A 112,860-nucleotide genomic window follows, 5' to 3' on the forward strand; every position below is an offset into this window, starting at 1 on the left:
GCGTGCACGCAGCAGTAGTCGAACTCGATGCCCTGGCCGATACGGTTCGGCCCGCCGCCCAGCACCATCACTTTCGGCCGGTCGTTGGTCGGGTTGGACTCGCACTCTTCTTCATAGGTGGAGTACATGTAGGCGGTGTCGGTGGCGAATTCCGCCGCGCAGGTATCCACGCGCTTGTACACCGGATGCAGGCCGTGGCTGTGGCGCAGCTTGCGAATTTCGCTCTCGGCGACGCCGGCCAGCTTGGCCAGACGCGCATCGGCGAAGCCCTTGCGCTTTAGGGTGCGCAGGAACGCTTTGTTCAGGCCGTTGATGCCCGCTTCGGCCACTTGCTCTTCCAGGCGCACCAGCTCTTCAATCTGCACCAGGAACCAGCGGTCGACGTTGGTCAGGTTGAAGACGCCGTCAACCGACAGACCGGCGCGGAAGGCGTCGGCGATGTACCAGATGCGGTCAGAGCCGGCGTCTTTCAGCTCGCGGCGGATTTTGGTCAGCGCTTCCGGATCGTCCAGGCTCACTTTCGGGTCGAAGCCGGTGGCGCCCACTTCCAGGCCGCGCAGCGCTTTTTGCAGCGACTCCTGCTGGGTGCGGCCGATGGCCATCACTTCGCCGACCGATTTCATCTGGGTGGTCAGGCGGTCGTTGGCGCCGGCGAACTTCTCGAAGTTGAAGCGCGGGATCTTGGTCACGACGTAGTCGATGGACGGTTCGAACGATGCAGGGGTGCGGCCGCCGGTGATGTCGTTCATCAGCTCATCGAGGGTGTAGCCCACCGCCAGCTTGGCGGCGATCTTGGCGATGGGGAAGCCGGTGGCTTTCGACGCCAGCGCCGAAGAGCGCGACACGCGCGGGTTCATTTCGATAACGATCAGGCGGCCGGTTTTCGGGTTGACCGAGAACTGCACGTTGGAGCCGCCGGTTTCCACGCCGATCTCACGCAGCACCGCCATCGAGGCGTTGCGCATGATTTGGTATTCCTTGTCGGTCAGGGTCTGGGCCGGCGCGACGGTGATCGAGTCGCCGGTGTGGATGCCCATGGCGTCGAAGTTTTCGATGGAGCAGACGATGATGCAGTTGTCGTTCTTATCACGCACTACCTCCATCTCGTACTCTTTCCAACCGATCAGCGATTCATCGATCAGCAGCTCGTTGGTCGGCGACAGATCCAGGCCGCGTTCGCAGATCTCTTCGAACTCTTCGCGGTTGTAGGCGATGCCGCCGCCGGTGCCGCCCATGGTAAAGGAAGGGCGGATGATGCACGGGAAGCCGACGTCAGCGGCGACCGCCAGCGCTTCTTCCATGGTGTGCGCAATGCCGGAACGCGCGGTGTCCAGACCGATTTTCTTCATCGCCACGTCGAAACGGCGACGGTCTTCGGCCTTGTCGATCGCATCGGCGGTGGCGCCGATCATGGTCACGCCGAACTCGGCCAGCACGCCCTGACGCTCCAGCTCCAGCGCGCAGTTCAGCGCCGTCTGGCCGCCCATGGTCGGCAGCACCGCATCCGGGCGCTCTTTTTCGATGATCTTGCGCACCACTTCCCAGTGGATCGGCTCGATGTAGGTCGCGTCGGCCATTTCCGGGTCGGTCATGATGGTCGCCGGGTTGGAGTTGACCAGAATGACGCGGTAACCCTCTTCGCGCAGCGCTTTACACGCCTGGGCACCCGAGTAGTCGAACTCACACGCCTGGCCGATAACGATCGGGCCAGCGCCGAGGATCAGGATGCTTTTTATGTCTGTACGTTTTGGCATTTTTTTACTGCTCCTGATTATTTGGCGTTAGAACGGTAAGTCTCAATCAGTTCGATAAAGTGATCGAACAGCGGCGCGGCATCGTGCGGGCCTGGGCTGGCTTCCGGGTGACCCTGGAAGCTGAACGCCGCCTTGTCGGTGCGGTGAATACCCTGCACCGTGTGGTCGAACAGCGATTTGTGCGTGACGCGCAGGTTCGCCGGCAGGTTGTTTTCATCGACGGCGAAGCCGTGGTTCTGCGCGGTGATCATCACGGTGTTGTTGTCCAGATCCTTCACCGGGTGGTTGCCGCCGTGGTGGCCGAGCTTCATCTTCATGGTTTTCGCCCCGCTGGCCAGCGCCAGCAGCTGGTGGCCCAGGCAGATGCCGAACACCGGAATGTCGGTTTCCAGAAACTGTTTGATGGCGGCGATGGCGTAGTCGCACGGCTCCGGGTCGCCCGGGCCGTTGGACAGGAAGATGCCGTCCGGATTCATTTTCAGCACCTCGTCGGCCGGGGTCTGCGCCGGCACCACGGTCAGGCGGCAGCCGCGATCCACCAGCATGCGCAGGATGTTGCGCTTGGCGCCGTAGTCATAAGCCACCACGTGGAACGGCAGTTCCGCGGCGGTCTTAGCTTCAGGCAGGTCGCCTTCAAGCGTCCAGCTGCCTTGCTGCCAGCTGTAAGCCTCTTGGGTGGTGACCTCTTTCGCCAGATCCATGCCCTTCAACCCCGGGAAACCTTGCGCCTTGGCCAGGGCCAGCGCGGCGTCCGGCGAGTCGGCGGCGATGATGCAGCCGTTCTGGGCGCCCTTCTCGCGCAGCAGGCGGGTTAATTTACGGGTATCGATATCGGCGATCGCCACGATGTTGTGACGCTTGAGGTAGTCGGACAGGCTTTCTTCGTTGCGGTAGTTGCTGGCGATCAGCGGGAGGTCACGAATGACGAGGCCTTGGGCGTGTACTGCGGAGGATTCTTCGTCGGAAGCATTGGTGCCGACATTGCCGATATGAGGATAAGTAAGAGTAACGATCTGGCGGGAATAGGAAGGATCAGTGAGGATTTCTTGATAACCGGTCATCGACGTATTGAAGACCACTTCCCCCACTGCCGTTCCCTCTGCCCCGATGGCCCGACCGTGGAATTGGGTTCCGTCTTCCAGAACCAATAGCGCTGACTTTATCAAAACATCCTCCGAGGAATAATCAATCACAATATTTGCATATTAATTCAGATATCGCGATCTAAATCAATGCAAAAACCGTCCGCGAGGCCAATTTTTGGCAAATTGGGCGCATTTTAATGATGAGTGCCCAGCTTGTCTACCCAAACTGCCGTTTTTTGTTTTATTTTTGCAGTTCTCGGCGCTCATGCGGCTTGAGCGTCGATAAAAACACAGAAAACCGGGGCTGGAAAACGGTTGCGAAGCTGAATGACGGAAAATGGCGCCAGAATGGGCTCAAAAAGACGCTGAAATGGGATCTGGTGGATGAAAACGGAGTGATTAGCGAGATAATCATCGATAAACAACAATCAGGACAACAAAATCAAACCAACACTTCATTTTTAATGTTAAAAAAAAGGACAATAAATTTATTGTCCGATTATCATAGTATTATGATCAATACAACCACATCACGATGGTATGCAAATCAATTATAATTGGTCCAGATTCAACACATCTCGCATATCAAACAGACCTTTATCCCGGTTATGTAACCAGGAAGCCGCGCGCACCGCGCCGCTGGCAAAAGTCATACGGCTAGAGGCTTTATGGGTGATTTCCACCCGTTCACCGATGTCGGCGAACATCGCGGTGTGCTCGCCGACGATGTCGCCAGCGCGAATGGTGGCAAAGCCGATGCTTTTCGGATCGCGCTCGCCGGTATGGCCTTCGCGCGCATAGACCGCGCAGCTTTTCAGATCGCGCCCCAGCGCGCCGGCGATCGCTTCGCCCATGGCCAACGCCGTGCCCGACGGCGCATCCACTTTGTGGCGGTGGTGCGCCTCAACGATTTCGATATCGGTATAGTCGCCCATCACCTGCGCGGCCTTCTCCAGCAGTTTCAGCACCAGGTTGACGCCGACGCTGAAGTTGGCGGCGAACACGATGCCGATATGCTGCGCCGCATCGCGGATCGCCAGCTTGCCGGCGTCATCGAAGCCGGTAGTGCCAATCACCATCGCCTTGTGGTGCGCCACGCAAAAATCCAGGTAGCCCCGGGTGCTTTCCGGGCGGGTGAAGTCGATCAAAATATCGAACTCGTTCGCCACCTTCTCCAGACTGTCGCTCACCTTGACGCCCAGCGCGCCAATGCCCGCCAGCTCACCGGCGTCGACGCCGATCAGGCTGGAACCCGGGCGCGACAGCGCCGCCCCCAATACCACGCCTTCCGCCTGCTGCACCGCCTGGATCAACTGACGGCCCATCCGGCCGCCGGCGCCCGCAATCGCAATGCGGATTTGTGTATCACTCATGCTTGCTCTCTTCTTGATTTGACGCCTATCCCATTAGGCTATCGATTCAGGGTAACCGCCCCGCTTCAGCGTCGCCAGAGGATTCATTTCATAATTAGAAAATTATGATATTCCCCCGCTTTCATCAGCGGCGCTGTCGTGAGATTAACATTCAACCGATTTGGCGGCCTGCGACGATTGTACATAATCATGCAGTTTCCATGGCAAAAAAATGCGGAAAAAAGGCGCCGAAAACGGCGCCTGCGGAAGGGAGAACGGCGAGGTCAGGCGGTAATGGCGGCCACTTCGTTGGCGATAGCCGTCAGCGCGTCGTGGCGGGCATAGTCCTCACGCACCAGCGCCGCACGTTGCCGATAGATCGGCTGCTGCAGAATGCGCGTCGCCGCCGCCAGGATCTGTTCGGCGCTCGGCGTGCTGGTGTGCAGGCTGATGCCACAGCCGGCGGCCACCACGCGCGCGGCCGCCTCCAGCTTGTCCTCGCCGGTGCCGGCGACGATCAGCGGCACGCCGCTGTCCAGCGCATAGTTGATCGAGCCGTAACCGCCGTTGGTGATCAGCAGCGCCGTCTCCGGCAGCCAGCGTTCGAAGGAGATAAACTCCCGCACTCTGGCATTGCCCGGCAGCGCGTCCATCAGCCCTCCCGTCGCCCGTCCGCCGGTGGTGGCCAGCACCCGCACCGGCAGATGCGCCAGCGCTTGCAGCGTCGGCACGATCAGCTGATGCAGATCGACATTGGCCAGCGTGCCCTGAGACACGATCACCAGCGGCCGACGATCGTCCGCCTCCCACAGCGTCTCTTCCGCCGCCGGCTGGCCGCCGCTGCGCAGCGGGCCGACGAATCGCACGCCGCTCGGCAGATCGTCACGCTCATATTCCAGCGCCGTGGTAGCCAGCTGCAGGAAACGCTCGCAGCCGCCGATCAGCGCGTCGGTGAACGGGCGATCCAGCGCCCGCCCGCCCGCCTGCAGCAGCGCCGCATCGAAGCTCTGCTGCACGTCATCGATCAGCACGCGCGTTTCCTCATCCACCAGCTGCTCACGGGTCAACGCCTGCGGCAGCAGCGCCGGCGGGATACGCGGGCCATAAAAAATAGCATCGCGCGAAGAATACGACAGCGGCGTAACGCCGATACCGAAGACCGGCGGCCGCGCGGCGGACTGCAGCAGCGGCAGCACGCCGTAGAAGCAGTTCTCCACCATCAGCAGATCGGTCTTTTCGGCGGCGATGGCCGCACGCAGCTGCCGATCCAGCAACGGGATCGGCGCGGCGAAGAAATCCTTCAGCGCCAGCGCCATCTGCGCATTGCCCGGCGGCAGCGCGGCGCGCTCGGGGAAGTGCTCTTCCAGGTGGCGGTAATCGAAATCCACCTGCGCGTCGAACGGCACGAAGCTCGCGCCCGCCGCCTCGGCGCGTTCGCGAAATAGCGCGCCGGTCATCACCCGCACCTGATGCCCTTGGGCAATCAGGTGGCGAGCGATGGCTAACATCGGGTAGACGTGCCCCGGAGTGGCGACCGCCGCCATCAGTATCCTTGCCATAATGCTCCTTTACGCTTCTGCGTTGGCCGGCTTCAGCGCCAGATTGGCGCACACCGGGTTGCTCTGAATATGCACGCGCTGCAAATGACGCGCGGAACGGGCGGTAAAGCCCTCACGGCCGTGCAGCAGCGAGAAGTTGTCCGCCACCACCACGTCGCCCTGTTGCCATTGGTGGGCATAATAGTGACGCGGATCGTACAGATGCTGCTGCAGAGTGTGGTGGAACTGTTCCTGCTGGTGTTCCGGCACGCCGTGGTATTCCAGCGCATGTTGATTGAGGAATTTTTTTCCTTCCGTCGGCGGTTCATTGTAGCGCATGATTAAGCCCCTGCCGTTCGGGTGCTGCACCACCAGCGGCGAACAGACTTCGCCGCCGTAATGCACCACCTGCTTGATGCGGTAGGTGATCGAGACCGACAGCCACTGATCCAGCAGCGCTTCGTCCGCATTGGCCAACAGCCGCGTGGTGTCGACGAAGGTGGTGCATCCGCCTTCGTCCGGCGACGGCGCCGCCACGCAGTGGAACAGCTGAAACTCGGGGATGGTCGGCTTATACATGCCATCCCAGTGCAGCGGGACGTAGCTGCTGTCGAAAATATGATCCTTGGCGTCCGGATGCTCCTTCACGTCCAGCACCGCGCCGAACGGCCACATCATGATCTCGCCCCACTGCTCAGCGTAGCGAGTCAGAACTTCCGCCTCGCTGAAACCCGAGTCGAATCCGCGCAGCACCAGCAAGTGGTGTTCCTGCGCCAGCGCCCGCAGCGCCGCCACCGGCAGCTCGCCGATCTTTTGCCCCGGATGCTGCGGCGTCAGGATCGCGCCGAACGGGGTATTCGGTTGAATATGGCAATTAAGCGGTTGGTTGTTCATCGGTGATTCTCCTTGCATCGAATGTGCTGCTCACACGGCAACGTGCCGTCAAAAACGCGCCCGCCAGGATTTCGGGCGCAAAAGCCCGCCACGGCCTCAGGCCATCTGCGGTTGTTCGATCAGGTAATGGCTCGGCGTGCCGCGGATCTCCACCAGTTCGCCGTCCAGGCTCTGCGCGTCTTTACGCTTCATCAGCACGAACTGGCCGTTCACGTTGGCCGCCACGCCGTGCCACGGCGTCAGCCAGTCGTCTTTGGTCGGCATCATGTGGATGCCCATTTTCAGGCTGTCGGCCGGTTGCGGGTGAATCGACAGGCGGATCGCCGCCGGGAAATGCTGCGCCAGCAGGTTGCCCCAGGCCCAGCTGCGCTGGATCACGCCGCAGGCACGTTGTTTGGCGTCTTTCTGCAGCGCGGCGTTGGAACCGCTGTAGCCCGGCAGCTGGCTGTCTTCATACAGGAAGCGCGTGATGGCGCGGTACAGCAAGAGGCCCTGTTCGTCCTGCATCAGCTGTTGCTTGATCGCCTCTTCCGTTTCGGCATAGCCCTCCACCAACAGCCGGCGCAGCAGATCGTAATCATCGGTATGTTCCGCCAGGCCTTTGACGTCGCCGAGGTTGAACACGCTCAGGTGCGTCGCGCCCACTTCATGCAGCAGGCTTTCAATCTCACGCTGATAGTGGTTGATCGCTTCATCGCTGACGCGGATCAGATCGCCGAACACGTGGCCGTCGGAGCAGATAACGATATGCGCCCCCGGCGGGTAATAGAGTTGAATGCGCTGGCACAGCGAGTTGAGGAAGATCAGCGACAGCCGCTCCGCCATGTCCGGCACCGCGCCGATCACTTTGTTGGTGTTGGGCGACTTGGTGGGAAAGGCCGGCAGCACGAATTCGATACGTTGCTCGTTTTCAATGAATGCCCGAATGCGCGGCAATTGCACCTGAGTGACCCGCCGTTCTTCTTCGGCAATCGAGGTATCGTCGCCGGGGAAGCGGCGGCGGTATTGCAATAATTCACGTAGGATTTTTAACGATATTTCTTCTTTCTGAGCGCTGTCCACAATGAGCTCCTGTTGCGATGTGGCGCGGGTGCATTATTGATAAGCGCAATAAGATTTATCAAAAAGAGAAAAAACTCTGCGAAATAATAATCAGCCCGGCGTTTATGTGCTTCAGGCAATATAGAAGAGATAGTGCTATATTATTAGCCCGTATAATTCACAATCTTGGTTAAGTTGTGCTTAACAAACTATGAGCAATATTTTAAAACGCATGGCCATTTTCTCAAAAGTGGTCGATTGCGGCGCATTCAGCATGGCGGCAAAAGAATTGGGCATGACGACTTCCGCCGTCAGCCAGCATATTCGCCAGTTGGAAGAACATCTGGGCATTCAATTACTGCTGCGCTCGACGCGCTCATTGAGTCTGACCGAAGCCGGATTGTGCTTTTATGAAGATTGCCTGCTGATGATCCACGCCGCCGAACGTGGCCAACAACGGATCGCCGCACTGCGCGGCGAACTGGTCGGTGAGCTGCGCGTCGCCACCTCCACCGAATTCGCCACTCACTATCTGGTGCCGGCGCTGCAAAGTTTTCTCGACGAACATCCCCGTCTCACGCTGCGGCTGGAAATTCACGATGAGAAGATAGATCTCATCACGCAGCGCATCGATCTGGCGATACGCGGCGGCGTGCTGGCCGACTCCAGCTACGTTTCCACGCGGCTGGCGCGCTGCCGCGAAGTGCTGTGCGCCTCGCCAGCCTACCTGGCGCATCACGGCGTGCCGGATTCGCCACAGGCGCTGACGCACCACCAATGGGTCACCTTTACGCCGCTCGGCAACCCGCAGTTTGTCCGCCTGATCCATCGCAACGGCGGTGAACACCGCATGCGTATGACCGGGCGCTTGTTCACCAACAGCGGTATGGCGATGAAGGAGTTGGCGCTGACCGGCAAGGGTATCATTCGCAATTTCTTCGCCAACGTTGAACGTGAATTGCGCAGCGGCGAGCTGATTGAAATATTGCCCGATTGGCGGTTACCGGAAATTAATTGCTATGCCATTATGCCGCGCCGGGAGATCCAGCCATTAAAAGTCAGACGATTGCTTGAACATATGAAACTCTATTTGCAGGAGAAGGGATTAAGCCCCGTAGAACATATTCGGCAGGAATAAAATAAGAAACATCTGCAACATCTATTATTGTAATTATTGTAATCACCTTGCCAACACCGGGCCCCATTTAGATTGCAGCCTAATGATATTTTTATTAATGACTTTTCGCCAGCCTATATAATTAATCACATCGACGTTATTTCAAATACTCAGAATAAATTTGACTTTAGTTAGCAGAAAATTTGAATATGCATGGAATATTATTTTTTTACGCGGCGCGCTTTCCAAAAAAAACGGGAAGCCTAAGCTCCCCGTTGTCATCCGCCGGCGCATGTCAGTCGATCTGACGAACGTCCACGCGCAGCTCTTTAGGCACTTCAAACACGATGTTCTCTTCACGCCCGCTGATTTCATGCACGTCCAGGCCACCCAGCGCTTTCAGGCGAGAGATCACCTCCTGCACCAGCACATCCGGTGCCGAGGCGCCGGCGGTAACGCCGATATGGCGCGCCCCGCTCAGCCAGCTTTCCTGAATATCCGCCGCCGAGTCGATCAGATAAGCCGGTTTGCCGACGCGCTGCGCCAGTTCCGCCAGACGGTTGGAGTTGGAGGAGTTCTTCGACCCCACCACCAGCACCACGTCCGCATCGCCGGCCAGGTTGCGCACCGCTTCCTGACGGTTGGTAGTGGCGTAGCAGATATCATCCTTACGTGGCCCGATAATTTTCGGGAAACGCTGACGCAAGGCGTCGATCACGTCCGAGGTATCATCCACCGACAGCGTGGTCTGCGTCATGAAGCACAGGTTGTTTTCGTCATTCACCTGCAGCTTCCACACGTCTTCCGGCGATTCGACCAGGTACATGCCACCCTGCGGGTTGCTGTACTGGCCCATGGTGCCTTCCACCTCCGGGTGCCCGGCGTGGCCGATCAGGATCGCTTCGGTGCCGCGGCGGCTGGCGCGCGCTACTTCCATATGCACCTTGGTCACCAGCGGGCAAGTGGCGTCGAACAGCATGGTCAGATCGCGCGCCTTGGCTTCGGCACGCACCGCCTGAGAAACGCCGTGCGCCGAGAAGATCAGGATAGAGCCGTCCGGCACTTCCGCGATCTCTTCGATAAACACCGCGCCGCGCTCACGCAGGCTGTCGACCACGTAGCGGTTGTGCACCACTTCATGCCGCACGTAGATCGGCGCGCCATACAGCTCCAGCGCGCGTTCCACGATGCTGATCGCACGATCAACCCCGGCGCAGAAGCCGCGCGGGTTAGCCAGCAATATTTGCATGCATCTCCTCCTGCTGCGGATCGATCTCCAGCACTTCGATATCGAAGGTCACCGGGTGGCCCGCCAGCGGATGGTTGAAATCGACGGTGATCGAATCTTCCGCCACCGCGCGCACCACGCCCGGCATTTCACTGCCGTCGATGGCGGTAAACAGCATGATGGTGCCCACGTCCGGCACGCCGGTTTCCGCGAAGTCGCGGCGCGAGAAGAACTGGACCAGATCCGGGTTCTCCGCGCCGAACGCCGCTTCCGGCTGCAGGGTAAAGGCGCATTTGTCGCCCGCGCGCAGGCCAAGCAGCTGCGCTTCCAGCGGTGCCGACAGGCTGCCGTCCCCGAGGCGAAACAGCGCCGGCTTGCCGCTGCTGCGGGTGGATTCGGCGGTCGAACCGTCTTCCAGTTTCAGCGTAAAGTGAACCAGCACCGCGCTGTCACTGATAACCTGAGCCGTCATATTACTCACCTTTACTCTTTGCGCTTTTGTTCGCCGGCGACAGGAAACCTTCCAGCACGATCATCGCCGCGCCCACGCAGATAAAGCTGTCCGCCAGATTGAAGGTCGGGTAGTGCCAGTCACCAACGTAGAAGTCGATGAAATCGACCACGAAACCGTGCCACAGGCGGTCGAACAGATTGCCCAGCGCCCCGCCGATGATAAAGGCGTAGGCGATGTTGTTCAGCTTCTGCTGCGCCGCACTGCGGTACATCATCACCAGCAGCACCGCAACGATGGCGATGGCGATGCCGGCGAAGAACCAGCGCTGCCAGCCGCCGTGATCGGCGAGGAAGCTGAACGCGGCGCCGTAGTTGCGCGCGTAAAACAGGTTGAACGACGGGATCAACGGCTGGGACTGCCCCAGCGTAAAGTTAGCGAGGATCCACTGCTTGCTGCCGAAATCCAGCGCCAGCACCGCCACCACAACCCACAGCCAACGCAGGCCGGTCGAACAAATTGATTTACTCATCAGGCGCGAGTTCTCAGGCAAAGTTACGCTTCTCGCCGTCACCGGCGACGTTGCTCACACAGCGGCCGCAGATGTCTGCGTGCTCCGCCACCAGGCCGATATCGGTGGTGTAATGCCAGCAGCGCGGGCACTTCTCACCCGGTGCCGTGCTGAAGGCGATCTTCAGCCCTTTCAGCAGCTCGGAAGCCTGCGCGTCGGCCGGCGCCTCCGCCAATGGCGCCACGCTTGCCGCAGAGGTCAGCAGCACGAAGCGCAGCTCATCCTGCAGGCTGTTCAGGCGCGCCGCCAGCTCGCTGTCGGCATACAGCGTTACCGCCGCTTCCAGCGAACCGCCGAGGCGTTTGTCGGCACGCGCCTGCTCCAGCACCTTGTTCACTTCGCCGCGCACTTTCAGCAGCTCGGCCCAGAAAGCGTCGTTCATCGGCTCGCCTTCCGCCAGCCCGAACAGGCCGTCGTACCACTCTTCGGTGAACACGTACTGCGCGCGCTTGCCCGGCATGAAGCCCCAGATCTCGTCCGCAGTGAACGACATGATCGGCGCCATCCAGCGCACCAGCGCTTCCACGATGTGATACAGCGCGGTCTGGCAGCTGCGGCGGGCGACGCTGTCGCTCTTCGCGGTGTACTGACGATCCTTGATGATATCCAGGTAGAAGGAGCCCATCTCGACCGAGCAGAACTGCATCAGACGCTGCACCACTTCATGGAAATCGTAGTTGGCGTAAGCCTGCTCGATATCCTGCTGCGCCGCCAGCGCACGGCCGACCGCCCAGCGATCCAGCACCACCATGTCTTCCGGCGCCACGCAATCGGTGCTCGGCTCGAACCCGTTCAGGTTGGCCAGCAGGAAGCGCGCGGTGTTGCGGATGCGGCGATAAGAGTCGGCGGAACGCTTGAGGATCTCGTCGGACACCGCAATCTCGCCGGTGTAATCGGTCGACGCCACCCACAGGCGTAGAATGTCGCCGCCCAGCTTGTTCATCACGTCCTGCGGGCTGACGGTGTTGCCGATCGACTTGGACATCTTGCGGCCCTGGCCGTCAACGGTGAAGCCGTGGGTCAGCACTTCTTTATAAGGCGCCTTGCCTTTCATCGCGGTGGAGATCATCAGCGATGACATGAACCAGCCGCGGTGTTGGTCGGAGCCTTCCAGATACATGTCGGCGCTGTGGCCGTGGAACTCAGGACGCACGTCGACCACCGAAGCGTGGGTGGAACCGGAGTCGAACCACACGTCCAGCGTATCCGGCACTTTCACGTAGTCGGCGGCGTCCGCGCCGAGGATGTCGGCGGCGTCCAGATCCCACCAGGCCTGAATGCCGTCTTGCTCGACGCGCTTGGCCACTTCTTCCATCAGCTCAACGCTGCGCGGGTGCAGCTGCTCGGTTTCTTTATGCACGAACAGCGACATCGGCACGCCCCAGGTGCGCTGACGCGAGATGCACCAGTCCGGGCGGTTGGCCACCATCATTTCGATGCGCGCCTGGCCCCAATCCGGGATCCACTGCACGCCTTTGATCTCTTCCAGCGACTGCTGACGCAGGCCTTTCTGATCCATGCTGATGAACCATTGCGGCGTGGCGCGGAAGATGATCGGCGTCTTATGGCGCCAACAGCACGGGTAGCTGTGCAGGAACTTCTCGACGTGCAGCAGCGCGCCTTTCTCACGCAGCAGATCGACGATCAGATCGTTGGCCTTGAAGACGAACTTGCCGTCCAGCAGCGGATGGGTACCGGTCAGGTAGCAGCCGTTCGGCCCTACCGGGTTGGCGATCTCCAGACCGTATTTTTGGCTGATGACGAAGTCATCCGGACCGTGGCCACCTGCGGTATGCACCGCACCGGTACCGGCGTCCAGCGTCACGTGCTCGCCCATAATGGCCGGCACGTCGAAGCCCATAAACGGGTGTTTGAAGCGCAGCAGCTCCAGATCGGCGCCTTTGCAGCTGCCCAGCACCGTCCATTCGGTGATGCCGGCGCGTTTCATCACGCTTTCCACCAGTTCGGCCGCCAGGATCAGGCACTGGCCGTCAACCTGCACCAGCTGATAGGTGAAGTCCGGGTGCAGCGAGATCGCGCGGTTGGCCGGCAGGGTCCACGGGGTGGTGGTCCAGATAACCAGGGAGATGGCGCCGCTGAAGTTGCTCACGCCGAACTTGGCCGCCACGGCAGCCGCGTCGGCCGCATGGAAAGTCACGTCGATCGACGGCGAAGTCTTGTCGTAATACTCCACTTCCGCTTCCGCCAGCGACGATCCGCAGTCGGTGCACCAGTGAACCGGCTTGGCGCCTTTCAGCAGGTGGCCGTTGCTGATGATCTTGCCCAGCGCGCGGATGATGTTGGCTTCGGTTTTGAAGTCCATGGTCAGGTACGGACGATCCCAGTCGCCCAGCACGCCCAGGCGGATGAAGTCCTTTTTCTGGCCTTCAACCTGCTCGGCCGCGTACTCGCGGCACTTCTGGCGGAACTCGGCCGCCGTCAGCTTCTCGCCCGGTTTGCCGTACAGCTGTTCAACCTTCAGTTCGATCGGCAGGCCGTGGCAGTCCCAACCCGGCACATAAGGCGAGTCGAAGCCGGCCATCCCTTTCGACTTGATGATAATGTCTTTGAGAATCTTGTTAACCGAGTGACCAATGTGAATGCTGCCGTTCGCATACGGAGGGCCGTCATGCAAAATGAAGGTTTTTTTGCCCTTTTTGGCAGTACGAATAATCCCGTACAGATCCTGTTCATACCAACGTTGCAGCATGCCAGGTTCGCGCTTGGCGAGATCGCCGCGCATCGGGAACCCTGTTTCCGGCAAGTTCAGGGTATTCTTGTAGTCACTCATTAGATTCTCGGTTCCGTTTTCGGCTATAGAGATTAAACCGGTGTCTGTAGCCCGAAGAACTTCCGGGCCGTCACCACATCATTGGCGATTTGCTGCTTCAGGGCATCGAGCGAAGCAAACCGCTGTTCATTGCGCAATTTTGCGCGGAGCACCACCTCAATATGGCGCCCGTAAAGATCCATTGTGACATCCAGCAGATGCACTTCCAGCTGCTGGCGCACGCCGGCGACGGTCGGGCGCGTACCGATATTGGCCACGCCCGGCAGCGGCTGCGGCCCCAGGCCGTACACTTCCACCGCATACACCCCTTTCACCGGCGCCACCAGGCGCTTGAGCGGCAGGTTGGCGGTCGGGAAGCCGATGGTGCGGCCCAGCTCGTCGCCATGCACCACGCGCCCGGAGATGCTGTACGGGTGGCCCAGCAGGGTCTCCGCCAGCGGCAGATCGTCCTCGCTCAGCGCGGTGCGGATCGCGGTGCTGCTGATGCGCCGATCGCCTTCGCGGAAGGTCGGGGTGCTGACCACCTCGAAGCCGTACTCTTTTCCGGCCTGCTGCAATAGCGGAAAATCGCCCTGGCGCCCGGCGCCAAAGCGAAAATCATCCCCCACCATCAGGAATTTGACGCCCAGCTTTTCCACCAGCAGCTCGGCGACGAACGCCTGCGCGGTGTTGGCGGCAAAACGCGGATCGAACTTGACGCAGAGCAGGTAATCGACGCCCGCCTGCGCCAGGTAGTTGGCCTTGTCGCGCAGGCGCGTCAAGCGGGCCGGCGCCTTGTCTGCGGCGAACATCTCCAGCGGCTGCGGCTCAAAGATCATGACCATCACCGGCAGCCCGAGGCGTTGCCCTTGTTGCTTCAACTGCTCCAGCAACGCCTGATGACCGCGATGCACGCCGTCAAAGTTGCCGATGGTGAGCACGCAACCATGGTGGCGCGCCCGGATATTGTGAATGCCGCGAATTAGCTCCATAGCTGGCTCAAAACAGTGGAAATCGGCGGATTATACCTTGTACAGCCGGTAAGGTTAACCCGCGATTGGTGCCTTTATGTAATAGACACACCATACCGGAGATAATCTGCGCGTGAAACGGCTTCGCCGCAGTTTATCCGGCGCCGCCGGGCCGATTCTCGACCGCAGCCAACGGCTTGCGCCCGCCGCGGCAAAACATTGGCGAATTTTCTCGCGAAACACTGTATTCCCAAGAGCGAAGCTGGTAAAATCCTGCGCCATCACAACGTAGCGAGTGCCGCCTGTACAAACGGCGCTTATTTGCACAAATCCATTGACAAACGAAGGCTAAAAGGGCATATTCCTCGGCCTTTGAATTGTCCTCAATAGAATATATTTGGGAGTTGGACCTTGGCTAATATCAAATCAGCTAAGAAACGCGCCGTACAGTCTGAGAAACGCCGCAAGCATAACGCAAGCCGTCGCTCAATGGTGCGTACCTTCATCAAGAAGGTAGACGCAGCTATCGCAGCTGGCGACAAAGAAGCAGCACAAAATGCATTCCTGGTAATGCAGCCACTGGTGGACCGTCAGGCAGCTAAAGGCCTGATCCACAAAAACAAAGCAGCGCGTCATAAGTCAAATCTGACTGCACGCATCAACGCAATGCAATAAGCATTTCGTTATCTGCTTGATAAAAAAACCGGCTCAGGCCGGTTTTTTTACGTCCTGCGTTCAGTGAACCGCTAGCAGGAAAACAGCGCAGAAAAATCTTTGTTGCACACGCGCTGCACCGCCGGATGCTGGATCATGCGCTCGGCGAAGATGATGTAATACTCCTCCTGCACGCTGTCGATGCGCCCAATCTCCACCACGTTGTCATCGTTGTAGGTATCCTGCGCATACAACGTCGGCGCCACGAAAATCGCATTGTGATACATGCCGAAGGCCTTCATCAGCGCCGCATCGTCGAACTCGCCCAGGATCTCCACCTGAATGCCCTGCGTATTGAACCAGTTGAGCAGCTTGCGCCCCAGCATCGAGCGGCGGCCGGGGATCAGCAGTTTGCGCTGCTCCAGACAAGCCGGGAACGGCAGCTCCGGCGCCGGCTGACGGCAGAAGAAGCTGATGCCGCACTCGCCCAGCTTCAGCGAGAACAGCCCTTCCTGCTGGCTGGAGTCCACCGGACAATCCGACAGGATCATATCCAGCTTGTGCTGGCTGAGCTGCTCCAGCAGCATCTCGTGCGTCGATTCAAAGCAACGCAGGTGGATCTGTTCGTTGTCCACCACCACCGCCGTTTCCAATACCTGGCTGACCAGGCGCTTCGACAACGCATCGGCCACGCCGACGTCGAACAGCAGATTCGACTCTTTGCGGTAGTTGACGATATCCAGCATTTCCTGGCTGAGCATAAACATCTTGTCGGCATAACGAAACACCAGTTGCCCCAGCTCCGAAGGCACCAACCCGCGCCCCTGGCGTTTGAACAGCTTGCCGTCCAACCGTTCTTCCAGCGCTTTGATCTGGCCGGTGATGGTCTGCGGCGTCAGAAACAACGCTTCGGCGGCACCGACCACGGAACCGGCCTTGCAGACCTGCCAGAAATAGTAAAGGTGATTAAAGTTGATATGCGACATCCTCACGAGCGGCTCTCCTTAACAACGTTTCGCAGCGGCAAACGGTGTGCCGTGACGAGCGACAAACTTCCTTTCCCTGCTTCAGACAACGTATAGCCCCATTAGTCCCAACGAACAACGGCCGAAGCTGCACATATTTTATACCGTGCAGCTCCGACCAGCCATTTTATTATGTGCCCTTACCGGGCACATTCAGGATTAACGTACGCGCGGCAACGCCAGACGCAGCAATCCATACCCTACCACCGCCGCAGCGGTGGAGCCCAACAAGATCCCCAGGCGGGAATAGGTGCTGAGCGCCGCATCCGCATCGCCGAACGCCAGCGAGGCGATAAAAATCGACATGGTGAAACCAATGCCGCAGAGCACCGAAACGGCAAACACCTGTTTGAAGCCGATGCCTTCAGGCAAACGGGCGATGCCCATTTTCACCGCCAGCAGGCTGAAGAGGAAAATCCCCAGCGGCTTACCGATAAACAGGCCGGCCGCAATCCCAACCGGCAGCAGCGACGTCAATCCTTCCAGCGATACGCCCTGCAAAGAAACCCCGGCGTTGGCGAAAGCGAACAGCGGCAGGATCATAAACGCAACCCAGGGGTGCAGCTCATGTTCCAGCGTTTCCGACGGCGACGGCCCCTTCTTCACGTTCAGCGGGATCATAAAGCCGACGATCACCCCGGCCAGCGTCGCATGCACCCCGGACTTGAGGATCGCTACCCACAACACCAGGCCGACCATCATATACAGCGAGGTTTTACCCACGCCACGCCAGTTCATTACCGCCAATAGCACCGTCGCCGCCGCCGCCACGCCCAGCGCCACCATCGACACTTCGTGGGTGTAGAACAGCGCGATGATGATAATCACGCCCAGGTCATCGATGATCGCCAACGCCAGCAGGAACACTTTCAGGCTGGTCGGCACCCGGTTGCCCAGCAGCGCCATTACGCCCAGCGCGAAGGCGATATCGGTCGCGGCCGGGATCGCCCAGCCCTGGCGGGTGACTTCATCCGCGCCGTTGAACAGCAGGTAAATCAGCGCCGGCGCCAGCATGCCCCCCAGCGCGGCGATCGCCGGAAACACCGCCTTGTCGCGCCCGGACAGCGAGCCTTGCATCAACTCGCGCTTGACCTCCAGCCCCACCACCAGGAAGAAGATGGCCATCAGGCCATCGTTGATCCACAGCAGCAGCGGCTTGGCGATCTCCAGCGAAGCGATCTTCACCATCACCGGCAGGTTAAGGAATGCCTGATAGATCCCCTGCGCCGGGGTGTTGGCCATGATCAGGGCGACGATTGCCGCCGCGATCAGAATGATGCCGCCCGCAGCTTCCTGACGTAAAAATTGACGAATGATATTGGTCACAGTACGTCTCTCCAAATCTGTGCAGGGCGTAGCGCCCTGCAAACCACAGTCATGAAGTGAGTATAGAGGGCGTTTTAGTTCGAAAAAATAAGTTTATAAATGCTAAATAGCTCGATAAAACCGATCAAAAGCACGAATAAGTCACATTATTTATAGGGAATTAGGGGCATGGCGTGCAAATAAAAACCCCGGGACAAACGCCCGGGGTTAGAACATAAACCAACAGAAACAGCAGGTTAGCGAGTCAGATCGTCAAAGAACTTTTTCACCCCGTCGAAGAAGCTCTTCGAACGCGGGCTGTTCTTGTCGCCGGACGGGCCACCCAGGCTCTCTTCCAGCTCACGCAGCAGCTGCTTCTGCTTGTCGTTCAGATTGACCGGGGTTTCCACCACCACGCGGCACAGCAGGTCGCCCTGGCTGCCGCCACGCACCGATTTCACACCCTTGCCGCGCATGCGGAACAGCTTGCCGGTTTGGGTCTCCGAAGGCACCTTCAGTTTCACCCGGCCGTCCAGCGTCGGCACTTCAATCTCGCCGCCCAGCGCCGCCATGGCGAAGTTGATCGGCACTTCACAGTACAGGTTATTGCCTTCACGCTCGAAGATCGGGTGCGCCTTCACCTGCACCTGAACGTACAGATCGCCCGCCGGTGCGCCGTGCTCGCCGGCTTCGCCTTCACCCGCCAGGCGGATGCGGTCGCCGGTATCGACGCCGGCCGGAATTTTCACCGACAGCGTTTTGGATTTCTCTACCCGGCCGTGGCCGTGGCACTTGTTGCACGGATCTTTGATGATCTGACCGCGGCCATGGCAGTGCGGACACGCCTGCTGCACGGTGAAGAAGCCCTGGCGCATCTGCACCTGGCCCTGGCCGTGACAGGTTGGGCAGGTCACCGGCGAGCTGCCCGGCTTGGCGCCGCTGCCGTGGCAGACGTCGCACTCTTCCAGCGTCGGGATGCGGATCTCTTTGGTGACGCCACGTACCGCTTCCTCGAGGGTCAGCTCCATGTTATAGCGCAGATCGGAACCGCGGCTGGCGCGCTGACGGCGGCCTCCGCCGAAGATGTCGCCAAACACGTCGCCAAAGATATCGCTGAAGTCGGCACCGCCGCCAAAGCCGCCGCCGCCCATGCCGCCCTGTTCAAAGGCCGCGTGCCCATACTGGTCGTAGGCCGCGCGTTTCTGGTCGTCGGTCAGGACTTCATAAGCTTCTTTAACTTCTTTAAACTTGATTTCGGCGTCTTGTTCCTGGTTGCGGTCAGGATGGTATTTCATCGCCAGGCGTTTGTACGCCTTTTTGATCTCACGTTCATCCGCCGTCTTGCTGACGCCGAGAATCTCGTAATAGTCTTTCTTCGCCATTCTTTTGCTTACCCTTAACATGCGTGCACGGGCGCAGAGTTGCCTCGACGCCCGTGCTGGTTTCCGGGAACGGCACCTCGGCCGCCCCGTGCCCGCTTAAGGGCGATTATTTTTTGTCTTTAACTTCTTCGAACTCAGCGTCAACCACGTCGTCGTCTTTCTGCGCCGCGTTGTCCGCGCCGGCGTCAGCACCCTGCTGAGCCTGCTGCGCCTGAGCCATTTCCAGCAGTTTGCCGGAAACCTGCACCAGAGCCTGAGTCTTCGCTTCGATCTCGGCTTTGTCTTCGCCTTTCACCGCCGCTTCCAGATCTTTCAGCGCCGCTTCGATCGCCGTTTTGTCTTCCGCCGGCAGTTTGTCGCCCGCTTCTTCCAGCTGCTTGCGCGTGCCGTGGATCAGGTGATCCGCCTGGTTACGCGTCTGCACCAGCTCTTCGAACTTGCGGTCGGCTTCAGCGTTCAGCTCGGCGTCGCGCACCATTTTCTGGATTTCGTCTTCGTTCAGGCCAGAAGATGCCTTGATGGTGATCTTCTGCTCACGGCCGGTGTTCTTGTCTTTGGCAGACACGTGCAGGATGCCGTCGGCATCGATATCGAAGGTCACTTCGATCTGCGCCATGCCGCGCGGTGCCGCCTGGATGCCGTCCAGGTTGAACTGGCCCAGAGATTTGTTATCGCTGGCGCGCTTACGCTCACCCTGCAGCACGTGGATGGTTACCGCAGACTGGTTGTCTTCAGCGGTAGAGAACACCTGGCTGTGCTTGGTCGGGATCGTGGTGTTTTTGGTGATCAGCGGCGTCATCACGCTGCCCATGGTTTCGATACCCAGCGACAGCGGGGTTACGTCCAGCAGCAGAACGTCCTTCACATCACCGGCCAACACGCCGCCCTGTACCGCCGCGCCCACGGCAACCGCTTCGTCCGGGTTCACGTCTTTACGCGGTTCTTTGCCGAAGAAGTCTGCGACTTTCTTCTGCACCATTGGCATACGGGTCTGGCCGCCCACCAGGATCACGTCCTGAATGTCGGAAACCGACAGGCCTGCGTCTTTCAGCGCCACTTTCAGCGGCTCGATAGAGCGCGCAACCAGATCTTCAACCAGCGACTCGAGTTTGGCGCGAGTCACTTTGATGTTCATGTGTTTTGGACCGGTCGCGTCTGCAGTGATGTACGGCAGGTTAACGTCGGTCTGCTGAGCGGAAGACAGTTCGATCTTCGCTTTCTCAGCGGCTTCTTTCAGGCGCTGCATCGCCAGCGGATCGTTGCGCAGATCGATACCCTGATCTTTCTTGAACTCTTCCACCAGGTAGTTGATCAGACGGCTGTCGAAGTCTTCGCCACCCAGGTGGGTGTCACCGTTGGTCGCCAGCACTTCGAAGGTTTTTTCGCCGTCAACGTCGTCGATTTCGATGATGGAGATATCGAAAGTACCACCGCCCAGGTCATAAACCGCGATGGTGCGGTTGCCGACTTCTTTGTCCAGGCCGTAGGCCAGGGCCGCAGCGGTCGGTTCGTTGATGATGCGTTTTACTTCCAGACCCGCGATGCGGCCGGCGTCTTTGGTCGCCTGACGCTGGGCGTCGTTGAAGTAAGCCGGTACGGTGATAACCGCTTCAGTTACCGGTTCGCCCAGGTAATCTTCCGCCGTTTTCTTCATTTTTTTCAGCACTTCCGCAGAGATCTGCGGCGGAGCCATTTTCTGGCCTTTCACTTCCAGCCAGGCGTCGCCGTTGTCGGCTTCGACGATTTTGTACGGCATGATCGCTTTGTCGCGCTGCGCTTCTTCATCCTGGAAGCGGCGACCGATCAGGCGCTTGATCGCGAACAGGGTGTTTTCAGGGTTGGTCACTGCCTGACGCTTAGCCGGCTGGCCAACCAGAGTTTCACCGTCCTGGGTATATGCGATAATAGAAGGAGTGGTGCGGTCGCCCTCGGCGTTTTCCAGCACGCGTGCCTTGGCACCATCCATAATTGCTACGCAAGAGTTGGTAGTACCCAGGTCGATACCAATAATTTTGCCCATCTAAACGTCTCCACTAAAAAATTCATAATCAGTCAGGTTGCTAACCTATATGCGGGCGATTTTTTGCTTTTCAACTGCCCGATATCTCAGTGCGACCCGCGGTTAGCAACTGCGGTTGCAAATAAGATGGGGCCATCCAATCCGGCATCAAGGGGCAAGGCGAAAAAAATTTCTTTTTTTTATCGTCATTCAGATCATTGTTTCCGGCTGCGGGGATCATTATGATGCGCGCGCTCTGGTGGAAAACTTCGATTTTTTGGCCATTCAGACCATTTATTATTTTACTTCGCTGTTTCCGTTAATTTTCTGTTATCGCAGAGGACTTATGCACACCAACAAGTTGGCGAATCCCGGCCCTCTCGGCCTGATGGGCTTCGGGATGACCACCGTCTTGCTGAACCTGCACAACGCGGGCTTTTTCCCACTGAACTCCGCCATCATCAGCATGGGGATTTTCTTCGGTGGCCTGGCCCAGATCCTGGCCGGTCTGCTGGAATACAAGAAGGGCAACACCTTCGGCATGACCGCCTTCACCGCCTACGGCAGCTTCTGGCTGAGCCTGGTCGGCCTGCTGCTGCTGCCGCGTCTGGGCCTGGCTGAGGCCACCGAGGCGCACGTGCTGGGCATCTACCTGGCGCTGTGGGGCGTCTTCACCCTGTTCATGTTCTTCGGCACCCTGGGCGCCAACCGCGTACTGCAGTTCGTGTTCGCCAGCCTGACGCTGCTGTTCGCCCTGCTGGCCGTCGGCAACATCACCGGCAACCACGCGCTGCTGACCTTCGCCGGTTATGAAGGCATCATCTGCGGCGCCAGCGCCATTTACCTGGCGATGGCCGAAGTGCTCAACGAGCAATACGGCCGCACCGTGCTGCCGATTGGCGAACCGGCCCCGGCCCGCGTCGCGACCTCACCGGTCACCGCATAATCGCCCTTCCCTGACGAAAAAGCCCTGCATTGCAGGGCTTTTTTTTAGCTGTAGGAATCGGCTTGCCGCTCCCCGGCTTCGCTGTTCAGGTCGCGATGCAGGTAGACGCCGAGCAGCAGCCCGATGAGCGACAGCGCCAACACGTAGTAAGCGGGTGCTAACGGGGTTAATTTCATGATCAGCGTCACAAAAATAGGGGTTAGACCGCCAAAAATAGCGTACGAGACGTTATATGAGAACGAGATACCGGTAAACCGCACTTCCGCCGGGAAAGCCCGCACCATCACGTACGGCACGGCCCCCACCACGCCTACGCTGAACCCCACCAGGGCATAGCAGGCGAACAGCATTTCCGGGCGCACGCCCACCGTTTGATAGAACAGCCAACTGCAGCCGGCCAGCAGCACGCTGCCGACCACCAGCGTTTTGCTGGCGCCGAAGCGATCGGCCGACAAACCGGCGACGATGCAGCCGGCGATCAGCATGATGGTGGCGATGCTGTTGGCCTGCAGCGTCAAGGCCGGCGCGATGCCGAACTGCTTTTGCAGATAGGTCGGGGTCATCAGGATCACCACCACGATGCCGGCGGAGAGCAGCCAGGTCAGCAGCATCGATACCGCCACCTCCCGTTTGTGGTTGAGCACCACCGACTTCAGCGGCAGCTCTTCGGCCAGCGCTTTACGCGCCTGCATTTCGATGAAGATCGGCGTTTCCTGCAGCCAACGGCGCAGGTACATCGCCACCAGGCCGAACATGCCGCCCAACAGGAAAGGAATGCGCCAGCCGCCGCCGGCAATGCTCTGCGGGCTGAGCGTGGTGTTGATCACCGTCGCCACCACCGAGCCCAGCAGGATGCCCACCGTCAGCCCGGCGGTCAGCGTGCCGCAGGCGAAGCCGATGCGCCGGCGCGGCACGTGTTCGGCGACGAAGACCCAGGCGCCCGGCACCTCACCGCCGATCGCCGCCCCCTGCAGCACGCGCATCAACAGCAGCAGCAGCGGCGCAGCGATGCCGATGCTGGCGTAGGTCGGCAGCAGGCCCATCGCCAGCGTCGGCAACGCCATCAGCAGAATGCTCAGGGTAAACATCTTTTTGCGGCCGACCAGATCGCCAAAGTGCGCCATCACGATGCCGCCCAGCGGACGGGCCAGATAGCCGGCGGCGAAGATGCCGAAGGTTTGCACCAGCCGCAGCCATTCCGGCATGTCCGCCGGGAAGAACAGATCGCCGACCACGGCGGCAAAGAACACGAAGATGATGAAGTCGTAAAACTCCAGCGCGCCGCCCAACGCGGCCAACGTCAGCGTTTTGTAGTCTTGCCGGTTCAGCCGGCGATTATTGTCGTGAGGCATAGGGCACCGTCGGTAAAGGCTGTAAAAATAAAAGCCGCAGGCTTTCTGTAAAAGAATTCTTACTATAGCGGCAAATTATTTTCACACCAGACGGGCTGAAGCCGATCTCGCAGAACGCTGAAATTTAGAGGTTTATCTCGCGACGCGCGCTCTTTGGCCGAAATGCTGCTACCACCGCGGCGTGCGTTTCGACGTAAGGCCCGTCGAGCAGTTGAATGCAATAAGGCACGCTGGCGAAGATGCCGTGCACCACCGCATTGCCCTGCTCATCTTTTACCCCTTCCAGCGTTTCCTTGATCGACTTCGGCTGGCCGGGCAGGTTGATGATCAGCGCCTGCTTGCGGATCGCCCCCACCTGGCGAGAAAGAATTGCCGTTGGCACATAGTGTAGGCTGATCTGACGCATTTGCTCGCCGAAGCCAGGCATCACGCGATCGGCGATCGCCAGCGTGGCGTCGGGGGTGACGTCGCGTCGCGCCGGCCCGGTGCCGCCGGTGGTCAGCACCAGATGGCAACCCATTTCGTCCACCAGCTCGCACAGCGTCTGTTCAATTTGCGTCTGCTCATCGGGGATCAGCCGGGTTTCCAGCTTGAACGGCGTCGCCAGCGCGCCGCTCAGCCATTCCTCCAGCGCCGGAATGCCTTTATCCTGATAAACGCCGCCGGAAGCGCGGTCGGAAACGGAAACCAAACCAATACGTAAAATATCCATGCGTAACCTCTACAGCCTGATGGGGTCCGAACGGGTTCGTCCCCGTTCTGTTGTCATTGCCGAGAGTATAAGGGCTTCCCCCGCCGGCGGGAGCGTCGGGCATAAAAAAAGGTGGCCTGAGCCACCTTTTTACTGCGCGATCTGCCGGAATTACAGCAGGTCGGCGATCATTTTTTCCAGTTTGCCCTGGTCTACGGCGAACTTGCGGATGCCGTCGGTCAGTTTCTCAACCGCCATCGGATCCTGGTTGTGCTGCCAGTAGAACTCAGGTTCGGTCAGTGCGGCAGGACGCGCCTTCACTTCACCGGTGTAAGACAGTTTGCGCTCCAGCGCGCCTTCGCTCTCCGCCAGCTCTTTCAGCAGCGCAGGGGCGATGGTCAGACGGTCGCAGCCGGCCAGTTCGATGATTTCGCCGACGTTACGGAAGCTGGCGCCCATCACCACGGTGTTGTAACCGTGCTGTTTGTAGTACTGGTAAATCTCGGTCACGGAGATCACGCCCGGATCTTCATGCGGGGCGAACTCTTTCTTGTCGCCGTTGGCTTTGTACCAGTCGAGGATACGGCCGACGAACGGCGAGATCAGGTAAACGCCGGCTTCGGCACAGGCGCGAGCCTGAGCGAAGGAGAACAGCAGCGTCAGGTTACAGTTGATGCCTTCTTTCTCCAGCTGCTCCGCCGCGCGGATGCCCTGCCAGGTCGAGGCCAGTTTGATCAGAATGCGATCGTTGCTGATGCCGGCTTCGTTGTACAGCTTGATCAGGCGCTTGGCCTTGGCCACGCTGGCATCGGTGTCGTAAGACAGACGTGCATCCACTTCGGTGGAGATGCGGCCCGGAACCAGTTTGAGGATTTCCAGACCGATGTTGACCGCCAGCTTGTCGGCGGCGTCGGCGATTTGCTGCTCGCGATCGCTGCTCTGGCCGCGCGCCCAGGCGATGGCTTCGTCAATCAGTTTACGGTATTCAGGAATTTGGGCTGCATTGAGGATCAGCGAAGGGTTGGTTGTGGCGTCCTGCGGTTGATACAGCTTCATTGCCGCGATATCACCCGTATCTGCAACCACCGTGGTCAGTTGGCGCAGGGAAGTTAATTTGTCGGTCATGTTGGCATTATCTCATCGTTTGTGCATGAACTTTTGGCATTGTTCAACCATGCCCTGCCCTGATAATAACATGCGCCAAGCCCGGTGCAAGGCTGGAAAACCGCGGCGCGCAGGCATCTGTTTTATCCTTGGGCGAGCAACCGTTTACGCCGATATCTTTCGCCATTACCGAGCGGATGGAAAGGCAATAACGTGCTATTGTCCGAATAAATTATGTTAAATTCGAAAAAATTGATGCAATTCGTCCGCTAATCTGCGAAAAATCTTAATCGACTGACGCCGGACAGATTCCAGCTAAGCTCTTGTAAAAAATAGGCCAATGTTTTTCACCTGCGGTGGATGCTGCAAGGTGCGCATTAAATTTCGATAAGAGGAGGGATCCCTTGACGGACCTGATGAACTTTATAAACAATATTTTGTGGGGGTCGGTGCTGATTTATCTGCTGCTCGGCACCGGCATCTACTTCACGTTGCGCACCCGCTTTATCCAGCTCCGCCACTTCAGCCACATGTTCTCGGTGTTGAAAAACAGCAATAAAAGCGACAGCGCCGGCATCTCCTCTTTCCAGGCGCTGTGTACCACGCTGGCGGCGCGCGTCGGCACCGGCAACCTGACCGGCGTCGCCATCGCCCTGACCGCCGGCGGCCCCGGCGCCATCTTCTGGATGTGGGTGGTGGCGTTTATCGGCATGGCCACCTCCTTTGTGGAAAGCTCGCTGGCGCAGCTCTACAAAACCAAAGACGATAACGGCAACTACCGCGGCGGCCCGGCCTACTACATGGAAAAGGGCCTCGGCATGCGCTGGATGGGCGTGCTGTTCTCCATCTTCCTGATCATCGCGTTCGGCCTGGTATTCAACGCCGTGCAGGCCAACTCCATAGCCCAGGCCTCCGCCGTCGCCTTCCATTTGCAGCCGCTGCACGTCGGCATCGGCCTGGTGGTATTGAGCGGGGTAGTGATCTTCGGCGGCATTCGCTCCATTGCCAAAGTGGCCGAACTGGTGGTGCCGCTGATGGCGGGCGCCTACCTGCTGTTGGCCCTCTGGGTAATTGGCCATAACATCGAACACATGCCGGCGATCCTGGCGCTGATCTTCAAAAGCGCCTTCGGCCTACAGGAAGCTGCGGCCGGTGCCGTCGGTTACGGCATCTCCCAGGCGATGACCCAAGGCGTGCAGCGCGGCCTGTTCTCCAACGAAGCCGGCATGGGTTCGGCGCCCAATGCGGCAGCGTCCGCCTCGCCTTATCCGCCGCATCCGGCTTCGCAAGGCTACGTGCAAATGCTCGGGGTATTTATCGATACCATCGTCATCTGCAGCGCCACCGCGGCGATCATCCTCTCCTCCGGCATTCTCGATCAGCCGACCGACAGCATCAGCGGCATCGATCTGACCCAGCGCGCGCTGTCGACCGCCGTCGGCAGTTGGGGGGCGCCGTTCGTCGCCATCGCCATCTTCTTCTTCGCCTTTACCTCGATCATCGCCAACTACGCCTATGCCGAGAGCAACCTGGTATTCCTCGAGCACAACCACCCGGGCGGCCTGATCATTTTCCGCTGCGTGGCGTTGGGCATGGTGATGTTCGGCGCACTGGCGGAGCTGCCGCTGGTGTGGAAAATGGCGGATACTTCCATGGCGCTGATGGCCATCACCAATCTGACGGCCATCCTGCTGCTGTCGCGGGTGGCGCTGAAGCTGGCCGACGACTACCATCGCCAACGCCGCCTGGGCAAGCTGCCGACCTTCGACGCCAACCGTTATCCGGAGCTGAAGACGCAGCTGGAGCCGGGCGTGTGGGACGGTCATCAACCACCGCGCTGAGTTTTCCGGGGCGCGTGCGGTGCGCGCCCCGGCCTATTGGACCGATTGCCCCTTTTTCCCGCGCTTTTTGCTACAGTATCCGCACTTGGATAAACAGGATCTGGCCATGCTCGTTATTATTTCCCCTGCAAAAACTCTCGATTACGACAGCCCGCTGGCGACAGAACGTTTCACGCAGCCCGAACTGCTGGACAAGTCTCAGCGGCTTATCAAAATTTGCCGCGAGCTGACGCCGGCGCAAATCGCCAGCCTGATGAGCATCAGCGACAAGCTGGCCGGGCTGAACGCCGCGCGCTTTAGCGAGTGGCAGCCCAAATTTACCCCAGACAATGCCCGTCAGGCGCTGCTGGCGTTCAAGGGCGACGTTTACACCGGCCTGCAGGCGCAGGATTTCAACGAGGCCGATTTCGACTTTGCCCAGCAGCATCTGCGTATGCTGTCCGGCCTGTATGGCGTGCTGCGCCCGCTCGATCTGATGATGCCGTACCGGCTGGAGATGGGCATCAAGCTGGAAAACCCGAAAGGCAAAGATCTGTACAGCTTCTGGGGCGATCAAATCACCCAGAAACTCAACGAAGCGCTGGAGCAGCAGGGCGACGATGTGGTGGTCAACCTGGCTTCCGACGAGTATTTCAAGGCGGTGAAGCCGGCCAAACTGCACGGCGCGCTGATCAAACCGGTGTTCCTCGACGAGAAGAACGGCAAGTACAAGGTCATCAGCTTCTACGCCAAGAAAGCGCGCGGGTTGATGAGCCGCTTTATCATCAAGAACCGCCTGACGCGCAGCGAGCAGCTGGTGGACTTCAACCTGGAAGGCTACGCCTTCGACGAAGCCGCCTCGCAGGGCAATGAACTGGTATTCAAACGCCCGGAGCAGGCATAAAAAAAGCCGTCGCAAGACGGCTTTTCGCATTCTAGCCTGCCGAACTTCAGGCCGGCAGCGCCATCAGGAATTTGCGCAGTTCGGCAAAGCCGGCCGGCAGCGTGTGCGACAGCAGCGGCAGATCGGCCCGCAGCGCCAGCGCTTTCGGCAACGGCAGTTCCTGGCCGAGGATCGCTTCTACGCTCTCTTTAAACTTGGCCGGATGCGCCGTGCCGAGGAACAGACCGAACTCCCCTTCCTGCAGCTGATCGCGCAGCGCGCGATAGGCAATGGCTGCGTGCGGTTCTGAGATATAACCCAGCTCGGCCAGTTCACGCATCGTTTCCTTGGTGGTCTCATCGCTGACCGCCGCGTGGCCCAGCTCTTTCAGCTGCCAGACCTTACGACGGAACAGCTCTTCCACGCGCGGCCAGTTGTTTGGCTGGCTGACGTCCATGGCGTTGGACAGCGTCGCGACCGTGGCGTGCGGCTGCCACTGGCCGCTGGTCAGGAAGCGCGGCACGGTGTCGTTGGCGTTGGTGGCGGCAATAAAGCGCTTCACCGGCAGGCCCAGCGACTTGGCCAGCAGCCCGGCGGTCAGATCGCCGAAGTTGCCGCTCGGCACCGAGATGACCAGCTGATTGCGTGCTTCCTGCGGCAGCTGCGCCACCGCTTCGAAGTAGTAGCAGATCTGCGCCAGCAAGCGGCTGATGTTGATCGAGTTAGCCGAGTTCAGGTGCAACGCGTCTTTCAATTCCCGATCGTCGAACGCCTGCTTCACCAGCGCCTGGCAAGCATCGAAGTCGCCGTCAATCGCTACGGTGTGAATGTTGCCGCCCAGGGTACAGAACAGCTTCTCCTGCAGCGGACTGATTTTGCCCTGCGGATAGAGGATCACCACCCGGACGTTTTTCAGGCCGTAGAAGGCGTGCGCCACGGCGGCGCCGGTGTCGCCGGAGGTGGCGGTCAAAATGGTCACCGGCTGATCGCCGGCCACTTCCGCCAGCATCTGCGCCATAAAGCGGCCGCCGAAGTCTTTGAACGCCAGCGTCGGGCCGTGGAACAGCTCCAGGCAAGAGACGTCTTCGGTCACTTTCGCCACCGGCGCCGGGAACTCAAAGGCGGCCTGCACGCGTTTCTTCAGCGCCGCTTCCGGTACCTCTTCGCCGATAAAGGCCGACAGAATGCGGCTGCTGCGGGTGACAAAGTCCTGCTCCAGCAACTGGTCGATCTCGGTCAGTTCGAACTCCGGCAGCTCCAGCGGGAAGAACAGCCCCTGCTGCTTGCCCAGGCCTTGTTTGATCGCCTGCGCGAAGCTGACCTGCTCGTTGTGATCCTTAAGGTTGTACAGTTTCATGCGTTATCCCAGTAGTCGAGCGCCTGCGGTATCCAGACGGCAAATATGAACAAAACCTTCGTCGTTTTGCAGATAGTGTTGTTGCAGCCAGGCGGCCATGCGTTGCGCGGTGGCGCCGTCGTTGCAGACGGCGAACAGCGTCGGGCCGGAACCGGAGATGCCGCAGGCCAGCGCGCCGATCTCCTGCGCCGCCTTGCGCGCTTCGGCGAAGCCCGGCAGCAGCCGGGTGCGGTACGGTTCGGCGATCACGTCCTGCATCAATTTGGCGGCCAGCTGCGGCTGCCGGGTGTGGCAGGCATGGATAAAGCCGGCCAGATAGCGACCATGGCTGATGCAATCCTGACGACGGTATTGCGCGGGTAAAATGGCGCGCGCTTCGGCGGTGGAGACCTTGATGCCCGGATAGGCCATGACCCACAGCCAATCGTCGAAGCACGGCACCTCCTGGCTGATGATGCCTTCTTCTTCCAGCATCAGCTGCAGGCCGCCAAGGTAACAAGGCGCCACGTTGTCGTAATGCACGCTGCCGGAAATGCGGCCTTCCAGCTCGCCCATCAGGCCGAGCAGCGTCGTCTTATCCAGCGGCCGATCGCAGAACTCGTTCATCGCCATCAGCCCGGCGACCACCGAACAGGCGCTGGAGCCCAGCCCCGAACCGATCGGCATGTTCTTTTCCAACCGCATCGCCACCGGCACTTCGCGGCCGATCTCCTGGCAGAAACGCTCCCAGCATTGATAAACGATGTTCTCTTTCGGCTCGGCCGGCAGCTTGCTGACGAAGCGCCCGGCATTTTGCAGACTGAACGTCTCGGCGGCTTCGACGCTGACGCAGTCGCCCAGCAGCGTGCCGTCGATCGGCGAAACCGCCGCGCCCAGCACATCGAAACCGACGCTGACGTTACCGATCGAGGCCGGTGCATACACCTTAACCATATTAAACTCCCAACTTCCATGACAGTGTGCGCAGCAGATCGGCGAACACGCCCGCTGCGGTCACATCGTTACCGGCGCCGTAGCCGCGCAGCACCAGCGGCAGCGGCTGATAATAGCGGCTGTAGAAGGCCAGCGCGTTCTCGCCGTTCTTCACTTTATACAACGGATCGTTGCCGTCCACCGCCTCGATGCGCACCTTGCAGCGCCCTTCGTCGATCAGGCCGACATAGCGCAGCACCTTGCCTTGCTCGGCGGCGTTGGCCACGTTGCGCGCGAACTCTTTATCCAGCTCCGGCAGCCGCGCCAGGAACTGATCCACGTCGCCCGATGCGTCGAAGGACGGCGGCAGCACCGGCTCGACCTCGATATCGCTCAGCTCCAGCTTGTAACCGGCCTCGCGCGCCAGGATCAGCAGCTTGCGCGCCACGTCCATACCGGACAGATCGTCGCGCGGATCCGGCTCGGTGTAGCCGTTGGCCCGGGCCTGCAGGGTCGCCGCCGACAGCGACAGCCCTTCGTCCAGCTTGCCGAAGATAAAGGACAGCGAACCGGACAGGATGCCGGAGAAGCGCACCAGCTCATCGCCGGCGTTCAGCAGGTTTTGCAGGTTCTCAATCACCGGTAAACCGGCGCCGACGTTGGTGTCATAGAGGAACTTGCGGTGCGAACCGGCGGCGGCTGCACGCAGTTGCTGATAATAGTTCATCGACGAGGTGTTGGCCTTTTTGTTCGGCGTCACCACGTGGAAACCGTCCGCCAGGAAGTCCACATACTGATCGGCCACCGCCTGGCTGGAGGTACAGTCGACGATCACCGGGTTCAGCAGGTGATACTCCTTCACCAGCCGGATCAGACGGCCGAGATTGAACGGCTCCTGCGCGCCGGCCAGCTCGTCGCGCCAGCTGTCCAGCGCGATACCGTGCACGTTGGTCAGCATCACGCGCGAGTTGGCGATGCCGCACACCCGCAGGTCGATATGTTTTTGCTTCAGCCACGGCTGCTGGCGGTAGATCTGCTCAATTAGCGCCCCGCCGACGCCGCCGACGCCGATGACGAACACTTCGATCACCTGATCGGTGTTGAACAGCATCTGGTGGCTGACGCGCACGCCGGTGGTGGCGGAATCATTGCTGACCACGACCGAAATTGAACGCTCGGAAGAGCCCTGGGCGATGGCGACGATATTGATGTTGGCGCGCGCCAGCGCGGAGAAGAAGCGCGCGGAGATGCCACGCAGGGTGCGCATGCCGTCGCCGACCACCGAGATGATCGCCAGGCGTTCCATGACGTCCAGCGGATCCAGCACGCCGTCTTTCAACTCCAGATAGAACTCCTCCTCCAGCGCGCGGCGGGCGCGCTGCAGTTCGCCCTGCGGCACGCAGAAGCTGATGCTGTATTCGGAAGAGGATTGGGTGATCAGCACCACCGAAATGCCGGCGCGCGACATCACGGCGAACACCCGCGCGGCCATGCCGACCATGCCTTTCATGCCCGGGCCGGAGACGTTGATCATCGCCATGTTGTTCAGGTTGGTGATGCCTTTCACCGGCATCGCGTCATCGGTGCTGTCTTTGCCGATCAGCGTGCCGGGGGCCTGCGGGTTGGAAGTGTTTTTAATCAGGCAAGGGATTTGGAACTGGGCAATCGGCGTGATGGTGCGAGGGTGCAGCACTTTGGCGCCGAAGTAGGAGAGCTCCATCGCCTCCTGGTACGACATCGATTTCAGCAGCCTGGCGTCCGGCACGGTGCGCGGATCGCAGGTATACACGCCGTCGACGTCGGTCCAGATTTCGCAACAGTCGGCGCGCAGGCAGGCGGCCAGCACGGCGGCGGAATAGTCGGAGCCGTTGCGGCCCAGCACCACCAGCTCGCCCTTGTCGTTACCGGCGGTGAAACCGGCCATCAGCACGATGTGGTCGGCCGGGATCGCCGCCGCGGCGATGCGCAACGTGGACTCGGCGATGTCCACGGTGGACTCCAGGTAGTGGCCCTGCGCCAGCAGTTTCTCCACCGGGTTGATCACCGTGACCGGGTAGCCCTTGGCGCGGAATACCCCTTCCATGATGGCGATGGAGAGCTTTTCACCGCGGCAGATAATAGCCGCGTTCACGCTGTCCGGGCACTGCCCCAGCAGCGCAACGCCGTGCAGCACCTGCTTGAGCTGCGCGAACTCTTGATCGACCACGCCCTTCAGCCTGTCGTATTCAAAGCCCGGCAGCGCCTGCGCCAGGCCGCTCAGCAGATCGGCAAAGATCCGCTCGGCGTCGCTGATATTCGGCAGAATGTCCTGGCCTGCCACCGTTTTGTCGATCATCGCCACCAGATGGTTGGTGATCTTTGCGGGGGCGGACAAGACCGTGGCTACCTGTCCCTGACGCGCGTTACTCTCCATGATGTCGGCAACGCGCAGAAAACGTTCTGCATTCGCCACCGAGGTTCCGCCAAATTTCAGCACTCGCATGTGTGATCTCTCCGAATTTAAGCCGAAAAAAAAGCCCGCACTGATTAGGTGCGGGCTTTTTTCTGTGTTTCCTGTGCGCGTCAGCCCGCCCCGTTACCTGTGGTATCGGTGGTGGTAATAATTGTGGTATTCAGGCTGATATTGCGCATGTTGTCTGTCTGTCTCATGAAATACTCTGTCCCCTCTATTGGTTAAAGCAATCGCTATCCCAAGTCAAACGATTTCTTTTTTTTGCTTATTTTCCGTTCAGCGGCGACATTGCGCGATACCGGAGGTAAAAAACAAAATGACAGAACAAAAAAACAACTTAAAGCCGGTTTAATAGTGGATCACTCTGGGTAACCGCTTGATGAAGCCGCTATCACTTGGCGAGTTTTTTTTCGATGTCGTGCAGCAACGTATGCAACATCGCCGTATCTCGCTGTTGCAGCACGCCGAGCCTCTGGTGCAGCCAGTCGCGCAATTTTTGGTCATCGCCGACCTCCAATGCGTTCAACAAGGCATCGGCACGGCGGCGCAGCGCCTTGAGCTGCCCTTCCGACGCCGCCGTTTCCTGCGGCGTGCTGACGCCCATCAAGCTCGCCAACTGGTAGCAGTACACCATCACCGCTTGCCCCAGATTAAGCGACGGATAGTCCGCCTGCATCGGCACGCCGGTCAGCAAATCTGCCAGCGCCAGCTCTTCGTTGGTCAGGCCGGAATCTTCACGGCCGAACACCAGCGCGGCCTGGCCGACCCACTGCTTACGCTCGCTCAACTGTTCCAGCAGCTCAGGCGGCGTGCAGTAGTAGTGAAAACGCGCGCGGCTGCGGGCGGTAGTGGCGACGGTGAAATCCACGTCCGCCAGCGCCTGCTCCAGCGTGGCGAACGTTTGCACGCCGTCGAGGATCTCGCCGGCCCCGTGTGCCACCCAGCGCGCCGCCGGCTGCAGGTGCGCCTCGCTGTCGACGATGCGCAACGACGTGAAGCCCATGGTTTTCATCGCGCGCGCCGCCGCGCCAACGTTTTCCGGCCGCGCCGGAGCCACTAAAACAATATGAAGCTGCATCACTCTTCCACCGAAGGCGGGCCTGCGTTTTTGACGGTGGCGCAGCGCCCGCTTATATTTACAATTGCGTAACAATAAACGCGTTAATAGCAACAAACAAGATTAAACGGCTCGTTGAGCTAATAAACCCGTCGTAATAGTCATTATTCGTGCTTATGTTTTACTGCATTTATTTATCAATGAGTTAAAACAAGACGATGATCAATAAGCGAATAATTGTATCCTATCGGGCCGGATAATGCTGAATCGTTCACAGAATTTGAGGTTCTGTGACTTAAACTGGCATTTCTGTAAGTGTTTTTCACAAATCTGTTAACGTGCTACAATTGAATTTGATATATGTCAACAAAGCGTAGTTTTGTTGGGTGATGAATTCGGCACGCGCTGTTATATTGCTGTTAATGGGGTTAGGATATGCGCCGATTTGGCACCCCAAGGGGTTGTAGGGAACAGCATCCCCACCAGGCTAGCGATCTTGTTGACATGAGATGGAAAGTGCATCAAGAACGAGTTTACGTACTTTAGTCATTTGCTGAGAGGGAACGTGGCGCTATCTCTGCCCTCCTCTAAGAAAACAGAGACTTCTGTACTTCCGATTTTCTATTTTGTTGGCAATTTTAGGTAGCAAATATGCAGACCCCGCACATTCTGATTGTCGAAGACGAGTTAGTCACTCGTAACACCCTGAAGAGCATTTTCGAGGCGGAAGGCTACATTGTTCATGAAGCCAATGATGGTGCAGAGATGCACAATATCCTGTCTGAAAATGATATCAATCTGGTCATCATGGACATCAACCTGCCAGGCAAAAATGGCCTGCTGTTGGCGCGCGAACTGCGCGAACAGGCCAGCGTCGCCTTGATGTTCCTGACCGGTCGCGATAACGAAGTGGATAAAATCCTCGGCCTGGAAATCGGCGCCGACGATTACATCACCAAACCGTTCAACCCGCGTGAGCTGACCATCCGCGCACGCAACCTGCTGTCGCGTACCATGAACTTGGGCAGCCTGGGCGAAGAGCGCCGCCTGGTCGAGAGCTACAAGTTCAACGGTTGGGAGCTGGACATCAACAGCCGCTCGCTGATCAGCCCGGCCGGCGAACAGTACAAGCTGCCGCGCAGCGAATTCCGCGCCATGCTGCACTTCTGCGAAAACCCGGGCAAGATCCAGTCCCGTGGCGAACTGCTGAAGAAAATGACCGGCCGCGAGCTGAAGCCGCATGACCGTACCGTGGACGTCACCATCCGTCGCATTCGCAAACACTTCGAATCGACGCCGGACACGCCGGAAATCATCGCCACCATTCACGGCGAAGGCTACCGCTTCTGCGGCGATCTGGAAGAGTAATTCCGGCCTGCCGTCATGAAAACGGGGTTCAGCATGCTGAACCCCGTTTTTTTTATTTCGTCTCGGCCCACGGCATGATCGGCACCGCGCTCAGCGCGTTCTTCGGCGAGCCGTCGATCACCTTGTCGGAGTAGCTGAGGTAAATCAGCGAATTACGCTTGGCGTCGTAGAAGCGCACCACCTGCAGCTTCTTGAACACCAGCGAGGTGCGTTTCTGGAACACCACATCGCCTTCCGCCTTGCCGTTTTTGATCTTGTCGCTCAGCTCGATAGGCCCCACCTGCTGGCAGGAAATGGCCGCGTCGGCGGTGTCTTCCGCCAGCCCCAGGCCGCCTTTGATGCCGCCGGTTTTGGCGCGGCTGATATAACAAGTTACATTTTTAACATCCGGATCGTCGAACGCTTCCACCACGATTTTGTGGTCTGGCCCCAACAATTTAAACACCGTATCAACGGAACCTACCTGCTCCGCCTGCGCGCTGCCAACGGTTGCGCAAACCAAACCGAATAAAAATATCCAGCCTTTTTTCATTTACTTAACTCCGATATAACCTTGCCGCAAAAATAGGTTCGGCGATCGCCATTATTTATGTCTAAGCTCACGGAATCGGTTTTTTACGGGTCCGCACCGTTCGTTTTAGCACAGAGCGTGACAAAAATCTTTGAGAGTCGCGGAGTAAAAAAATTGCTATGATGCGGCGTCGTTATTTCTTTGCGCCCACTACGGTGTACCCCAATCCAACTCTGGCGCGGCATGCGCAGCAGAGGCAAAGAGTGCAACGCATAATGGCTCATGGATCGGTCTGATAGCGCAGCACCAGCGTGACGAATCAACAGTTCGGGTTCCTACCCCCAAGCTTTACGAGGAAGATCTATGGATCAAGCCGGTATCATTCGTGATCTGCTTAGCTGGCTGGAAAGCCATTTGGACCAACCCTTGTCGCTGGATAACGTGGCGGCCAAGGCCGGCTACTCCAAATGGCATCTGCAACGGATGTTCAAAGATATTACCGGTAACGCCATCGGTGCTTACATCCGGGCAAGGAGGCTGTCCAAAGCCGCCGTCGCGCTGCGTCTGACCGGCCGGCCGATTTTGGATATCGCCCTGCAATACCGTTTCGACTCGCAGCAGACCTTCACCCGCGCCTTCAAAAAACAGTTTGCGCAAACGCCGGCGCTGTACCGCCGTGCCGAAGACTGGAACGCGTTCGGCATCTGTCCGCCGATCCGTCTGGGGGCCTTCACCCTGCCGCAGCCGGAATTCGTTTCGTTGCCGGATAAGCATCTGGTTGGCCTGACCCAAAGCTACTCCTGTACGCTGGAACAGATCACCACCGTGCGCACCGAACTGCGCTCGCAGTTCTGGCGCCAGTTCCTCGGTGACGTCGATACCCTGCCGCCGGTGTTGTACGGGCTGCACCACTCGCGCCCGAGCCAGGAGAAGGACGACGAACAGGAAGTGCTGTACACCACGGCGCTGGAGCCGGATCAGGTGCCTAACAAAGTACAGGAAGGCCAGCCGCTGGTGTTGCCGGGCGGTGAATTCGCGATGTTCAGCTACGAAGGGCCCACCGAGGGGCTGCAAGACTTTATCCTGACAGTGTATGGCACCTGCCTGCCGGCGCTCCAGTTGACGCGCCGCAAGGGGCACGACATCGAGCGTTTCTATCCGAAAGGCGAGCGCCGTCCGCATCAGGCGCCTATCGAGATCAAGTGCGATTACCTGATCCCGATTCGACGTTAACGCTGCAGTTCGTCCAACGCGGGCATGTCCAGATGCGTGACATCGCCCGCCGTTTCCACTATCCAGCCGGAAGCCAGCCACGGGCTCTGCTGGTGATCGACGCGCGACAGTGAGCAGTTGCGCAAGCGCAGGCGACGTTCCGCATAGGCCGGCAGCCCGAGCACCGTACTGATCAAACACCCCAACGCGATGCCATGGCTGACGAGCAGCGGCTTGCTGCCTTCCGGCAGCATCAAGCAGCTCTCCAGCGCGGCACGCATGCGCTCGCCCAGCTCCTCCATGGATTCGCCTTGAGGGATACGGCCGTCAGGAGTACCATCGACCATCTGTTTGCGCCACTGCTCTTCCTGCGGCGTCAAACTGTCGATCAGGCGTTCTTCCAGAACCCCCATGTGCAGCTCACGCAAACGCGGATCGCAAATCACTTCGCAGCCACAGGCTTCGGCGATGATCTGCGCGGTGCGGCGCGTGCGCCCCAGATCGCTGGTAATGATATGCGTAATGCCTTCTTTGCTGACGCGCCTGGCGACCAGACGGGCCTGGTGTTCACCCATGGCGGTTAACGGGCTGTCGGACTGACCCTGGATGCGGCGAGCCGCGTTCCATTCCGTTTCGCCATGGCGAACGAGGTATACCTGTAACATTTTTGTTTTCCGTTATACTGCGTGAAATTTGCGTTTATCCCCGGCCCGGCGGCGCTTTTGCCGCTGCCCGGCGTATCGGCCAGAAGGATATCAAACCCGTTATGTACCATGTTGTCGCTGCAACTACCAACCCGGCAAAGATCAAGGCTATTCAACTGGCCTTCGACGACGTCTTCGGCGCGGGCCACTATCGCATTGAAGCCGTCGACGTCGCCAGCGGCGTCTCGCTGCAGCCGATAGGCAATCACGAAACGCGCACCGGCTCGCGCCAACGCGTCATGGAAGCGCGCCAGGTCAGGCCCGAGGCCGATTTTTGGGTCGGCGTGGAAGCCGGGATTGAAGAGAATATGACCTTCGCCTGGATGACCATCGAGAACCCGCACATCCGCGGCGAATCCCGCTCGGCGAGCCTGATGCTGCCGGAAGTCATCTTACAAGGTATTCGCGACGGTCGCGAATTGGGCAGCGAAATGGCGGCAATCACCGGCAACCCCGAGGTGAAGCGTCAGGGCGGCGCCATCGGCGTCTTCACCGACGGCCGGCTGAGCCGCACCAGCGTTTATCATCAGGCGCTGCTGCTGGCGCTGGTGCCGTTCCACAACGCCATCTATCAGCAATAACCCCGAGCCTGTTAGGGCGCGTCGTGCAGCAACTGCTGCTCAAGCCACTGTTTCAGCGCCGGTGAAGCCGCTTTCAGGCTGTTCGATCCGCGGGTGATGGTGGCAATCCCCGCGCCCAGTTCATTTTTCAGCTCACGCTGGCTCATTTCGCCGCGCATCAGTTCCTGAATGATCCGTACCCGAGTGCCCAGCGCGGTGCGCTCGTCCGGCGTCAGCATCAGCTGCAGCAGCGGTTGATGCAGTTCTTGCGCAAACGAATTCTGCAGCAGCGCGACGAAGCGCAGCCAATCCTCATTGCCTTGTTCTGAAAGAGCGGGGTCGTTTAACGATAATTGCGTCATGGCAGCCACCATACTATTTAACTAGTACAGCAGCATACCATAGGGCCGTCAAAATCAATAACGTCTCTGCCACTCGGCGTCGGTCAGCACCTTGGCCGGCCGGTGCGTCAGATAGCGGTAAAACGCGTCATAGGCCAACACGTTCTTGACGTAGCCGCGGGTTTCCGAGAACGGAATGCTTTCGATAAACGCTACCGGATCGATCCGCCCCGCGCTGTTGCCCAGCCAGGTGTTCACCCGCGACGGGCCGGCGTTATAGGCGGCGGTCGACAGGATGCGGTTGCGGCCGAACTGCTGATAGACCGACTCCAGATAGCTGGTGCCGATGGTGATGTTGGTCTGCGGATCGAACAGCTGGCTCGGGCCGACGTAACCGGGGATGTTGAACATCTGCACCGTATGCTGCGCGGTGCGCGGCATCACCTGCATCAGGCCGGAAGCGCCAACCGGCGACTGTGCCTTCGGATTCCAGGCGCTCTCCTGACGCGCTATCGCCATCGCATAGCTGGTGGTGATCCCCTTGTCATCGGTGGCGCGGCGGAACTCCTGCGGCCAGGCGACCGGGAAGCGTTCCTCCAGGTGATCCCACAGCTTGCCGACGATGGTCGCCTGCACGCTCAGATCGGCCCATTTTTGCTCAAAGGCGTAACGCGCCAGCGCCTCTTGTTCCGGCCGGCTGCGGCTGGCGACGTAGGAACCCCACTCGCTGCGGGCCAGGTTGTCCATATTCCAGTACATCAGCTCGCGCACCCGGGCGACTTCCGGCCCGTCGGTCAGCGACGCGCGCGGCTTGGCCGCCACCGCCACCATCACCGGATAAGTGGCGTTCAGCTTCTGCGCCGCCACCATCGGATAGAAGCCGCGTTCGGTCATCAGGTTACGCAATATCTCCTCGCCTTCGGCGCGTTTCCCTTCGTCCATCAGTTGACTGGCGCGCCAGTAGCGCCACTCATCCTTGTTGCGCGACTCTTCCGGCAGGCGCGCCAGCCAGGTCGCCACGCCCTGCCGATCGCCGTTGCCCAGCGCCATGCGCACCCGGCGCTCCAGCAGCGAAGGCGAACGGCTGCGCAGGATCACCTGATCACGCCACTGCGCCTGTTCAAAGGTGGCATCGCTGCCCATCAGGCGCCAGGCCACCGCCTCTTCCAGCCCTAGCCGCTCGTCGTCGCTCATTTTCTGCAGCCGCGCAAGCGTCGGGATCATCGCCCGCGCGTTTTCCACATCCTGCCGCGCCAGGCGCTCAAAGGCGATGCCGGTGGCGGCGCGGGTAAAGTCGGTCGGCCCCACGCTGCGGGCGAAGGCTTCCACGGTGGTCGGATCGTTTTGCAAGCGCACCAGGGCGTTGCCCATGGTCTGGTAGTCGGCCGGCAGTTGGCTGTAGAGGTTGCTGACCAGTGAACTGTTACCCTCTTTCAGCGCCAGCTTCATGCGCGCCAGAATATCGAGCGGCGTCTGCTTGCCCGCGCCGCGCCAGACGCTGAACAGCCGATCGCAAGCGCTCGGCAGCGTTTTGCCGTTCAGCCACAGTTCGTCGGCGCCGCTCCAGGCCGCCTGCTGATCGCCGGTGGCCCACTTGGCGTAGTAATAGTTGCAGCGCGCCGCCACCGGTTTGGGCGGCTGCGGGCTGAAGGCCAACAGGGTGCGCCAGTCTTCGCGACGCGCCAGCTCATTGACGAAGCGCGGCGCCAGTGATTTCGCCGGCGGCAGCGTCGGGTTGCGTTTGATAAAGTCGTTCACCTCGGAGAACCCCGCCTGACTCAGATCCTGCGTCAACTCGCGGTATTCCAGGTAAGGATAAAGCGGGTAATCGCGCAGCGTCGGCATCAGTTGCGCCACCACGTCCATCTGATTGCCGTCCCACGCCTGTTTGATCTGCTGGTAACGCTGACGTTGCGCATCCAGAGAATCCGCCAGCGCCGCGCCGGAAAACGCCGTCAGGCACAGCCCCATCGCCAACAGCCGTCGCTTGTCCACCTTGACCATCCTCGCTCTTTCCTCACTGGTTATACCGCAGGAGCCGCCCAGCTCCCCGGTGACCGCCGCGCCACGGCGCCGCGGGACAAAATAAAGCCGGGCGCACGGCCCGGACGCAGATATCTACCATAGACAGCGCAATCGCTTATCCATTCAATACTGTAGAAGAAGAAGTGTATCGCCATGACGGGAGCCAGGTAAAAAACGTTTACTTTGGCTGACAAATCAGGCCGACGGGATATTTCCAGCCACCGGATTTTTATTAGCCACCCCGGCATTTATAAGAGAAGTAAAATAATTTTTAATTATTAGCTATGACATTATTGCATTTGTGAGATGACGCCGCCGTTGCGCAAATCGCCTGACAGCTGGCCAAACGCGCCAACTTTGCAGAAAAGCGGTGGCAAACCCGGGTAGGCATTTTTATACTATCAAAAATAAGTAGGATAATTCCGAGAAAACAGCACATAAAGCGCCCAACGAAGACATCTTATAATACAATCCGCGCCAATTATGGGTGAGATAGTGTTCATTAGGCAGTGCGACTGACAGCTTTCAGCAAAACGATTGTCCCTTCAAGCGGGCCGAACTTTTCCTTGTCAGGCCACGGCCTGCGGGCGGTGGATCAGGCCGGAATGGCGGGTGAAGATGGCGAATAAGACCGCGATAGCGATGCGTTGCGCAAAAAGCCCCGTGCCGGGCTTCCTTGGCGCACGTCTGAATATCGGTCGCCTGCTGCTGATCGTGTTGTTGGTGCTGCTGACGTTGTCCGGGCCTGCGCGCGCCGCCGATGATCCCTATCAAAAACGCACGCACGCCGTGACGACCGTGGTGGTAGGCATCATCAGCTACGCCCGCTGGTCGCGTGAACCCAATCCGATCCGCTTGTGCGTGACCGCACCCACCCAGTATGCCGAAGGGCTGTTCGATCCGATCCTGCTGAGCGCCCCGCGTCCGATTAAAGCCGAGCGTGTGCCGTTCGACAGCCCAACGCTGAGTACCGGCTGCGATGTCATCTACTTAGGGAACATCACCGCCGCGCAGAGACAAAATTTCATGCAGCGCATTTCCGGCAACTCCATTCTCAGCATCAGCGAGAACGATAGCGAATGCTCCGCCGGCAGCGCATTTTGCCTGCAGATCGATGGGGACCAGGCCAGTTTCAAGGTCAACCTGGACGCTCTGGCGCGCAGCGGCGTGCGCGTTCACCCCAACGTGCTGCAGCTGGCACGCAAACAGGCGCCGCCGCTATGAGGCTGTTGCACAGAAACCGCGCCGGCAATGCGCGTCCGACGCTGGGCCGAGTGCTGCAGCGGGTGCATCTTGGGCTGGCGCTGATCGCCGTCGGCACCGCCGGCATCTTTTTGACGCTGGTGGCGCTGTTTGCGCTGCGCGCCTATGCCGACCACAACCTGCACCTGATCGCGCGCTCCATCAGCTATACCGTCGAGGCCGCCGTGGTGTTTGAAGACGGCGCCGCCGCGCGTGAGGCGCTGATGCTGATCGCCTCCAACGAAGAGATCCTGGAGGCGCGCATTCTGGATAATAAAGGCAAGATGCTGGCCAGCTGGCGCCATCCCTCCGACAGCCCGCTGCACGGTCTGGAGCAGATGGTTGCGCACTGGGCGCTGCCCGAGCCGGTCATCCTGCCTATTTCTCACGGGGGCAAACAGGTCGGCCAGGTCTGGTTGAGCGGCAACGGCGGCAGCCTGTTGCGTTTCCTGTTGCGCGGCCTGGTCGGCATGATCGCCTGCATGGTGCTCAGCACCCTGTGCGCTCTGGTGTTGTCGCGCCGTATGCTGGTCGGCATCGTCAGTTCGCTGGACGACATCGCCAACGTGGCGCACGCGGTGCGCCGCGATCGCACCTTCGGCCTGCGGGTGCCGTCGGCGCCGATCGCCGAGCTGCATGAGCTCAGCAACGATTTCAACGGCTTGCTCGACGAGCTGGAGGCCTGGCAGGCCCATCTGAAGCAGGAGAACGACTCGCTGGCTCACCGGGCGACGCACGACAGCCTGACCGGATTGCCGAACCGCGCCTTCTTCGAAGGGCGGCTGAGCCGGGCGCTGGGCGATATCGAACCGCCGGCGAAATTGGCGGTGCTGTTTATCGACGGCGATCGCTTCAAGGAGGTGAACGACAGTTATGGCCACGCCGCAGGCGATGCGGTGCTGACCACCATTGCCGGGCGCATTCGCGCGCAGCTGCGCGAGACCGATCTGGTCGCGCGTCTGGGCGGGGATGAATTTGCCGTGCTGCTGGCGCCGGTACACGGCACGGAAGATGTCCTGCAGATCGCTGACAACATCATCGATTGCATGACGCAACCGGTCATTTTGCCGAACGACGAGGCGGTCATTACCTCTCTGAGTATCGGTATTGCGCTGTACCCTGATCACGCGTCGACGCCTCAGGGTCTTTTGCACGAAGCTGACGATGCGATGTATCAGGCAAAGCATCGTTATAACGGAGGCTGGCGGCTGGCTATACATAAATAAGAGCCCCGGCTATAACACTTGAACTAGGGATTTTGACTATGATACAGCAACTGTTTAAAGGTCGTTTTTCACTGCTGACGATGGTGTTCGTCGCCCTGCTGGCGCTCGCCGGCTGCCAGAGCAAACCGCAGGGCCTGACGCCCGAGCAGATCGCGCTGCTGCAATCGCAGGGCTTCAAACTGACCGATAACGGCTGGGAGTTCGGCCTGTCGGATAAAGTGCTGTTCGGCAACAACATCGGCAAGCTGAACCCGGAAAGCACCGAGACGGTGCAGAAGATGGGCCGCGCGCTGCTGAGCGTCGGCATCACCAAGTTCCGCCTGGACGGTCATACCGACAACTACGGTGAAGACAGCTATAACGACCAGCTCTCTCTGCGCCGCGCCGATGCGGTGGCCGATCTGCTGGCCAGCGTCGGCATTCCGCGCGCCAATATCGAAACCCGCGGCATGGGCAAGCGCGATCCCGTTGCCGACAACCGCACCTCCAGCGGCCGCGCGGAAAACCGCCGCGTCGCGATCGTCGTCACGCCATAAGCCACCAATATGCGCCTTTATCGGCGCATAAACGGTTATACTTAGCGATCGCTGAGCGATGTCTGGGATCCGAGATCGAAACGGGCTACACTCATGCCGCCAGACATCCTATAAATACTGATATAGAGAGGCTTAGAGCAACGTGGCTCAATACGTCTATACCATGCACCGCGTCGGCAAGGTGGTACCGCCGAAGCGTCATATTTTGAAAAACATCTCCCTGAGCTTCTTCCCCGGGGCCAAAATCGGCGTACTGGGCCTGAACGGCGCCGGTAAGTCCACCCTGCTGCGCATCATGGCCGGCATCGATACCGATATCGAAGGGGAAGCGCGCCCGCAGCCGGGCATCAAGATCGGTTACCTGCCGCAGGAGCCGCAGCTTAACCTCGAACACACCGTGCGTGAGTCGGTGGAAGAAGCGCTGGCGGAAGTGGTCGGCGCGCTGAAGCGCCTGGACGAAGTGTACGCGCTGTACGCCGAAGAAGGTGCAGACTTCGACAAGCTGGCCGCCGAACAGGGTCGCCTGGAAGAGATCATTCAGGCGCACGACGGTCACAACCTCAACGCCCAACTGGAACGCGCCGCCGACGCGCTGCGCCTGCCGGACTGGGACGCCAAAATCGCCCACCTGTCCGGGGGTGAACGCCGCCGCGTCGCGCTGTGCCGCCTGCTGCTGGAAAAACCGGACATGCTGCTGCTGGACGAACCGACCAACCACCTGGACGCCGAGTCCGTGGCCTGGTTGGAACGCTTCCTGCACGACTTCGAAGGCACCGTGGTGGCGATCACCCACGACCGTTACTTCCTGGATAACGTGGCCGGCTGGATCCTCGAACTGGACCGCGGCGAGGGCATTCCATGGGAAGGCAACTACTCTTCCTGGCTGGAGCAGAAAGACGCGCGTCTGGCGCAGGAAGCGTCCGCCGAAGCCGCTCGCCGCAAGTCGATCGAGAAAGAGCTGGAGTGGGTGCGTCAGGGCGCCAAAGGCCGCCAGTCCAAAGGCAAGGCCCGTTTGGCCCGCTTCGAAGAGCTGAACAACACCGAATACCAGAAACGTAACGAAACCAACGAACTGTTCATTCCACCTGGCGCACGCCTGGGCGACAAAGTGGTCGAAGTCAGCAACCTGCGCAAGTCCTACGGCGACCGCCTGCTGATCGACGACCTGTCGTTCTCGGTGCCGAAAGGGGCAATCGTCGGCATCATCGGTCCGAACGGCGCGGGTAAATCCACGCTGTTCCGCATGATGTCCGGCCAGGAACAGCCTGATTCCGGCAGCATCGTGCTGGGCGACACCGTCAAGCTGGCGTCCGTCGATCAGTTCCGCGACAGCATGGACGGTTCGAAAACCGTGTGGGAAGAAGTCTCCGGCGGGCAGGACATCATGCGCATCGGCAACACCGAGATGCCGAGCCGCGCCTATGTCGGCCGCTTCAACTTCAAGGGCGTCGATCAGGGCAAACGCGTGGGCGAGCTGTCCGGCGGTGAGCGTGGCCGTCTGCACCTGGCCAAGCTGCTGCAGGTTGGCGGCAACGTGCTGCTGCTCGATGAACCGACCAACGACCTGGATATCGAAACCCTGCGCGCGCTGGAAAACGCCCTGCTGGAATTCCCTGGCTGCGCCATGGTGATCTCGCACGACCGTTGGTTCCTCGACCGTATCGCCACCCACATTCTGGACTACCAGGATGAAGGCAAGGTGGAATTCTTCGAAGGCAACTTCACCGAGTACGAAGAGTACAAAAAGCGTACGCTGGGCGCCGACGCGCTCGAGCCGCACCGCATCAAGTACAAGAAGATCGCCAAGTAATGCCCGAGGCGCCGCATGCGGCGCCTTTTTTACGCCTGCGCCCGGCGATAGTCGCGCGGTGAGCACGCCATCACGCGTTTGAACGCGTGGCTGAAAGCGCTGTCGGAATCGTACCCCAAACGCTGCGCGATAGCGGAGACCGGTTCGCCGCCGGTACGCAGCGCCCGCGCCGCCAGCAGCATGCGCCAGCGCGACACATATTCGAGCGGCGCCATGCCGGCTTTCTGCTTGAAGCGCAGCGCCAACGTCGAACGGGAAACGCTCGCCGCGTCGGCCAACGCCGCCACCGTCCAGCGCCGGGCCGGATCGGCATGTACCGCCTGCATCGCGGCGCCGATGCGCGGATCGAACAAAGCGGGTAGCCAGCCGGACGCCGCACTCTCCTCCCCCATCAGGTAAATCCGCAGCGCCTGGGTCAACATGATTTGCCCCAGATGATGCGCCATCAACGTACTGCCCGGCGAAGGCCTCACCAGCTCATCCGCCAGCCGCTGCAGCGCCCATTGCAGCACGGCCGCCTCTTCCGTGCCCCCGCGGATCACCATCAACGCGGGCAGGCTGCCGAACAGCCGCTCCACCTCCTCGCCAAAGCTAAAACGGCCGCCGATAAACAGGCACGTTTCCCCCTCGCCGCAGCTCGCCACGCCGTTTTGCGCCTGCAGATAAAGCGCGTCGGCGTCGAGCGCCGGAAGAGACAAGTCGCTGCCGACGGTCAGCGGCAGGCTGCGAGTCAGCAGTAAACAGTCGCCGGCCGCCAGCCACAGCGGTTCTGCCAGCCCTTCCGCCGCCAACCAACAGCCGCCGCGCACCACCGCGTTGAACTTCCCGCCTTGCGGAGCGGGAAAATGAACGGCCCAGTCGCCGCCGGCCTTCAGACCGCCGAAAAACGCATTCTGGCTGTTCAGTGGCGCCAGCACTTCCGATAAAGGATCCATATCCTCTCCCCATAAAGATCTTGCAAGAGCATAACCCGCGCGATGCGCTGGCCGAAGACTTTAGGACGATGGCGACAGAAATTAGGTTTTTGTTGCATTCATCCGCCGGATAACGCCGATTTACACTCCCTGTGTCACAGCCAACCACAGCGAGGAATCCCCAATGAACAAACGCCCATCGGCTCTGGCTTCAACGCCACCACCACCGCCGCCGACGTGCTCAAAGATCGTCAACTGGCCGGCATGACGGCGCTGGTCACCGGCGGCCATTCCGGCCTGGGGTTGGAAACGACTCGCGCATTGACGCAGGCGGGAGCACAGGTGATTGTCGCCGCCCGCGATCCCGTCATCGCCCGCACTCGTCTGGCCCTCGCCGGTATCAGCAACGTCGACATTTATGAGCTTGATTTGGCCGATCTGAACAACATTAGAGAGTTCGCGCAACATCTTCTGGCGACCGGCGTCCACCTCGATATGGTGATCTGCGGCGCCGGCATCATGGCCTGTCCTGAAACCCGCATCGGCCCAGGCTGGGAGGCTCAATTCGCGATCAACCACCTGGGGCATTACGCGCTGGTGAACCACCTCTGGCCGGCATTGGCGGGCGGCGCCCGCGTTGTCGTCATCTCCTCTTCCGGCCACCATGCCAGCGCCATACGCTGGAATGACGTGCAGTTTCACAGCGGCTATGACAAGTGGCGGGCCTACGGCCAGTCGAAAACCGCTAATGCGTTATTCGCCGTGCACCTCGACAAACGAGGACGAGCCGCCGGTGTACGCGCCTTCACGCTGCATCCCGGCATGATCCCCACGCCACTGCAGCGTTACCTCTCGCAGGAAGAGATGCTCGCATTGGACTGGATCGACGCCAACGGCAAACCCGCCCACCCGGAAATGCTGAAAACGCCGCAACAGGGTGCGGCAACCCAGGTGTGGGCGGCGACATCGCCTCAACTCAATGGCCTTGGCGGATTGTATTGCGAAGACTGCGATATCGCCCGGCGCAACGATGACGAGGGCCTTTCCTTCAGCGGCGTAAAAAGCTACGCCGTCGATCCTGAACAGGCCCAACGCCTGTGGGAATTGTCGGCGCAACTCACCGGCATCGACATCTTCGGCAAGATTTAAACAGGAGCCCCCTATGCAGAATCGCCAAATCATCCTCGGCAAACTCCCACAGGGAAAGCTGACCGTCGATTGTTTTCAGACTCGCGAGACCCCGATGCCGATCCCCGGCCCCGGAGAGGTTCTGTTGCGCACGCTTTACGTGCCTTTGGATGCGGCCAGCAGAGCCTGGATGCAGGGCGTCACCTATCGTTCCGGATTGCAGCCAGGAGACATCATGGCCGCGACGACGCTGGCCGAAGTCGTCACGTCGCGCTCTCCCCTGCTGGCCGCCGGCGATATCGTGTTGGCGGAAACCGGCTGGCAAACCTTCACGGCCCTGCCGGCGGCTGAGGCGCTCAAACAGCCGGACATCGTTCCGCATACGCACTTGCTCAGCGTTTACGGCGTACCCGGACTCACCGCTTACTTCGGCCTGCTGGAATGCGGACGCCCCAAGGCCGGTGAAACCGTCGTCATTTCCGCCGCCGCAGGGGCGGTAGGCATGTTCGCCGGACAAATCGCCCGGCTCCACGGCTGCCGCACGGTGGGCATTGCCGGCGGCGCCGCCAAAACGGCTCTGCTGACGGACAGGCTGGGTTTCGACGCGGCGATAGATTATAAGGCGGGGAATCTGCATGACGGCCTGCGCCGCTCGTGCCCCAACGGCATTGACGTGCTGTTCGACAACGTCGGCGGCGATATTTTGGCGGCCTGCCTGCCGCACATGGCGAAACAGGGGCGCATTGTTTGCTGCGGCGCGGTGTCGCAGTACGATACGGCCTCCCCACCGGCCGCGCCGGCCGGGATCCCCGGTTTGCTGATCGTCAACAGCTTGACGATGCGGGGGTTCCTGGTGGCCGACTTCCTTCACCGACAAGAACAGGCGCTGACGGCGCTCACGGCCTGGGTCGCGGAGAAGAAATTAGCGGTCATCGAAGATCTGATCGCCGGTTTTGAGCTGCTGCCCGCGGCCTTGGTTGGCCTGCTGGCGGGGGAGAACACAGGAAAGCGCATCGTGCAAGTGACGTAATATCTTGTTTAACCCAGGAGCGGCCTGGGCTTCCTTGGTTCTTATTCCCGCGGCAGCTCGCGGGCATAGTCGTCGAACGCCGGATGCTGCAGCACCACATCGATGAAGCAGGCCAGCGCCGGGGAGTTCAGCTTGCGGCTCGGGTAAACCAGATACAGCTCGTTGCCCTCCGCGCGCCACGCCGGCAAGACTTCCACCAACAGCTTCTGCGCCACCACCTCGCGGCTGAGAAACGCCGGCAACAGCGTGATCCCCGCGCCGGCGATAGCGCATTCACGCGCATACAGCAGGTTGTCGGTGGTGTGCGCCAGCGGCAGCTGCCAACGGTAGTAGTCGTCGCCGCAGCGCAGGTTCCAGGCCGTCCAGGCGCGGTGGGCAATGCAGCGATGCTGTTGCAGTTGTTGCGGGTGTTCGATCGGCGGATGCTGCGCCAGATAGGACGGCGCGGCCAACAGATAGCGCGGCGCATACCCGAGACGGCGACCGATCAGCGAAGAATCCTGCGGCTTGCCGGTGCGCAGCGCGGCGTCGAAGCCTTCCTGCACCAGATCCACCATGGCGTCGGACACCGACACCTCCAGCGAAACGTCCGGGTATTGGCGCTGAAAATCCGCCGCCAGCCGCGCCACCAGGGTCGCCCCCAGCCCGGCGGGCGTTGAAATGCGCAGGCGGCCGCTCGGGTTATCGCGCAGCCGCTGCAACGCCAGATCGGCGCGTTCCGCGGCGGACATCATCGCCTGACAATGTTCCAGATAGCGCTCACCGGCGAAGGTCAGGTTCAGCTGGCGCGTGGTGCGATTGAGCAAGCGCAGCCCCAGCGTCTGTTCGAGCTGGCTGATGCGCTGGCTGACGCTGGACTTCGGCAACCCGACGCGCTGCGCGGCGGCGGTGAAGCTGCCGCACTCCGCCACCAGCGCGAACAGCGCCATGTCCTGCAGCTGTTTGAATTCCATTGTTCACCTTAAACGAACACTCCGTTAGATATTGTCCATCTTATCACCCCACTGCCGCGGGTCTACACTGGGGACATCATTTAAAAGGAGCACAATCATGTCGATAAAAGCCATTGCCGTAGACCCGCAGAACCCCGCCGGTTTCATCGAAATCTCACCGGAGATGCCGGTTCCCGGCCAGTACGATCTGCTGGTGGCAGTGAAAGCGGCGTCGGTCAACCCGGTGGACACCAAAGTGCACGCCGGTCTGCAAAAGAGCGGCCTGCAGCAGCCGCGCATCCTCGGCTGGGACGCCAGCGGCGTGGTGGTAGAGGTGGGCAGCGGCGTCAGCGGCTTCAAGCCCGGCGATGAAGTGTGGTACGCCGGCGACATCACCCGCCCCGGCAGCAACAGCAGCCACCAGCTGATCGACTCACGCATCGCCGCGCACAAGCCGCGCAGCCTGAACTGGGCCGAGTCCGCCGCCCTGCCGCTCACCGCCCTCACCGCCTGGGAAGCGCTGTTCGAACACCTGAACATTCAGGATGCGCCGGAGCACAAGACACTGCTGATCATCGGCGGCGCCGGCGGCGTCGGCTCGCTGGCCATTCCGCTGGCCGCGCTGCGCAGCAAGGTGAAAGTGATTGCCACCGCCTCAAGGCCGGAATCCGCCGCCTGGTGCCATGAACGCGGCGCCGATCTGGTGGTGGACTACCGCGATCTGAAGGGCAACCTGGCGCAGCACGGCATCGAGCAGGTGGATTACATCCTCTGTCTGAACGATACCGACGGCCACTGGCCGGCGATGGCCGAGCTGGTCGCGCCGCTGGGCCATATCTGCACCATCGTCGAGAACGCGCAGCCGTTGGATCAAAACGCGCTGAAGCTGAAAAGCGCCGCGCTGCACTGGGAATTCATGTTCACCCGCAGCATGTTCACCACCCCGGACATCGCGCAGCAAGGCAAGATCCTGCTGCAGATGGCGCAGTTGCTGGACGAAGGCAAGCTGAGCACCACGCTGAGCGAAACCCTGCACGGGCTGTCGGTAGAAACGCTGACCGCCGCGCATCAACGGCTGCTCGGCGGCCATATGCAAGGCAAGCTGGTTATCGCTTACTAAGCCTGAATCGCGGCGGCGTTTTGCGCCGCCGTTACTGCGGACGAACGAAGCCGACGCACAGCGCTTGCTCGTCGGCATGCGGATCGGCGCGGAACGTCAGCGTCTGCTGCCAATCGAGGCGCATCTTCGGCCAGTGGGCCAGCTCGCCGCCGAAGTCGCTGTGCGCGCAGTCTTCACCCAACCGCCCGAACAGAGCGACGCCGTGCTGCGCAATCTGCGGATAGCTGATGTTGACGTTGTAGATATTCGGGCGCGTATGATTGGACCAGCGCGTAATGGTCTGCGGCCGGGAGCCGGCGTACACCGTCATCCACTGCGACAGGTATTCGCCGCCGACGTAGCGCAGGCTGACGCCATACCGCTCCTGCCACAGCCGCTCCACTCCGACGCTGAACGCCTTGATACCCACCATTTTCTGGCCGGCGTTGCGCACGTTGCCCAGCATCACCGCGGCATACCCCAGATAGACCGCCAGCGCCGCGCACATCAGCCCGATGGTCGCCGCGCGCAGCGAACGCACCGGCGGCTGGCGCACGCAGCCGACCAGCAGCGCGGGCGCCAGCATGAAGAACGGCTGCAGCCACTCGGTCAGCCGGCCGCCGACGTTGAAAGAGAACCAGAAGGTAATGATGCCGAGCGGCAACAGGTAGACCCACAGCAACACCCGCATCGGCAACGCCGCTGGCCAGGCCAGCACCGCCCCGCTGCGCCGCAGGATCACCCACAGCGCCAGCGACGGATAGAACACCAGCAGCAGCGACTGCAGCATATCGAGGTTGAGCTGCATCTTGATCTGCGAATCCACCCACTTGAAGGCGGCGAAGTCATGGTTCCACAGCCAGAACAGGTTCGGCAGCACCAGCGCCAACCAGATCGCCACCGCCAGATAGAACTGCGGCTGGCGATAGCAGCGGCGGATCTGCGGTACGAACAGCGTCGACAGCGCCGCGAAATAGACGAAGGCGAAGGTCGAGTATTTCGCCATCATCGCCAGACCGGCCACCAATGCGAAAGCCGGCCACCAGTTGGCCGAACGCGAGATCGCCAGGTGGAAGAACAGCGCCATCCACGGCCACAGCATCACCAACAGGTAATTGTCGTTGTAGGGAATGATGTCGAAATTGATGATGCCGGACAGGTTGAGCGTCAGCAGCGCCATCCAGGCCAGCGAGGTGCTGCCGCTCAGGCGGCGCGCCAATAGCCAGACGCCCAACATGCCGATGGCGATGGCGATGAAGTGCCCGCCATACCAGTACAGGTTCAGCGGCAGCCACGGGAGCCAGATCGCCGGCTGCATCGCCGCACCGACCAGCCAAGGATTTTTCGGTGAGCCCCACTCGGCGTTGAGGCCCCAGTTGAGCGCCTCGACGGCGTCGTAAGGCAGAGTGGGATCGAGATGAACGGTCAGCAGCGTCCAGGCTGCGGCATAGCAGATCAACCAGAGAACGAGTAAGCGATAAGACATGTCTTCTTCTGAGCGTTATTGTAAAGAAAATCTTAACCTAGTCGCTACCGAATGAACCATGTTTAAACAAGCCGTTAAATGTGCGCCACAAAGGCGTTTCTGCCGCCGCGACCGCACATTCCGCTAATTTTCTCAGCCTGCGGCGTGGCAATGGGCGGGCGCATTCGCCAACCGGCCAGCGTCCGCCGCCAGCAGCTGCTGCACCAGCTCGACGCAGCGCAGGAAACGCTCTTCGTAATCGCTGGATTCAACGTGCACGTACTCGATGTTGTTGGCGCGCAACATCTCCTCCAGCAGGTGCTGGAACGCCAGGCGATCGGCGGCGCTGCCAAGGCTGCGCAGGCCGTCCGCCACCCACGGCGTGTTGTTTTCCAACAGGATCACCAGATCGAAACGGTATTCGTCGATCAGCGCCTGCACGAAGGGGTGTTCACGCCCCTCGTACTTTTTGCAAAACGCCTGGGTGGTAACGAAATCGGTATCGATAAACGCCACCTTGTTGGCGTACTTGACCGCGAAATCCACGTATTGCGCTTGCCCGAGAGCGATTTTGTCGTAGTCGGAGTACTGCAGCGCCATCTCGTCGCCGCCCAGGTGCGAAAACACGTAATCACGGCCATATTCCCAGGCGCTGGTGGTGTTGAAGATGTTGGCCAGCTTGTTGACCAGCGTCGATTTGCCGCTCGACTCGCCGCCGAGGATCGCCACGGTGCGTACGAAAAACGGCTTCACCTCGGTAGGGATGTAGTCCCAATAGCGGAACGGATCCTGGCGGATCTGATTGCCGCTGATGTTCATGAACGAACGCTCGGGATCGACCAAGATGGTTTCGATGCCCAGATGCTCGCGGTAGCGCGGCGCATCCTGCGCTTCGCTGGAATAGATGAAGCTCGGCACGATGCCCTTCTGTTCCATAAAGGCCTTCATGCCGTCGCTCCACACGTTCCAGCCGTGCGGATAGGGTTCGATGCCCTGCTCGTCGAACGAGTGGATATGGATGTTTTTCTGGTACTTGAAGGTCTGCAGCAGCCAGCGCAGGCGATCGCTGACCGTTGGCTGTTGCGACATCGAACTGTTCTCGAACAGCTCGCGGTCGCGCGGTTCATCGTGGCACAAGATAACGTGAAGTTCGTCCACCTGGCTGCAGGCGCGCTGGATCAGATAGATGTGGCCGGTGTGCAGCGGGTAAAATTTACCAAACACCACGCCGACTTTGACCTCTTTACGCGGGAACTCCAGCCCGAGAAAACGGTGCAGCGCCTCGAGCTTTTGCGCGCTCGGGCTTTTGATTTTGTCGTTCAACAGCTGGCTCAGATAGCCCTTGGTCATGCCGCTGGCATCCGCCACCTGCTGCAAAGTACAGCCTTTTTGCTTAATGGACGTCTTCAGGTAATCAAATTGCGGCATGGCCACCTCCGTTTAGTATGCTAAACAAAATAGCATATCTTACTCGCCGTCGGCGACATTAATAAAACTCTTCCAGCACGTCGAGCGCGTCCGCCAGCTTCTTGACCCCAAACACCTGCATGTTGGCCGGCGGCTTCTTCGGCATGTTGCCGTGCGGCACGATGGCGCGCTTGAAACCGTGCTTGGCCGCTTCGGAGATGCGCTCCTGGCCGCTCGGCACCGGACGGATTTCTCCCGCCAACCCCACTTCGCCGAACACCACCAGATCGTTCGGCAGCGGCCGATCGCGCAGGCTCGACACCAGCGACATCAGCAGCGCCAGATCGGCGCTGGTCTCGCTGACCTTCACCCCGCCGACCACGTTGACGAACACGTCCTGATCCGACATCTGCAGCCCGCCGTGCCGGTGCAGCACCGCCAGCAGGATCGCCAACCGGTTCTGCTCCAGGCCCACCGCCACGCGGCGCGGGTTGGACATCATCGAGTGATCCACCAGCGCCTGGATCTCCACCAGCAGCGGCCGGGTGCCTTCCCACACCACCATCACCGAACTGCCGGAAGTGACTTCATCGCCGCGGCTGAGGAAGATCGCCGAAGGGTTGCTGACTTCGCGCAGCCCCTGTTCGGTCATGGCGAACACTCCCAGCTCGTTGACCGCGCCGAAGCGGTTCTTGTGGCTGCGCAGGGTGCGGAAGCGGGAATCGGCGTCGCCGTCCAGCAGCACCGAACAGTCGATGCAGTGTTCCAGCACTTTCGGCCCGGCCAGCGAGCCGTCTTTGGTGACGTGGCCGACCATGACGATCGCCACGCCGCGCGTCTTGGCGAAGCGCGTCAGATAGGCGGCGGTTTCCCGCACCTGCGCCACGCTGCCCGGCGAAGACTGAATGTCCGCCATGTGCATCACCTGGATCGAGTCGATCACCATCAGCTTCGGCTGCTCCTGCTCGGCGATCAGGCAGATCTGCTCGATGCTGGTTTCCGACAGCATGTTCAGGCCGCCGGTCGGCAGCCCCAGACGGTGAGCGCGCATCGCCACCTGCTGCAGCGACTCCTCGCCGGTGACGTACAGGGTTTTCATCTGTTCGGACAGTTTGCACAGCACCTGCAGCAACAGGGTGCTCTTGCCGGCGCCGGGGTTGCCGCCGATCAGAATGGCGCTGCCGGGCACCACGCCGCCGCCCAGCACGCGGTCGAACTCGAGAAAGCCGGTGGTGAAGCGCGGCAGAGCCTCAAGGCTGATTTCCGACAGCTTCTGTACCTTGCTGACGCCGGCGTCGCCGGCATAACCGCTGAGGCGATCGTTGCGCGCCGCTGCGGGCGACGCGGCCAAACGCACTTCCGTGATGGTGTTCCAGGCATGACAGGCGCTGCACTGCCCCTGCCAACGCGGATAGTCCGCCCCGCACTCATTGCACACAAATGCCCGTTTTGCCGCTTTTGCCACGTCTTACCTCAATCTTTCGTTATCGCACTTCGTGTTTCAGGCTGCCGGTGAGAATACACAGCACGCCCATCAGATCCGCATGCCGGATCGCCACCTGCGCTTTTTCATACACTTTCGGTTTGGCGTGGTAGGCGATGCCCAACCCCGCCGCCTGCATCATTTTCAAATCGTTGGCGCCGTCGCCGATGGCCACGGTCTGCGCCAGCGGGATCTCAAGCTTCTCCGCCAGCCGCAGCAGCGTGTCGGCTTTGAACTGTGCGTCCACCACCGGCCCCAGCACTTCGCCGGTCAGCTTGCCGTCGCGGATCTCCAGCTCATTGGCCGCTGCCGCCACCAGCCGCAGCCGGTTGCGCAGGTATTCGGCATAGTAGGTGAAGCCGCCGGAGGCGATCGCCACATGCCAGCCCATCGCCTGCAGCTTGCCCACCAGGCTGGTCAGCCCCGGCATCAGCGGCAGCTCGTCGCGCACCTGCTTGAGGATGTTGGCGTCGGCCCCTTTCAGCGTGCCGACGCGCTGGCGCAGGCTGGCGGTAAAGTCCAGCTCGCCGCGCATCGCGCGCTCGGTGACTTCCGCCACCTGCTCGCCGACGCCCGCCAGCTTGGCGATCTCGTCGATGCACTCGATCTCGATCGCCGTCGAATCCATGTCCATCACCAGCAGCCCCGGCGTGCGCAGGTGTGGGATCTTGCCGAGCGGCGCCACGTCCAGCCCGCTCTCCGCCGCCAACAGCTTGGCGCGCGGCGTCAACGTGCCCGCCAACCGCACCACCTGATAGTCGTCCACGCCCCAGGCGGTGACGATCACCATCGCCGCGCCGAGCTTACGTTGGAATTGCGTAATGCGCGCCTTGTCCAGCTTTCTGCCGTATAACAGCCACCCGGTATTGCCCGCCCGGTAGTCCAGCGGCATCACTTCGTCGCCGCTGAGCGAAAGGGGAAGACCCGGCCATTGAGAGATCTCCGCCGGAAGATCGCAATAGGTCAGACTGTTTGACATCATTGACTCCTGAATGGACAAAAACGCTGCATGATAAAACGACGCATCAAGCTATCCTATCGCCAGCGGTTCTGGCAACATAAAGTGTCCCCGATGCCCAAGGAACCTGCATGGCTCGCGCTAAACTGAAATTTCGCCTGCACCGCACCGCTATTATCCTGATTTGCCTGGCTTTGCTGGTGCTGCTGATGCAGGGCGCCTCTTATTTTAGCCTGAGTCACCAAATGGCGCGATCCGAGCAGGTTGAAGAACTGGCGCAGACGCTGACCAAACAGGTCGCCTACAGCCTGGCGCCGCTGCTGGACGACGACGGCAACACCCCGCGCATCGACGCCATCCTCAAGCAGCTCACCGATCACAGCCGCATTCTCGACGTCAGCGTGTATCAGCTGGACGGCACGCTGGTCTCCCACGCCGGGGAACAGATAAGTATACGCGATCGCCTGTCGCTCGACGGCAAACGCGCCGGCAGTTACTTCAACCACCAGTTGGTCGAATCCATTCAGGGCAAAGACGGCCCGATCGGCTTTATCCGCATCACCCTCGACACCCACGTGTTGGCGACCGAATCCAAGCAGGTGGACAACACCACCAACCTGCTGCGCCTGATGATCCTGCTGGCGCTGGCGATCGGCATCATTCTGGCGCGCACCCTGCTGCAACACCGCCGCAGCCGCTGGCAGCAGTCGCCGTATCTGTTGACCGCCAACACGCCGTTGGCAGAAGGCAATACGGTGGAAGACGACGAAGAGGATGCGCCGGAGAAAAAACAGGAAGCGCCGAAGCAGGGGTAACTCAGGCCAGGCGCTGAATGCGCTCGTGCCGTTTTTTTGTCCTTTCGGTGAATAGATTGTCCGTAACAACGGGATCCACAACCAATTGAAAGGTAAAGCGTTAGCCAAAACTGGCCAAGCGGAATGAATAGATTGACGGGCGGGCGCCATGATGACGCCCGCCGGGGTATTACGCTTTGTCGCCCAACAGCACGGATTCCAGCGCGATAACGATCATTTCGTTAAAGGTGGTCTGGCGTTCCGCCGCCGTGGTCGCTTCGTGACGCAGGATGTGGTCGGACACGGTGCAGATGGTCAGCGCCTTGCAGCCGAACTCTTCGTACAGCTCCGCCGCCACGCCGTAGATGCCGGCCGCTTCCATTTCCACGCCCAGGATGCCGTACTTCTTCATCACCTGGAACATGTCCGGATCCGGCGTGTAGAACAGATCGGCGGAGAAGATGTTGCCCACGCGCGCCGGGATGCCCTGCGCCGCCGCCGCGTCGACCGCGTTGCGCACCATGTCGAAATCGGCGATCGCCGCGTAGTCGTTGTCCTTGAAGCGCAGACGGTTCACCTTGGAATCGGTGCACGCGCCCATGCCGATCACCACGTCACGCAGTTTGATATCGTCACGCACCGCGCCGCAGGATCCCACGCGAATGATCTTCTTCACGCCGAATTCGGCGATCAGCTCGCGCGCATAGATGGAGCAGGACGGGATGCCCATGCCGTGGCCCATTACGGAGATGCGGCGGCCTTTGTAGGTGCCGGTGAAGCCCAACATGCCGCGCACGTTGTTCACTTCCACCGCGCCTTCCAGGAAGGTTTCGGCGATGTATTTTGCACGCAGCGGATCGCCCGGCATCAGTACTACGTCAGCGAAATCACCCATCTCAGCATTAATGTGCGGCGTAGCCATAATTTTCTTCCTTTAGAAATCTTATTTAATAAAAACGTCAAACATCTGAGCCTTGAATGTCGAGTTGCAGCCAGGCAGCTAGCGGGTGAATCCCCAGGAGCTTACTTGAGTAAGTGACTGGGGTTCACGCGTGAAGCTAACAACGCTGCGGCTTGAAAAACAGGGCTTAGAACATGCTCTTACCGTAATCCATCGGCGACAGGCCAAAATAATTGGCGACGGTCTGGCCGATGTCGGCAAAGGTCTCGCGGTGGCCCAGCGAGCCCGGCTTCACTTTCGGGCCGTAAACCAGCACCGGGATGTGTTCGCGGGTGTGGTCGGTGCCCGGCCAGGTCGGGTCGCAGCCGTGGTCGGCGGTGAAGATGATGATGTCTTCGTCTTTCACCAGCTTCAGCAGCTCCGGCAGGCGGCGGTCGAACAGCTCCAGCGCGGCAGCGTAGCCCGCCACGTCGCGGCGGTGGCCATAGGAGGAGTCAAAGTCCACGAAGTTGGTGAACACGATGGTGTTGTCGCCGGCCTTTTCCATTTCGATCAGGGTCGCGTCGAACAGCGCGTCAATGCCGGTCGCCTTCACCTTCTTGGTGATGCCGACGTTGGCGTAGATGTCGGCGATTTTACCGATCGACACCACTTCACCGCCTTTCTCGTCCACCAGCTTTTTCAGCACGGTCGGCGCCGGCGGCTCTACCGCCAGATCGTGACGGTTGCCGGTGCGCTGGAAGTGGCCCGGCTTGTCGCCGACGAACGGACGCGCGATCACGCGGCCGATGTTGTAGCCGCCTTCGGTCAGCTCTTCACGCGCAATTTCGCACAGCTCATACAGGCGATCCAGGCCGAAGGTTTCTTCATGGCAGGCGATCTGGAACACCGAGTCGGCGGAGGTGTAGAAAATCGGCTTGCCGGTTTTCATGTGCTCTTCGCCCAGCTGATCGAGGATCACGGTGCCGGACGAGTGACAGTTGCCCAGGTAACCCGGCAGCTTGGCGCGCTCGACCAGCTTGTCCAGCAGTGCCTGCGGGAAGCTGTTGTGCTCGTCCTTGAAGTAGCCCCAGTCGAACAGCACCGGCACACCGGCGATTTCCCAGTGGCCCGACGGCGTGTCTTTACCGGAAGAGAGCTCGCTGGCGTAAGCGTAAGCGCCGATGATGTCGGCGTTGCGGTCCAGCCCCTGCGGGAAGTTGCCGGTGGACTCTTCAGCCGCTTTACCGAGGCCCAGACGGCTCAGGTTAGGCAGCGTCAGCGGCCCTTGGCGGCCCACGTTGGCCTCACCGCGCGCGCAAACCTCGGCGATGTGGCCCAGGGTGTCGGAACCCTGGTCGCCAAAACGTTCGGCGTCTTCGCTAGCGCCGATGCCGAAGGAGTCCAATACCATAATAAATGTGCGTTTCATCTGTGCTCTCCTGCGTGTTCTCACGCTTTGGACGGCCGCGAAAAAGCCGCGGCCGTTCCTGATTCTTGGGTTATTCCGTGATGCGCTTATACACCACCGGCGTCGCTTCCGGCGCCTTGTCGCTCAGCGTCATTGCGCTGCGCACCGCATCGGCCGCCTGCTGCCAGCTCTCTTCATCGTTGGCGTGGATCATCGCCAACGGCTGCTGGGCATCCACTTTATCACCCAGGCGCGCCACTTCGGTCAGACCAACGCTGTAGTCGATGGCGTCGCTCGCCCGGCGACGGCCGCCGCCCAGCGAAACCACCGCCATGCCCAGCGCGCGGGTATCCATGGCGCTGATGATGCCCGGCTTTTCAGCATACACCGGCTTGCTCAGCGTTGCCGCCGGCAGATAGCTATCGTAGCGTTCGACGAAGTCTATCGGCCCCTGCTGCGCCGCCACCATGCGGCCAAACACCTCCGCCGCCTTGCCGTTGTCCAGCACCGCCTGCAGTTTGGCGCGCGCGTCGGCCTCGTCTTGCGCCAGGCCGCCGGACAACAGCATTTCCACGCACAGCGCCAGCGTCACTTCCAGCAGGCGCGGGTTGCGGTATTCGCCGGTCAGGAAGCGCACCGCTTCGCGCACTTCCACCGCGTTGCCGGCGCTGGAGGCCAGCACCTGGTTCATGTCGGTCAGCAGCGCGGTGGTCTTGCAGCCCGCGCCGTTGGCCACGCCGACGATCGCCTGCGCCAAATCTTGCGACAGCGCATAGGTCGGCATAAAGGCGCCGGAGCCGACCTTCACGTCCATCACCAGCGCATCCAGCCCTTCCGCCAGCTTCTTGGCCAGAATAGAGGCGGTGATCAGCGGGATCGAATCCACGGTAGCGGTAATGTCGCGGGTGGCGTAGAAACGTTTGTCCGCCGGCGCCAGCGAGCTGGTCTGGCCGATGATCGCCACGCCGACGTCCTGAATGATTTTGCGGAAGGCGTTATCGTCCGGGAAAATATTGAAGCCCGGAATGGCTTCCAGCTTGTCCAGCGTGCCGCCGGTATGCCCCAGGCCGCGGCCGGAGATCATCGGCACATAGCCGCCGCAGGCCGCCACCATCGGGCCAAGCATCAGCGAGGTCACGTCGCCCACGCCGCCGGTCGAATGCTTGTCGACGATCGGGCCGTTCAGCGCCAGACTCTTCCAATCCAGCACGGTGCCGGAATCGCGCATCGCCATGGTAAGCGCCACGCGCTCCGGCATGCTCATGTCATGGAAATAAATGGTCATCGCCAGCGCGGCGATCTGCCCTTCCGACACCACGTTGTCGCGAATGCCGTTGATGAAAAAGCGGATTTCCGCTTCGCTTAACGGCTGGCCGTCGCGTTTTTTACGAATAATTTCTTGAGCCAGGAACAAGGCATCCCCCTGTGTCGCCGAGAGTCGGTGCAGACGGGCGCGCCTGGCGCCCGCCAACGAAATCGATCAGTAGCCGCCGCCGGCGGTCTGGGTCTGGTGGCCCAGCGCGGTCAGCAAGCTGGCCAGCAGGCTGGAAGCGCCAAAGCGGAAATGCCGCGCATCGGCCCAGCCTTCGCCCAGAATACGATCGGCAAGTTGCAGATAATGCAGCGCATCCTCTGCGGTGCGCACGCCGCCGGCCGGCTTGAAGCCCACCGTCTTCGCCACGCCCAGATCGCGGATCACCGACATCATCAGCTCGGCGCTTTCCAGCGTGGCGTTGACCGGCACCTTGCCGGTGGAGGTCTTGATAAAGTCCGCCCCGGCCTTGATGGCGATTTCGGACGCCTTGCGGATCAGGTCGGCCTGCTTCAGCTCACCGGTTTCGATGATCACTTTCAGCAGCACGTTGGCCGCCTGACAAGCCTGCTTGCACTGTTTCACCAGCTCGAAGCCGACCTGTTCGTTGCCGGCGATCAGCGCGCGGTAAGGGAACACCACGTCCACTTCATCCGCGCCATAGGCGATGGCCGCGCGGGTTTCCGCCAGCGCGATGTCGATATCGTCGTTGCCATGCGGGAAGTTGGTCACGGTGGCGATACGGATATCCGGCGTGCCTTGCTCACGCAGCGCCTTGCGCGCTACCGGGATAAAACGCGGGTAGATGCAGATGGCCGCCGTGTGGCCGGCCGGGCTGTTGGCCTGACGACAGAGGGCGATTACTTTCTCGTCGGTGTCATCATCATTCAGCGTGGTTAAATCCATCAGGTTCAGCGCACGTTGCGCTGCTGCGGTTAATTCGGTCATAAAACTCTCCAACTGAGTACCTGGGTGTTGGCGAGCGGACTTGGTTCCATGAAGATAGCGCAGGGGAACGGCGTTCCCTCGGCGGCAACTGAGATCCTTCTCACCGCACATGGCCACCCGCCTTGCGGCCGGCCAGTAATAGCTATTTGAACACGAATGCCAAGGGCGATTCGCGTTCATCGTCACACTATATGAAATAGCACTGTAACAGACCGGAATTATATGTGAAGAGCATCACAAAATAACGCGATATCGTTCACAAATTCGCTAAAGAAGCGGCTGAAGATCGCGGGTGCGGCAAGCACCCGCGTTGCTTAGAGTATAGGCGGAGTCCCGCGATCGGTCGCGCCGTCGCGGGCTCCGGGATGGCTTACAGCGCCAGGAAGAAACCGGCGATGGTGGCGCTCATCAGGTTGGACAGCGTGCCCGCCGCCACGGCCTTCAGACCGAAACGCGCGATGTCGTGGCGACGGTTGGGCGCCATGCTGCCCAGACCGCCCAGCAGGATCGCCACCGAGGAGAGGTTGGCGAAGCCGCACAGCGCGAAGGAGATGATCGCCTTGGTATGGGCCGACAGCACCTGCAGGCCTTCCGCCGCCACCACGTCGTCCGGACGCAGATAGGCGCCGAAGTTCATGTAGGCGACGAACTCGTTGACGATGATCTTCTGGCCGATAAACGAACCGGCGGTCATCGCCTCGCTCCACGGCACGCCGATCAGGAAGGCGATCGGCGAGAACACCCAGCCGAGGATCAGTTCAAGCGACAGCTGCGGATAATCGAACCAGCCGCCGATACCGCCGAGAATGCCGTTAAGCAAGGCGATCAACGCGATAAACGCCAGCAACATCGCACCGACGTTCAGCGCCAACTGCATGCCGGAGGCCGCGCCGGAAGCCGCCGCGTCGATCACGTTGGCCGGACGATCCTCTTCGGCGATCAGCTTCATCGCATCGTCTTTATCGTGGGTCTGCTCGGTTTCCGGCACCATCAGCTTGGCGAACAGCAGCCCGCCCGGCGCGGCCATGAAGGACGCGGCGATCAGGTATTCCAGCGGCACGCCCATCTGCGCGTACCCTGCCAGCACCGAACCGGCCACCGAGGCCAGGCCGCCGCACATCACCGCGAACAGTTCTGATTGGCTCATGGTGGCGATATACGGACGCACCACCAGCGGCGCTTCGGTCTGACCAACGAAAATGTTGGCGGTCGCCGACAGCGATTCGGTGCGCGAGGTGCCCAACAGCTTTTGCAGCCCGCCGCCCAGCACGCGGATCACCAACTGCATGATGCCGAGGTAGTACAGCACCGCAATCAGCGAGGAGAAGAACACGATCACCGGCAGGACGCGCAGCGCGAACACGAAGCCGCCGCCGCCGAACACCTCGAACATCTTGTCGGACACCAGCCCGCCGAAAATGAACGAAATGCCCTGATTGCCGTAGGCGATAACGTTTGCCACGCCGTTCGACATACTGCCGAGGATGCTGCGGCCCAGCGGCACATACAGCACCAGCGCGCCGATGCCGACCTGAATGATGAACGCCCACGCGACGGTGCGCAGTTTGATGGCCCGGCGGTTGCTGGAGAGCAGCACCGCAATGGCGATCAGCACCGCCATGCCGACTAGGCTCATGATGAGTTGCATGCAAAGTTTCCCTGTTGCAAAAAATAAAATACATCCCTGCTCATAAAGAGAGGTCTGCTATTGGAGAGTTTCGGGGGGATTATACTGAGCGAGGTCACTCTCGCACCGATTTATGTCACAAATGCATACAACGAGACGCAAATGAAAATCTTATAACGTGACGCAGGTCACGTTATCACCTCATCAATCCGGCATGGCAAACAGCGCCTGAGCATTGCGCTGCAGATGGGCGGCGATCTCGTCGGCCGGTTCCGGCCGCAGCTCGCACAGCGTTTGAAACACCTCGGCGGCGCGTTCGGGGCGATTCGGCTGCCCCTGATAGCCCGCCAGCGGCATGTCCGGCGCATCGGTCTCCAGCAACAGCGCCTCGAGCGGCAGCTGCGCCATCACGCCGCGCGTTTTCTGCGCCCGCTCATAGGTGATGGTGCCGCCCACGCCGATGTAATAGCCGAGGCGGATAAACGCCTGCGCCTGCGACAGGCTGCCGGCGAAGCCATGCACCACGCCGCGGCGCGGCAGCTGCACGCGCCGCAGGGCCGCAGCCAGCTGATCGTGGGTGCGGCGCGAATGGAGGATCACCGGCAGGTCATGCTGTTTCGCCAGCCGCAGCTGGGCCAGCAGCACGCTTTGCTGGCGCTCGAACTGCGGGTTGTCCATATACAGATCGAGCCCGACCTCCCCCACCGCTACCAGCTTGCGCGGCCGTTCAGCCAGCAGCGCCGCCAGTTGCTCCAACTGCGGCTCATGATGCTGCGCGATATACAGCGGATGCAGCCCCAGCGCGGCGAACAGCGGCGCGTGATCCTGCGCCAGCCGCAGCACCCGCGCGAAGCGATCGGCGGTGACCGTCGGGACGATGATGCGCGTGACGCCGGCGCTTGCCGCTCGCACCAGGCTCTCGCCCTCATGCCCGGTAAAGGGCGGGAAATCGAAATGACAGTGGGTGTCGGTAAAGGCATAGCTCACAGCGCGCCCCCTTCACCCGGCGGCAGATCGCCCGGCAGAATGATCTTCGGCGCCACCACCGCGGCCTCCGGCTGCGCGCCAAGATCGGACGGCATGACGATGTCGGTCACGATCGGCGAAGGCATTCTGACGTTCTCCGGCTGGATCAGGCGGCGCGACAGCGCTTTTTTCACCTTCATGCCGTCCGGCTCCGGCTGCGCCATCCACTGGCCGACGGTGGCCAGGAAATAGCGGCCGCAGCGGCGCCCCAGGTGATAATCCTGATTGAGCGACCCCAGTCGGCTGCCCAGTGCATTGCTGGCCAGCGGCTTCGGCGGGAAGATCTCGAAGATGCGCAGCTTGCCCGGCGGCTTCTCGATAAAGCGCTGGATGCGGTGATAGCTTTGCTCGTGATGCTGCAGGATGCGCACCATCTGCTGCAGGCTGCTGTCGCTCAGCCAGTGTTCCATGCGCTTCATCCACTGCGGGGTGTAGTACATCTGCGAAGGCACGGTGCGGATCACCACGATGGTGTCGGCGCCGCGGCGATAGGCCTCTTCCACCGGGATCGCATCGCTGATGCCGCCGTCCTGATAGCTGATGCCGTCCAGCTCCACGCCCTGGCGATAGAAGCCGGGAATGGCGCTGGACGCCTTGATGGCCGGCAGCCAGCGCTCGCGCTGCGCCGGCAGATAGGTCGGTTCGAAATCGTCGCTGCGGCAGGCGCACAGCAGAAACTCGCGCCCGTCGGTAAAGTGCCGTTCCGCTACGTCCATCGCCAGCGGCATCTGCGCCGCCGCCGTATCAACCAGCCAATCGAGATCGATCAGATGCCCGCCGCGCACGAAGCGCAGCGGATTGAAGAATTGAGCCGAGGTGGTGTAACGGGTGATCACCCGGCGCGCGTAGCCCACCTGCCCGCAAATGTAGGCGGACAGATTCTGGGCGCCGGCCGACGTGCCGATCAGCAGGTCGAAAGGGTTAAAGCCCGCGCGCTGAAACTCGTCCAGCACGCCGGCGGTGAAAATGCCGCGCTGGCCGCCGCCTTCGCAGACCAGCGCCATCTTGCCTGGCCGAAAGGGCTTAGACGCCAGCGGTTCTATATTGCCGAGCGTGATGGGTATTCTGTATCCCAACTTGGCATCCTCAGTGAGACGTTTTCTCCGAGGATACCGCGTCTCGCTCTCTTCCGTAATCCTCTTGCAGCACGCCGGCGAGGAAATCATTACTGCCGGCCAGCCAGACACAATCGCTGCCGGACCATTCGGCCAATGCCTGCCATACCTGGCCTTTCAGCTGTTTCCAGCGCCCGACGATGATGTCGCTGTTCATGGCCGGCCCTCCCCGACGTGAGAAAAGGAATTAAGCTTTGTTACAGTTTGCAGGAAAATACCGGCCGGCTAAGGGCGCCGGCGGCCGGTGAACAGGCTGACCAGGAACAGGATAATGCCGACGACAAACACGATTTTAGCCGCCCAGGCGGCGGTGCCCGCCAGCGAACCGAACCCCAGTGCCGCAGCGATAAGCGCGATGACTAAAAAGATAATGCCCCAACGAAACATAAGCTTCTCCTTACCATTGTGAAAAAATTCGCTGCCGTCTACCGCCCCGACAACGGGACGTCGACGGCAAATCAGTTTCTTTTTTTGGTGGTACATGTCGGGCCGCCTTCACGGCCCGACCGATGCGGCTTGTTGTTACTTGTTACGGGCGCCTGGCGGGATTACGGCTTGACCACCAGGTCGTTTTTCACGCTTTTCACGCCGTCGATGGCCTTGGCGATGCTTTCCGCACGCTCAGACTGCGCCTGCGTTTTCACCTCACCGGAAAGCTGCACCACGCCATCGGTGGTTTCCACTTTCACATTGCGCGACGGCACGATGTCATCGGCCAGCAGCTTGGCTTTCAGCTCGCTGGTGGTGGCGGTGTCGCCGGCATACGATTTGATCGACTGGTTGGCTTCATCTTTCACGTGCAGCTTGTCGCTGACGGTCTTGACGCCTTCCACCTTGCCGGCGACAGCGACCGCATGCTCCGCCTGCGCCTGGCTGCCGACGAACCCGCTCAGGGTCACGGCGCCTTTTTCGGTTTTCACCGAAATGTCGGAACTTTTGATGGTTTTATCTTCCACCAACGCACTTTTAACTTTAGCCGTTATCGCGCTGTCATCCATGTAACCGTCAACTTTTTTCATGGAGCTATCGATTTTGGCACCGGCACTGTCCGCGGCGTTAGACGCCTTGTTGAGCAGACTCTCTTCGGCCAGCGCACTGCCGCTGACCAACACAGAACCCAATACAACAGCCATCAGCGAGTGTGCAAATTTGGTCTTTTTCATCGATCTCTTCCTTTTGTTGGGGGCTCACAACGCCAGAGCGCCGGAACCCTGCGGCCACCTTCACGCGGCCTTCTCGGTAAATACTTCATCATCGCTATACGATTAAGCGTTCACGACAGGAATATTGCAACGGCCGTGCCAACTCAAAAAAACCCTTAAAAATCAAAGAAAATAAATCAGACGTTGGATTTTTAGCCAAAAAACTGTCGCCTATTGACGACAGGCTAAGTCACACAAAACTGAAATATAGCTATCTCATTGATATTTAAAGACACTGACTGTCTCCTATCGGCAACACATCAGAATAACTCACCAAACAAATAGCGTATTGCAGTGATTTACTCTCAAGCAATGTGCGGACATCCCGTTAAAGATAGACCATTAGACAAAAAATGCAGGCCGAACGAACATCGCCTGGTGTCCTAGGTTCGCAAGAAAAATATGAGGGAGGTTTATTAATTAGCGCAGTGGGAATAGGAGAGGCGTGCAGGGCGCACTGGGCGCCCTGCCGATTGATCAGTGTTCGCGCGTCTTGCGGAAGGTCACATCAGGATAACGTTCCTGCGTCAGGTTGAGGTTCACCATGGTCGGCGCGATATAGGACAGGTTGTCCCCGCCGTCCAGCGCCAGGTTGATCTCGTTCTTGCGCTTGAACTCTTCGAACTTCTTCACGTCGTCGCACTCGACCCAGCGCGCGGTCGACACGTTGACCGACTCGTACAACGCTTCCACGTTGTACTCGCTCTTCAAGCGCGCTACCACCACGTCGAACTGCAGCACACCGACCGCACCGACGATCAGATCGTTGTTGGCGATCGGACGGAACACCTGCACCGCGCCCTCTTCGGACAGCTGCACCAGCCCCTTCAGCAGCTGTTTCTGCTTCAGCGGATCGCGCAGGCGAATGCGGCGGAACAGTTCCGGCGCGAAGTTCGGGATGCCGGTGAACTTCATGTCTTCACCCTGGGTGAAGGTATCGCCGATCTGAATGGTGCCGTGGTTGTGCAGGCCGATGATGTCGCCCGGATAGGCTTCTTCCACGTGCGAACGGTCGCCGGCCATAAAGGTCAGCGCGTCGGAGATCACCACGTCTTTGCCGGTGCGCACCTGGCGCAGCTTCATGCCCTTCTCGTAGCGGCCGGAAACCACGCGCATAAAGGCCACGCGGTCGCGGTGTTTCGGATCCATATTGGCCTGGATCTTGAACACGAAGCCGGTGAATTTCTCTTCCGCCGCCGTCACTTCGCGGGTGTCGGTTTTGCGCGGCATCGGCGCCGGCGCCCAGGCCACCAGGCCGTCCAGCATGTGATCCACGCCGAAGTTGCCCAATGCGGTACCGAAGAACACCGGGGTCAGCTCGCCGCTCAGGAAAGCCTCCTGATCGAACTCGTGGGAAGCGCCCTGCACCAGCTCCAGCTCATCGCGCAACTGCGCCGCCAGATCTTCACCCACCGCCGCATCCAGCTCCGGGTTGTTCAGGCCTTTGACGATGCGCACTTCCTGAATGGTGTGGCCTTTACCGGTCTGGTACAGGTAGGTTTCATCCTTGTACAGGTGGTAAACACCCTTGAACAGCTTGCCACAGCCGATCGGCCAGGTGATGGGCGAGCAGGCGATCTTCAGTTCGCGCTCGACTTCATCCATCACTTCCATCGGATCGCGGATATCGCGGTCCAGTTTGTTCATGAAGGTCAGGATCGGCGTGTCGCGCAGACGGGTAACCTCCATCAGCTTGCGGGTGCGATCCTCAACGCCCTTGGCGGCGTCGATCACCATCAGACAGCAGTCGACGGCGGTCAGAGTACGGTAAGTATCTTCGGAGAAGTCTTCGTGCCCCGGGGTATCCAGCAGGTTGACCAGGCTGTCGCGGTACGGGAACTGCATCACCGAGGTGGTGATCGAGATCCCACGCTGCTTTTCCATTTCCATCCAGTCGGATTTGGCGTGCTGGCTGGAGCCGCGGCCTTTTACCGTACCGGCGGTCTGGATCGCCTGTCCGAACAGCAGTACTTTTTCGGTAATGGTGGTTTTACCGGCATCGGGGTGCGAGATGATGGCGAAAGTTCTTCTTTTGGAGACTTCGCGGGCAAATTCACTAGGAGACATGGTTTTCAGGTTCTACGGTTAGTCCGCCCTGCGACATCATCAGAACGCGCCGATCGCGGCGCCGGGCAAAGCGGTGAATAAAAGATAACAGCCGGGCATTTTCGCCGATTTGCCAACCGGTGACAATCAATGCTTTTACCGGCCGGACGGATTACGCCAGCGGCAGCGCCATCACGATCGCGTCTTCGCGGCCGTGGGCGCTCGGGTAATAATTGCGGCGCACGGTGACCTCGTTGAAACCGAGATCTTCATACAGCGCGATCGCCGCCTGGTTGGAGGCGCGCACTTCCAGCCACAGCGTGACCACGCCGCGGCTCTCCAGCCGTTCAATCAACGCGTTGAGCAACAGGCGGCCAAAGCCACGGCGCTGGTACTGCGGATGAATGGCGATGTTGAACAGCGTGGCTTCGTCCAGCACGATCTGCGTGATGGCGAACCCCGCCATCTCCCCGTCGGCGCTCAGCTTCAGGTTAAGATAGCGATCGCCCTGATTGCTGGCGAAGGTGGTTTCCGTCCAGGGGAAAGCGTGGCTGGCTTGCTCAATGGTGAAGGCCGTGGCCAGGTCGGCCGCCGTCAGGGTAGAAATCGTGTTCATGATGACAAATCTGCTGCCAGAGGGCGCGTTTGGCCCCCGCGTCTTGGGAAAGCTCGGCCAGCGCCGGGCTGTGTAGCTGCGCACCGGCGACCGCAAGCGGTTCCGCCACGCCCAGCCGCCAACTGTTGCATGCGGTCTCTTCAGGCAGCATCGCCGCCTGTTCCGGCGTCAGGCTGTAGGTTTGCGCCGGCGTCAGCCCCAGGCTGCGCAGCACGTCGCAAAACAGCGGATCGTCCGGTGCGGGCAGCGTCTGCGCCACCACCAGCAGGCGCGCCTCGGGCGGCAGACTGACCGCCACTTCGCCCTGCAACACGCCCGGGCGGCGCAATGTCCACTGCGTAATACCCAGTTGTTGTAACAGCCAGTCGCGTTTTGATGCCATGCCGATTCCTACCCGTTGTGGTGCGCCATGCCTGCCATGCGCCGCGCTATGCTAACAAACCCGCGCAGCCCGCGCCAACAAACCCGTCGAACATATCGCCACAAAGCTCTATAATCCCCGGTCTCATTTCCAGGAGCCAATATCTGATGTCTGCATTAACCCCCGCCAGTGAAGTCATGCTGCGCCACAGTGATGAATTTATCGAACGCCGCGTGCTGTTTGCCGGCGACCTGCAGGACAGCCTGCCGGCCCAATTCGAGGCCGCGGACGTGCGCGTCCACACTCAGCAATACCATCACTGGCAGTTACTGAACCGGACGATGGGCGATAACGTGCAGTTCGGTTTGACCGTCGATCCCGCTTTCGTCGCCGACTGCGACACGCTGGTTTACTACTGGCCGAAGAGTAAGCAGGAAGCGCAATTCCAGCTGTGCAACATCCTGGCGCTGCTGCCGGTGGGCGTAGACGTGTTCGTGGTCGGTGAAAACCGCAGCGGCGTGCGCAGCGCCGAGCCAACGCTGGAAGGCCACGTTGCGCTGGTGAAAATCGACAGCGCGCGCCGCTGCGGCCTGTATCACGGCCGCCTGGACGCACAGACCGAGTTCGGCCTGGACGACTGGTGGGACAGCTATCAGCTGCACGATCTGGAAGTGAAAACGCTGCCGGGCGTGTTCAGCCGCGACGGCCTGGACGTCGGCAGCTCGCTGCTGCTGTCGACGCTGGAAAAACACATGAAAGGCAAGGTGCTGGACATCGGCTGCGGCGCCGGCGTGATGGCCTCGGTGATGGCCAAGCTGTCGCCGAAGGTGAAACTTACCCTCAGCGACGTCAACGCCGCCGCGGTGGAATCCAGCCGCGCGACGCTGGCCGCCAACGGCATCGAAGGCGAAGTGATCGTCAGCAACGTTTACTCCGACATCACCGGCCGTTTCGACATGATCATCTCCAACCCGCCGTTCCACGACGGGCTGCAGACCAGCCTGACCGCCGCCGAAACCCTGATCCGCGGCGCGGTGAAACACCTGCCGATCGGCGGCCGGCTGCGCATCGTCGCCAACGCCTTCCTGCCGTACCCGGACATTCTGGACGCCACCTTCGGCAGCCACGAAGTGCTGGCGCAGAACGGCCGCTTCAAGGTGTATCAGGCCACCGTCGGCCGCCCGCCGCGCGCGCCGAAGAAGAAATAATTCGCCGTTGGCGGAAAACGACAGAGCGCGGCCTGAGGCCGCGCTTTTTTTTAGCCGTTGATATAGGTCATCGACTCCGCGCCGTAGCGATCGCCGGCCGCCGCACTCAGCGGAAACACCGCGTCTATCGCCGCCAGCTCGGCCGCGCTCAGCGTTATCTCCGCCGCCGCGACGTTCTCTTCGAGGTAGCGACGGCGTTTGGTGCCGGGGATCGGCACGATGTGCTCGCCCTGCGCCAACACCCAGGCCAGCGCCAGCTGTGAAGGCTTGACGCCCTTCTGTGCCGCCAGCTCACCCACCTTCTCCACCAGCGCCAGGTTGCGGGCGAAGTTTTCCCCCTGGAAGCGCGGGTTGCCGCGGCGGAAATCGTCCTCGGCCAGATCCTCCGGCCGCCGGATAGCGCCGGTGAGGAAACCGCGCCCTAACGGGCTGTAAGGCACAAAGCCGATGCCGAGGCGCTCACAGGCCGCCAGCACGCCCTGTTCGGCATCGCGCGTCCACAGCGAATACTCGGTCTGCAGCGCGGTGATCGGATGCACCTTGTGCGCCCGCTCCAGCGTGGCGACCGACGCCTCGCTCAGGCCGATATGGCGGATCTTGCCTTCGCGGATCAGATCCGCCATCGTGCCCACGACGTCTTCGATCGGCACCTGCGGATCGACCCGATGCTGATAATAAAGATCGATCTCTTCTACGCTCAAGCGCCGCAGGCTGCCTTCCACCGAGCGCCGGATATACTCGGGCCGGCTGCTGACGCCGCGCGCCGAAGGATCCGCCGGATCGCGCAGGATGCCGAACTTGGTGGCCAGGAACACCTGTTGCCGTTTGCCCTTGATCGCTTCCCCCACCAACTCCTCGTTGGTGTGCGGGCCATACATGTCGGCGGTGTCGAGCAGCGTGACACCCAGCTCCAGCGCCCGGTGCAGCGTGGCGATGGCTTCCTGCCGATCGGCGCCGGTGGAGTAGAAGTCGCTCATGCCCATGCATCCCAGCCCCAAGGCGGAGACGAGGGGGCCGTGAGAACCCAGTTTACGTTGTTGCATTGTGCTGCCCTCATGCGATGAACGGATAACGCAGCAAAGTCTGGTTGTTTACGCTACAAAGATAAATAATGCAGATTGCACATCACTGTTCAAAAATCACCAACAATCCGGAGTGGACATGGATCAGGTTCAAGCCATGCGCATTTTTACCCGCATCGTCGAACTGGGCAGCTTCAGCCGGGCGGCCGAGCGCCTGCAGCTGCCGCGCGCCACGGTCAGCAACGCGTTGAAACGGCTGGAGCAGCGGCTGGGCGTGCGCCTGCTGATCCGCACCACCCGCCAGGTGCAGGTGACCAGCGAAGGCAGCCTCTACTATCAACGCTGCGTACAGTTGCTGGGGGCGCTTGAGGAGGCGGACACGCTGTTCAGCCACCATAAGCTGCAGCCGTCCGGCAAAGTGCGCATCGATATGCCCCATTCGCTGGCGCGCCAGATTGTCATTCCGGCACTGGACGACTTTTACCGCCGCTATCCCGACATCACGCTGGCGCTGGGCGCCAACGACACCCACGTCGATCTGTTGCGCGAAGGCGTGGACTGCGTGCTGCGCGCCTGGGAAACCGAAGACGACAGCCTGGTGGCGCGGCGCATCGCCCAGCTGCCACAGGTCACCTGCGCTTCCCCCGCTTACCTGCAGGCCTGCGGCACGCCGCGCGACATCGATAGCCTGGCGTCGCACCGCGCGGTGGGGTATTTTTCCCTGGCCAGCAACCGCGATTACCCGCTGGAATTCTGCCGCGGCGGCAAAGTGGAACTGCGCGAACTCCCCGCCCGGCTGAGCGTCAGCGGCGCCGACGCCTACATCGCTGGCGCGCGGGCCGGCATGGGGGTGATTCAGGCGGCGCGCTATTCGCTTGCCCCCTGGCTGGAACGGGGTGAACTGGTGGAAGTGCTGGCGGACACGCCGCCTCCGCCGATGCCGATTTACATCATGTATCCACCCGGCCGTTTCCTGGCGCCACGGGTCAGAGTGTTGATTGATTGGCTGATTTGGCTGTTTGACCAGCGGAAAAGCGGCGATATGGCTGTTTTTCCAGCAAACGCCCGCAATGCGGGGAAATAACTGTTGACGTGCCCGCCAAAATCTCTAGAATTCGCCTCCGTGGTAACGTTACTCCGGTAATGTTTCTGGTACGCGAAGGTGGCGGAATTGGTAGACGCGCTAGCTTCAGGTGTTAGTGTCCTTACGGACGTGAGGGTTCAAGTCCCTCTCTTCGCACCAAATAACCACATGATTTATATTGCACTCAGCATCGATGCGAAGGTGGCGGAATTGGTAGACGCGCTAGCTTCAGGTGTTAGTGTTCTTACGGACGTGAGGGTTCAAGTCCCTCTCTTCGCACCAAGCTGGCGACGTAATATAAATCAAAGCAACAACATCGACTGTGCGAAGGTGGCGGAATTGGTAGACGCGCTAGCTTCAGGTGTTAGTGTCCTTACGGACGTGAGGGTTCAAGTCCCTCTCTTCGCACCAATTGATGATCTCTCCGGTAGTTCCTTCGAAAAAATCCCAACGCATTGATGATAAACACGCCTAAGCGTGGTTTTGCCGTTTCCGGCGTTTACGCGAAGCTGAAGTTGAGGCTGATTGCCGCCAGGCCGCCCGCCAGCGCCATGCAGGAAGGCAGCAGCAGATAGTGACGCAGCCGGCTGTTGAACAGCATCACCAGCGTCGCCAGCATCGCTATCACAATCAGGGTGCGCAGCTGCATCATATTCAGATCGATCAAGGCCAGCAGCGGCATCAGCGCGCACGGCAGCAAAACGCCCCAGGCGCTGGCCAGGCGATCGCCGAGGCACCAGCTGACGCCCCACAGTCCACACGCGGCAATCATGGCGGTGAGCATGATAACCCCCTTTAAGTGATAATGATAACCAATATCATATAACACTTTTTTGGCCGCCGCATCATTTTCACTGCGGTGACCAAACCCAGATGACACCAGCATGAAAAAATGATAATTTGACATAAGAAAATTCCTAGTCCTGTTTGCATGATAATAATCACAATCATCAACCATGCAACTTCCGTGGATATTTCGCGCCGAGGGAATGCTTCTCAACCTTAATTATTCGACAGAACGACTTTGCAAAGAGTGACCTCCGTATGAACGCCCGTTCTTATCAGGAATTACTGAACAGCAAGCAGCGCCTGGCATTATTTCTTTTTCTGGTGATGAATGCCGCCTCTTCCGTATTTACGTTATTGTTCCCTTTTAGGGATACGCCCTCATTTACCCTACCTTTATTATGTATACCGCTATTTTGTCTGGCGGCGGCGCTATTCTCCCTGCAAACGCCGCGGAAATACCTGTGTAAACTCAACCTGTTCGCCAGCGTGCTCGGCCTGCTTTGGGCCGCCCATATTTACGTTAAAAGTCAATATTGCCTACCGAATAACCAAGATTTTTTATTAATTAGTTTGTTCAGCATCTTTTTTATCAGCGCTATTTCTCTGACGGATAACTTTACCGCCTTTTGTTTACACGCCGTGCCTTCCGCAATGGTGATCCTGGCTTTAGACGGTATGCATAATACCCTGCGGATATTATTCACCACGCTATTACCTATTATCGCTTTCTCCATCCACCACCTGATGTTGAAACGCAGTGAAATCTTTACCCACGCGCTGGTGGCCAACCTGTATAACGAACGGGACAAATTCAATAATTTAAGCATGCTCGATCCCCTGACCGGTCTTTATAACCGCCGCGGGCTGGAGAATAAGATCAACATGCTGCTGGAACCGCAAACCGGCCGCCACTACGTGCTGCTGCTGGATATCGACCACTTCAAGGTCTACAACGACAGCTACGGCCACGCGATGGGCGACCGGGCGCTGGTGCAGGTGGCGATCGCCATCCGCGATGCGGTACGTTCGCGCGACATCGTGGTGCGCTACGGCGGGGAAGAGTTTTTGGTGCTGCTGACCAACGTGCACGAAGGCTACGCGGCGCAGCTGGCCGAACGGGTGCGCCAACGGGTGGCGGAACTGAACATCCCACACGGCGCCAGCCCGCAGCACAGCGGCACGCTGACGCTCAGCGCCGGCATCTCCGCGCTGGAAAAGCTGGACGTCGAGTCGGCGATCGGCGCGGCCGACGCCGCGCTCTATCTGGCGAAGCACAGCGGCCGCAACAATATCCAGCTGGCGCAAAACGTCCAGCCCGCCCTGCTGCTGCCGCAGGAGTAAATACCCTGCCCGGTTAAGCGGCCGTTGGCCGCAAGCCGTTCAGCAACAACGACAAACCGGCCAACGCCTGCTCCAAAGCGGTTTTCTCATCCGGCTGGTGCGCGATCCAAAGCGCGGCATCCATCAGGCCGCCGTTGATCAAATGCGCCAGCGATTCCGGCTCGGCGACAGCGATGCGCCCCTGCGCCATCAACGCCTGCAATGCGCCCGTCATCCAGACAATGCATTGCAGCTTACTGGCCTGCAAATATTCAGCCCCCAGCACCGAAGGTGAATCGCGCAACAAAATGCGTTGCGCTTGCGGCTCCGTCATCATGATCAAATAACCGCGACAACGCGCCGCAAACGCCTCCCAGTCATCCGCCGTACGCGCGGTAATGTCGGCAAGACGCGCATCCATTTCAGCATCAATCGCCTTCACAACCGCCAGGAACAACCCCTTTTTATCGCCAAAATGGTGATAGAGCGCACCGCGCGTCATGCCGGCTTGCGCGGTGAGTTCATCCATCACCGTCTCGGCATACCCCACGCTGCCGAACTGCTGACGGGCGGCCGCCACCAGTTTTTGTCGGGTTTCTTCAATCATTTCTGCGCGCGCTTTACGTGCCATGGGTCCACTCCCGCCTCATTATTGATGAACGTTATAATTGACATACGCCATGTATGTCAATTAACGTAACATACGTGGCGTATGTCAATGATGGCCATTGAGCGAATACTGAGCCGCCAACTTCTGGAGCCCTTTCCATGGCAAATCCTTATTTCAACCTGTTCAACGCCCCGGGCAGCAAGGCGTTTTCCTCTGCCGGGCTGATCGCGCGCCTGCCGGTCTCGATGACCGGTATCGGCATCATCACCATGCTCTCACAGGTACGCGGCTCTTATTGGTTGGCGGGCGCGGTAGCGGCGACGTTCGCCTTTTCCATGGCGCTGCTTGCGCCGCAAATCGCGCGCGCGGCGGATCGTCACGGCCAAAGCCGCGTGCTGCCGTATGCCACCGGGATCAGCACGCTCGCCCTGCTACTGCTGTTGCTCTGCACCCACTATCGGGCGCCGGAGTGGACGCTGTTCGTCTTCGCCGCGCTTGCGGGCGGCATGCCCAGCATCTCCGCGATGGTCAGAGCCCGCTGGAGCGAAATTTATCGCGGCACGCCACAGCTGCACACGGCATTTTCATTCGAGTCCGTGTTAGATGAAGTGGCCTTTATCGTCGGCCCACCGATCGCCGTGGGGCTTAGCGTTTCACTCTTCCCAGAAGCCGGCCCTCTGGTAGCCGCGCTGCTTCTGGTGGCGGGCGTTGCGGCATTCGCCTCGCAAAAAAGCACTCAGCCCCCGGTCTACACCCGCAATAACCAGCGGCAGCGCGCCATCCTGGCCATGCCGTCAATGCAGATCCTGCTGCTGGCGCTGATCGCCCTGGGCACCATCGTCGGCACCGTGGACGTCATCAGCGTGGCCTTCGCCGAGCAGCAAGGACAGCCGGCCGCCGCCAGCATCGTGCTGTCGGTTTATGCGTTCGGCTCCTGCCTGGCCGGGCTGATTTTCGGCGCAATGAAGATCCCCGTCTCCTTGCCTCGCCTGTTCTTATACGCGGCGTTCGCCACCGCCTTCACCACCCTGCCGCTGCTGTGGGTGCACGATGTCTTGACGCTGGCGGCGGCGATGTTTGTTGCGGGATTGTTTTTTGCGCCGACCATGATCATTGCCATGGGGCTGGTTGAAAACATCGTGCCGCCCTCCCGGCTGACGGAGGGGTTGACCTGGATGGTCACCGGCCTGGGGATAGGCGTGGCGCTCGGCGCCGCATTGGCGGGCCTGGCGATCGATGCCGCCGGGATAGCGGCCGGCTTCGGCGTCACGCTCACCGCCGGGCTGATCGTGCTGCTGGTGGCGGCCGGCGGCTACCGCTTAATGCGGCGAACGCTGGCCTTGAAAGCGGTGTGAATCGCTCGCGCTAAGCGGTTTCCCAAATAGCCTTGCCCTGCCAGCGCCGTTCGATCGCCGCCAGGAACAGTTTCACCTTGGGGGAGAGATGGCGCCGGCTGGGATAGACGGCGCAGATCGGCGGCCCCGGGCGGCAATAGCGCTCCAGCACCGGCACCAGCGTGCCGGCCGCAATCTGCTCGCCGACCAGAAACGCCCCCACCTGGCACAGGCCGGCTCCGGCGACGGCCGCATCCCTCAAGGCCTCGACGTTGTTGAAACGCATCCGGCCGCGCACCGGCTGTTCGTGCAGTTGCCCGTTGACCAAATAGCGCCAGGGCGCCGGCAGCCCCTGATGGCTGAAGACCAGCGTCTCGTGATCGCCCAGCGCCTCCGGTTTTGCAGGCGTGCCGTGCCGCGCCAGATAATCCGGCGCCGCGCAGGTGATCAGGCGATGTGGCGCGAGCACCCGCCGCACCAGCCGGCTGTCGTCGTTGCCGCCGACGCGGACAGCCACGTCGATGCCGTCGCGCACCAGATCGCTGTAATCGTCGGAGAAGCTGACATCGGCGTCCACCTCCGGCCACTGCGCCAAAAACTCCCGCAGAATCGGCAGGATATGCAACCGCCCCAACGAAACCGGCAGATCCAGCCGCAGCCGCCCGCGTGGGGTTTGCCGCCGCGTATTGAGCGCCGTTTCCGCCTCTTCGGCCTGCGACAGGATACGCTGCGCATACTCGTAAAACACCGCGCCGTCTTCGGTCAGGCTGACGCTGCGCGTGGTGCGCTGCAGCAACCGGGTGGCCAATCGCTCCTCCAATCGGATCACGCATTTGCCCGCCGCCGAGCGGGAGATGCCCAGCCTCTCGGCCGCCAGCGTGAAGCTGCAGGCGTCGGCAACGCGAATGAACACCAGCAGGTCGGTCAGGTTATCCAACGGCATAGACGGTAAATTAGCCACGATTTGTCCCCAATGTTGCGCATTCAGGCCAGTTTATCAGTCATTTTGGCGCGGATACACTGAGGCTCTTCATCTGTTGGGAGAGTCATTATGAGTGCCTTACACGCCGGCGGCGGCGCAAAACCCTGGCTGGCGACCTTCGCCATCGGCCTATCCACCTTTACCGTCGTCACGGCAGAAATGCTGCCCGTCGGGCTGCTGACCCCGATAGTCAGCACCTTGAACGCATCGATAGGCCGCGCCGGGCTGCTGATTTCCCTGCCTGCCCTGTTCGCCGCGCTGTTCGCCCCGCTGGTGGTGCTGGGCGCCCGGCGCACGGATCGCCGCAGCCTGCTGATCGTCTTTCTGCTACTGCTGATCGCCGCCAACCTGCTGGCCGCCGCCGCTACCTCCATGGCGCTGCTGTTCGCTGCGCGCATCCTGCTGGGCTTTTGCATCGGCGGTATCTGGGCCATCGCCGGCGGATTGGCGGAACGTCTGGTGCCGCCGGCCTCCGTCGGATTGGCGCTGTCCGTCATCTTCGGCGGCGTAGCGGCGGCCTCGGTGCTCGGCGTGCCGCTCGGGGTGTTCCTCGGCGAAGCGCTGGGCTGGCGCATGGCGTTTCTGGCCGTCGCCGTCCTGGCGGCGCTGACCCTGCTCCTGCTGCTGTGCGTGCTGCCGCCGCTGCCGGTCACGCAGGCGGTGAGCTGGCGGTCGTTCACCGCGCAGCACGCGAATCGCCGGTTGCTCCTCGGGCTGCTGCTGACGTTTCTGCTGGTCGCCGGCCACTTTATGGCCTACACCTTTGTCCGCCCGCTGCTGCAGACGGTCGCCGGCATCGAGAGCCGCTGGGTGGGGCCGCTGCTGTTCGCCTACGGCGCCGCCGGTATCGTCGGGAATTTCATCGCCGGCCAGGCCGCCACCAAACGGCTGCGCCGCACCCTGGCGCTGATCGCCTTCGGGCTGGCGCTCGCCGTCCTGCTGCTGCCGCTGCTGGGCCGCGCGCCGCTGAGCGGCGGTGCCTTCCTCCTGCTGTGGGGCATCGCCTACGGCGGCGTTTCCGTGTCGCTGATGGCGTGGATGCTCAAGGCGGCCCCCGACGCGGTCGAGGTCGCCTCTTCGCTGTATATCGCGCTGTTTAATCTGGCGATTTCCTGCGGCTCGCTAGCGGGCGGGCTGGTGGTGGACGCCGGAGGCTTGACGATAAACGGCGTGCTGTCCGGCATCGTGCTGCTGCTGGCGCTGGCGATCCTGATGCGAACGCGCCCACAGGCGCTGACAACGGCGGCGAAGGCCGATTCGCCGCCGGGTTGAATCAGGCGCGGCGCTGCCGCAGGCCGTAAACCAGCACCACCGCGAAGCACAGCAGCGGCAACAGATAAGAGAGCGCGGTGCTGTAACGGTCGGCCAGCGCCCCCATAAAGTACGGCATGATGGCGCCGCCGACGATCGCCATGATCATAAAGGAGCTGGCGCGCTTGGTGTGTTTACCCAGTTTTTTCACCCCCAGGGCGAAAATGGTCGGGAACATGATCGACATAAAGAAGAACACCGCGATCAGCGCCACCACCGACACCCCGTCGACACTCAGCATCACCACGCCGCACAGCGCGATGTTGATCAGCGCATAGGCCGCCAGCAGCGTCGCCGGTTTGACTCGCCCCATCAGCCAGGTGCTGAAGAAGCGCCCGACCATAAAGCAGATCATGGCGATCGACAGCAGGTAAGAGGCGCTCTGGTTAGACACATCGCGCCAGTGTTCGGTGGCGTAGTTGATGAAGAACGCCCCCACGCCCACCTGCGCCGCCACGTAGAAGAACTGCGTGATCACCCCGCCGACGAAATGCGGATGCTGCCATAAGCCCTGCGCTATCACGCCGTGCACCGGTTTCTCCTCTTCACGGATCGCCGGCAGCCGGGTGCGGCTGAACAACAGCGCGATCAGCAGCACCAGCACGGCGATCGCCACATAGGTCATCTTCACCGCGCTCTGATCGCCGCCGCCGGCGGACTGGCTGGCGGAGAAGAACAGCGTGCCGCCGATCAGCGGGCCGATAAACTGCCCGAGGCCGTTGAACGACTGGGCCAGGTTGAGCCGCCGTTCGGCGCCCTGCGCGTCGCCCAGCACCGTGGCGTACGGGTTGGCGGCCGTTTCCAGGCAGCCCAGGCCGCTGGCGATAACGAACAGCGCAAACAGGAACACGCCGAAGCTGTTGGCCGATGCCGCCGGCACGAACAGCAGCGCCCCCAGCGCATACAGGCACAGCCCGACCAGAATGCCCGCCTTATAGCCCTTGCGGTCCATAAAGTACCCGGCGGGCAGCGCCACCAGGAAATAGGCGCCGAAATAGGCCGCCTGCAGCAGCCCTGATTGCGCCTTGGTGACGTGCAACGTCTCCTGAAAATGTTTGTTTAATACGTCCAGCAGGCCATAGGACAGCCCCCACATGAAGAACAGGCTGGTGACCAGGATAAAGGCCCAGCGCAGATTGGCGGTCACGGCGACGCCCGGCTGCGCGGAGGCCGCACTTTTTTCAGCAAGCATGGTGATACCCTCGTATCGTCTGGCGATGATGATGTTGGCGTTATTGCTGTTGCAGAGAAAATATCCGCGCCATTTCCACCCATTTTTCGCCCTGCGGCGTCCAGGGGGTGGCGGCCTGGTAGTGCCACATCAGCGCTTCCCATCGCTGTACTTCGGGGTTGTTCAGGCTGGCGGCGTCAAAGCGCGCAGCGTCGAAATCGGCGCTGACCTCCACGATCATGAACAGCCGGGTGCCCAACCGGTAAATCTCCATGTCCAGAATGCCGTGCTCGCGCAAATGCGCGGCGATGCCCGGCCAGATGCGCTGATGATGCTGCAGGTACTCCGCAATCAGCGCCGGTGAGTCAATCAGATCGAGCGCCTGGCAGAAACGGCTCCGCCCTGCCGTCGCGCCGCTCACGTCAGCGCCCGATCGAGATGCAGGTAGCCGCCGTCCACCGACAGCCACTGCCCGGTGGTATGCGATGACCGCGACGACAGCAGAAACGCCACGGTATCGGCGATCTCCTGCGGCGTGGTCATGCGCTGCCCGAGCGGAATGCGCGCGGTGATTTTCGCCATCTGCCGCTGCGGCTCGGCGAAGGTGTTGAGCCAGCGCTGGTACTGCGGGGTGATCACCTCCGCCGGCACCACCGCGTTCACCCGCACGCCGTCATGGCGCAGCGACACCGCCCATTCGCGCGTCAGCGCCAGCACCGCGCCCTTGGCGGCGGTGTAACCGCTGGTGCCGCCCTGGCCGCTGAGCGCGGTCTTGGAGGCGATGTTGACGATAGCGCCCCGGCTTTCCTGCAGCGCCGCCTGGCACAGGTGCGCCATCAGGTAGTAGTGCACCAGGTTCTTTTCCAGCGAGCCGACGAAGGCTTCGCGCCCCGCCTCCAGCCCGACGCCGTCGTTGACTCCGGCGTTATTCACCAGCCCGTCGATGCGGCCGAAGGCCGCCAGCGTCTGGCTGACCGCGCGGCGGCAGGCCGCCTCGTCGCACAGTTCGGTGAGGATCACCTCGGTGCGCGGCTGCAGCCGCTGCAAATCGGCCAGCAGCGCCGCCTCCGGCGCGGCGTTGGTGACCAGCACCGGGATCGCGCCTTCTTCGGCCAGCACATGAGCAATCGCCGCGCCGATGCCGGCACCGCCGCCGGTGACCAGCACCACCTTATCTTGCAGATACAGATCCATAACCAGACTCCGTTAAACCGTAAATTCGCCAGGCGGTGTCGCCCCAAATCGCCGCCTGCTCGGCGGCCCCCAGCGTCGACAGCGCCCGTTCGCACAGTTGCACCACCTGGCGGTAATCGCCGGCCAGCAGGCACACCGGCCAGTCGGAGCCGAACATCAGCCGCTGCGGGCCGAACGCCTCCAGCGCGGCGTCGAAGAACGGCAGCAGTTCTTCCGCCCGCCACCGGCCACCCGGCGCCTCGGTGATCAGCCCCGACAGCTTGCAGGCCACGTGCGGCAGCGCCGCCAGCGGCCGGATTTGCTGCGCCCAGTGCCGCGCGCCGCGCGCGATATCCGGCTTGCCGAGATGATCCAACACCAGCCAGTGCTCATCGTGGCGGGCGGCGAACGCCGCCGCGGCCGCCAGATGCCGGTGCGTCACCAGGATCTCGTACACATACCCGGTGCGCTGCAGCGTTTGCATGCCGCGCTTCACTTCCGGCCGCGCCAGCCAGGCCGCCGGATCCGCTTCGTCCTGCACCTGATGGCGCACCCCGCGCAGCGCGCTATAAGGCCGCAAGGCCTCCAGACGCTGCGCCAGCTGCGGCGCGGCGATATCCAGCCAGCCCACCACGCCGCATAAGCCCTCGCCCTGCTCCGCCAGCGCCAGCAGGGCCAGCGTCTCTTCCTCGCTGGGGCGCGCCTGCACCGCCAGCGCGCCGTCGAACCCCTGTTCCTGCAACAGCGGCCGCAGCCGGGGCGGATCGAAATCCTGCCGCAGCACGCTCATCCGCTCGTCGATCCACGGGTAGTGCTGTGGGTGATAGCGCCAGTAGTGCTGGTGAGCATCGATGCGCGGCATGCGATCCTCCCGCCTCACCCGCGGAACCGATACTGCTCGATCGACGACGAATGCATCTCGATCGAATAGCCGGGGCGGCTCGGCGGCATGTAGGCCGCGCCGTTGATCACGCAGGGATCGACAAAGTGTTCATGCAGATGATCGACGTACTCGATCACTCGGCCTTCGTGGCTGCCGGCAATGCACAGGTAGTCGATCATCGACAGGTGCTGCACGTACTCGCACAGCCCGACGCCGCCGGCGTGCGGGCAGACCGGCAGTTGGTATTTGGCCGCCATCAGCATCACCGCCAGCACTTCGTTGACGCCGCCGAGGCGGCAGGCGTCGATCTGCACCACGTCTACCGCGCCGCGCATGATGAACTGCTTGAACATGATGCGGTTCTGGCACATCTCGCCGGTGGCCACCTTGACCGGCGCCACCCCTTCGCGGATGCGGCGGTGCCCTTCCACGTCATCCGGGCTGGTCGGTTCTTCGATAAACCAGGGTTTGGCGAACGCCAGATGCTTCACCCACGGAATGGCTTCGTCCACCTCCCACACCTGGTTGGCGTCGATCATCAGCCGGCGATCCGGGCCGATCACCTCGCGGGCGATGCGCACCCGGCGGATGTCATCTTCCAGATCGCGCCCGACCTTCAGCTTCAGGTAGGAGAAACCGGCGTCGACTGCTTCCTGGCACAGGCGACGCAGCTTGTCGTCCGGATAACCCAGCCAACCGGCGGAGGTGGTGTAGCAGGGATACCCCTCCTGCAGCAGCCGCGCCAGGCGCTCTTCTTTGCCCTCGGCACGCTGTTTCAGCAGCGCCAGCGCTTCCTGCGGCGTGATGCAGTCGGTGATGTAACGGAAGTCGATGCAGCGCACCAGCTCCTCCGGCGTCATCTCCGCCACCAGCCGCCACACCGGCTTGCCGACCGATTTGGCCCACAGATCCCACACCGCGTTGACCACCGCACCGGTCGCCAGGTGAATGGCGCCCTTGTCCGGCCCGATCCAGCGTAGCTGGCTGTCGCTGGTGAAGCGCCGCCAGAAGGCGCCCATGTCGGCGGCGATATCTTCCAGCCGCTCGCCGACGATCTGATGTTCCAGCGCGCGGATCGCCGCGCAGCAGATCTCGTTGCCGCGGCCGATGGTGAACGTCAGCCCGTGGCCGCTGAGATCCGCGCGATCGGTCTCCAGGATCACGTAGGCGGCGGAATAGTCGGGATCCGGATTCATGGCGTCGGATCCGTCCAGCCCCAGCGAAGTGGGGAAACGAATGTCTTCAACCCGCAGTGCGGTAATGGTGGTCATGGCGGCGCTCCCGGTTAGGCCTGTACGGTTTGCTGGCGCTGTTCGCCCAGCCCTTCGATGCCCAGACGCATCGTCTGGCCCGCCCGCAGATAGATGGGCTGCGGTTTCTGCCCCATGCCGACGCCCGGCGGCGTGCCGGTGGAGATCACATCGCCCGGCTGCAGGCTCATAAAGCGGCTGAGGTAGCTGACGATCTGCGGAATGCGGAAGATCATGGTGCTGGTGTTGCCGTCCTGATAGCGCTTGCCGTCCACCTCCAGCCACAGGTTCAGGCTGTGCGGATCGGCGATCTCGTCGGCAGTCACCAGCCAGGGGCCGATCGGCCCGAAGGTGTCGCAGCCTTTGCCCTTGTCCCAGGTGCCGCCGCGTTCAATTTGATATTCGCGTTCTGAAACGTCGTTGATCACGCAGTAGCCGGCGACGTGGCGCATGGCGTCCGCTTCGCTGATGTAGCGCCCGCCCTGGCCGATCACCACGCCCAGCTCCACTTCCCAGTCGGTTTTCTGCGAGCCGCGCGGGATCTCCACCTGGTCATAGGGGCCGACCACCGCGCTGGTCCATTTGTTGAACACCACCGGTTCTTCAGGAATGGCCGCGCCGGTTTCCGCCGCGTGATCGGCGTAGTTCAGGCCGATGCAGATAAACTTGCCGATGCCGCCGACGCAGGCGCCGAGGCGCGGCTGCCCTTCGACCAGCGGCAGCGCGGCGCTGTCCAGCGCGCGCAGTTTGGCGAGCGACGCCGGCAATAACGCGGCGCCCCCCACGTCGGCGATATGCTGCGACAGATCGCGCAGGCGGCCCTGCGCATCCAACATGCCGGGGCGCTCTTGCCCGGGTTGCCCGTAACGTAAAAGTTTCATGCGTTCCTCTCTCAAAAATGGCGGCTCAGTTGCTCCAGCCGCCGTCGATGATCTGCACCGTGCCGGTGGTGTACGAACTGGCGTCGGAGGCCAGATACAGCGCCAGTTGGGCGATTTCCTCGGTGGTGCCGATGCGCCCGATCGGCTGACGGGCGACGAACGCCTGATACACCTCTTGCTCGCTGCGCCCCTGCTCGCGCGCCTGCTCGGCAATGCGCTGGCGCAGCGACGGCGACTCCACCGTGCCGGGGCAGATGGCGTTGCAGCGGATGCCCTGCGTGACGTAGTCCGCCGCCACCGAGCGCGTCAGGCCGATCACCGCCGCCTTGCTGGCGCTGTAAGCGAAGCGGTTCGGCACCCCTTTCACGCTCGAGGCCACCGAGGACATGTTGATGATCGAGCCTTTACCGCGCGCCAACATGCCCGGCAGGAAGGCGCGGATCATGCGGAACATCGCGGTAACGTTGAGATCGAGCGCGAACGCCCACTGATCTTCGCTGCAATCGAGGATCGATCCGCTGTGCACCACGCCGGCGCAGTTGAACAGCACGTCGATCGGGCCGATCGCTTCCGCCGCCGCCGCGATGGCGGCCGGATCGGTGACGTTCAGCGTCAGCGCGCGGATCCCGGCGCAGCCCTGCAGGCGCTCGAGGTTGATGTCGCTGGCGATCACCTCGGCACCGGCGGCGGCGAACAGCCTGGCGGTGGTAAAACCGATCCCTTGCCCGGCGGCGGTGATCAGTACGCGTTTCCCGGTTAAATCCATCTTGACTCCTCGGCCTAAAGGTCTAATGGTCAGGCCACTAAAGGCGGTTAAAGGTCAGGCCTCTAACATGACAAAAGACGCTTTACGCGTTATCGTTGGGGGAAGAAGTTAATAAAACAGCCTTGAAACCGCATTTCAATTAACCATTTTTTTACACTTGAATAACGATTACTCAAGCGCCTTGTCGCATAATTGTGCGCCAAATCACTGAACGCCGAATCGTCAAAGGTCAAAAATGCCGATTACCCGACTGGAAAACCCAAGAATTTACAGACAGATAGCAGACCAGCTCAAACGTCTGATCGAAAATAACGAATTTCCGCCGGGCAGCCGCCTGCCCTCGGAGCGGGATCTCGCCCAGCAGTTGCAGGTCAGCCGCGCGTCGGTGCGCGAAGCGCTGATCGCGCTGGAAGTGATCGGCCTGGTGGACGTCAAGGTCGGCAACGGGGTGATCGTGCGCTCGCAAACGCCGCTGGCGCCGTCGCAGGAGCCGGTGATGGCGCAGGCCGGCCGCAACCAATGGGCGGAGATCGACGACGAACTGAATATTGAACTGGATTTCAACGCCGAGCTGCCGCCGTTTTCACTGCTGCAAACCCGCCTGTTGATCGAACCGGAGACCGCCGCGCTGGCCGCGCGCCACGCCACCGACGAAGAGCTGGCGGGCATCCGCGCCGCCTACGAGCAGAACTGCCGCGATAACCGCGCCGGCTCCGCCACTCACCCCGGCGATCGGCTGTTCCACATCCGCATCGCCCAGGCCAGCGGCAACCCGGCCTATGCGTTCATTATCGGCCACCTGCTCGGCCACCGTTACGGCAGCATGTTTCGCGTGCTGCAGCGCCACTATACGCCGGACGACATGCCGCACCGTTCCGAGCAGGAACACCGGGCGATCCTGGCGGCGATCGAAGCGCGCGACGTGCGCGGCGCCCGCAAGGCGATGAAGGCGCACCTCGATGAAGTGATCGCCATTTTCGCCCGCGCGCAGTAGGCCGCCGGCGGTTAAAAAATTTATCGTCACCGCTCTTTTTTCTACATGCAGCCGGGGCCTGAGCGCATTACACTGGGCGACGAATAACGCCCTTTCCCGCTGCATTGTTAAATGGATAACGACCGTTGAAGAACTCTGTCTCCGCTTTATTGCTGGCGCTGGGCCTGTGCGCCGCGCCGCTGGCCGCGCTGGCCACCCCCCCGCAGCTGGCTTCGCAAATCGTCGACCAGTATGCCGAACATATTTTCTACAACAGCGGCGCCACCGGCATGGCGCTGGTGGTGATCGACGGCAATCAGGTGGTTAACCGCAGCTTTGGCGATACCAAACCCGGCAACAACCTGCGCCCGCGCCCGGATTCGCTGATCCGCATCGCCTCGATCACCAAGCTGATGACCAGCGAAGTGATGGTGAAAATGGCGGCGGCAGGCCAGGTCAAACTGACCGACCCGCTGCGCAAGTACGCCCCCAAAGGCGCCTATGTACCGGCTTACAACGCCGGGCAGCCGATCACCCTGCTGAACCTGGCGACGCACACCAGCGCGCTGCCGCGCGAGCAGCCGGGCAAAAAGCCGCCGAAAACGCCGGTGTTCACCTGGCCGACCAAGGCCCAGCGCTGGCAGTGGCTGGCGCATGCCAACGTCACGGTGCCGCCGGGCGTACGCGCCGCCTACTCCAACCTGGCGTATGACCTGCTGGCCGACGCGCTGTCGCGCGCCGCAGGCAAGCCTTACAACGCGCTGCTGAAAGAGAAAATCACCGCGCCGCTCGGCATGGTCGACACCACGCTGACGCCGAGCCCCGAACAGTGCTCGCGCCTGATGGTGGCGGCGGCCGGCCCGAGCGCCTGCCGCGACACCACCGCCGCGGCCGGCAGCGGCGGCGTCTACTCCACCCCGCGCGACATGCAGCGCTGGATGCAACAGTTCCTCTCCTCCAGCGCCAGCGGCCCGCGCAAAGCCACCGCCGCCAGCGAGCAAACCATGTACTTCCAGCGTCACGATCTGGTGTCGCTGAAGGGCATGGACGTGCCGGGGCAAGCGGATGCGCTAGGGTTGGGCTGGGTGTATATGGCGCCGAAGGACGGGCTGCCGGGCATCATTCAGAAGACCGGCGGCGGCGGCGGGTTCATTACCTACATGGCGATGATCCCGGCGAAAAACGTCGGGGTGTTCGTGGTGGTGACCCGCTCGGAACTGAGCAAGTTCACCAACATGAGCGATCCGGTCAACCGCCTGGTGAGCGATCTGGCGGCCAACAAGAGTTGATATGCGGGGCGCAGCGGGCTGCGCCCCAACGCCTCAGGCCGGCACCGCCATCGGGTGGATCACCGAATGGAAATTGCGCTTGAAGTAGATCAACCCGTTGCCGGCTTCGCTCAGTGCGATCTGCTTGATCTGCACCAGGTACATCTGGTGGGTGCCGATGCTCTGGATCTGCTCGATCTCCCCTTCCAGGCTGGCCAGGGTATTGCGCAGCACCGGCTGCCCCAGCGCACCGAGTTGCCACTCTTTCAGCCGGAAACGTTCTTCCATGCTGACGCCGGTCATGCCGGCGAAGTGGCGCGCCATCAGCTCCTGCTCGTGGTTGAGCACGTTGACGCACAGCCTGCGGTTTTCCTGAAACACCGGGTTCATCGCGCTGTTGCGGTTGATGCACACCAGCAGCGTCGGCGGCGTATCGGTTACCGAGCACACCGCCGTGGCGGTGATGCCGCAGCGCCCCGCCGGGCCGTCGGTGGTGACGATATTCACCGCCGCCGACAGGCTGGCCATGGCGTCGCGAAAGCGCAGGCGCTGTTCATTTTCCTGAGACATACAACCTCCTCCTGAATTACTTCAGCAGATTATCCAACTGATTAATATCGTCATTGTTCCGCAGGTGCGGCACCTTCCAGCCGTGCTGATCGTAATCGGCCAGGCACTTGTCGACCATCTGCATCATGCGATCCATGTTGCCGGATCCCTGCGCGTGGCGCAGGCACTGCAGGCGGATCTCATCCTGGCTGCCGGCGTAGTTGATCTCATACAGCTCGTGGCGGCCGCCGAATTCGCTGCCGATCGCATCCCACATCAGCTTGAGGATCTTGATGCGTTCGACGTGATCCATACCGTCCGATCCGCGCACGTAGCGCGCCAGGTACTTGTCGATCTCCGGGTTGTTCATGTCGCGCACGCTGGACGGCAGGTAGATCAGGCCGCTGGTGACGTTCTTCTCGATGATGTGTTTCACCTTGGTGTAGGCCATCGGCGCCATCACGCGGTAGGTTTGCAGCGCGGCGGAATCCGGCAGGTAGGCGCCGTTTTCCCATTTTGTGGCTTCGGCGCACATCGCGTCGCTCAGCGACCAGAACAGGTTGCGCCAGGCCACCACTTCGCCCAGATCGGCCTGCACGCCGCGGAACTCCAGCACGCCGGTGCACGAGAGGCTCTTTTGCAGCAGCGCGGTGATGAAGTCCATCTTCACCGCCAGGCGCACGCAGGCCTGCAGCGGGAACAGCCGAGCGAAACCGCCCTGGGTGCTCCAGCGCCGGCAGCGGTCGAAATCGCGGTAGATCAGCACGTTTTCCCACGGGATCAGCACATGATCCATAATCAGGATCGCGTCGTTCTCGTCGAAGCGGCTGGAGAGCGGGTAGTCGAACGGCGATCCGGTGGCGCCGGCCACCAGTTCGTAGGAGGCGCGCGAAATCAGCTTCACCCCTTCGGCGTCCATCGGCGCCACGAACATCAGCGCGAAGTCCGGGTTATCGCCCATCACCTGCGCCGAACCGAAGCCGATGAAGTTGTAGTGGGTCAACGCCGAGTTGGTGGCCACCACTTTGGCGCCGCTGACCACGATGCCGGCGTCGGTCTCTTTCTCCACCTGAATGTAAACGTCCTTCACCTCGTTGACCGGCTTGTGGCGGTCGATCGGCGGGTTGACGATGGCGTGGTTGAAATAGAGCCCGGTTTCCTGAATGCGTTTGTACCAGTGGCGCGCGTTGTCGGCGAACTGGCCGTAGAACTCCGGATAAGCGCCCAGCGCGCAGCCGAAGGCCGCCTTGTAGTCCGGCGTGCGCCCCATCCAGCCGTAGCTTTGACGCGACCAGTCGGCGATGGCATCGCGCTGCTGGCGCATCTCTTCCGGGCTGCGGGCGTAGCGGAAAAATTTGTGGGTATAGCCGCCGTTGCCGGTGTCGGTATTCCAGCACAGGCGATCCTGGCTGGCCGGATCGTGCAGCGCGTCATACAGCTGGCCGACAGACGCCGCCGCGTTGCGGAACGCCGGGTGGGTGGTGACGTCTTTCACGCGCTCGCCGTAAATGTAGATTTCGCGGCTGTCCTGCAAACTTTTCAGGTATTCGGCGCCGGTAAACGGGCGTTTGCTGTCGGCACGAAAGTCTTCTGGTTTCATCGGGTCTTCCTCGTCATCGGCATTTTTCAGGCCGTGGATCCGGCCATTTGTTAAAATAATGTTTTCTTTTGGTTGCTTAATTGAAGCTGCCAAAGCCGGTTTCGAGAAGAGACTTTTGCGGCAATCGCCGGTACTTTTCAGGTCAGTTTGCCGCTTTCGCGGCAAACTGTGATCGCGGTTACGAAAGGGCGTGTTGCGCCGCGCGGTAGGTCGAGGGGGAACAGCCTTCCAGCCGATTGAAAAAACGGGCGAAATAGGCCGGATCCTTGAAGCCGAGGCTGTAGGCGGTTTCATGCACCGTGCAGGCGCTGAACAGCAGCATGCGTTTGGCCTCGCGCAGCAGCCGATCGAAGATCAGCCGCTTGGGCGGCCGGTTGGCGAAGCGCCGGCACAGGTCGTTGAGCCGCGATTCGGTCACTCCCAGCGCCTGCGCATACTCCGGCACCGGCAGATGCTCGCGAAAACGCTCGTCCACCATCTTGTTGAACCGCTGAAACAGCTGCAGTTCGCCGCGCACGCCGCTGTTGGCGTTGTCTTCCAGCGCGGTGTTGCGCAGCAGCAGCGTGAACACCGCCTGCGCCAGCAGCGCCAGCGTCTGTTCGCGCCCGGCCAGGTTCTGGCCGAACTCGCGGCGGATCAGCGCCCAGTAGTGGCTGAGCGCCGTCAGCTCCTGCGGCGCATCGGCCAGCGACAGGCAGATGCCCGGCATGTCCAGCGCCAGGTTGCTGCCGGGATACAGGCGCTCCAGCAGCGGCCAAATCAGCTCCTGGCGCACCGTCAGCACGTGGCCGTCGCTGTCTGGTTCGGTAAAGAACGCATGCGGCACCGACGGCGGCGTGAGGATGAACAGCGGCGCCTGCACCGAATAGTGCTGATCGTCGAGCTGCAGCTCTATCTTGCCGGTTTCCAGGAAATGCACCTGGAAGAAGCAGTCGTGCCAGTGCACCTGCATGTCGCGGCCGAAGAATGCCGCCAGCCCGGCGAAGGTTTCGTAGTGCACCTCGTCGGCGGCGTAACGCGCGTCATACTCTTTGCAAATATCGATGTTGGCGATAAAGCCGGTACTTTTCCGCACCTCATGACCTCCTGCAATCATGCCCACTTGCGCATCAAGGCGTCGCCCTCGGGCGCGAATCCTTCATCGGGATGCGCCACACCAGCACGGCGCCGACGATCAGCAGCGCCGAGACGAAATACAGCCCGGAGTTGAAGCTGCCGGTCAGATCCTTGAACCAGCCGATCAACAGCGGGCTGAGCGCCGATCCGATATTGCCGGTGGCGTTGATCACCGCGATCCCCACCGCGCGCGCTTCCAGGCTGATCGACTGATCCGGCGTGGTCCAGAAGATCGCCATGGCGGTAAAGGAGCCGACCGAGGCCATCACGATCCCCAGCAGCTGGATCAGGCTGTGATCGGTGGCGGACGCCAGCAGCCAGCCGGCGGCGGCGAACAGGTATGGCAGCGCGGTGTGATGCTTGCGCTCCTGCAGCCTGTCGGATCGTTTGCTCCACCACACCATGCCGGCGATGGTGCAGATCTGCGGGATCGCCGCCAGAATGCCGATCGTCACGTTGCTGCTGCCCTGGTTGAAGCTTTGCAGGATCTGCGGCGTCCAGATGTTGATCGCGCTCAGGGTGTTGGTCAGGCAGAAATAGGCCAGCGTGTACATCAGCACGATCGGCGTGAAAATTTCGCGCCACAGGCTGCGTTGCTGCAGCGCGCGGTGGCTGCTCGGCCCGTTGGGCTGCACCAGCTGCAGCTTGTCGGCCTCCATCATCGCCTGCAGGCTGGATTTTTCCTCGTCGGTCAGCCACTTGGCCTTGGCCGGCGTATCGTCGAGGTAAAACCACACCACCACGCCCAGCAGCACCGACGGAATGCCTTCCAGCAGAAACAGCCACTGCCAGCCCTTCAGATTCATCACCCCGTCCAGCGCCAGGATATAGCCGGAGACCAGCGAGCCGATCGCCATGGTCACCGGCATGGCGATCATGAACAAGGCGTTGGCGCGGGCGCGGTAGAACGCCGGGAACCAGTAGGTGAGGTACACCAGAATGCCCGGCAGGAAACCGGCCTCGGTGATGCCGACGATCATGCGCAGCACGTACAGGCTGGTCGGCCCGGTGGCGAACATGGTGCAGGTGGAGGCGATGCCCCACAGCACCATGATGGTGGCGATCCAGCGCCGCGCGCCGACCCGGCTCAGCATCATGTTGCTCGGAATGCCGAAGATCACGTAGGTGACATAGAACAACGTCGCCGCCAGCCCGAACATGGTCGAGCTGAGGCCGAGATCTTTGCCCATCGTCAGCCCGGCGAAGCCGATGTTGATACGGTCGAGGAAAGAGAAAACAAACAACACGAACAGGAAAATGATCAGGCGCCGAAACAACTTTTTAATCACCGATTGCTCGGCGGCGGTTAACGCTTTATGTTGCTGCGCCGGGTTGGCCGGCGGCAGCGAATCGACGTGGTTCATGGTTCAGTAAACTCCCGATGAAGGCGCTTGCACCCCGCCCTGTTTGAACTCGTCAGCCAGGGCTTCCGCCGCCCGCGCCAGCAGGGTGGTGTCCACCCCCACCGCGACGAACAGCGCGCCGGCTTCCAGATAGCGCTGCGCCAGTGCCTTGTTGGCCATCAAAATGCCGGGCGCCTTGCCGGCGGCGCGGATGCGGGCAATCGCGTCGTCGATGGTGCGCTGCACCTCCGGGTGCTGCGGATTGCCGGCGAAGCCCATATCGGCGCTGAGATCCGCCGGGCCGATAAACACGCCGTCCACCCCTTCCACCTGCAAAATGGCGTCGAGGTTTTTTACCGCTTCGCGGGTTTCAATCTGCACCAGCACGCACATCTGCTCGTCGGCCTGCTGCAGGTAATCGGGCACCCGGTTCCAGCGCGAAGCGCGCGCCAGGGCGCTGCCGACGCCGCGCACGCCGTGCGGCGGATAGCGCGTGGCGCGCACCGCATCGCGCGCCTGTTCGGCGTTTTGAATCATCGGGATAAGCAAGGTTTGCGCGCCGACGTCCAGCAGTTGCTTGATGATCACCGCGTCGTTCCACGGCGGCCGCACCACCGGCCGGCTCGGGTAAGGCGCGACCGCCTGCAGCTGCCCCAGCACCGTCTGCACGTTGTTGGGCGCATGTTCGCCGTCGATCAGCAGCCAGTCGAAACCGGCGCCGGCCAGCAGCTCGGCGCTGTAGCTGCTGCACAGCCCGAGCCACAGCCCGATCTGCGGGCGTTTTTCCTGCAGCGCACGCTTGAAGTGGTTGGTTAACATCGCATTCTCCCTGACAAGCGGGCGTAGCGCATGGCTCCCCGCCCGGTTTATTGCGGCCCGGTTCGCCGAGCCTGCATTAGACAAAGCGGCAGCTGATGCAGCCCATCGGGCCGTAGTCGACGTGGAAGGTGTCGCCGCGCCGCGCCGGCACCGGCCGGGTGAAGGAGCCGCCGAGGATCACCTGCCCCGCTTCCAGCTCCACCTCATACGGCGCCAGCTTGTTGGCCAGCCAGGCCACGCCGTTGGCCGGGTGGTTGAGCACCGCCGCCGCCACGCCGGACTCTTCAATCACGCCGTTGCGGTACAGCAGCGCAGCTATCCAGCGCAGGTCCAGCGCATCCGGCTTGATCGGCCGCCCGCCCATTACCACCCCAGCGTTGGCGGCGTTGTCGGAGATGGTGTCGAACACCTTGCGCGGCCGCTGCGTCTCGGGATCGACGTTGTGGCTGCGCGCGTCGATGATCTCCAGCGCCGGAATGACGTAGTCGGTGGCGTTGTAGACGTCGAACAGCGTGCAGTTCGGCCCGCGCAGCGGCTTGGCCAGCACGAACGCCAGCTCCACCTCCACCCGCGGCACGATAAAGCGATCGATCGGAATGTCGCTGCCGTCGTTGAAGAACATGTCGTCCAGCAGCGCGCCGTAGTCCGGCTCAGTGATCTGCGAGCTCACCTGCATGGCGCGCGAGGTCAGGCCGATCTTGTGGCCCTTGAGCGTGCGCCCCTCGGCGATCTTCAGCTCCACCCACTGCCGCTGAATGGCGTAGGCGTCCTCGATGGTGATCTCGGGATGATCGAGCGACAGCGCGCGGATCTGTTCACGACTCTTTTCCGCCTGATGCAGGCGCTGTACGGCGCGGTTAACCTGCTCTTTATCCAGCATTTACGACCCCTTATTCACGCCTTGTTGAACAGCGCGTGGACATTGTTCTGTTTGTAATTCAGCACCGGATCCAGCTCTTCCATAGTGAAAGAGAGCGCCAGGTAACGCTGCGCCATCAGCGCGGCAAAGTGTTCCTTGATCAGCGCAAACAGCATCTCGCCCACCTGCTGCCGGCTTTCCAGACTGCGGCCGTGGCCGATCTTCAGCGTCATGTGCACGAAGGCGTAGTCCTGCTTGCCGTCGGCCATCTGCCAGGTGTCGAGCCAGATGGCGCGGCTGCGTACGCCGGCCAGCGGAAAGATGCCGGTCGCCGCCAGCGCCTCGTTGACCTTGGCGAACAGGGTGGGCAAATCCGCCTCGCGGCGGATGTTGTCGGTACATTCAGCGTAAAAATGGGGCATAGCGTTCTCCAGACGGCGCATAGGCGCGGGCGCAGCCCGCGCAGCGGCATTTACAGCGTATTGCCAAGTTTGAAACCTTTTTCCGTATCGCCCTCACGGGTGTAGGAAAAACCGTCTGCGCCGATGGTGACGGCCATTTCGCTGGGCGCGCTGCGCTCGATGACCGGCTGTGGCTGCCCATCGAGATCCAGCACCAGCGATCCTTCGGTATACCAGCTCGGCACCACCGGATTGCCCCACCAGTCGCGGCGCTGGTTGTCATGCACGTCCCAGGTCACGGTCGGGTTGTCCGGATCGCCGGTGTAGTAATCCTGCGTGTAGATCTCCACGCGGTGACCATCGGGATCGCGCAGGTAGAGGTAGAACGCGTTGGAGACGCCGTGACGGCCGGGGCCGCGTTCGATCAAATCGGATTTGCGCAGCGCGCCGAGCTTGTCGCAGATGGCCAAAATATTGTGCTTTTCATGGGTGGCGAAGGCGATGTGATGCATGCGCGGCCCGGCGCCGCCGGTCATCGCGGTATCGTGCACCGTCGCCTTGCGGCGCATCCAGGCGGCGTAAACCACGCCGTCTTCATCGCGGATGTCTTCCGTTACGCGAAAGCCCAGCCCCTGGATGTATTCCACGGCGCGCGGCACGTCAGGGGTGATTTGGTTAAAGTGATCGAGGCGCACCAGCGCGCCCGGCGTATACAGATCGTAGCGCCAGGCCAGACGCTCGACGTGCTGCACGTCGTAGAAAAACTCATACGGGAAGCCGAGCGGATCCTCGACCCGCACCGCATCGCCGATGCCTTTGGCGAACCCGTTCACCCGACGCTCGGTGCGACAGCCAAGCGCCTTGAAATACGCTTCGGCGCGATCGACGTCTTCCGGCGTGCGCACGCGGAAAGCAAACGCCGCAACGGCGGCGACCGGGCCTTCGCGCAGCACCAGGTTATGGTGAATGAACTCCTCCATCGAACGCAGGTAGAGGGTTTTGTCATCCTCGGCGGTCACGACCAGGCCGAGGATATCGACGTAAAATTCGCGTGCGGCTTTAAGGTTCGTGACCTGAATTTCCATGTAGGCACAGCGCACGACGTCGGGAGCAGGGACAGCATTAGTGGTAAGTTTTGTCGTCATTGTTCTCATCTCTTTCGTTATTATTGTGGCCCGAGGCTTAGACGCCCCATTTCGGGATCGGGTGGTCGCCCATGGAAATGCACACGTTCTTCATTTCGGCGAACACTTCGAAGCTGTATTCGCCGCCTTCGCGGCCGGTGCCGGAGGCTTTCACGCCGCCGAATGGTTGGCGCAGATCGCGTACGTTTTGGGTGTTGACGAAAACCATGCCCGCTTCGATGCCGCGGGCCAGGCGCAGAACCTTGCTCACATCCTGCGTCCAGATGTATGACGCCAGGCCGTATTCCACATCGTTGGCCATGCGCAGGCCGTCTTCTTCCGACTTGAACGGCAGCAGGCAGGCCACCGGCCCGAAGATCTCTTCCTGCGCCACGCGCATCCGGTTGTCGACATCCGCCAGCACCGTCGGGCGCAGGAAGTTGCCGTGGCTCAAACCGGCCGGTTTGTCCGGACCGCCGGCCAACAGGGTCGCCCCTTCTTCCACCCCGAGGCGGATATAGCCGGAGACTTTTTCCCAGTGCTGCGGGCTGATCAGCGCCCCCACCTGGGTGTTGGGATCTTGCGGATCGCCCACGCGCAGACGGTTGGCGCGCTCGGCGAAACGTTTGACGAATTCCGGGTAGATGCTCTCCTGAATGAAGATGCGCGAACCGGCGGTGCAGCGCTCGCCGTTGATCGAGAAGATGGTGAACAGCGCGGCGTCGAGCGCCCGCTCGATGTCGGCGTCTTCAAAGATCAGCACCGGCGACTTGCCGCCCAGTTCCATGGAGAATTTCTTCAGCCCGGCGCTTTCGATGATGCGGCGGCCGGTGGCGGTGCCGCCGGTGAAAGAGACCGCGCGCACGTCTTTATGGCGCACCAATGCGTCGCCGGCGGTGGCGCCGTAGCCCTGCACCACGTTCAGCACCCCGGCCGGAATGCCGGCCTCCAGCGCCAGCTCGCCCAGGCGATCGGCGGTCAGCGGCGACAGTTCGGACATCTTCAGCACCGCGGTGTTGCCCAGCGCCAGGCAAGGCGCGGTTTTCCAGGTGGCGGTCATGAACGGCACGTTCCACGGCGACACCAGCGCGCATACCCCCACCGGCTGCACCAGCGTGTAGTTGAGCATCTTGTCGTCCACCGGGTAGGTCTTGCCGTTCATCTGCTGACACACCTCGGCGAAGAACTCGAAGTTGTGCGAAGCGCGCGGGATCAGCACGTTTTTGGTCTGGTGGATCGGCAGGCCGGTGTCGGCGGTTTCCAGTTCGGCGATCTGCGGCACGTTCTGGTCGATCAGCTCGCCCAGGCGACGCATCAGGCGCGCGCGCTCTTTCATCGGCGTGTTGGCCCACTTGGGAAACGCCTCTTTCGCCGCCGCCACCGCCTGGTCTATCTCCAGCTGGCCGCCGGAGGCCACTTCCGCCAGCACCTCGCCGTTCGCCGGGTTGGTGGTGGTGAAATACTCTTTGCTGGTGACATTCTTGCCGTTGATCCAATGGTTGATGGTTTTCATTAGCACTTCTCCTGCAACTTTTGGCGTGAAAGCCAAAAAAGGGACTGAGTAATTTTTAACCTAAAATCTCTTTGCATCTGTCCACATCTCTCTGTAATTTGTTACGCCATGAAACGTGCCTATAAGTTCCGGTTCTATCCCTCAACTGAGCAAATTCAACTTTTAGCTCATACATTTGGCTGCGTACGTTTCGTTTATAACTTCATCCTGAATTGGCGCACCGATGCCTTTCGTCAACGGAAAGAAAAAGTCAGTTATGCCCAAGCTAGCGCACGATTAACCATCCTCAAGAGAACACCTGAATTCGCTTGGTTAAATGACGTTTCATGCGTCCCACTCCAGCAATGCTTACGCCACCAACAGACTGCTTTTAAAAACTTCTTTGAAGGTCGAACTTCATATCCGGCCTTTAAATCTAAACGCCACAAGCAAGTCGCTGAGTTAACCGCCAGTGCTTTTAGGTACCGAGAAGGACATCTATACATAGCGAAAAGCAAAACGCCTCTGAACATCCGCTGGTCGCGTAAACTGCCGTCGTCCCCTTCGACAGTCACTGTGAGCAAGGACTCTGCAGGTCGATACTTCGTCAGCTGTCTATGCGAAGTCCAGCCGGAGCCATTACCTGTTACGTCATCAATAGTGGGAATAGATGTTGGTCTAACTCGTCTATTGGTCACGGACAGCGGATTTAAAGCTGACAACCCACGCAATACAGCCAAGAATGCCAAGCGGCTTGCATTGCTACAGCGCCGATTAAGCAGGAAACAACTGGGTTCAAAAAACCGCACTAAAGCTCGCCAAAAAGTTGCCCGGTTGCATGCAAAAATTGCGGATTGCCGCCTGGACAACCTGCATAAGTTGTCCCGCACACTCATTAACGAAAACCAAGTTGTGTGCGTCGAGTCGCTAAGCGTGAAAAACATGATGCGTAATCCACAGTTGGCAAAAAGCATTGCTGATGCAGGCTGGTCGGAACTCATCCGACAGCTCAGGTATAAAAGTGAGTGGGCTGGCCGTCGTCTCATCGCGGTCGACCCATTCTTCCCATCATCTAAGCGCTGTTCCTGCTGCGGATACACCATGCAAGTTTTACCCCTGAATATTCGCTTTTGGCTGTGCCCCAAATGTCAGAGTCACCATGACCGCGATATCAACGCGGCCCGAAATATCAAAGCTGCCGGGCTGGCAGTGTTAGCCCATGGAGCGACGGTAAATCCTCAAGTCGCGTGATGCGGCCTTGGTTCGTTGCACTGAAATGGGAACCCTTGTTTCTTTGAAGCCAGGGAAGTCAACGCAGGCTCTCCTCGTAATCTTTTTCACTGATAATGTGGTTAACCAGACGGCCGATGCCCTCGATCTCCACCACCACTTCGTCGCCTGGCTGCACGTCGGCCAGCCCTTTCGGCGTGCCGGTGGCGATCATGTCGCCCGGCTGCAGCGTCATGAATTCACTCAGGTAGGCGACCAGGAACGGAATGTCGAAAATCATGTCGGCGGTGCTGCCGCGCTGGCGCAGCTCGCCGTTGACGTAGGTGCTGAGCGCCAGCCGGTGCGGATCGGCGACGTCGTCGCGATCGACGATGTACGGCCCGATCGGCGTCAGGGTGTCGCGGCTCTTCACCCGCAGATTCGGCCGGTAGTAGTTCTCCAGGTAATCGCGGATGGCGTAGTCGTTGCACAGGGTGTAACCCGCCACGTACTCCATGGCGTGCTCGCGGCTGACGTTGCGCGCGGTCTTGCCGATCACCGCCACCAGCTCGGCTTCGTAATGCATGTACTCCACGCCGGCCGGGCGCACCGACACCTGGCGGTGCCCGGTCAGGGTGTTCGGCGCCTTGAGGAACACCAGCGGTTCCTCCGGCGCCTTGAATTCCAGCTCGCTGGCGTGGTCGGCATAGTTCAGCCCGAGGGCGAACACCGTGCCCTGCGCCGGCGGCAGCCATTCCACTTCGCGCTCCTGCAGCACCTCGCCGTTCGGCAGCGTGACGCGCAGCTGGTCGTCCACCTGGACGTTGACGGCCTGGCCATGATGGCGAATACGGGCATGTTTCATGATGCGGCTCCTGCTTGGGTGACGCGGTTGGTCAGCGTGGGCAGGCCGGCGGCGCGCACCGTCACCTCATCCCCCGGTTTGATCTCCACCCGCTGGTGCGGGGTGCCGATCAGCACCGCATCGCCCGGCTGCAGGGTGATGAAATCGCTGATGGCGGCGATCAGCTCCGGCACCGAGCGCACCAGATCGGCGGTGGACCAGCGATCCTGCTCCACGCCGTTGATCTCGGTGACGATCTCCAGCCGATCGGCGGCCTCCAGCTGGCCGATCTCCCCCAGCGGGCAGAACCCGTCGCGGCATTTGGCCTTGATCGCCGGGCGATAGAAGCTGCTTTCCGGCAGGCTGACGTCGTTGGCCAACGCGTAGCCGGCCAGATAACGGCTCACCTGCTCAACCGGCACCTTGCGCGCGGTATCGCCGATGATCACCGCCAGCGTGCCGCCGCTCTGCACGGTTTCACCGGCCGGAAACGGGATCGCCCCGCCGTTGGCGAGGTGGGTGTTGCGCGGTTTGATAAACCACACCGGGGTTTTGGGCGGGGTCTGATACGGTGGCTGGTGAAACGCCTGATCCCAGGCGTCCAGTTGGCTGCGGTGGTTCAGCGCAACGGAAAATACGGTGCCTTTCATGCGAACTCCTCCAATGGCAAAACATGACAACCGGCGTTCATTAATATATTAATGATTACTTTTATACGCTGTGCAGCTTTTACGCAACGCGCTTGGAGTGATTTGTGATCGTGATAACAAAATATTCACAAATAACGAACATTAGCGTGATTATTCAACGTATTAATCATTTTTCTCGCCATTTTTCGCTGCGGCACGCATTTTTGCTTTATCCCTACGGGTAACTTTGGCTACTATTAAGTTATTAACAAAATCGGGCTTTGCGGGGCGGGCGCCCCCATAACGAGCGCCGTAACAACGAACACCTTGATAGCTAAGGCCAAACTTATGCATGAATCGTTAACCATCGCCCTGCTGCAGGCGCGTGAAACCGCCATGGGGTTCTTCCGCCCGATCCTGAAAAGCCACAATTTGACCGAACAGCAGTGGCGCATCATCCGCGTGCTGGCCAACAGCCGCTCGATCGAATTCCACGAGCTGGCGGCGGAAACCTGCATCCTGCGCCCCAGCCTGACCGGCATTCTGTCGCGCATGGAGCGTGACAAGCTGATCTTCCGCCTCAAGCCGGTCAACGATCAGCGCAAGCTGTACGTGTCGCTGACCCAGCAGGGCCAGGATCTGTATGAAGTGGCGCGCCACCAGGTGGAACAGGGCTACGCCGAGATTGAAGCCGCTTTCTCGCGGCAGAAAATGGACCAGCTGATGACGCTGCTGGACGAGCTGATCACCCTGGGCGACAGCCTGCCCGCCAACGTCACCGCGCATCCCACTAAGAAGTGATTTAACCAACCGGAATTCTCAAATTAATTGGCGTTGCAGCAAACAACGCTGCAGCGTCAAGTAAGCAGAGAATTCGTTTCCGGCAACAGCGCGCCGCCGTCCACCACCAGCGTCTGGCCGGTGATGTAGGCCGCCGCCGGCGAAGCGAGAAACACCATCGCCGCGGCGATGTCTTCCGGTTCCCCCAGCCGCCCTAGCGGCACCGAGGCGGCGATCGCCTGATTCACCTGTGCGCCGCCCAGGTTGGCCATCGCCGGCGTGCGGATCATCCCCGGTTCCACGCCGTTGACGCGAATTTTCTCCGCCGCCAGCTCCAGCGCCGCCGCGCGAATAAACCCGTTCACCCCGGCCTTGGAGGCGGCGTAGTGCGCCAGCCCCGGGTAGGCTACCCGCGGGCCGGTCACCGACGAGGTCACCAGAAGGCAGCCGCCGCCCCGGCGGCGCATCCACGGCAGCGCCGCCTGCGCCAGAAAGAACGGCGCCATCAGATTGACGCTCAGCGTGCGTTGCAGCAGGGCCGCGTCGATGGCGGCGAACGGCGTCAGCGGAAAGTAAGCGGCGTTGTGGATCACCACGTCCAGCCGTTGATGCCGCTCACCTACCGCCGTCACCAGCTCGGCGATCTGCCCCGGTTCGGCCAGATCGCAGGCCAGCGCCTGCACGCTCAGCCCTTCGTCCCGCAGCGCCTGCGCCGCCGCCTGCGCCTGCGGCAGCTGCACGTCCGCGATCGTCACCTCGGCGCCCAACCGGGCAAAGGCGCTGACGATCGCCAGCCCAATGCCCTGCGCGCCGCCGGTCACCAGCACCGCCTGCCCCGCGAAGGCGTCGGCCGCATAGGTTGCGCTCATCGCCCTATCCTCGCGGGTGGCGCGTGGTGTTCAGCACCTGCGCATGGGCGCCGACCGCAAAGTTGCTCAGCGCGCTGAAATCGCTGCCCTGATAACCGAGGATCTTGCCGTCGGTGCGCATGCCCTGCAGATCGATCATCACCACGCCCAGCGTCGGGATGATCTTCTCGCGCCAGACGAACAGATAAAGCTGCTCCGCCACCTTCACGTAGTGGCAGCGATCGACGTCCGCCAGCCCTTTCTCCACCCCGTCCAGACACTGCCAGGCGTAGAAGTTATCGTTCAGGTAGATGTGCTCGTACCGCTCGGTCGGGCTGTAGGTGTACATATTGCGCATGCCGATCAGCTCATCGGTAAAGCCCGGCGGCGCCACGTCGGCGTCATCCAGCGTGCCGAAGCGGAACTCGGCCTCGACCGCGGTCAGCGGCAGCCCCTGTTCCACCCGGCTGAAGGCATCGAGCCGCGCCTGCGCTTCGTCCGGCAGCTGACCATATACCGCGGTGAAGTTGCCCTGATTGCGGTCGCATACCAGCGTAATGCTGGCGTTGGCGCGGGCGGGATCGAGAAAATCGATGAACAGCACGCCGGGGCGAATGCTGGTGGCGCGATAGGCGACGCCGCGCCGTTCGCCCCACTCCAGCGTCTGCTCGTCGGTAAACCGGCAGCGCTGCGTCGCGCCGTCGCTAAAGCGCAGCGTCAGCGTGCTGCCCGCCAGCCCGTGCTGCCGTTCCAGCGTATTGCTGTGCGGCGCAAAGCCTTCCGCCAGCGCGCCAACCTGAATGAATACCGCTTCTGAACTCATGGAAATGCTCCTTACAGGGAAGTGAAAGCCAGGGTCGGCACGTCAACGATGGTGGAGCCGCCGTCGGCCACCAGCGCCGCGCCGGTAATGATTGAAGCTTCGCTGGAACACAGGAAACGGCAGACGCGGGCGATCTCCTCGGCGCTGGCCGGGCGGCGCAGCGGCACGTCGCGGCAGACCATCTGGTAAGCCTGCTCCAGCGAAATCTGATGGGCGTCCATCAGCAGTTGCATCTCTTCGTCCGCCATCGGCGTGGTCACCCAGCCGGGGCACACCGCGTTGGCGCGCACGCCCAGCGGGCCATAGTCGCGGGCGATGGAGCGCATCAGCCCGATCAGCGCGTGCTTGGCGGTGACGTAGCCGCAGACCTCCGGCCCGGCGGCCAGCGAGGCGATCGAGGCCACGAACAGCAGGTTGCCGCCGCTTTTAATCAGCTCCGGCAGGCAGGCGCGCGCGCTGGCGAAGGCGCTGTTGAGGTTGCTGTCCATCGCCCCTTGCCACTGCGCGTCGGTCATCTCGGTGATGCGCTTGAAGCCCATGCCGCCGGCGCTGCCGATCAGGCAGTCGATGCGCCCGGCTTCGCGCAGAATGGCCGGCAGCAGCGCGTGGTTCCAGCTCTCGCCGCTGGCGGCGTCGCCCACCAGCGCCTGCGCGCCGATCTCTTGCGCCAGCGCCGCCAGCGGTGCCGGGCGGCGGCCGATGATGAACACCCGATCGCCCTGCGCCGCCAGCAGACGGGCGCAGGCGGCGCCGACGCCGGTGCCGCCGCCGGTAATCACAACCACTCTATTCATGATTCAGCTTCTCCATCAGTTGGCCGATCATCAGCAGGCTGCTCAACAGCAGCCGCCGCTGTTCGGCATCCAGCCGCAAATAGCGGCGGCCGGCCGGCAAACGGCTGACCACCTCCGATGCGGCGAAATGCTCGATATCCACCTGCCAGCGCCCGTCTTTCACCGTCAGCCGCACGCGGCGAAAATCCAGCTGCGCCAGCGTCTCGCCGATCTGCGGGTAGCGCTGCAGGCCGTCCAGCACCCGCTGCGCGGCCGCGTGGCGCTGGCGCAGCAGATAACGCACCCCGCGCCGCCGCAGCCAGCCGCCGGTCACCACGTCCAGCGTCAGCGGGGGCTGCGCTGCGCACGCGCCCTGCAACCGAAAGCGGTGGCTGACGATATGCGCCATAAACAGCCCCTGGACCTGTTCGCCGATCTCGATCTGCGGCCCCTGCGGCAGCGTCAGCCGCAGCAGGCCCGGTGCCAGGCGTTCGCACGCGTAGGGTTCCAGGTTGCGCGCCAGACGATCCAGCGCGGCGCCCGGCCGATAGCCCGACGGCGCTCGCCGCCAGGCGCGATTAAGTGAGGGAAGTAAGCCGATCAAACTGCGCCTCCTCGTTTTCACCTTTGGCGAACGCGTTCTCCAGCACCTGCTCTACCGGCACCGGCTTGAACGGATTCACTTTCTGCACGCACAGCGTCCAGAACAGCGCATAGGCGGCGGTCAGGCCGATCATCCAGCCGAAGGGAATGTAGATGTCGCTCGGGTTCATTCCCGGCGGCGTGATGTAAACGATGGCCAACACGATGCCGACGCTGGAAACGATCTGCGGCAGCGGGAACCACGGCGATTTATAGGCGCGCGGCAGATCGGGGCGGCGTACGCGCAGGATCACCACCGAGCAGGTCACCAGCAGGTAGGCCACGCCCCAGGCGCACACCGCCGCCAGCACCAGCGGAATGATCCTGTCGAGGTTGCCCTGAATGGCGAAGGCGTGTACGCAGGGGATCAACACCGCCACCAGAATGCCGACCACCGGCGTCTTAAAACGCGGGTGCAGATAGGCGAACATGCGCGGCAGCGCGCCGTCCAGCGCCATGCCGTACAGAATGCGCGGCACCGCCGCCATCAGCGTGTTGATGGTCGCCGCGCCCGCCAACAGCAGGCCGACGCCGAGCCAGTATTTGCCGAACTGGCCCATTACCTGGCCGGCGAACGCCGGGATGGCCATCGGCGTTTCCAGCAGGCGCGTGCCGCTGGCGGCGTCGATCACCACGTTTTCCACCTGGTGGCTGAGCGCCGCGCCATACAGCGCCATGCACACCGCCACGCCGCACAGCCCCAGCGCCATCGCGCGCGGGATCACCCGATCGCAACGTTTGATCTCCGGCGCCATCGGCGTCACCAGCTCACAGCCGACGAACATGAACATCGCCATGCCGATCAGGCTGAATACCGCGAAGGGATCGTTCAGGCTCAGCGTGCTGCCGAACCAGCCCTCGAGCGGCACCGCATGCGGCGACAGCAGCCCGACGATGCCGAAAATCACCAGCGTGCTCCACATGGCGAAGGTCAGCACGATCTCCGCCTTGCCGAAGGCCTCGATGCCGAACGCGTTGAGCAGGCCGAACACGATGACCAGCCCGACGCCGACCATCCAGGAGGCGTTGTGGCTTTCCATCAGGGTGTTGAGGTGCTCGAAGTTCACCAGCGCCATGATGCCGGAGAGAATGGTCTCGGCGGTACCGGCGAAGATGTGCACGATCAGGTAGGCCGACAGCGCGCCGGTGATGGCGAAAAAGCGCCCCATGCCGCAGGAGATGTAGTCGTAAACCGAACCGGAGGTCGGCAGCAGCGCCGCCGCTTCGGAGAAGGTGGTGAGCTGTGCCTGCATCATGATGAAGGCGATCAGCATCGCCAGCGCGAAGGTGTCGCCGCCGATGCCGAAGCCGCTGGTGACCGTCAGGATCACCGGGCTGGCCATGATCACCCCGACCGAACTGGCCAGGGTGGTGGGAAAGCCGACCTTGCCTCGAGCCAGGTGGGCGTGCAACCGCGACGACAGGTTCATGGTTATTTCCTCTTATAGTTTTGGCCTGATGCATGCAGGTGCTTGCAGGTTTTTCACCGCCAGCGGCGGTCATCTCACTATAGAGAGGAAAGGAAAATGCTGACTATCGTCCTTAAGGACGAGACGGTTTCAACCTGCGGCCGTGCTCACGGCGGCGCGCCACTGCATCGCCCCCTGCGGGCTGCGCGGGTAGGCGCGCAGCGGCGCCAGCAGCGCGGAAAAGAAGGCGTAATAGCCGGCGCACAGCCGGTTGTAACGATCTTCACCCACATGCGCCGGGCAGCCGCCCTGGCAGACGCTTTTCACGCTGCAGCGTTGGCACTCGCGGCGCAGGCTCTTGTTTTTACCGAACGGCATCTCCGCCGCCCTTGCCGCCAAGGTGGCGAGCGGCGTGTGGCGATCGGCATGGCCGAGCAGGTGCTGCGCGTTGATCAGATGATCGCAGGCGTAAAGCCGCCCGTCCGGCTCCATCACCAGATTGCCGCCGCAGCGTTCGGCGTGTACGCAGCTGGGGCTGACGTGGGTGAAATACTGCGCGTAGACCTGTTCGATGTTCATCACAAACACCTGGCCGACGTGCCCGCGGCTGCGCCAGCGGCGGTATACCGCCAGCATGAAGCGCCCCCAGTTGGCGGCGCTCAGCCCATAGCCGGCGGTGGGCGCATCCCCTTCCCGCATCAGCGGCTGGAACTGCAGATAGCGCGCCCCGATCGCCACCGCATGATCGTAGATCGCCTCGGCGCGATCCGCGACGCCGTCGTGCACCACCATCAGCAGGTTGAAATCGATCTGATGGCGCTGCAACAGCGCAATGCCGCGCAGCGCGGCGTCATAGCTGGCACCGCCGCGCTTGTCCGGCCGGTGGGCGTCCTGCACCTCGCGATCGCCGTCCAGGCTGACGCCGAGGATAAAGTGATGCTGCCGGAACAGCCGGCACCAGGCGTCGTTCAGCAGGGTACCGTTGGTCTGCAGGCTGTTGCTGATCCGCACGCCCGGCGGCGCGTAGCGGCGTTGCAACGCCAGCGCCCGCTTGTAAAAACCGATCCCCGCCAGCAGCGGCTCACCGCCCTGCCAGACGAAGTTGATCTCGCGGCTGTAACGCGGCTGGGCGGCGATGTAGCCGCGGATAAATTCCGCCAGCAGGTCGTCGTCCATCTTGCGCGTCCGCTCCTGCTGGCGCTGCGGATAGTAGCAGTAGCGGCAGCCCAGGTTGCAGCCGGCGCCGATCGGCTTCACCAACAGATGAAAAGGCGCCGCCGCGCGCGGTTCGTTCTCTACCGGGATCTGCTGCGCGCGCAGCTGGGCCAGGTTCATGGCGCCGCCTGCGGCAACGGTTTGTGGGTCAACGGATCCAGGCCGATGTAATCGCCGGTGCTGGCGTCGACGCCGAGGTAGTCGATCGCTGCGCCTTTGGCTTCAATGACCATGCCCTGCTGCGCAAAGCGGCGATACGCCTCGCTCAGCCGTTTGACTCTCTCCGGGTTGGCGGCGGCCAGATCGCGCGTTTCCAGCGGATCGTCATGCAGGTTGAACAGCCCCCACGGCGCCATCTGCGCCGTCGGCCCGGCCTTCACCAACCGCCGCAGCTTCCAGACGCCGTCCACATAGGCGGCCTGGTTATGCAGCTCCACGCCGTAGGTCGCGCGCGGCACGCGGTCAGCCTCGCCGCTGAAATAGCGTTTGAAGCTGACGCCGACCATCGGCAGCGTCGGTTTGGCCTTCAGCGGTTTGTTGGCGTCGATGCCGGCATAGTCATACAGCGTCGGGGCGATGTCATACACCGCCATCGGCGTGCGGTCGATGCCGCCGCGCCCCTTCAGCCGCGGCGCGGAGATGATGAAATCGGTATTGATGCCACCCTGCGCGCTGGTGGTTTTGTGGTAATTGGCGTACGGCGCGTTGCTGACGTTGGCCCAGTGCGGCCCGTAGGAGATGAACGAGCCCTTGCGGCCGAGGTTGGCGTAGCTGTTGTCGAACTGCCGCCAATACTCCGGCTTCGAGCCGTAGTAGAAGCCGCTGGCGGGGTTGGCGCCGTTGTCGGTGGCGAACACGATCACCGTATTTTGGTCGCGGCCGGTCTGCTTCAGGGTGTTCAGCACCGCGCCGACCTGATCGTCCATGTAAGCGATCATCGCCGCGTACACCTGCATGGTCTTGGCTTCATATTTTTGCTGCTCGGGCGTCAGCGCGTTCCAGGCCTTATCCAGCGCCAGCGTCGGCATCGGCGTGCGCTCGGAAATCAGCCCCAGCGCTTTCAGGCGCTGAATGCGCTGCTGATAGGCCTGCTGGTAACCGGCGTCGTATTTGCCGTCGAATTTGGCGATCCAGTCATCCGGCGCCTGCAATGGATCGTGCGGCGCGGTGAAGGCCAGATAGGCGAAGACGGGCTTATTTTGCGGCGTATCGCGGATCCACTGTTCCAGCTGATCGGCATAGGCCTTGCTGGAGTAGAAATCTTTGGGCAACGACACGCGTTTGCCGTTCAGAGTGTAGAAGGTGTGGAACGCCTCCACGGTGCCCAGCGGTTTCGCATCGTCGAAATGGCTGGTGCCGCCGCCCATAAAGGCGAAGGCGCGCTCGAAGCCGCGATCGGTCGGTTTGGCGCCGTCGACATAGCCCAGATGCCATTTGCCCGCCATCATGGTGGCGTAACCCGCATCGCGAAAACGCTCCGGCAGCGTGGTCACGCGGTCGGTCAGGCGCATTTCATAGCCCGGCTGCGCGGCGGTGCTCTCATACCACCACATGCCGCCCATGCCGGCCTGCTGATTGGTGTTGCCGGTCATCAGCATCGACCGCGCCGGCGCCGACATCGGCGAGGTGTAGTACTGGCTCATGCGCACGCCCCGTTCGGCCAACGCCTGCAGGTTGGGCGTCGGTATCTCGCCGCCGAACGGGCTGATGTCGGAGTAGCCCATGTCGTCCACCAGAATGATCAGCACATTGGGGCGATCGGCGTCCGCCCCCTGTGCCAGACCCGATAAGGCGCCGCTCAACGCCACCGCCAACGTTTTTTTCTGCATCGTTTGTTCCCCGTATGGTCATGCGGACTGAACAACCCGACGCCTCAGCCCGAGAAAGGTCATCATTTTTTCGTCTTATACGTTTGGCGCCGCCTGGCGCTATCTTCAATTCGCAGTGTAGGAAGCGGCGGAAAAGCCTGGCTATCGTTCTTAAGAACGAGGGACGACGGCGACGGCATCGGTTGTAGCACGCGCAGGGCGGCGAGGGCTTCGTCCGGGCAAACATTGAAAAGCGCTGTAAATTCAGCGGGAAAAGCGGTGAATTATTTCATTAACCTATTAATGAAAATCGCGATAAATCCGAACCGAAAAGCCCTGATTAACGCAGTGTCATCTTGTTATTTATGTGTTTTATTGCAATCGGCCTCACGTTGTTAATATGTTTTTATTGTGTTGCCAAATTGCTACAACTATGCTTGTATCGTTCATATATTGACCGCCAACCTTCTCCAGATTGAACGATAAAGGGAGGAACACGAATCATGCACAGCACAGCATCCGATGCCTTTATCAACAGTTGTTTGGCGACCATTACGCACCTGATCCCGGTGTCCGCCGGGGTGTTTTATCTGGTCGATCGCGACCTGCGGCCGGATCACTACATCCTGTATGGCATGCCCGATAAAACGCATCAGCAGTATCTGAACCACTTCCAACAGATAGACCCGCTGCAACCGGCCAATTTCCATCGCCAGGACATCACCATGGTCGGCATGAGCCCGGCGGCGATCGCCGGCAACCGCCGCTATTACCACGACTTTATGCTGCCGAACGACATGCGCGACATGACGGAGATCTTCATCCGCCAGCGCAAGCGCATCGTCGCCGGGGTATCGCTGATCCGCGATACGCCGTTTACCGAAGTGGAGCGCGGCCGCCTGCGCGCGGTGCTGCCGCTGATCGAGCTGGCGACGCGCGATCTGCTGCCCGACGGCGAGGCGCAGATGCTGACCGCCAAAGAGCAAGAGATCGTCAACCTGGTGCGCGAAGGCGCCAGCAATAAGCGCATCGCCCTGAAGCTGGGTATTTCGCTGTCCACGGTGAAAACCCATATGCGCAATATTTTCGCCAAAACCGACGTGGTGAACCGCACCGAACTGGTCGCCGGCGGCTTTCTCGCCCACGGTTAACGCCCGATAACGGCCGCCGCTGCCGACGGCCGGAAAATAACGCCAAAACGTATTCGCCATTTATGGCGTGGCCTCCCCCTGCCCGCAATCGGGCCGGGCGGGATATTTCATCGTCACTTAACGCTTGGGGAATAAGGTTTATGTCCAGTGATTCGGTTTCCGCGCCCGCCGTCGGCGCGGCGCTCCCCTGCCCGCCGCGGCTGCTGACCGCCATTATCGTCTTCGCCGCCATCGCGCCGGGCATTCTGATGACCGCCCCCGCCGTGGCCGCCCAGCTCGCCGCGCAGTGGCAGCTCGGCCCGGCGCAGATCGGCCACCTGTTCTCCACCGAACTCGGCGCCATGAGCCTGGCCACGCTGCCGGCGTGGTGGTGGATCGGGCGCATCAACTGGCGGCGGGTCGCTACGCTGTCGGCGCTGGTGTTTATCGCCGGCAACCTGGCTTCGGCGCTGGCACAGGATTTTACCCTGCTGCTGCCGCTGCGCTTTATCGCCTCGCTGGCGGGCGGCACCCTGATGATCCTGTGCATCACCTGCGCCGCCGGCACCGCCAATCCCAGCCGGGTCTATGCCTTCTGGGTGCTCGGCCAGCTGGTGCTGGGCGCGGTCGGGCTGCTGGTGCTGCCGCCGCTGTTCGCGCACTTCGGCCTGATGGCGGTCTACCTGATTCTGGCGGCCATCATGCTGTGCTGCCTGCCGCTCATCCCGGCGTTCCCCAACGGTTTCACCGCTGCCCGCACCGCCCGCAGCGGCCCCGCCGCCTCGCTGGCGCGCAAGCTGTGCGCCGTGCTGGCGGTGTTGACCTTTTACATCAGCCTGAGCGCGGTCTGGACCTTTATCGGCGGCATCGCCGCCGGCGCCGGGCTGTCGCCGGCCCACAGCGGCCAGGTGCTGGCCGTCGCCACCTTGCTCGGCATCGTCGGCGCGGGGGCCGCGGCGCTGATCGGCGCGCGCTTCGGCGGCGGACGCCCGATCGTGCTGGGGTACACCCTGCTGCTGGCCAGCGTGGCGCTGCTGACGGGCCAGCCCCTGCTGCTGCGCTTCGCCCTGGCGGCCCTGCTGTTCAAATTCACCTGGACCTTCGTGCTGCCGTTCATTCTGGCGCGGGTCGCCGGGTTGGATAACGACGGCAAGCTGATGAACGGCATCAACCTGGTGATCGGCGGCGGCATGGCCATCGGCCCGACGCTGGCCGGCTCTCTGATCGAATCTTCCGGCGGTTTCAACGCCTTGCTGTTCGGCGCGCTGGGCTGCGCGCTGCTGTCGCTGCTGTTGATTTCGCTGGCTTCACCGCGCGCACCGCGCCGTATAACAGGAGGAGAAAGGTGAAAAGAACAACCGGTTTCTTGTTTGATGAACGCTGTTTCTGGCACAGCACCGGCCTGCACGCCACCACCCTGCCGGTCGGCGGCTGGGTACAACCGCCCTCGGGCGCCAGCCATGCCGAGTCGCCGGAAACCAAACGGCGCATGAAGAACCTGATGGACGTGTCCGGGCTGTCGCGCCAGCTCACCCTGCTGAGCGCCGAACCGGCGACGGAAGAAGACCTGCTGCGCATTCACCCCGCCCACTATCTGCAGCGTTTCAAACAGGTGAGCGACAGCGGCGGCGGCCTGCTGGGAGAGGAAGCGCCGCTGGGGCCGGGCAGCTATGAAATCGCCAAGCTCTCCGCCGGGCTGGCCTGCGCGGCGGTGGAGGCGGTGCTGCAGGGCGAGCTGGATAACGCCTATGCGCTGTCGCGCCCGCCGGGCCACCACTGCCTGCCGGATCAATCGATGGGCTTCTGCTTCCTGGCCAATATTCCCATCGCCATCGAGCGCGCCAAGGCTCGCCATGGCCTCGGCAAGGTGGCGGTGCTCGACTGGGACGTGCACCACGGCAACGGCACCCAGCACATCTATTGGCAACGCGGCGACGTGCTGACGCTGTCGCTGCATCAGGACGGCTGCTTCCCGGCGGGCTACTCCGGCGAACGGGATCGCGGCGAAGGCGACGGGGCGGGCTGCAATGTTAACGTGCCGATGCTGGCCGGCGCCGGCGACGACGGCTACCTGCACGCCATGCGGCGCATCATCATCCCGGCGCTGGAAAAATTCGAGCCGGAGCTGATCATCGTCGCCTGCGGCTACGATGCCAACGCCCTCGATCCGCTGGCGCGCATGCAGCTGCACAGCGACAGCTTCCGCGCCATGACCGCGCTGGTGCAGGACGCCGCCGACCGGCTGTGCGGCGGCAAGCTGGTGATGGTGCACGAAGGCGGCTACGCCGAATCCTACGTGCCGTTCTGCGGGCTGGCGGTGATGGAACAGCTGAGCGGCGTGCGCACTGAAGTGCAGGATCCGCTGCTGGCGTTTATCCAGCAACAGCAGCCGCGCGACGCCTTCAACCGCTTCCAGCGCGAAGCGCTCGACGAGCTGGCGCGCCAGTTCGGCCTGTAACCCCCTCTCTGCGGGCGCCGCACCCGGCGCCCCTGACAACCTCGCCGCCAGCCGCTACGCTGAAGGGCAACCCTACCACCATGAGAACAATAAGATGCCCGAACAAACCGTCAGCTTTATCAAAGGCCGTCACGGCGACATCGCCGTGCATGATTGGGGAAATGACCAGCCGCGCTATCTGGCGCTGCTGATACACGGCTACGGCGAGCATCTCGGCCGTTACCAATACGTGGCGCGCACGCTGCAGGCACAGGGCGCGCGGGTGTTCGGCCCCGACCATCTCGGCCACGGCCTGTCGCAGGGCGAACGCGTGCTGATCGAGGATTATGACGCCGCGGTCGACGACGTGCAGCGCGTGGTCAGCCATTTCCGGCAGCAATACCCCACCTTGCCGCTGGTGGTGATCGGCCACTCGATGGGCGGCATGATCGCCACCCGCTACGTGCAGCGCTACGGCGAGGAGGTGCGTGCGCTGGTGCTGTCCGGCCCGCTGCTTGGCGACAGAACGGCGATCTCCGATCTGGCCGAACTGCCGACGATCCCCGACGCGCCGCTGGATACCGCTACCCTGGCGCGCGATCCGGCGGTTGGCGCGGCGTATCAGGAAGATCCGCTGGTGTGGCACGGGCCGTTCAAGCGCCCCACCCTGCGCGCCATGCAGCGGATCCTCGCCGCCATCAACGCCGGGCCGGGCTTCGGCGCGCTGCCCACGCTGTGGATCCACGGCGACGACGATCGGCTGGTGCTGATGAGCGAAACGCAAACCGCGCTCGATCGTCTGCGCGGCGACGATTTCGAACGGATGATCAATGCGGGCGGGCGGCACGAGAGCTTTAACGAAACCAATAAGGATCGGATCCTCAAGCGGGTGACCGATTTTATTGCGCGGGCGTTAGGCTAAGGCGTTCCCCCTCAGCGGGCCGAGGGGGGCATGACGGCGTCAGCCCTCGACGATGGCGAGGTAGTGTTTGACGAAGCGATCCGAGGTGATGTCCCAGCGCACCGGGGTGCCTTTCTCGACGAACCAGGAATCGCCGGCCTGATACTGCACCGATTCGCCGGTGCGTTCGTTGGTCAGGGTCGCGCTGCCTTCCCACACCGTGGCGTGCTCGGCGAACGGATACTCCATCACGAAGCTGCCGCGGGTGCAGCTGAACACGCCGCAGTTCAGGTTGTCGGTCGGCTCGCCGAAGATGCTGGCCACGCCGACGGTCGGCGTGCCGGCGATCACCGTGGCGCCCAGGTTGCTGACGCTGCCGATCTCCAGCAGTTCCGGCAGCGGTTGTTTAAGCAGTAACGGTTTCATGTCATTCTCCTCTGAGGGTTAACGGCGGCCTTTCCAGTAGCCGGATGTCTGGTGCCAAACCTTACCGGCGGTGGTCATCACCCGCCGCAGCTTGTCCTTGCCGAAGATGTTGACGTGCGGGATCGAGCTCATCAGATCGTAGCGATCGGATCCTTCGCTCATGCCTTCCGCCAGCACCTTGCACACGATGTGGCTCGGCGTCACGCCAAAGCCGGAGTAGCCCTGCACGTAAAACACGTTGTCGCGATCCGGCAGCGTGCCGATCTGCGGGAACAGGTTGGCGCTGCAGCACAGCGGGCCGCCCCAGGCCAGATCGATCTTCACGTCTTTCAGGTACGGGAACACTTTCAGCATCAGGTTGCGGTTCCAGGCCTTGAGATCCGACGGGAAGTATTCGATCAGGCGGGTGGCGCTGCCGAACAGCAGCCGGTTTTCGTTGGTCACCCGGTAATAGTCGATCACCGGGCGGATGTCGCTGTAGGCGCCGCGGATCGGGCTGATCTGGCGGATCAGATCGTCAGACAGCGGCTCGGTGGCCAGCTGGAAGGCGTAGGTATTGATGGTCTTGCGATAAATCTGCGGCTCCATGCCGTTGAGGAAGCCGTTGCAGGCCCACAGCATCTTGTTGGCACGCACCGAGCCCATGGCGGTGCGCACC

Annotated in this window: 107 protein-coding genes, 3 tRNA genes and 1 other annotated feature (2 of these 111 only partly in view); of the genes, 33 read left to right on the plus strand and 77 right to left on the minus strand. The window is 61.5% G+C overall.

The features are described from left to right. Positions 1-1,754, minus strand: partial view of a carbamoyl-phosphate synthase large subunit gene (carB, locus tag ACJ8HH_RS14330; RefSeq protein ID WP_038873387.1) — the 5' portion only. The gene continues 1,471 nt to the left of window position 1, outside the view; 1,754 of the gene's 3,225 nt are visible here — the first part of the coding sequence; it begins with the start codon at positions 1,752-1,754; its stop codon lies off the left edge, out of view. A 17-nt stretch (positions 1,755-1,771) separates the two neighbouring features. Continuing rightward, positions 1,772-2,920 carry a glutamine-hydrolyzing carbamoyl-phosphate synthase small subunit gene (gene carA, locus ACJ8HH_RS14335; protein WP_048232622.1) on the minus strand — a complete coding sequence of 383 codons (1,149 nt, stop codon included), beginning with the start codon at positions 2,918-2,920 and terminating at the stop codon, positions 1,772-1,774. A gap of 116 nt (positions 2,921-3,036) precedes the next feature. Here carA and ACJ8HH_RS14340 point away from each other — a divergent pair, with 116 nt between their 5' ends. After that, positions 3,037-3,396 (plus strand): hypothetical protein, encoded by a 360-nt coding sequence (locus tag ACJ8HH_RS14340; protein WP_152903835.1) that lies wholly within the window; start codon positions 3,037-3,039, stop codon positions 3,394-3,396. Here ACJ8HH_RS14340 and dapB read toward each other — a convergent pair. From dapB to pvcA, 4 genes are all read right to left on the minus strand, one after another. Next, the gene (gene dapB / locus ACJ8HH_RS14345; RefSeq protein ID WP_039568768.1) at positions 3,391-4,212 is read right to left on the minus strand and encodes a 4-hydroxy-tetrahydrodipicolinate reductase; all 822 of its coding nucleotides are present in this window, start codon (positions 4,210-4,212) and stop codon (positions 3,391-3,393) included. The genes ACJ8HH_RS14340 and dapB overlap by 6 nt on opposite strands. Before the next feature lie 263 nt (positions 4,213-4,475). Then, positions 4,476-5,735, minus strand: a complete 1,260-nt coding sequence (locus ACJ8HH_RS14350; protein ID WP_049196022.1) for a glycosyltransferase — start codon at positions 5,733-5,735, stop codon at positions 4,476-4,478. 24 nt (positions 5,736-5,759) lie between these two features. Next, positions 5,760-6,623: a TauD/TfdA dioxygenase family protein gene (locus ACJ8HH_RS14355; RefSeq protein WP_033649154.1), complete on the minus strand. Its 864-nt coding sequence runs from the start codon at positions 6,621-6,623 to the stop codon at positions 5,760-5,762. 96 nt (positions 6,624-6,719) lie between these two features. After that, positions 6,720-7,685 (minus strand): L-tyrosine isonitrile synthase, encoded by a 966-nt coding sequence (pvcA, locus tag ACJ8HH_RS14360; protein WP_033649152.1) that lies wholly within the window; start codon positions 7,683-7,685, stop codon positions 6,720-6,722. A 211-nt stretch (positions 7,686-7,896) separates the two neighbouring features. Here pvcA and ACJ8HH_RS14365 point away from each other — a divergent pair, with 211 nt between their 5' ends. Then, positions 7,897-8,802 carry a LysR family transcriptional regulator gene (locus tag ACJ8HH_RS14365; RefSeq protein WP_223182365.1) on the plus strand — a complete coding sequence of 302 codons (906 nt, stop codon included), beginning with the start codon at positions 7,897-7,899 and terminating at the stop codon, positions 8,800-8,802. A 274-nt stretch (positions 8,803-9,076) separates the two neighbouring features. Here the strand turns inward: ACJ8HH_RS14365 and ispH are convergent, their stop codons facing one another. Genes ispH through ribF form a run of 5 tightly spaced genes read right to left on the minus strand, consistent with a single transcriptional unit; the run spans position 9,077 to position 14,793 of the window. Then, entirely contained in the window at positions 9,077-10,030 is a 954-nt protein-coding gene (gene ispH, locus ACJ8HH_RS14370) for a 4-hydroxy-3-methylbut-2-enyl diphosphate reductase (protein WP_049196021.1), read from the minus strand. After that, positions 10,011-10,481, minus strand: coding sequence for an FKBP-type peptidyl-prolyl cis-trans isomerase (gene fkpB / locus ACJ8HH_RS14375; protein WP_033637057.1), 471 nt, complete (start codon positions 10,479-10,481; stop codon positions 10,011-10,013). The genes ispH and fkpB overlap by 20 nt, the downstream gene beginning before the upstream one ends. 1 nt (position 10,482) lies before the next feature. Next, positions 10,483-10,992 carry a signal peptidase II gene (lspA, locus tag ACJ8HH_RS14380; RefSeq protein WP_041033196.1) on the minus strand — a complete coding sequence of 170 codons (510 nt, stop codon included), beginning with the start codon at positions 10,990-10,992 and terminating at the stop codon, positions 10,483-10,485. 13 nt (positions 10,993-11,005) lie between these two features. Then, positions 11,006-13,822: an isoleucine--tRNA ligase gene (gene ileS, locus ACJ8HH_RS14385; protein WP_033649149.1), complete on the minus strand. Its 2,817-nt coding sequence runs from the start codon at positions 13,820-13,822 to the stop codon at positions 11,006-11,008. 32 nt (positions 13,823-13,854) lie between these two features. Beyond that, positions 13,855-14,793: a bifunctional riboflavin kinase/FAD synthetase gene (ribF, locus tag ACJ8HH_RS14390; RefSeq protein ID WP_033649147.1), complete on the minus strand. Its 939-nt coding sequence runs from the start codon at positions 14,791-14,793 to the stop codon at positions 13,855-13,857. Positions 14,794-15,183: 390 nt separating this feature from the next. Between ribF and rpsT the strand changes: the two genes are divergently transcribed. Then, entirely contained in the window at positions 15,184-15,447 is a 264-nt protein-coding gene (gene rpsT, locus ACJ8HH_RS14395; protein WP_004932960.1) for a 30S ribosomal protein S20, read from the plus strand. A 71-nt stretch (positions 15,448-15,518) separates the two neighbouring features. On the opposite strand, the gene nhaR is transcribed toward rpsT, so the two are convergent. The 4 genes from nhaR to dnaK all read right to left on the minus strand — a co-directional run bounded on the left by nhaR (position 15,519) and on the right by dnaK (position 21,158). After that, positions 15,519-16,418 (minus strand): transcriptional activator NhaR, encoded by a 900-nt coding sequence (gene nhaR / locus ACJ8HH_RS14400; RefSeq protein ID WP_004932962.1) that lies wholly within the window; start codon positions 16,416-16,418, stop codon positions 15,519-15,521. A 192-nt stretch (positions 16,419-16,610) separates the two neighbouring features. Then, positions 16,611-17,777, minus strand: a complete 1,167-nt coding sequence (nhaA, locus tag ACJ8HH_RS14405) for a Na+/H+ antiporter NhaA (protein ID WP_033649145.1) — start codon at positions 17,775-17,777, stop codon at positions 16,611-16,613. Positions 17,778-18,013: 236 nt separating this feature from the next. Beyond that, on the minus strand, positions 18,014-19,138 hold the full coding sequence (gene dnaJ, locus ACJ8HH_RS14410) for a molecular chaperone DnaJ (RefSeq protein WP_033637051.1): 1,125 nt from the start codon (positions 19,136-19,138) through the stop codon (positions 18,014-18,016). Between the two features lie 106 nt (positions 19,139-19,244). Next, the gene (dnaK, locus tag ACJ8HH_RS14415) at positions 19,245-21,158 is read right to left on the minus strand and encodes a molecular chaperone DnaK (RefSeq protein WP_004932972.1); all 1,914 of its coding nucleotides are present in this window, start codon (positions 21,156-21,158) and stop codon (positions 19,245-19,247) included. A 325-nt stretch (positions 21,159-21,483) separates the two neighbouring features. Between dnaK and satP the strand changes: the two genes are divergently transcribed. Next, positions 21,484-22,083: an acetate uptake transporter gene (gene satP / locus ACJ8HH_RS14420; RefSeq protein ID WP_033649275.1), complete on the plus strand. Its 600-nt coding sequence runs from the start codon at positions 21,484-21,486 to the stop codon at positions 22,081-22,083. 44 nt (positions 22,084-22,127) lie between these two features. Here the strand turns inward: satP and ACJ8HH_RS14425 are convergent, their stop codons facing one another. The 3 genes from ACJ8HH_RS14425 to tal all read right to left on the minus strand — a co-directional run bounded on the left by ACJ8HH_RS14425 (position 22,128) and on the right by tal (position 25,251). Continuing rightward, the gene (locus tag ACJ8HH_RS14425) at positions 22,128-23,435 is read right to left on the minus strand and encodes an MFS transporter (RefSeq protein WP_033637050.1); all 1,308 of its coding nucleotides are present in this window, start codon (positions 23,433-23,435) and stop codon (positions 22,128-22,130) included. A gap of 124 nt (positions 23,436-23,559) precedes the next feature. Further along, on the minus strand, positions 23,560-24,147 hold the full coding sequence (gene mog / locus ACJ8HH_RS14430) for a molybdopterin adenylyltransferase (RefSeq protein ID WP_004932980.1): 588 nt from the start codon (positions 24,145-24,147) through the stop codon (positions 23,560-23,562). A gap of 150 nt (positions 24,148-24,297) precedes the next feature. Further along, the gene (gene tal / locus ACJ8HH_RS14435) at positions 24,298-25,251 is read right to left on the minus strand and encodes a transaldolase (RefSeq protein ID WP_033637049.1); all 954 of its coding nucleotides are present in this window, start codon (positions 25,249-25,251) and stop codon (positions 24,298-24,300) included. A gap of 383 nt (positions 25,252-25,634) precedes the next feature. Here tal and ACJ8HH_RS14440 point away from each other — a divergent pair, with 383 nt between their 5' ends. Then, the gene (locus ACJ8HH_RS14440; RefSeq protein WP_197766263.1) at positions 25,635-27,071 is read left to right on the plus strand and encodes an amino acid carrier protein; all 1,437 of its coding nucleotides are present in this window, start codon (positions 25,635-25,637) and stop codon (positions 27,069-27,071) included. Between the two features lie 106 nt (positions 27,072-27,177). Continuing rightward, positions 27,178-27,954 (plus strand): peroxide stress protein YaaA, encoded by a 777-nt coding sequence (gene yaaA / locus ACJ8HH_RS14445; protein WP_060440926.1) that lies wholly within the window; start codon positions 27,178-27,180, stop codon positions 27,952-27,954. Positions 27,955-28,000: 46 nt separating this feature from the next. Here yaaA and thrC read toward each other — a convergent pair whose 3' ends face one another. From thrC to ACJ8HH_RS14470, 5 genes are all read right to left on the minus strand, one after another. Continuing rightward, a complete protein-coding gene (gene thrC / locus ACJ8HH_RS14450) occupies positions 28,001-29,290 on the minus strand; it encodes a threonine synthase (protein WP_102985467.1) in 1,290 nt (429 codons plus the stop codon). A 3-nt stretch (positions 29,291-29,293) separates the two neighbouring features. Further along, positions 29,294-30,223: a homoserine kinase gene (gene thrB, locus ACJ8HH_RS14455; protein ID WP_004932993.1), complete on the minus strand. Its 930-nt coding sequence runs from the start codon at positions 30,221-30,223 to the stop codon at positions 29,294-29,296. A 1-nt stretch (position 30,224) separates the two neighbouring features. Further along, positions 30,225-32,684 carry a bifunctional aspartate kinase/homoserine dehydrogenase I gene (gene thrA, locus ACJ8HH_RS14460; protein WP_180548107.1) on the minus strand — a complete coding sequence of 820 codons (2,460 nt, stop codon included), beginning with the start codon at positions 32,682-32,684 and terminating at the stop codon, positions 30,225-30,227. A 24-nt stretch (positions 32,685-32,708) separates the two neighbouring features. Continuing rightward, positions 32,709-32,826, minus strand: a sequence feature (Thr leader region). Then, positions 32,765-32,851: a thr operon leader peptide gene (thrL, locus tag ACJ8HH_RS14465; protein WP_071532847.1), complete on the minus strand. Its 87-nt coding sequence runs from the start codon at positions 32,849-32,851 to the stop codon at positions 32,765-32,767. Its footprint overlaps the feature before it by 62 nt. Positions 32,852-33,045: 194 nt before the next feature. After that, entirely contained in the window at positions 33,046-33,732 is a 687-nt protein-coding gene (locus tag ACJ8HH_RS14470) for a tRNA/rRNA methyltransferase (protein ID WP_060422374.1), read from the minus strand. A gap of 630 nt (positions 33,733-34,362) precedes the next feature. Between ACJ8HH_RS14470 and arcA the strand changes: the two genes are divergently transcribed. Next, positions 34,363-35,079: a two-component system response regulator ArcA gene (gene arcA / locus ACJ8HH_RS14475; RefSeq protein WP_004933003.1), complete on the plus strand. Its 717-nt coding sequence runs from the start codon at positions 34,363-34,365 to the stop codon at positions 35,077-35,079. A gap of 52 nt (positions 35,080-35,131) precedes the next feature. Here arcA and creA read toward each other — a convergent pair whose 3' ends face one another. Then, a complete protein-coding gene (creA, locus tag ACJ8HH_RS14480; protein WP_038878540.1) occupies positions 35,132-35,611 on the minus strand; it encodes a protein CreA in 480 nt (159 codons plus the stop codon). A gap of 342 nt (positions 35,612-35,953) precedes the next feature. On the opposite strand from creA, the gene robA reads away from it, so the two are divergent. After that, positions 35,954-36,823 (plus strand): MDR efflux pump AcrAB transcriptional activator RobA, encoded by an 870-nt coding sequence (gene robA, locus ACJ8HH_RS14485; protein ID WP_442520239.1) that lies wholly within the window; start codon positions 35,954-35,956, stop codon positions 36,821-36,823. Here robA and gpmB read toward each other — a convergent pair. After that, positions 36,820-37,467 carry a 2,3-diphosphoglycerate-dependent phosphoglycerate mutase GpmB gene (gene gpmB, locus ACJ8HH_RS14490; protein WP_038878534.1) on the minus strand — a complete coding sequence of 216 codons (648 nt, stop codon included), beginning with the start codon at positions 37,465-37,467 and terminating at the stop codon, positions 36,820-36,822. The two genes, robA and gpmB, sit on opposite strands and share 4 nt — an antisense overlap. 101 nt (positions 37,468-37,568) lie before the next feature. Here gpmB and yjjX point away from each other — a divergent pair, with 101 nt between their 5' ends. Next, a complete protein-coding gene (gene yjjX, locus ACJ8HH_RS14495; protein WP_060422361.1) occupies positions 37,569-38,087 on the plus strand; it encodes an inosine/xanthosine triphosphatase in 519 nt (172 codons plus the stop codon). An 11-nt stretch (positions 38,088-38,098) separates the two neighbouring features. Here the strand turns inward: yjjX and trpR are convergent, their stop codons facing one another. Both trpR and sltY read right to left on the minus strand, forming a co-directional pair. Beyond that, the gene (gene trpR, locus ACJ8HH_RS14500; protein ID WP_016929152.1) at positions 38,099-38,428 is read right to left on the minus strand and encodes a trp operon repressor; all 330 of its coding nucleotides are present in this window, start codon (positions 38,426-38,428) and stop codon (positions 38,099-38,101) included. 54 nt (positions 38,429-38,482) lie between these two features. Beyond that, entirely contained in the window at positions 38,483-40,411 is a 1,929-nt protein-coding gene (gene sltY / locus ACJ8HH_RS14505; protein ID WP_060440795.1) for a murein transglycosylase, read from the minus strand. 633 nt (positions 40,412-41,044) lie between these two features. On the opposite strand from sltY, the gene ACJ8HH_RS14510 reads away from it, so the two are divergent. The 4 genes from ACJ8HH_RS14510 to ettA all read left to right on the plus strand — a co-directional run bounded on the left by ACJ8HH_RS14510 (position 41,045) and on the right by ettA (position 45,246). After that, positions 41,045-41,656, plus strand: coding sequence for a YfiR family protein (locus ACJ8HH_RS14510; RefSeq protein ID WP_369783288.1), 612 nt, complete (start codon positions 41,045-41,047; stop codon positions 41,654-41,656). Further along, positions 41,653-42,900 carry a diguanylate cyclase domain-containing protein gene (locus ACJ8HH_RS14515; protein WP_033649137.1) on the plus strand — a complete coding sequence of 416 codons (1,248 nt, stop codon included), beginning with the start codon at positions 41,653-41,655 and terminating at the stop codon, positions 42,898-42,900. The genes ACJ8HH_RS14510 and ACJ8HH_RS14515 overlap by 4 nt, the downstream gene beginning before the upstream one ends. A gap of 38 nt (positions 42,901-42,938) precedes the next feature. Continuing rightward, positions 42,939-43,436: an OmpA family protein gene (locus tag ACJ8HH_RS14520; protein WP_033649136.1), complete on the plus strand. Its 498-nt coding sequence runs from the start codon at positions 42,939-42,941 to the stop codon at positions 43,434-43,436. A gap of 142 nt (positions 43,437-43,578) precedes the next feature. Continuing rightward, on the plus strand, positions 43,579-45,246 hold the full coding sequence (ettA, locus tag ACJ8HH_RS14525) for an energy-dependent translational throttle protein EttA (RefSeq protein ID WP_025159620.1): 1,668 nt from the start codon (positions 43,579-43,581) through the stop codon (positions 45,244-45,246). Between the two features lie 29 nt (positions 45,247-45,275). On the opposite strand, the gene ACJ8HH_RS14530 is transcribed toward ettA, so the two are convergent. After that, positions 45,276-46,181: an AraC family transcriptional regulator gene (locus ACJ8HH_RS14530; protein ID WP_033652884.1), complete on the minus strand. Its 906-nt coding sequence runs from the start codon at positions 46,179-46,181 to the stop codon at positions 45,276-45,278. 177 nt (positions 46,182-46,358) lie between these two features. Here ACJ8HH_RS14530 and ACJ8HH_RS14535 point away from each other — a divergent pair, with 177 nt between their 5' ends. Both ACJ8HH_RS14535 and ACJ8HH_RS14540 read left to right on the plus strand, forming a co-directional pair. Then, complete coding sequence (locus tag ACJ8HH_RS14535) at positions 46,359-47,309, plus strand: SDR family NAD(P)-dependent oxidoreductase (RefSeq protein WP_442520240.1); 951 nt, start codon at positions 46,359-46,361, stop codon at positions 47,307-47,309. Positions 47,310-47,322: 13 nt separating this feature from the next. Continuing rightward, the gene (locus ACJ8HH_RS14540) at positions 47,323-48,318 is read left to right on the plus strand and encodes an NADP-dependent oxidoreductase (protein WP_060451828.1); all 996 of its coding nucleotides are present in this window, start codon (positions 47,323-47,325) and stop codon (positions 48,316-48,318) included. 41 nt (positions 48,319-48,359) lie between these two features. Here ACJ8HH_RS14540 and ACJ8HH_RS14545 read toward each other — a convergent pair whose 3' ends face one another. Beyond that, entirely contained in the window at positions 48,360-49,271 is a 912-nt protein-coding gene (locus ACJ8HH_RS14545) for a LysR family transcriptional regulator (RefSeq protein ID WP_033637033.1), read from the minus strand. A gap of 97 nt (positions 49,272-49,368) precedes the next feature. Here ACJ8HH_RS14545 and ACJ8HH_RS14550 point away from each other — a divergent pair, with 97 nt between their 5' ends. Then, a complete protein-coding gene (locus ACJ8HH_RS14550) occupies positions 49,369-50,370 on the plus strand; it encodes a zinc-binding alcohol dehydrogenase family protein (RefSeq protein WP_060388146.1) in 1,002 nt (333 codons plus the stop codon). 31 nt (positions 50,371-50,401) lie between these two features. Here the strand turns inward: ACJ8HH_RS14550 and ACJ8HH_RS14555 are convergent, their stop codons facing one another. From ACJ8HH_RS14555 to serB, 4 genes are all read right to left on the minus strand, one after another. Continuing rightward, positions 50,402-51,835, minus strand: a complete 1,434-nt coding sequence (locus tag ACJ8HH_RS14555; protein WP_033649129.1) for a glycosyltransferase family 39 protein — start codon at positions 51,833-51,835, stop codon at positions 50,402-50,404. Between the two features lie 132 nt (positions 51,836-51,967). Continuing rightward, the gene (gene nadR / locus ACJ8HH_RS14560) at positions 51,968-53,242 is read right to left on the minus strand and encodes a multifunctional transcriptional regulator/nicotinamide-nucleotide adenylyltransferase/ribosylnicotinamide kinase NadR (protein ID WP_033649128.1); all 1,275 of its coding nucleotides are present in this window, start codon (positions 53,240-53,242) and stop codon (positions 51,968-51,970) included. A 58-nt stretch (positions 53,243-53,300) separates the two neighbouring features. After that, positions 53,301-54,686: a DNA repair protein RadA gene (gene radA, locus ACJ8HH_RS14565; protein ID WP_025159617.1), complete on the minus strand. Its 1,386-nt coding sequence runs from the start codon at positions 54,684-54,686 to the stop codon at positions 53,301-53,303. A gap of 19 nt (positions 54,687-54,705) precedes the next feature. Next, entirely contained in the window at positions 54,706-55,683 is a 978-nt protein-coding gene (gene serB, locus ACJ8HH_RS14570; protein ID WP_016929162.1) for a phosphoserine phosphatase, read from the minus strand. A 110-nt stretch (positions 55,684-55,793) separates the two neighbouring features. On the opposite strand from serB, the gene ACJ8HH_RS14575 reads away from it, so the two are divergent. Further along, positions 55,794-56,477 carry a YtjB family periplasmic protein gene (locus ACJ8HH_RS14575; protein ID WP_060422328.1) on the plus strand — a complete coding sequence of 228 codons (684 nt, stop codon included), beginning with the start codon at positions 55,794-55,796 and terminating at the stop codon, positions 56,475-56,477. 169 nt (positions 56,478-56,646) lie between these two features. Here the strand turns inward: ACJ8HH_RS14575 and deoD are convergent, their stop codons facing one another. From deoD to ACJ8HH_RS14640, 13 genes are all read right to left on the minus strand, one after another. Continuing rightward, positions 56,647-57,378: a purine-nucleoside phosphorylase gene (deoD, locus tag ACJ8HH_RS14580; protein WP_004933059.1), complete on the minus strand. Its 732-nt coding sequence runs from the start codon at positions 57,376-57,378 to the stop codon at positions 56,647-56,649. A 166-nt stretch (positions 57,379-57,544) separates the two neighbouring features. Beyond that, a complete protein-coding gene (gene deoB / locus ACJ8HH_RS14585; RefSeq protein WP_060451827.1) occupies positions 57,545-58,768 on the minus strand; it encodes a phosphopentomutase in 1,224 nt (407 codons plus the stop codon). Between the two features lie 70 nt (positions 58,769-58,838). Further along, positions 58,839-60,161, minus strand: coding sequence for a thymidine phosphorylase (gene deoA / locus ACJ8HH_RS14590; protein ID WP_019454991.1), 1,323 nt, complete (start codon positions 60,159-60,161; stop codon positions 58,839-58,841). Positions 60,162-60,227: 66 nt separating this feature from the next. Beyond that, positions 60,228-61,007, minus strand: a complete 780-nt coding sequence (deoC, locus tag ACJ8HH_RS14595; RefSeq protein ID WP_004933072.1) for a deoxyribose-phosphate aldolase — start codon at positions 61,005-61,007, stop codon at positions 60,228-60,230. A gap of 370 nt (positions 61,008-61,377) precedes the next feature. Further along, positions 61,378-62,655, minus strand: a complete 1,278-nt coding sequence (locus tag ACJ8HH_RS14600) for a NupC/NupG family nucleoside CNT transporter (RefSeq protein WP_033637021.1) — start codon at positions 62,653-62,655, stop codon at positions 61,378-61,380. A 183-nt stretch (positions 62,656-62,838) separates the two neighbouring features. Continuing rightward, on the minus strand, positions 62,839-63,621 hold the full coding sequence (locus tag ACJ8HH_RS14605) for a TatD family hydrolase (RefSeq protein ID WP_033649122.1): 783 nt from the start codon (positions 63,619-63,621) through the stop codon (positions 62,839-62,841). After that, positions 63,618-64,736 (minus strand): patatin-like phospholipase family protein, encoded by a 1,119-nt coding sequence (locus tag ACJ8HH_RS14610; protein ID WP_033649121.1) that lies wholly within the window; start codon positions 64,734-64,736, stop codon positions 63,618-63,620. The genes ACJ8HH_RS14605 and ACJ8HH_RS14610 overlap by 4 nt, the downstream gene beginning before the upstream one ends. A gap of 10 nt (positions 64,737-64,746) precedes the next feature. After that, positions 64,747-64,932, minus strand: a complete 186-nt coding sequence (locus ACJ8HH_RS14615) for a CsbD family protein (RefSeq protein ID WP_033649120.1) — start codon at positions 64,930-64,932, stop codon at positions 64,747-64,749. Between the two features lie 68 nt (positions 64,933-65,000). Further along, complete coding sequence (locus tag ACJ8HH_RS14620; RefSeq protein WP_004857650.1) at positions 65,001-65,162, minus strand: DUF1328 domain-containing protein; 162 nt, start codon at positions 65,160-65,162, stop codon at positions 65,001-65,003. A gap of 161 nt (positions 65,163-65,323) precedes the next feature. Continuing rightward, positions 65,324-65,938: a molecular chaperone OsmY gene (gene osmY / locus ACJ8HH_RS14625; protein ID WP_033637016.1), complete on the minus strand. Its 615-nt coding sequence runs from the start codon at positions 65,936-65,938 to the stop codon at positions 65,324-65,326. Between the two features lie 516 nt (positions 65,939-66,454). After that, the gene (prfC, locus tag ACJ8HH_RS14630; RefSeq protein ID WP_004933094.1) at positions 66,455-68,044 is read right to left on the minus strand and encodes a peptide chain release factor 3; all 1,590 of its coding nucleotides are present in this window, start codon (positions 68,042-68,044) and stop codon (positions 66,455-66,457) included. A 151-nt stretch (positions 68,045-68,195) separates the two neighbouring features. After that, the gene (gene rimI, locus ACJ8HH_RS14635) at positions 68,196-68,639 is read right to left on the minus strand and encodes a ribosomal protein S18-alanine N-acetyltransferase (protein WP_033649119.1); all 444 of its coding nucleotides are present in this window, start codon (positions 68,637-68,639) and stop codon (positions 68,196-68,198) included. Further along, positions 68,584-69,021: a DNA polymerase III subunit psi gene (locus ACJ8HH_RS14640; protein ID WP_033637012.1), complete on the minus strand. Its 438-nt coding sequence runs from the start codon at positions 69,019-69,021 to the stop codon at positions 68,584-68,586. Before ACJ8HH_RS14640 ends, rimI begins: the two co-directional genes overlap by 56 nt. Positions 69,022-69,167: 146 nt before the next feature. Here ACJ8HH_RS14640 and rsmC point away from each other — a divergent pair, with 146 nt between their 5' ends. Further along, positions 69,168-70,208 (plus strand): 16S rRNA (guanine(1207)-N(2))-methyltransferase RsmC, encoded by a 1,041-nt coding sequence (gene rsmC, locus ACJ8HH_RS14645; RefSeq protein WP_033649118.1) that lies wholly within the window; start codon positions 69,168-69,170, stop codon positions 70,206-70,208. Positions 70,209-70,258: 50 nt separating this feature from the next. Here rsmC and ACJ8HH_RS14650 read toward each other — a convergent pair whose 3' ends face one another. Continuing rightward, positions 70,259-71,251, minus strand: a complete 993-nt coding sequence (locus ACJ8HH_RS14650; RefSeq protein WP_060419514.1) for an aldo/keto reductase — start codon at positions 71,249-71,251, stop codon at positions 70,259-70,261. A gap of 118 nt (positions 71,252-71,369) precedes the next feature. On the opposite strand from ACJ8HH_RS14650, the gene ACJ8HH_RS14655 reads away from it, so the two are divergent. The 4 genes from ACJ8HH_RS14655 to ACJ8HH_RS14670 all read left to right on the plus strand — a co-directional run bounded on the left by ACJ8HH_RS14655 (position 71,370) and on the right by ACJ8HH_RS14670 (position 72,725). Next, entirely contained in the window at positions 71,370-72,314 is a 945-nt protein-coding gene (locus ACJ8HH_RS14655) for a LysR family transcriptional regulator (RefSeq protein WP_060388148.1), read from the plus strand. Between the two features lie 72 nt (positions 72,315-72,386). Then, positions 72,387-72,473: transfer RNA gene (locus ACJ8HH_RS14660), tRNA-Leu, on the plus strand. 36 nt (positions 72,474-72,509) lie between these two features. Continuing rightward, positions 72,510-72,596 (plus strand) — tRNA-Leu (locus tag ACJ8HH_RS14665). Positions 72,597-72,638: 42 nt separating this feature from the next. Continuing rightward, positions 72,639-72,725: transfer RNA gene (locus tag ACJ8HH_RS14670), tRNA-Leu, on the plus strand. Between the two features lie 88 nt (positions 72,726-72,813). On the opposite strand, the gene ACJ8HH_RS14675 is transcribed toward ACJ8HH_RS14670, so the two are convergent. Next, on the minus strand, positions 72,814-73,098 hold the full coding sequence (locus tag ACJ8HH_RS14675) for a DUF1435 domain-containing protein (RefSeq protein ID WP_048233751.1): 285 nt from the start codon (positions 73,096-73,098) through the stop codon (positions 72,814-72,816). Positions 73,099-73,358: 260 nt separating this feature from the next. Between ACJ8HH_RS14675 and ACJ8HH_RS14680 the strand changes: the two genes are divergently transcribed. Then, complete coding sequence (locus tag ACJ8HH_RS14680; protein ID WP_060451826.1) at positions 73,359-74,444, plus strand: GGDEF domain-containing protein; 1,086 nt, start codon at positions 73,359-73,361, stop codon at positions 74,442-74,444. 13 nt (positions 74,445-74,457) lie between these two features. Here the strand turns inward: ACJ8HH_RS14680 and ACJ8HH_RS14685 are convergent, their stop codons facing one another. Continuing rightward, on the minus strand, positions 74,458-75,054 hold the full coding sequence (locus tag ACJ8HH_RS14685; RefSeq protein ID WP_033648512.1) for a TetR/AcrR family transcriptional regulator: 597 nt from the start codon (positions 75,052-75,054) through the stop codon (positions 74,458-74,460). Positions 75,055-75,191: 137 nt separating this feature from the next. Between ACJ8HH_RS14685 and ACJ8HH_RS14690 the strand changes: the two genes are divergently transcribed. Then, positions 75,192-76,388, plus strand: a complete 1,197-nt coding sequence (locus ACJ8HH_RS14690) for an MFS transporter (protein ID WP_048321265.1) — start codon at positions 75,192-75,194, stop codon at positions 76,386-76,388. Between the two features lie 10 nt (positions 76,389-76,398). On the opposite strand, the gene ACJ8HH_RS14695 is transcribed toward ACJ8HH_RS14690, so the two are convergent. Beyond that, positions 76,399-77,310, minus strand: coding sequence for a LysR family transcriptional regulator (locus ACJ8HH_RS14695; protein WP_033637002.1), 912 nt, complete (start codon positions 77,308-77,310; stop codon positions 76,399-76,401). Between the two features lie 108 nt (positions 77,311-77,418). On the opposite strand from ACJ8HH_RS14695, the gene ACJ8HH_RS14700 reads away from it, so the two are divergent. Continuing rightward, on the plus strand, positions 77,419-78,621 hold the full coding sequence (locus ACJ8HH_RS14700; protein WP_033648516.1) for an MFS transporter: 1,203 nt from the start codon (positions 77,419-77,421) through the stop codon (positions 78,619-78,621). A 1-nt stretch (position 78,622) separates the two neighbouring features. Here ACJ8HH_RS14700 and fucP read toward each other — a convergent pair whose 3' ends face one another. From fucP to ACJ8HH_RS14735, 7 genes are read right to left on the minus strand one after another with little or no spacing between them, the layout of a single operon-like run. Then, positions 78,623-79,852: an L-fucose:H+ symporter permease gene (fucP, locus tag ACJ8HH_RS14705; protein ID WP_033648517.1), complete on the minus strand. Its 1,230-nt coding sequence runs from the start codon at positions 79,850-79,852 to the stop codon at positions 78,623-78,625. 40 nt (positions 79,853-79,892) lie between these two features. Next, positions 79,893-80,252 carry an L-rhamnose mutarotase gene (locus tag ACJ8HH_RS14710; protein ID WP_033648518.1) on the minus strand — a complete coding sequence of 120 codons (360 nt, stop codon included), beginning with the start codon at positions 80,250-80,252 and terminating at the stop codon, positions 79,893-79,895. Then, positions 80,249-81,025: an SDR family oxidoreductase gene (locus ACJ8HH_RS14715; RefSeq protein WP_033636997.1), complete on the minus strand. Its 777-nt coding sequence runs from the start codon at positions 81,023-81,025 to the stop codon at positions 80,249-80,251. The genes ACJ8HH_RS14710 and ACJ8HH_RS14715 overlap by 4 nt, the downstream gene beginning before the upstream one ends. Beyond that, positions 81,003-81,866 carry an amidohydrolase family protein gene (locus tag ACJ8HH_RS14720; RefSeq protein WP_033648521.1) on the minus strand — a complete coding sequence of 288 codons (864 nt, stop codon included), beginning with the start codon at positions 81,864-81,866 and terminating at the stop codon, positions 81,003-81,005. Before ACJ8HH_RS14720 ends, ACJ8HH_RS14715 begins: the two co-directional genes overlap by 23 nt. A gap of 14 nt (positions 81,867-81,880) precedes the next feature. Next, complete coding sequence (locus ACJ8HH_RS14725; RefSeq protein WP_033652857.1) at positions 81,881-83,158, minus strand: L-fuconate dehydratase; 1,278 nt, start codon at positions 83,156-83,158, stop codon at positions 81,881-81,883. 14 nt (positions 83,159-83,172) lie between these two features. Further along, positions 83,173-84,018, minus strand: coding sequence for a fumarylacetoacetate hydrolase family protein (locus tag ACJ8HH_RS14730; RefSeq protein WP_033648523.1), 846 nt, complete (start codon positions 84,016-84,018; stop codon positions 83,173-83,175). Between the two features lie 25 nt (positions 84,019-84,043). Beyond that, a complete protein-coding gene (locus ACJ8HH_RS14735) occupies positions 84,044-84,784 on the minus strand; it encodes an SDR family oxidoreductase (protein ID WP_016929185.1) in 741 nt (246 codons plus the stop codon). Positions 84,785-85,019: 235 nt separating this feature from the next. Here ACJ8HH_RS14735 and ACJ8HH_RS14740 point away from each other — a divergent pair, with 235 nt between their 5' ends. Continuing rightward, on the plus strand, positions 85,020-85,778 hold the full coding sequence (locus ACJ8HH_RS14740) for a FadR/GntR family transcriptional regulator (RefSeq protein WP_033648525.1): 759 nt from the start codon (positions 85,020-85,022) through the stop codon (positions 85,776-85,778). Positions 85,779-85,903: 125 nt separating this feature from the next. Next, entirely contained in the window at positions 85,904-87,046 is a 1,143-nt protein-coding gene (ampH, locus tag ACJ8HH_RS14745; protein WP_060436810.1) for a D-alanyl-D-alanine-carboxypeptidase/endopeptidase AmpH, read from the plus strand. A gap of 33 nt (positions 87,047-87,079) precedes the next feature. Here the strand turns inward: ampH and hpaC are convergent, their stop codons facing one another. From hpaC to hpaE, 9 genes are all read right to left on the minus strand, one after another. Beyond that, positions 87,080-87,595: a 4-hydroxyphenylacetate 3-monooxygenase, reductase component gene (gene hpaC / locus ACJ8HH_RS14750; RefSeq protein ID WP_060436809.1), complete on the minus strand. Its 516-nt coding sequence runs from the start codon at positions 87,593-87,595 to the stop codon at positions 87,080-87,082. A gap of 16 nt (positions 87,596-87,611) precedes the next feature. After that, positions 87,612-89,174, minus strand: a complete 1,563-nt coding sequence (gene hpaB, locus ACJ8HH_RS14755) for a 4-hydroxyphenylacetate 3-monooxygenase, oxygenase component (RefSeq protein ID WP_033636988.1) — start codon at positions 89,172-89,174, stop codon at positions 87,612-87,614. A 178-nt stretch (positions 89,175-89,352) separates the two neighbouring features. Continuing rightward, positions 89,353-90,249: a 4-hydroxyphenylacetate catabolism regulatory protein HpaA gene (gene hpaA, locus ACJ8HH_RS14760; RefSeq protein WP_033636987.1), complete on the minus strand. Its 897-nt coding sequence runs from the start codon at positions 90,247-90,249 to the stop codon at positions 89,353-89,355. A gap of 34 nt (positions 90,250-90,283) precedes the next feature. Next, positions 90,284-91,654: a 4-hydroxyphenylacetate permease gene (gene hpaX / locus ACJ8HH_RS14765; RefSeq protein WP_033636986.1), complete on the minus strand. Its 1,371-nt coding sequence runs from the start codon at positions 91,652-91,654 to the stop codon at positions 90,284-90,286. 3 nt (positions 91,655-91,657) lie between these two features. Beyond that, entirely contained in the window at positions 91,658-92,452 is a 795-nt protein-coding gene (gene hpaI, locus ACJ8HH_RS14770; RefSeq protein ID WP_033636985.1) for a 4-hydroxy-2-oxoheptanedioate aldolase, read from the minus strand. Between the two features lie 76 nt (positions 92,453-92,528). Beyond that, entirely contained in the window at positions 92,529-93,332 is an 804-nt protein-coding gene (gene hpaH, locus ACJ8HH_RS14775; RefSeq protein WP_033636984.1) for a 2-oxo-hept-4-ene-1,7-dioate hydratase, read from the minus strand. Positions 93,333-93,346: 14 nt separating this feature from the next. Next, positions 93,347-93,733 carry a 5-carboxymethyl-2-hydroxymuconate Delta-isomerase gene (locus ACJ8HH_RS14780; protein WP_004933172.1) on the minus strand — a complete coding sequence of 129 codons (387 nt, stop codon included), beginning with the start codon at positions 93,731-93,733 and terminating at the stop codon, positions 93,347-93,349. Positions 93,734-93,783: 50 nt separating this feature from the next. Beyond that, the gene (hpaD, locus tag ACJ8HH_RS14785; RefSeq protein WP_004933173.1) at positions 93,784-94,857 is read right to left on the minus strand and encodes a 3,4-dihydroxyphenylacetate 2,3-dioxygenase; all 1,074 of its coding nucleotides are present in this window, start codon (positions 94,855-94,857) and stop codon (positions 93,784-93,786) included. Between the two features lie 37 nt (positions 94,858-94,894). Next, positions 94,895-96,349 (minus strand): 5-carboxymethyl-2-hydroxymuconate semialdehyde dehydrogenase, encoded by a 1,455-nt coding sequence (gene hpaE, locus ACJ8HH_RS14790; RefSeq protein ID WP_039567503.1) that lies wholly within the window; start codon positions 96,347-96,349, stop codon positions 94,895-94,897. Positions 96,350-96,457: 108 nt separating this feature from the next. On the opposite strand from hpaE, the gene ACJ8HH_RS14795 reads away from it, so the two are divergent. After that, positions 96,458-97,579, plus strand: coding sequence for an RNA-guided endonuclease InsQ/TnpB family protein (locus ACJ8HH_RS14795; RefSeq protein ID WP_071883866.1), 1,122 nt, complete (start codon positions 96,458-96,460; stop codon positions 97,577-97,579). Positions 97,580-97,637: 58 nt separating this feature from the next. Here the strand turns inward: ACJ8HH_RS14795 and ACJ8HH_RS14800 are convergent, their stop codons facing one another. After that, positions 97,638-98,402 carry a fumarylacetoacetate hydrolase family protein gene (locus ACJ8HH_RS14800; protein ID WP_033648528.1) on the minus strand — a complete coding sequence of 255 codons (765 nt, stop codon included), beginning with the start codon at positions 98,400-98,402 and terminating at the stop codon, positions 97,638-97,640. Next, complete coding sequence (locus tag ACJ8HH_RS14805; RefSeq protein ID WP_033636979.1) at positions 98,399-99,031, minus strand: fumarylacetoacetate hydrolase family protein; 633 nt, start codon at positions 99,029-99,031, stop codon at positions 98,399-98,401. Before ACJ8HH_RS14805 ends, ACJ8HH_RS14800 begins: the two co-directional genes overlap by 4 nt. 327 nt (positions 99,032-99,358) lie before the next feature. Here ACJ8HH_RS14805 and hpaR point away from each other — a divergent pair, with 327 nt between their 5' ends. Continuing rightward, positions 99,359-99,811 carry a homoprotocatechuate degradation operon regulator HpaR gene (gene hpaR, locus ACJ8HH_RS14810; protein WP_033648530.1) on the plus strand — a complete coding sequence of 151 codons (453 nt, stop codon included), beginning with the start codon at positions 99,359-99,361 and terminating at the stop codon, positions 99,809-99,811. A 56-nt stretch (positions 99,812-99,867) separates the two neighbouring features. On the opposite strand, the gene ACJ8HH_RS14815 is transcribed toward hpaR, so the two are convergent. From ACJ8HH_RS14815 to ACJ8HH_RS14845, 7 genes are all read right to left on the minus strand, one after another. After that, entirely contained in the window at positions 99,868-100,659 is a 792-nt protein-coding gene (locus tag ACJ8HH_RS14815) for an SDR family oxidoreductase (RefSeq protein WP_060430861.1), read from the minus strand. Between the two features lie 4 nt (positions 100,660-100,663). Further along, on the minus strand, positions 100,664-101,461 hold the full coding sequence (locus ACJ8HH_RS14820; RefSeq protein WP_033636970.1) for a molybdenum cofactor biosynthesis F family protein: 798 nt from the start codon (positions 101,459-101,461) through the stop codon (positions 100,664-100,666). 11 nt (positions 101,462-101,472) lie between these two features. Next, positions 101,473-102,255: an SDR family NAD(P)-dependent oxidoreductase gene (locus ACJ8HH_RS14825; protein WP_060451825.1), complete on the minus strand. Its 783-nt coding sequence runs from the start codon at positions 102,253-102,255 to the stop codon at positions 101,473-101,475. Continuing rightward, a complete protein-coding gene (locus tag ACJ8HH_RS14830; RefSeq protein WP_033636967.1) occupies positions 102,248-102,838 on the minus strand; it encodes a DUF3156 family protein in 591 nt (196 codons plus the stop codon). The genes ACJ8HH_RS14825 and ACJ8HH_RS14830 overlap by 8 nt, the downstream gene beginning before the upstream one ends. After that, positions 102,813-104,306, minus strand: a complete 1,494-nt coding sequence (locus ACJ8HH_RS14835) for an APC family permease (RefSeq protein ID WP_033648536.1) — start codon at positions 104,304-104,306, stop codon at positions 102,813-102,815. Before ACJ8HH_RS14835 ends, ACJ8HH_RS14830 begins: the two co-directional genes overlap by 26 nt. 129 nt (positions 104,307-104,435) lie before the next feature. Further along, complete coding sequence (locus ACJ8HH_RS14840; RefSeq protein WP_060451824.1) at positions 104,436-105,620, minus strand: anaerobic sulfatase maturase; 1,185 nt, start codon at positions 105,618-105,620, stop codon at positions 104,436-104,438. Further along, a complete protein-coding gene (locus tag ACJ8HH_RS14845) occupies positions 105,617-107,329 on the minus strand; it encodes an arylsulfatase (RefSeq protein WP_049194545.1) in 1,713 nt (570 codons plus the stop codon). The genes ACJ8HH_RS14840 and ACJ8HH_RS14845 overlap by 4 nt, the downstream gene beginning before the upstream one ends. Positions 107,330-107,811: 482 nt before the next feature. Between ACJ8HH_RS14845 and ACJ8HH_RS14850 the strand changes: the two genes are divergently transcribed. The 4 genes from ACJ8HH_RS14850 to ACJ8HH_RS14865 all read left to right on the plus strand — a co-directional run bounded on the left by ACJ8HH_RS14850 (position 107,812) and on the right by ACJ8HH_RS14865 (position 111,797). Beyond that, on the plus strand, positions 107,812-108,459 hold the full coding sequence (locus ACJ8HH_RS14850; protein WP_033636963.1) for a helix-turn-helix transcriptional regulator: 648 nt from the start codon (positions 107,812-107,814) through the stop codon (positions 108,457-108,459). Positions 108,460-108,599: 140 nt separating this feature from the next. Next, positions 108,600-109,787 carry an MFS transporter gene (locus ACJ8HH_RS14855; protein ID WP_060426394.1) on the plus strand — a complete coding sequence of 396 codons (1,188 nt, stop codon included), beginning with the start codon at positions 108,600-108,602 and terminating at the stop codon, positions 109,785-109,787. Next, the gene (locus ACJ8HH_RS14860) at positions 109,784-110,896 is read left to right on the plus strand and encodes a class II histone deacetylase (protein WP_060451823.1); all 1,113 of its coding nucleotides are present in this window, start codon (positions 109,784-109,786) and stop codon (positions 110,894-110,896) included. Before ACJ8HH_RS14855 ends, ACJ8HH_RS14860 begins: the two co-directional genes overlap by 4 nt. 94 nt (positions 110,897-110,990) lie before the next feature. Further along, a complete protein-coding gene (locus tag ACJ8HH_RS14865) occupies positions 110,991-111,797 on the plus strand; it encodes an alpha/beta hydrolase (protein WP_060428710.1) in 807 nt (268 codons plus the stop codon). Between the two features lie 39 nt (positions 111,798-111,836). On the opposite strand, the gene ACJ8HH_RS14870 is transcribed toward ACJ8HH_RS14865, so the two are convergent. Both ACJ8HH_RS14870 and ACJ8HH_RS14875 read right to left on the minus strand, forming a co-directional pair. Further along, positions 111,837-112,202 (minus strand): cupin domain-containing protein, encoded by a 366-nt coding sequence (locus ACJ8HH_RS14870; protein ID WP_019454941.1) that lies wholly within the window; start codon positions 112,200-112,202, stop codon positions 111,837-111,839. Between the two features lie 18 nt (positions 112,203-112,220). Then, positions 112,221-112,860, minus strand: partial view of an NAD(P)/FAD-dependent oxidoreductase gene (locus tag ACJ8HH_RS14875; RefSeq protein WP_049194537.1) — the end only. It continues 662 nt past the right edge of the window; the window shows 640 of its 1,302 coding nt (coding positions 663-1,302); the start codon falls outside the window, past its right edge — the gene reads right to left on this strand; the stop codon is at positions 112,221-112,223.

It is taken from the genome of Serratia sp. CY32780, from assembly GCF_052169135.1.
Lineage (GTDB): Bacteria > Pseudomonadota > Gammaproteobacteria > Enterobacterales > Enterobacteriaceae > Serratia > Serratia sarumanii.

What these genes read in the sequence shown, in the direction of transcription:
- ACJ8HH_RS14340 (WP_152903835.1), top strand. Translation starts at nt 3,037, where the DNA reads ATGATGAGTGCCCAGCTTGTCTACCCAAACTGCCGTTTTTTGTTTTAT.
- dapB (WP_039568768.1), bottom strand. Translation starts at nt 4,212, where the DNA reads ATGAGTGATACACAAATCCGCATTGCGATTGCGGGCGCCGGCGGCCGG.
- ACJ8HH_RS14350 (WP_049196022.1), bottom strand. Translation starts at nt 5,735, where the DNA reads ATGGCGGCGGTCGCCACTCCGGGGCACGTCTACCCGATGTTAGCCATC.
- ACJ8HH_RS14355 (WP_033649154.1), bottom strand. Translation starts at nt 6,623, where the DNA reads ATGAACAACCAACCGCTTAATTGCCATATTCAACCGAATACCCCGTTC.
- ACJ8HH_RS14365 (WP_223182365.1), top strand. Translation starts at nt 7,897, where the DNA reads ATGGCCATTTTCTCAAAAGTGGTCGATTGCGGCGCATTCAGCATGGCG.
- ispH (WP_049196021.1), bottom strand. Translation starts at nt 10,030, where the DNA reads ATGCAAATATTGCTGGCTAACCCGCGCGGCTTCTGCGCCGGGGTTGAT.
- fkpB (WP_033637057.1), bottom strand. Translation starts at nt 10,481, where the DNA reads ATGACGGCTCAGGTTATCAGTGACAGCGCGGTGCTGGTTCACTTTACG.
- lspA (WP_041033196.1), bottom strand. Translation starts at nt 10,992, where the DNA reads ATGAGTAAATCAATTTGTTCGACCGGCCTGCGTTGGCTGTGGGTTGTG.
- ileS (WP_033649149.1), bottom strand. Translation starts at nt 13,822, where the DNA reads ATGAGTGACTACAAGAATACCCTGAACTTGCCGGAAACAGGGTTCCCG.
- ribF (WP_033649147.1), bottom strand. Translation starts at nt 14,793, where the DNA reads ATGGAGCTAATTCGCGGCATTCACAATATCCGGGCGCGCCACCATGGT.
- dnaJ (WP_033637051.1), bottom strand. Translation starts at nt 19,138, where the DNA reads ATGGCGAAGAAAGACTATTACGAGATTCTCGGCGTCAGCAAGACGGCG.
- dnaK (WP_004932972.1), bottom strand. Translation starts at nt 21,158, where the DNA reads ATGGGCAAAATTATTGGTATCGACCTGGGTACTACCAACTCTTGCGTA.
- satP (WP_033649275.1), top strand. Translation starts at nt 21,484, where the DNA reads ATGCACACCAACAAGTTGGCGAATCCCGGCCCTCTCGGCCTGATGGGC.
- ACJ8HH_RS14425 (WP_033637050.1), bottom strand. Translation starts at nt 23,435, where the DNA reads ATGCCTCACGACAATAATCGCCGGCTGAACCGGCAAGACTACAAAACG.
- mog (WP_004932980.1), bottom strand. Translation starts at nt 24,147, where the DNA reads ATGGATATTTTACGTATTGGTTTGGTTTCCGTTTCCGACCGCGCTTCC.
- tal (WP_033637049.1), bottom strand. Translation starts at nt 25,251, where the DNA reads ATGACCGACAAATTAACTTCCCTGCGCCAACTGACCACGGTGGTTGCA.
- yaaA (WP_060440926.1), top strand. Translation starts at nt 27,178, where the DNA reads ATGCTCGTTATTATTTCCCCTGCAAAAACTCTCGATTACGACAGCCCG.
- thrC (WP_102985467.1), bottom strand. Translation starts at nt 29,290, where the DNA reads ATGAAACTGTACAACCTTAAGGATCACAACGAGCAGGTCAGCTTCGCG.
- thrB (WP_004932993.1), bottom strand. Translation starts at nt 30,223, where the DNA reads ATGGTTAAGGTGTATGCACCGGCCTCGATCGGTAACGTCAGCGTCGGT.
- thrA (WP_180548107.1), bottom strand. Translation starts at nt 32,684, where the DNA reads ATGCGAGTGCTGAAATTTGGCGGAACCTCGGTGGCGAATGCAGAACGT.
- thrL (WP_071532847.1), bottom strand. Translation starts at nt 32,851, where the DNA reads ATGAGACAGACAGACAACATGCGCAATATCAGCCTGAATACCACAATT.
- ACJ8HH_RS14470 (WP_060422374.1), bottom strand. Translation starts at nt 33,732, where the DNA reads ATGCAGCTTCATATTGTTTTAGTGGCTCCGGCGCGGCCGGAAAACGTT.
- arcA (WP_004933003.1), top strand. Translation starts at nt 34,363, where the DNA reads ATGCAGACCCCGCACATTCTGATTGTCGAAGACGAGTTAGTCACTCGT.
- creA (WP_038878540.1), bottom strand. Translation starts at nt 35,611, where the DNA reads ATGAAAAAAGGCTGGATATTTTTATTCGGTTTGGTTTGCGCAACCGTT.
- robA (WP_442520239.1), top strand. Translation starts at nt 35,954, where the DNA reads ATGGATCAAGCCGGTATCATTCGTGATCTGCTTAGCTGGCTGGAAAGC.
- gpmB (WP_038878534.1), bottom strand. Translation starts at nt 37,467, where the DNA reads ATGTTACAGGTATACCTCGTTCGCCATGGCGAAACGGAATGGAACGCG.
- yjjX (WP_060422361.1), top strand. Translation starts at nt 37,569, where the DNA reads ATGTACCATGTTGTCGCTGCAACTACCAACCCGGCAAAGATCAAGGCT.
- trpR (WP_016929152.1), bottom strand. Translation starts at nt 38,428, where the DNA reads ATGACGCAATTATCGTTAAACGACCCCGCTCTTTCAGAACAAGGCAAT.
- sltY (WP_060440795.1), bottom strand. Translation starts at nt 40,411, where the DNA reads ATGGTCAAGGTGGACAAGCGACGGCTGTTGGCGATGGGGCTGTGCCTG.
- ACJ8HH_RS14515 (WP_033649137.1), top strand. Translation starts at nt 41,653, where the DNA reads ATGAGGCTGTTGCACAGAAACCGCGCCGGCAATGCGCGTCCGACGCTG.
- ACJ8HH_RS14520 (WP_033649136.1), top strand. Translation starts at nt 42,939, where the DNA reads ATGATACAGCAACTGTTTAAAGGTCGTTTTTCACTGCTGACGATGGTG.
- ACJ8HH_RS14530 (WP_033652884.1), bottom strand. Translation starts at nt 46,181, where the DNA reads ATGGATCCTTTATCGGAAGTGCTGGCGCCACTGAACAGCCAGAATGCG.
- ACJ8HH_RS14540 (WP_060451828.1), top strand. Translation starts at nt 47,323, where the DNA reads ATGCAGAATCGCCAAATCATCCTCGGCAAACTCCCACAGGGAAAGCTG.
- ACJ8HH_RS14545 (WP_033637033.1), bottom strand. Translation starts at nt 49,271, where the DNA reads ATGGAATTCAAACAGCTGCAGGACATGGCGCTGTTCGCGCTGGTGGCG.
- ACJ8HH_RS14550 (WP_060388146.1), top strand. Translation starts at nt 49,369, where the DNA reads ATGTCGATAAAAGCCATTGCCGTAGACCCGCAGAACCCCGCCGGTTTC.
- ACJ8HH_RS14555 (WP_033649129.1), bottom strand. Translation starts at nt 51,835, where the DNA reads ATGTCTTATCGCTTACTCGTTCTCTGGTTGATCTGCTATGCCGCAGCC.
- nadR (WP_033649128.1), bottom strand. Translation starts at nt 53,242, where the DNA reads ATGCCGCAATTTGATTACCTGAAGACGTCCATTAAGCAAAAAGGCTGT.
- serB (WP_016929162.1), bottom strand. Translation starts at nt 55,683, where the DNA reads ATGTCAAACAGTCTGACCTATTGCGATCTTCCGGCGGAGATCTCTCAA.
- ACJ8HH_RS14575 (WP_060422328.1), top strand. Translation starts at nt 55,794, where the DNA reads ATGGCTCGCGCTAAACTGAAATTTCGCCTGCACCGCACCGCTATTATC.
- deoD (WP_004933059.1), bottom strand. Translation starts at nt 57,378, where the DNA reads ATGGCTACGCCGCACATTAATGCTGAGATGGGTGATTTCGCTGACGTA.
- deoB (WP_060451827.1), bottom strand. Translation starts at nt 58,768, where the DNA reads ATGAAACGCACATTTATTATGGTATTGGACTCCTTCGGCATCGGCGCT.
- deoC (WP_004933072.1), bottom strand. Translation starts at nt 61,007, where the DNA reads ATGACCGAATTAACCGCAGCAGCGCAACGTGCGCTGAACCTGATGGAT.
- ACJ8HH_RS14600 (WP_033637021.1), bottom strand. Translation starts at nt 62,655, where the DNA reads ATGCAACTCATCATGAGCCTAGTCGGCATGGCGGTGCTGATCGCCATT.
- ACJ8HH_RS14615 (WP_033649120.1), bottom strand. Translation starts at nt 64,932, where the DNA reads ATGAACAGCGACATCATCGTCGGGCGCTGGAAACAGCTGAAAGGCCAG.
- ACJ8HH_RS14620 (WP_004857650.1), bottom strand. Translation starts at nt 65,162, where the DNA reads ATGTTTCGTTGGGGCATTATCTTTTTAGTCATCGCGCTTATCGCTGCG.
- osmY (WP_033637016.1), bottom strand. Translation starts at nt 65,938, where the DNA reads ATGAAAAAGACCAAATTTGCACACTCGCTGATGGCTGTTGTATTGGGT.
- prfC (WP_004933094.1), bottom strand. Translation starts at nt 68,044, where the DNA reads ATGTCTCCTAGTGAATTTGCCCGCGAAGTCTCCAAAAGAAGAACTTTC.
- rimI (WP_033649119.1), bottom strand. Translation starts at nt 68,639, where the DNA reads ATGAACACGATTTCTACCCTGACGGCGGCCGACCTGGCCACGGCCTTC.
- ACJ8HH_RS14640 (WP_033637012.1), bottom strand. Translation starts at nt 69,021, where the DNA reads ATGGCATCAAAACGCGACTGGCTGTTACAACAACTGGGTATTACGCAG.
- rsmC (WP_033649118.1), top strand. Translation starts at nt 69,168, where the DNA reads ATGTCTGCATTAACCCCCGCCAGTGAAGTCATGCTGCGCCACAGTGAT.
- ACJ8HH_RS14650 (WP_060419514.1), bottom strand. Translation starts at nt 71,251, where the DNA reads ATGCAACAACGTAAACTGGGTTCTCACGGCCCCCTCGTCTCCGCCTTG.
- ACJ8HH_RS14655 (WP_060388148.1), top strand. Translation starts at nt 71,370, where the DNA reads ATGGATCAGGTTCAAGCCATGCGCATTTTTACCCGCATCGTCGAACTG.
- ACJ8HH_RS14675 (WP_048233751.1), bottom strand. Translation starts at nt 73,098, where the DNA reads ATGCTCACCGCCATGATTGCCGCGTGTGGACTGTGGGGCGTCAGCTGG.
- ACJ8HH_RS14680 (WP_060451826.1), top strand. Translation starts at nt 73,359, where the DNA reads ATGAACGCCCGTTCTTATCAGGAATTACTGAACAGCAAGCAGCGCCTG.
- ACJ8HH_RS14685 (WP_033648512.1), bottom strand. Translation starts at nt 75,054, where the DNA reads ATGGCACGTAAAGCGCGCGCAGAAATGATTGAAGAAACCCGACAAAAA.
- ACJ8HH_RS14690 (WP_048321265.1), top strand. Translation starts at nt 75,192, where the DNA reads ATGGCAAATCCTTATTTCAACCTGTTCAACGCCCCGGGCAGCAAGGCG.
- ACJ8HH_RS14695 (WP_033637002.1), bottom strand. Translation starts at nt 77,310, where the DNA reads ATGCCGTTGGATAACCTGACCGACCTGCTGGTGTTCATTCGCGTTGCC.
- ACJ8HH_RS14700 (WP_033648516.1), top strand. Translation starts at nt 77,419, where the DNA reads ATGAGTGCCTTACACGCCGGCGGCGGCGCAAAACCCTGGCTGGCGACC.
- fucP (WP_033648517.1), bottom strand. Translation starts at nt 79,852, where the DNA reads ATGCTTGCTGAAAAAAGTGCGGCCTCCGCGCAGCCGGGCGTCGCCGTG.
- ACJ8HH_RS14715 (WP_033636997.1), bottom strand. Translation starts at nt 81,025, where the DNA reads ATGGATCTGTATCTGCAAGATAAGGTGGTGCTGGTCACCGGCGGCGGT.
- ACJ8HH_RS14720 (WP_033648521.1), bottom strand. Translation starts at nt 81,866, where the DNA reads ATGCCGCGCATCGATGCTCACCAGCACTACTGGCGCTATCACCCACAG.
- ACJ8HH_RS14725 (WP_033652857.1), bottom strand. Translation starts at nt 83,158, where the DNA reads ATGACCACCATTACCGCACTGCGGGTTGAAGACATTCGTTTCCCCACT.
- ACJ8HH_RS14730 (WP_033648523.1), bottom strand. Translation starts at nt 84,018, where the DNA reads ATGAAACTTTTACGTTACGGGCAACCCGGGCAAGAGCGCCCCGGCATG.
- ACJ8HH_RS14735 (WP_016929185.1), bottom strand. Translation starts at nt 84,784, where the DNA reads ATGGATTTAACCGGGAAACGCGTACTGATCACCGCCGCCGGGCAAGGG.
- ACJ8HH_RS14740 (WP_033648525.1), top strand. Translation starts at nt 85,020, where the DNA reads ATGCCGATTACCCGACTGGAAAACCCAAGAATTTACAGACAGATAGCA.
- hpaC (WP_060436809.1), bottom strand. Translation starts at nt 87,595, where the DNA reads ATGTCTCAGGAAAATGAACAGCGCCTGCGCTTTCGCGACGCCATGGCC.
- hpaB (WP_033636988.1), bottom strand. Translation starts at nt 89,174, where the DNA reads ATGAAACCAGAAGACTTTCGTGCCGACAGCAAACGCCCGTTTACCGGC.
- hpaX (WP_033636986.1), bottom strand. Translation starts at nt 91,654, where the DNA reads ATGAACCACGTCGATTCGCTGCCGCCGGCCAACCCGGCGCAGCAACAT.
- hpaI (WP_033636985.1), bottom strand. Translation starts at nt 92,452, where the DNA reads ATGTTAACCAACCACTTCAAGCGTGCGCTGCAGGAAAAACGCCCGCAG.
- hpaH (WP_033636984.1), bottom strand. Translation starts at nt 93,332, where the DNA reads ATGCTGGATAAAGAGCAGGTTAACCGCGCCGTACAGCGCCTGCATCAG.
- ACJ8HH_RS14780 (WP_004933172.1), bottom strand. Translation starts at nt 93,733, where the DNA reads ATGCCCCATTTTTACGCTGAATGTACCGACAACATCCGCCGCGAGGCG.
- hpaD (WP_004933173.1), bottom strand. Translation starts at nt 94,857, where the DNA reads ATGACGACAAAACTTACCACTAATGCTGTCCCTGCTCCCGACGTCGTG.
- hpaE (WP_039567503.1), bottom strand. Translation starts at nt 96,349, where the DNA reads ATGAAAACCATCAACCATTGGATCAACGGCAAGAATGTCACCAGCAAA.
- ACJ8HH_RS14795 (WP_071883866.1), top strand. Translation starts at nt 96,458, where the DNA reads ATGAAACGTGCCTATAAGTTCCGGTTCTATCCCTCAACTGAGCAAATT.
- ACJ8HH_RS14800 (WP_033648528.1), bottom strand. Translation starts at nt 98,402, where the DNA reads ATGAAACATGCCCGTATTCGCCATCATGGCCAGGCCGTCAACGTCCAG.
- ACJ8HH_RS14805 (WP_033636979.1), bottom strand. Translation starts at nt 99,031, where the DNA reads ATGAAAGGCACCGTATTTTCCGTTGCGCTGAACCACCGCAGCCAACTG.
- hpaR (WP_033648530.1), top strand. Translation starts at nt 99,359, where the DNA reads ATGCATGAATCGTTAACCATCGCCCTGCTGCAGGCGCGTGAAACCGCC.
- ACJ8HH_RS14815 (WP_060430861.1), bottom strand. Translation starts at nt 100,659, where the DNA reads ATGAGCGCAACCTATGCGGCCGACGCCTTCGCGGGGCAGGCGGTGCTG.
- ACJ8HH_RS14820 (WP_033636970.1), bottom strand. Translation starts at nt 101,461, where the DNA reads ATGAGTTCAGAAGCGGTATTCATTCAGGTTGGCGCGCTGGCGGAAGGC.
- ACJ8HH_RS14825 (WP_060451825.1), bottom strand. Translation starts at nt 102,255, where the DNA reads ATGAATAGAGTGGTTGTGATTACCGGCGGCGGCACCGGCGTCGGCGCC.
- ACJ8HH_RS14835 (WP_033648536.1), bottom strand. Translation starts at nt 104,306, where the DNA reads ATGAACCTGTCGTCGCGGTTGCACGCCCACCTGGCTCGAGGCAAGGTC.
- ACJ8HH_RS14840 (WP_060451824.1), bottom strand. Translation starts at nt 105,620, where the DNA reads ATGAACCTGGCCCAGCTGCGCGCGCAGCAGATCCCGGTAGAGAACGAA.
- ACJ8HH_RS14845 (WP_049194545.1), bottom strand. Translation starts at nt 107,329, where the DNA reads ATGCAGAAAAAAACGTTGGCGGTGGCGTTGAGCGGCGCCTTATCGGGT.
- ACJ8HH_RS14850 (WP_033636963.1), top strand. Translation starts at nt 107,812, where the DNA reads ATGCACAGCACAGCATCCGATGCCTTTATCAACAGTTGTTTGGCGACC.
- ACJ8HH_RS14855 (WP_060426394.1), top strand. Translation starts at nt 108,600, where the DNA reads ATGTCCAGTGATTCGGTTTCCGCGCCCGCCGTCGGCGCGGCGCTCCCC.
- ACJ8HH_RS14865 (WP_060428710.1), top strand. Translation starts at nt 110,991, where the DNA reads ATGCCCGAACAAACCGTCAGCTTTATCAAAGGCCGTCACGGCGACATC.
- ACJ8HH_RS14870 (WP_019454941.1), bottom strand. Translation starts at nt 112,202, where the DNA reads ATGAAACCGTTACTGCTTAAACAACCGCTGCCGGAACTGCTGGAGATC.